Here is a 115,343-nt window from a genome sequence, read left to right on the forward strand (position 1 = left end):
ATCGAATTAAAAAAGAATGGCCAAATTGAAGTGAATTTCATCTTGAAAAACCAAGCAAAATCCAAGACAGTGTCGGTCTATCATTCTGAACTGGCAATGGATCGTTTGGAAGATGAATACCACGGGTTGAAAAAATCAGCCAAACAACAAAAGGTCTTATTGGAGGCCATCCTTTCTTTGAACGGTACCGCCTTAACGCAAAAAGAGTACAAGGAAATGTTCGACATCAGTCCGCAAACCATCCGTACCGGCGTGGAAAAGGGATGGCTGAAGCTTTCTGAACGGGAAATCTTCAGGGATCCCTATAAAGATAAAGATTTCAAACGCACGGAAGCCTTGCCGTTGTCGGCAGAACAGGATGAGGCCTTCAAAAAGATGAATCAAAGCCTCTCAGAAGAAAAACACGAGGTTTTCTTGCTGAAAGGGGTGACAGGGAGCGGCAAAACGGAAGTGTATCTGCAACTCATCGCTGAAGTTTTGCAGAAGGGGAAGACGGCTTTGATGCTTGTCCCGGAGATTGCCCTGACGCCTCAAATGGTCCATCATTTCAAGGGCCGGTTTGGTGATCGCGTCGCCGTTATGCACAGTGCACTTTCGGCAGGTGAAAAATACGACGAATGGCGTAAAATATATAATGGAGAAGCGGACGTTGTCGTCGGCGCAAGGTCTTCCATTTTTTCGCCGGTAAAAAATCTGGGCATCATCATCATGGACGAAGAACATGAATCGACGTACAAACAGGATGAGAACCCGAAATATCATGCGCGCAATGTAGCGATCTGGCGCGGGGAATATCACCATTGCCCGGTCGTATTGGGGAGCGCCACTCCCTCCCTGGAATCGCGGGCCAGGGCACAAAAAAAAGTATATACCCTGGTGGAACTGAAAGGGCGTTTCAACCAGCGGGCATTGCCGGAAGTGGAAGTTGTCGATATGCGTGAGGAATTCAAGGCCAACAACCGCAGCAGCTTCTCGATGGTCTTGCAGGAAAAAATCGCCGATCGGCTGACGAAACGGCAACAAATTGTCCTGATGCTGAACCGGCGAGGGTATTCCTCTTTCATCATGTGCAGAGACTGTGGTTTTGTGCTGGAATGCCCGAACTGTGACATCAGTCTGACGCTGCATATGGACAGCAAGACGATGAAATGCCATTACTGCGGGCATGAAGAAGCGATTCCGCATACTTGCCCCAAGTGCCAGGGGCATAATTTCCGCTATTATGGGACGGGTACGCAGAAGATCGAGGAAGAGCTGCAAGGGCTGTTCCCGGATGCGCGCATCTTGCGGATGGATGTCGATACGACCCGCAAAAAAGGCGGACACGAGGCGATCCTCTCCGCTTTTGGCAGAGGGGAGGCGGACATCCTGCTGGGGACGCAAATGATCGCGAAAGGGCTCGACTTCCCTAATATTACCCTTGTGGGCGTCATCAACGCGGATACATCCTTGGGGTTGCCGGATTTCCGGGCCTCCGAAAGGACCTTCCAGCTCTTGACGCAGGTCAGCGGCAGGGCGGGACGTGCGGATTTGCCGGGGGAAGTCATTGTGCAATCCTACAATCCGGAGCATTATGCCATTCTTTTTGCGCAGCAACACAACTATGACGGCTTTTACCGGACTGAGATGTCTTTGCGGCATAAAGCGGGTTATCCGCCTTATTACTTTGCTGCGCTTATATCCGTCAATAATCCGGATGAGCAGAAAGCGCAAAGGAAAATACATGAAATCCATGCGATCCTCAAGAAACAGTTATCGTCCGGAACAATCATTTTGGGGCCGTCAAAAGGCTCCATCGCCAAGATGAATAACCGCTATTATTTCCAAATTTTAGTGAAATATAAACACGAACCGAACTTGCATCCGACATTAAAGAAAATATTGGATGATTCACAAAAAGAAAATGCACGGGGGCTCTACATCTCCATCGATTCCGAGCCGGTGAATTTTTTCTAGGAGGAAACAAAATGAAAAAAATAATCTTTATGGGGACACCCGCATTTTCAGTGCCTATATTGGAGGCTCTGATCGCCAATCACTACGATGTGATGGCAGTGGTCACGCAACCGGACAGACCGGTCGGCAGAAAAAAGGTATTGACGCCGTCACCGGTAAAAGAGGCTGCATTGAAGCACGGCTTGCCGGTCTACCAACCGGAAAAAATTGCAGGTTCCGAAGAAATGGCGCAATTGATTGCGATGGAACCGGATTTGATCGTAACGGCCGCTTACGGGCAATTTTTGCCGGTCAAGCTATTGAACGCCCCCCGTTACCGTTCCATCAATGTCCATGCTTCGCTATTGCCGAAATACCGCGGAGGCGCTCCTGTCCATTATGCGATCATCAACGGCGAAGCCAAGACAGGCGTCTCGATCATGTATATGGAAAGAAAAATGGATGCCGGGGCAGTTTTGGCGCAGCGTGCCATCCCGATCACCGAGCAGGATGACGTCGGCACGATGTTCGATAAGTTGAGCGCGCTCGGACGGGATCTATTGATCGACATCTTGCCGGATTTCTTTGCGGGCAAATGTACAGCTGTCGAACAGGATGAAGAACGCGCCACCTTTTCGCCGAACATCACACGGGAAGAGGAGCGGATCGACTGGAACAAGACGGCTCGCCAAATCGCGGATCAAGTGAGGGGCATGCGCCCTTGGCCGGTCGCACACACGCTTTTGGACGGCCAACGGATAAAGATATGGGATGGCGAAGGAACTGCGGACAAGACGTCAGCAGCAGCCGGAACGGTGGTCGCAAAGGACAAGGATGCCCTGTATATATCCTGTGGGGAAGGAACCGTCTTCAAATTAAAGGAATTACAGCCTGCTGGCAAGAAAAGGATGCTTGCGAGCGATTATTTGCGCGGGAGCGCGACGGAAATAGCGGAAGGAACAAGGTTTGATGCCAATGAATAACAAAAAGAATAAAGCGATCCGGCACTCGGTCCGATATCTGGCAGTCACTATTTTGGAGAGCGTCGAAAAGGAAGGTGCTTATTCGAACATCCTGTTGAATAAGGTCATCCAATCCGAGCAGCTTTCGCCTAAAGATGCCGGTCTTTTGACCGAAATCGTGTATGGCGTCATCCAAAGGAAGATGACACTGGATTATGGCCTGTCTACTTTCGTCAAGGATCCCAAAAAAATAGATTCTTGGGTGAATAATCTTTTGCGCGTATCGGCCTATCAGATGGCCTACTTGTCCAAAATCCCTGACCATGCGATTCTGTTCGATGCCGTGGAAATAGCGAAATCAAAAGGACATGTGGGCATTTCGCAATATGTCAACGGTGTCCTCCGCAATGTGCAAAGAAGCGGGTTGCGGGATTGGAAGGAAATCGCGAACGCCAAAAAACGCATCAGTGTCGGTGCCAGCATGCCGAAATGGATGGTCACTTATTTCATCGAAAAGATCGGGTTCGAAGAAACGGAAAAACTCGCATTCTCGCTATTGGAAGACCCCTTTGTCTCCATCCGGGTGCAGTCGCCGGATATGACGAGGGAGGAAGTGCTGGCGACCTTAAAGGCGGAAGGCTATGATGTGGAACCAAGCCCGCTCTCGCCGGTAGGCATCAGGATCCACGGGGGGAAAATCGCAGACTCCGATTTATTCAAAAACGGAGACATTACGATCCAAGATGAATCCAGCCAATTGGTTGCGCCCGTTGGAGCATTGTCGAAGGACAGCGTTGTTCTGGACAGCTGCGCCGCTCCGGGAGGGAAAACGACCCATATGGCAGCGTATCTATCAGCTGAAGCGCATGGGAAAGTCATCGCATTGGATGTTTATGAACACAAAATCGCTTTGATCGAGCAAAATGCGAACCGGCTGCATGTCGCCGACCGCATCGAAACGAAGGTGCTGGATGCGAAAGAAGCCGGAAAAGCATTCGCGCCGGAGTCCTTTGATGTGATCTATGTCGATGCTCCTTGTTCCGGCTTGGGTTTGATGCGCAGGAAACCGGAAATCAAATATGTAAAATGCGCCCAGGATTTCCTGGATTTGCATAAGGAACAAACTGAAATTTTAAATTCCGTCGCTCCGTTATTAAAAAAAGGTGGACGACTTGTATATAGTACCTGTACACTTACAACTGAAGAGAATCAAATGACGGTTCATACATTTATTGAAAATCATGATGATTTTACAATCCTTCCGATTGACTCTGCTATCTTGGATAAAAAGTCGCTCACTCCCGAAGGATTTGTACAAATTTTCCCTCATGATTATGGTACCGATGGGTTCTTCATCGGCTGTATGAAAAAAGAGAAATGAAAAAAGAGAATTGAGGGGAAAGAATGCAGATAGCCTTCAAAAGTGATATTGGCAAAAATAGATCGATCAATCAAGACTATGTGAATTGCTTTATGAATGATGCGAAACAGACTCTCATGATTGTCTGTGACGGCATGGGGGGGCACAAAGCTGGGGATGTCGCAAGTGAAATGGGGGTTTCCCATTTAGGGGCTTCCTGGAAAAATACGTCTTTCCGGAACAGCGAGGAACTCTCGCGATGGTTCATTTCAAGCATTCAACGGGTCAATGATTTGATTTTTCAAAAATCATTGGATTTCAGTGATCTTGATGGCATGGGCACCACTCTAGTGGCAGCGGCAGTTGTCGGAAAAGAACTGGTGATTGCGAATATCGGGGACAGCCGTGCGTATGTATACAGGAATTATAGGCTCCGCCAAATAACAGAAGACCATTCCTTGGTGAATGAATTCATCAAATCAGGTGAAATCACGGTTGAGGAAGCACAACATCATCCCAGAAAAAACATTCTGACCCGATCTGTCGGGGTTACCAAAAAAGTGGATATCGATATTATGGCTATGCCCATTTTAAAAGGGGATGTCCTTTTGATGTGTTCGGATGGGTTGACCAACATGCTGACCGACGATGAAATTTCCCAATTATTGAAAGAATGGATGCCGTTGGAAGAAAAAGCCGCTTCACTGGTGGATAAAGCCAATGAGGCTGGCGGATCCGATAACATTACTGTGCTCCTGGCCGATTTGACACTTAGAGAGGAAGATAAGCTGTGGAAATAGGAAAGAAATTAGGCGGACGTTATAAAATTATTCGGCACATCGGCAGCGGTGGGATGGCGAATGTTTATCTTGGCCAGGACTTGATATTGGATCGTCCGGTTGCCATTAAAGTTCTGCGTTTTGATTTCCGGGAGAACAAAGATGCACTCCGCCGCTTTCAAAGAGAAGCCCTTTCCGCCACTCAGCTGATCCATCCGAACATCGTCGGCGTCTATGATGTGGATGAAGAGGATGGACTCCAATACATCGTCATGGAGTTCATCGATGGGACGGACCTGAAAAAGTATATTGAACGGCAAGGCCAAGTCGCACCCGACAAGGCTATTCACATCATGCATCAAGTATTGTCTGCTGTAGCGTTAGCCCACAAGAATCGGATCATCCATCGGGACATCAAGCCGCAAAATATCCTGATCGATAATCAGGATAGGATTAAGATAACCGACTTCGGGATAGCAGTAGCCTTATCAGAAACATCCATCACGCAAACCAATACGTTGCTTGGATCGGTCCATTATTTATCACCGGAACAGGCGAGAGGCAGCATGGCTACTTCAAAATCAGATATCTATGCACTGGGTGTTGTGTTGTATGAATTGTTGAGCGGCTCCGTTCCCTTTGATGGGGAATCGGCAGTCAGCATCGCGTTGAAACACTTCCAAGAACCGATGCCATCCATCCGAGCCTTGCATCCGGAATTCCCGCAAAGCTTGGAAAACGTCATTTTGAAAGCAACGACAAAAGAACCTGCTGATCGTTATCAGACCTGCGAAGAAATGATGGCGGATCTTGACTCGTGTTTGGATCCGGCAAGGGCGGCGGAGGACATTTTCACTCCGGTCTCCATGCTATCAGCGACCAAAGTGCTTACGCCTATTTCAACTGGAAACAGGGATAAGGAAGACAGCGGGAAAACAATCATTTCCAAGGATCCTTTGGTGACGGAAAAAGCAAATCCCGCATCCGAACAGGCCGTTGAAATGGACACCGGTAAAAAGAAAAAGGAAAAGAAATGGAAAAAATGGTTACCGTTCCTGACTGTTTTCCTTTTGCTGGCAGGTGCTGGAATCGTTTATTCGTTTTTCTATAGCGCTGAACCTGATACAATCAGCGTTCCGGATGTTTCGAACATGGATCAGGCGACAGCGTTGAAAGCATTGACCGACGCAGGCTTGGCGCTTGGTGACATCTCAGAAGAATACAGCAAAGATGTTGCTGAAAATTTGGTCATTGAAACGCATCCCAAAAAAGGTTCCTCCGTTGTGAAAGATGCCAAGGTCGATTTGGTGATCAGTCTCGGTGAAGAGTTGTATACGGTCAAAGACTACGCAGGCGAAACCTACGAAAGCGTAATGGGAGAGCTTCGTTCCCGGGGCTTCATCGTCGAGCGGACACAGGCGTTCAGTTCCGATGTTCCGGAAGGCTCCATCATCAGTCAAAGCATCGAAGCCGGTACCGAAGTTAAACCTAGCGAAACGACCATTTCGTTTGTTGTAAGCGAAGGGACGCAATCCTATCTCATGCGTGACCTATCAGGGTACACTCAAAAAAGCGTTCAAGATTACGCGAGCGAATACGGGCTCGCCCTTTCTGTGACGGAAGCTTTTTCCGCTGATGTTGCATCCGGGTTGGTTATGAGCCAAAGCATTGCAAGTGGTTCAAGCTTTGTTTATGGTGCGAAGCTGAGTATCGTCCTATCAAAAGGACCCAAAGAACCGGCGGTCATCACTTTCGCGAAGTCCTTGACCATCCCGTACAAAGCCAATTCGTCGGTTGTTGAAAGCAGTTCAAGCGCCAGTTCAAGCGCCAGTTCAAGCAACGGTTCAAGCAGCGACGCGCAATCATCTGCAACGGTACGGACAAATCACATCGTCATCTACATCCAAGATGAAGATCATCCGCTGACTGATATTTTCCGGGAATTCAACATTTCCAGCGATGAGGTTGTCACGCTCAATTTCCGCATTTTAGAAGGGAAGACGGCATCCTACAGAGTCGAAAGAGATGGAGAAATCATTCTCGAAGAAGCGGGCCTCACGAAATAATCTTAAGGAATAGAATAAGGGAGGGGCTGGGACAAAAGTCCGAGCCCCTTTCGCATTTCCTAACAATTAATCGTAAACGTGTTCTGAATTGCAGACACCACTCCCGTTTCGAAACGGGCTTTCGTCCACAAAAGAGGTGAACGAAAAACCAGTTTCTCCAACGTCCGGGTGTCTAAACACAATTCATCACACTCTGTTTAAACGTGTTCCAAAAAGCAGACCTGAAGTCACTTCACGCATAATGCTCAGGCGGTCTGCGACCATCTGAGCTTATTGGCTCCAGTGATTCGGGTCTAAACGCTTTCTGTCACACACACTCTATTTTTATGATTGCGCCGAGGACACCTGTGGCTTTAATCGCGTTTGGATCGGAATTTTGACTCTCCTTCATTTTTTCGGTTAGATAGTGTAAAATAGTGGATAAGACAATGCTCAAAAAAAGATTAGATGAAAAGAAAAAATAGAAGGGGTTGTTGATTTGCGAAAAGGTCAAATCAGAAAAGCCATAAGCGGATTTTATTATGTTTATGTTGATGGTCAAACCTTTCAGACGCGCGGGAGAGGGAATTTCCGTGTGAAGAACATGTCGCCGCTGGTGGGCGATTATGTCGATTTTGAGAGCGATAACAAAACGGAAGGCATCCTCATCGATATTTACCCAAGAAAAAACGAGCTGATCCGTCCTACTGTAGCCAACATCGATTATGGCATCATCGTGATGTCGGCCGTTGAACCGGATTTTTCATCCTATTTAGTGGATCGTTTTCTTGTCTATCTGGAGGACAAACGGATCAAGCCCATCATCTATGTTACGAAAATGGATTTGTTGGATGAAAAAACGACTGCGGAAATGAAGGCGTTCAAAATCTACTATGAATCCATCGGCTATAAGATGATCCTGTCGGATTATCCGGCGAGTGAAACGTCATTGAACACACTCATCCAGGTCATCGGGAAAGGTGCGGCCGTGTTTATGGGGCAATCCGGTGCAGGGAAATCGACGTTGCTGAATCAGTTGATGCCGGAATTGGAACTGGAAACAGGGGAAATTTCAACGGCTTTGGGCAGGGGACGCCATACTACCCGCCATGTCGAGTTGCATCCCATCGGGGACGCTTTGATAGCCGATACGCCGGGATTCAGCACCATCGATCTGGTCGACATCGAAGAAGCGGATTTGCCTTCGCTGTTCCCGGATTTTGTCGCGCTCAGGGACGAATGCCGCTTTAGTGGCTGCATGCACATCAATGAACCGAATTGCAGAATCAAAGCGGCTGTAGAGACGGGTGAAATAGCGAAATATCGTTATGACCATTATTTGCAGTTCTATGAAGAAATCAATACCCGTAAACCGATGTACGTGAAAAAGAAAAAATAAGAATAAGGTGTGTGTGAATATGAAAATAGCTCCTTCCATACTAAGTGCAGATTTTGCGAATTTAGAAAGAGATGTAAGATTGGTTGAAGAAGCGGGTGCCGATTATATCCATATCGATGCGATGGATGGCAATTTTGTCGAAAACCTGACTTTGGGGCCAAATGTCGTGAAAGCCATCCGTCCGTATACGAAATTGCCTTTGGATTGCCATCTGATGGTACAGTCGCCTGAAAAGTTCATCCCGGCCTTCGCCAAAGCGGGTGCCGATATCATCACGATCCATGTCGAAGCGACGAATCATATCCATGGAGCCATCCAAATGATCAAAAATGAGAATATCGCAGCCGGCGTCGTCATCAATCCGGGAACAAGCGTCGATGCAATCAAACCTGTCCTGCAGGATGTCGATATGGTCCTGGTCATGACGGTAAATCCTGGATTCGGCGGTCAGAGCTTCATCGCAAGCACTGTCGAAAAAATAAGGGAATTGGCTGAACTGCGGACACAGAAAGGCTATCATTATGAAATAGAAGTCGATGGCGGCATAACGCATGATACCATCGTTGCTTGCCGTCAAGCGGGAGCGGATGTCTTTGTTGCCGGTTCTTATATCTATGATGATGAAAATCCGGAAGCTGCTATCAATCGTCTAAAGGATGCCTGCAGAAATGCCTAGTCAAAAAGTGGTGATCGTAGTGGGCGGGGATCAAACCGGTGTCGCTGGGTTGCTGGGAACATACACGGAAGGATACCGGTTTATCGGTGCTGATCGGGGGGCTTTGACGTTGGCGGAGGTCCTTCCGCAATTTGATGCCGCAATCGGTGATTTCGACTCCGTATCGGCCGCCGAATTGGAGCGGGTCAAAGAGAAAAGCGCCCGTTTCATGGTGCTGCCGGCCCAAAAGGATGAGACGGACACAGAGGCGGCCCTTGCTTATGCCATCACGGCCTATCAGCCCGAGGAAATCATCCTGCTGGGGGCGTTGGGCGGGCGATTGGACCATCTGATGAGTAATTTATGGTTATGCTACCATCCCCGCTTTAAGGACAGCGTAGCAAAGATCGTCGTACAGGATGAACAAAATACGCTGCGTTTCTTTCAGCCGGGAAACCATCAACTGACAAAAGATGCGGATAAAAAATATCTTTCTTTCGTCAGCATGACGCCTGTGAAGAAACTGATTCTTTGCGATGTGGCCTATCCCTTGGACGCGAGAGATTACGATCATCCGGTTGCCCTGGTCAGCAATGAATTTAAGCAGGACAAGATGACATTCTCGTTCGAAAAAGGATTGTTGGCGGTCATCCAGAGCAAGGATAAAAAGAAATAGACAAAAAAAGATGAGCAGCAATCTCATGAAGGGATTTTTGCTCATCTATATTTTTTTATACTCTTTCAACTTTACCAGATTTCAAAGCGCGAGCTGAAACCCATACTTTAACAGGTTTTCCATCGACTAAGATACGAACTTTTTGTAAGTTTGGTTTGAAAGTACGTTTAGTGTAGTTCATAGCGTGAGAACGGTTATTACCTGAACGGCTTTTACGTCCTGTTACGAAACATTCTTTTGACATTTTCTTTCCTCCTTTGCTGTTACAGAAGCAAAGCTTCTTTCCAATTCATACACTTGACTAATTTATCATAATTTAAAAGTGAATGCAACTGTTTTAAAGGAAAAATACTTGACAGCCTAAATTTTTTTGAAGGGATGATACGCAAGATAGGAATAACGGGTTTGTCATCAAAAGCTTTTGGCTGCTGGAATCATCGGGGAATTCTGGAAAAAGAAGAGTGGCGTCGGCAAAACCGTTTTTTTAAGGAGATAGCACGAAAAAAGAGGAAATTATCGTAAAATGTTATTTCTTTTATGGAAAATATGCTATCATTATTTATAATTAACGATTGTGTGCATACATTTAAGGAGGCTATTACAAATGGCAGTAAAAATCCAAACACAATATGGAATGGTTAATCTATCAAACGATGTGATCGCTACGGTAGTAGGCGGAGCAGCGACTGACAACTATGGTGTTGTCGGCATGGCCAGCAAAAATCAAATTAAAGATAATATCAGTGAAATATTAAAAAAAGAAAATTATTCACGGGGTGTTGTTATTCGCCAAGAAGATAACGGGGTAGCTGTGGATGTTTATATCCTTGTACTCTATGGAACAAAAATATCTGAAATTTGCCGAAATGTGCAAACGCAAGTGAAATATAATCTTGAGATGATGCTGGGATTTTCCGCAAATACAGTAAACGTGTTTGTCCAAGGTGTCAGAGTATTGAACGATTAAAGAGAACAAATCACCATGTTTTATGGTGAAGGAGGATTATAAGGTGAACAAAACTGAATTAACAGCTGAAGACTTCAAAGCGATGGTTGCGGTCGGCGCAGACCATCTCAGCGAGAATGCCGAATATGTAAATTCCCTGAATGTGTTTCCTGTACCTGACGGAGACACCGGGACAAATATGAACTTATCTTTTACATCGGGCGCCGAAAGAGTGCGCCTATCCAACTCGGATAGAATCGATCAGTTGGGATCGGATTTGGCAAAAGGGTTATTGATGGGTGCAAGAGGGAATTCAGGCGTTATCCTATCCCAATTATTCCGTGGTTTTTCAAAAGCGATGGAAGGGAAGGCGACAGTAAACACAAAAGAATTTGCAGATGCTTTTTCCCATGGCGTTGAAACGGCCTATAAAGCTGTTATGAAGCCTGTTGAGGGGACCATTTTGACGGTAGCCCGCGAATCGGCAAAAGCCGGCGTGAAAAAAGCGGAACAAACCGATGATATCATCGAATTGATGGCTGCAATCGTTAAGTATTCCCAAACCGCTTTGGAGAAAACGCCAGATTTGTTGCCGGTATTGAAAGAAGTCGGCGTCGTGGATAGTGGCGGCCAAGGGTTGGTCTATATCTATGAAGGCTTTTTAGAATCGTTGACCGGTGAGAAAGTTCCGATGGCGGATAGGTCCATTTCGAAAGCGGATGTCACTGAAATCGCTCATCAGGAAAATTTCCACAATGTTTCGCATTCCATCGCTACCGCGGATATAAAATATGGCTATTGTACGGAAATCATGGTCAAATTGGGCGAAGGGGAAACCGTAACCGACGAATTTGACTATGAGATTTTTCGCAATCATTTAAATGAATTAGGGGATTCGCTGTTGGTCGTTGCCGACGACGAAATCGTCAAAGTGCATGTGCATACGGAACACCCTGGCGAAGTCATGAATTACGGACAGAAGTTCGGTTCATTGATGAAGATCAAAGTGGACAACATGCGTCTGCAACATGATGCTGTGCTTGAAAAAGGAGATGCGCCTGCCAAGAAGCTTGAAAAGGTACCTTATGCTGTGATTGCTATTGCAGCCGGAGAAGGCGTTCATAAATTATTCAAGAGCATGGGTGTTTCATCCATCATCAACGGCGGACAAACGATGAATCCGAGCACGGAAGATATTTTGAAGGCGATCGACAGCGCAAATGCTGAAAAAACGATCATCCTTCCCAACAACAAAAACATCTTTATGGCGGCAGAGCAGGCCGCGGAAGTTTCCGAAGCGAACGTCGTCGTCGTTCCATCCCGCACGATATCACAGGGGCTGACAGCGATGCTAGCCTTCAATGAGTCGGATGAGCTCGAAACGAATAAAACGAATATGACGGCGGAACTTGATCATGTTGTCAGCGGACAAATCACAAATGCGGTAAGGGATACCGTCATCGATGGCTTGAGCATAGCGAAAGACGATTTCATGGGCATCGTAGATGGGAAAATCATCACCTCCCACAAAAATCGTCCAGCGGCAACAATCGAAACCTTGCGTAAGATGATTACGGCTGACAGTGAAATTGTTACCATCATCTACGGTGAAGATGCGGACGAAAAAGAAAGCCAAGCTATTGCGAACGCAATCGAATCCGAATTCGACTTCCTGGAAGTGGAGATTCAAGAGGGCAATCAACCGGTATACAGCTATCTTCTTTCTGTAGAATAAAAAATTTTGAGCTGAACAAGTTTTTCTGTTCAGCTCTTCTTATGTACTGACTAAGGGAGGAGGGATAAGATGACAACAGGAGAAAAGGCAATCGTCAGTGTCTACGATGACCTGAGCGGACTGTCGCAGGTTGGCCCAAAACGGATTGAAGCATTGAAATCTTTGGGGATTGAGACTATCTATGAGCTATTGACTCACTTTCCTTTTCGATATGAAGATATAAAAGTAAAAACACTTGATGAAATAGAAGATCAAGATAAAGTGACGTTGAAAGGCCAAGTCGTGACGGCGCCTGTTGTTCACCATTTTGGCTATAAAAAAAGTCGTCTGTCATTTAAACTTGCGATTGAAGATGCCATCATATCCGTCACCTTTTTCAATCAGCCTTTTTTGAAAGCGAAAATAATCCTGGAAGATGAGATTGCAATCTTCGGTAAGTGGGACAGAACCAGACAAAATTTGACCGGAATGAAAATTCTGGGCAGTTCGAACAATCAGGAAGACTTTTCAGCCATTTACCATGTGAATAAGCAAATCAAACAGCAGACATTGCTGAATCTGATTAAACAGGCCATTGATAGCTATTATGAAGCGATTCCGGAAATAATACCCGACTATTTGTCGGAAACCTACCGTTTGATGAGCCATAAAGAAGCGATACGCGCGATGCATTTTCCTAAAACAGATGAAGAATCCTTTCAGGCGAAAAGACAGATCATCTACCAGGAGTTCTTCCTCTATCAAGTGCGGCTTCAACTGGTGCAATTGAACCGAAAAATGAAAAATGAAGGCATTGCGATCCTCTATGATGTCGATAAACTCAAAGGCTTCATCGCTACCCTTCCTTTTGAATTGACGGAAGGCCAAAAAAAGGTAGTCAATGAAATCTGCAGGGATTTGCGTAAGCCGTACGAAATGAACCGCTTGCTGCAGGGCGATGTGGGCAGCGGGAAAACGATTGTGGCTGTCATCGCGCTGGTTGCCGCCTATCTTGGGGGATACCAAGGCGCGTTTATGGTGCCGACTGAAATTTTGGCGGAACAGCATTATCAGACATTGCGTGGCCTGTTTGAATATAGCGATATCAAGGTGGCGTTGTTGACCGGGAGCACGAAAACGAAAGAGCGCAGAGAATTGCTGGAACAACTTGCCTCCGGTGATTTGCATATCCTCATCGGGACGCATGCCTTGATTCAGGAGGACGTTCATTTTTCCAACCTTGGGTTAGTCATAACGGATGAACAACACCGATTTGGGGTGCAGCAAAGAAATAGACTGAACGAAAAGGGTAACAACCCGAACGTTTTATATATGACAGCGACGCCTATCCCGAGGACCTTAGCCATCACTACGATGGGGGAAATGGATGTCTCCGTCTTGGATCAGATGCCGGATGGGAGAAAGCCGATCAAGACGATTTGGAACAAGTCCGATAAACTGGAGAATGTCCTGGAGTTCATTCGGAAACAAGTGATGAACGGCCAACAAGCCTACATCATTACACCTTTGATAGAAAAATCCGAGACGTTGGATGTAAAGAATGCGGAGGAAGTCCACCGCACCGTCTCTGACTATTATAAGGGAGAATGCACCGTCGGCTTGCTGCACGGAAGATTGAAATCGAATGAAAAAGAGCAGATTATGCGGGAATTCCAGGAAAATAAAATAAATATCCTTGTCTCTACGACAGTCATAGAGGTGGGGCTGAATGTGCCGAACGCTACGGTCATGGTCATCCAGGATGCTGACCGTTTCGGATTGTCTCAGTTGCATCAATTGCGCGGCCGTGTCGGGCGTGGCGACAAGGACTCTTATTGTGTCCTTGTCGCAAACCCTAAAACAGACAACGGAAAAGAACGGATGCGCATTATGGTCGAATCGACTGACGGCTTCTATCTGAGCCAACGCGATATGGAGTTGAGGGGCCCTGGTGATTTGTTCGGAAACAAACAGTCGGGTCTGCCTGATTTCAAATCCGGGGATATCGTGCGCGATGCCATCATACTTGATGTGGCGCACAATGACGCCATTCGGATTACCCGTGAAAAGGATTTCGCCAGTAATCCCGCTTATGGGAATCTGCGCACGGCAATCGAAAGAGAACATGCCAAAATAAAAAGATTACAGTAAAAAGGTTGCAGAAGGAATGACATTTCCTCGTCAGCGTAATAAGATGAGGAAATGAACAATAATAAAAAGTGAGGTATCCTAAATGAGAATAGCCGTTGATGCTATGGGCGGAGACAACGCACCGCAAGCGATTGTGGAAGGTGTGTTATTGGCCGCTAAGGAATTTAATGATTTGGAATTTGTACTGTTTGGGGACGAAACAAAAATTCGTTCAGCAATCGGTACTCAAACGATAGACGAGAAAAAAATCCGCATTGTCCACACGGATGAAAAAATAAACAGCGATGATGAGCCCGTAAAAGCGATTCGCAGAAAAAAACAGGCTTCTATGGTTTTGGCTGCCCAAGCTGTCAAAGATAAAGAAGCTGATGCTTTATTCTCAGCCGGCAACACGGGAGCATTGTTGACTGCAGGCCTATTGATTATAGGAAGGATCAAAGGGATAGACCGACCTGCTTTGATGCCTATTTTACCGGTGATCGGCAAAAAAGATCAACAATTCTTACTGATGGATGCTGGAGCAAACGCGGATTGCAAACCGGAAAATGTTTATCAGTTCGGCTTGTTGGGTTCCTACTACGCCAAATTTGTCCAAGGAATCGAAAAGCCTAGAGTGGCTTTATTGAATAACGGATCGGAAGCGTCGAAAGGCAACGATCTTTCCAAAAAAGCCCATGCTTTATTGGCTCAGGATGGTGAATTGAATTTCATCGGTAATATCGAGGCACGTGAAATTTTGACGGGCGATGCCGATGTGGTCGTAACGGACGGCTTCACAGGCAATGCTGTTTTGAAGACCATTGAAGGGACATCCTTGGCATTGCTGAAGCTGATCAAAAGTCAAATAATGACCGGCAACCTGAAAACTAAACTGGGTGGGTTGTTGTTGAAGGACGCCATGACAGATATCAAAGATGTCATGGACTATTCCAAACATGGTGGAGCGGTCTTATTCGGCTTGCAGGCACCAGTCGTGAAGACACATGGTTCGGCAGATAAAGTGGCTGTATATTATACGGTGAAACAAATCCGTAGAATCATCGACTCACATGTCATCGATGATTTGGTTGCCCATTTTAATGCGCTGAATCAGAAGAAACAAGCGGAAATGGAATGAAATAAAAGTATAGACAAAAGAAATCCAGATGGTTAAAATAGATGTGAGCCTTTGCAAAATGTTTTGAAGGAGACACTTTGCTTTTGGATATGGAACAATAACGGAGGTGTATACCCTTGGCAGGAACAGATACTTTTGAAAAGGTAGCCAAGATAATTATTGAACGATTCGGTGTCGATGAAACCAAAGTGACAAGAGAATTAACGATTCAAAATGATCTTGGAGCGGATTCATTGGATATTGTAGAACTTGTGATGGAATTGGAAGACGTATTCGGTGTTCAAATTTCGGATGAAGATGCAGAAAAAATAATCTCGGTGGGCGATGCAGTTGATTATATCGACTCACAAAAATAAGGCAAGGAAGCCCTGATTTCAGTCAGGGGGAGTTGTCAGAAAAATAAGAAATCCAATAATTAAAAATAAAAGCAACATTGACGGATGATAATTGCCAATGTTGTTTTTTTTTAAGTTCAAATAGCCTTTTATTATGTTTTGATAAAGTATATTAAAAAATGATGATATATCAGTTGTCTTTCGGATAGCGCAACCGTATAATATAATAAGCTGTATCATCATTTTTACTACACTATATAACAAATCATATTGTGGATATGTTGAGGATAAAGAGAAACTAACATTGTCATAAATAGGCAGTGCAAAAGATTTGAGGAGGTCGTTTGATGGAGATTGGGAAACCGTTGTTAGAGATTAATTCGCTGCGCACTGGCTTTCGTGTACAAGATGAGTACTTTGAAGCAGTGGATGATGTTTCCTTAACTTTAGAAAAAAACGAAATATTGGCCATCGTTGGTGAATCCGGTTGCGGGAAAAGCACCTTGGCTACCACCATCGTCGGCCTGCACAACAAAGCGAATACACGTATTTCCGGGGAAGTCATTTATCAAAATTTGAATTTGATCGACTTGAATGAAACACTATACAACCGTATACGGGGAAACGACATCGGTATGGTCTTTCAAGACCCTTTGACGGCTTTAAACCCTTTGATGGCCGTAGGGCAGCAAATCGAAGAGGTGCTCCTTTATCACACAAAGATGATAAAGGAAGAGCGCAAAAGCCGAGTCCTTGAACTGATGGAACAGGTCGGCATCCCTTTCCCGGAAAAAGTCGGGAAGCAATATCCCCATGAGTTGTCAGTCGGAATGCGCCAACGGGTAGTCATCGCGATAGCGATTGCCTGTAAACCGCCGATCATCATCGCAGATGAGCCGACGACTGCGCTGGACGTGACCACACAGGCGCAAATATTGGATTTGTTGAATGAACTACAGGATGAGACAGAAGCGGGCATTATCTTGATCACGCATGATTTGGGCGTCGTGGCTGAAACGGCCGACAGGGTGGCAGTCATGTATGCTGGGCAAATAGTCGAGTTGGCTAGTGTGATCGATCTATTTACAGACCCGAGACATCCCTATACACGTTCCTTGCTGCGATCGATACCGCAATCAAACGAAGTGGTCGATGCGGCATCCGGAGACTTGCATGTTATCCGCGGCGCTGTGCCTTCTTTGCAGAATCTTTCGCGAAAAGGTTGCCGTTTTTCAAACCGCATTCCTTGGATCCCGGTTTCGGATCATGAAGAAAATCCAATCATGCATGAAGTGGAACCGGGGCATTTTGTAAGGTGCACCTGCCATGAACACTTCCATTTTGAAGGGGAGAGTGAATAACTATGGGCTTTTTGGAAATAAAAGATTTGAAAGTCCACTATCCCATCCGAAACGGGTTCTTGAATAGGGTCACCGATCACGTCCAGGCCGTGGACGGCGTGAGCTTTGCGATCGAAGAAGGGAAGACCATCGGGCTAGTGGGCGAATCCGGCTCCGGAAAGTCGACGATCGGAAAGGCGATCATTGGGTTGGAGAAGGTGACTTCCGGGAATGTCTACTATAACGGAGAAGACGTAACCAACAAAGCTAGAAAGAGGACCTCGGATTACAATCGCAATGTCCAAATGATTTTTCAAGATGCCATGTCCAGTTTAAACTCTAAGAAGCGGGTGTTGGATATCATCGCCGAACCTTTGCACAATTTTGAAAGAAATTCCGTGCGGGAAGAAAAAAAGCGTATTGTGGAACTATTGGATATCGTTGGTATGTCCGAAGACGCACTTTATAAGTATCCTCATGAATTTTCGGGAGGTCAAAGACAAAGAATCGGCATTGCTCGCGCAATGGCGACAAAGCCGAAATTGATCATCGCAGACGAACCTGTTTCTGCCTTGGACCTATCCGTCCAAGCACAGGTTTTGAACTACATGAAACGCATCCAAGACCAGTATAACGTCAGCTATTTGTTTATTTCTCATGATTTGGGTGTCATGAAACATATGTGTGATGAGTTGGCGGTCATGTACCGCGGCAGATTTGTTGAATATGGCCATAAAAATGACATCTATACAAACCCTCAGCATGGGTATACGAAACGGTTGCTGTCGGCTATCCCAAACATCGATCCGGTCAACAGGGAAGCCAACAAAAAGAAACGTATGGCAGTCGAAAGGGAATATCAAAGGAACCAGGCTTTATATTATGATGAAAATGGGCACGTCTATGATTTGAAGAATTTGACCGTTACGCACAAGGTAGCCCTCAAAGCCGCATCAAAGGAGGTTGAATAAGTATGTGGAAAACAATAGCAAAACGTGTCATACTTATGATTCCGCAAATTTTCATTTTTAGCATTTTGGTCTTTTTATTCGCAAAATTGATGCCAGGAGATCCTTTTACTGGACTGATCACACCGAATATGGATGCCCAGACGATGGAGACGATACGGCAACAGGCGAGCTTGAATGATCCCTGGTATATCCAGTACACGAACTGGATAGGAAATGCCCTACAGGGAGACTTCGGGCAAAGTTATACCTACAGCGTGCCGGTTTCGACCCTGATTGGCCAACGGATAGGGAACACTATCTGGCTTTCCGTTGTGTCCGTACTGATAACGTATCTGCTTGCCATTCCGTTGGGCATGTATGCGGGCAGGCATAACGACTCTTTGGGGGATAAAGTCATCAGCTTTTATCATTATGCAGGTTTTGCGGTTCCGACATTCATTTTTGCGCTATTGCTCATCTGGCTGTTCGGGTACACGTTGCATATTTTCCCGACCAGAGGAGTGGTCACTACCGGTATCGCATCCGGCAATCTCGCCTATATTTGGGACAGGTTTTATCATTTGCTTTTACCTGCTTTGGCTTATGCGTTGTTGGCTACGACAAGCATCGTTCAATATTTACGTGCCGGCATAATCGACGCCAAACAAGAAGACTATGTCCGCACGGCCCGTTCCAAAGGGATCCCAGAAAACAAGGTATATTCCAAACATATTTTCCGCAATTCCATTTTACCGATTGCTTCCTTTTCGGGTTATGATATCACCGGACTTATCGGCGGATCAATCTTCATCGAAAGCATTTTTTCTTTCCCTGGTATGGGCCAATTATTCATCAGCTCGGTGGGTGCGCGTGACTATAGTGTGGTGACCGCATTAATTTTACTATTTGGTGTTGCGGCTTTATTGGGTGCGTTAGTGTCCGATATCATCATGAGCATCGTCGACCCGCGCATCCGGATTGAGTAGTAAAGGGAAAAGGAGTGTGAACGATGTATACGGAAGAAGAAAAAAAAACCGGTAAAATGGAAGAAATAGCATCCGAAATAAAAAAAGTTGTGAAGCATGACACCGGACATCGAAATGAGTTCATCGAAGAGACCGATGAGCAAGTCGGATTTCAAGTGATTGTCAGAGAATTTAAAAAAGAAAGATTCGCTGTGCTGTCTTTTTGGTTGCTGATCATCTTATTGGCCTCCATTTTCGTCGGCGCCGCTTTATTGGATAAAGAACAAGTCATGCGGGTGGACATCCTGAATCGCTATGCAACGCCGGGAAGGGATCATCTGTTAGGGACGGACGAAGGCGGACGCGATGTGTTCGGCCAATTGCTGATCGGAGCACGCAATTCTGCCGTCATCGGGGTAAGTGTGACTGTGCTTACAGGATTTATCGGAATCGGATTGGGCATCATTTCCGGTTATTATGGTGGCGTCGTCGATAGCATCCTGATGCGGACCGTCGACTTTGTGATGGTGCTGCCGGCAAATATACTGATTATTGTTTTTGTTTCGATGCTAGCGACCTACAATATGGCTACGCTCATCCTCATCATGAGCGCCTTCAGTTGGATGGGTAAAGCAAGGATATTCCGCAGCCGTACTTTATCGGAAAAGGGACGTGATTACGTCAATGCCTCCAAAACGATGGGTACCAGTGATTTTAAAATAATGTTCCGTGAAATGCTGCCTAATTTAAGTTCATTGATCATCGTAAATTCCGCCTTGAACATAGCGGGGAACATCGGTATTGAGACAGGCCTGAGCTTTCTGGGATTCGGTTTGCCCTTGGACACCCCCAGTTTAGGGACGTTGATCGGATATGCGACATCCTCAGATGTCATAACAAATAAAGCCTGGGTTTGGTTGCCGGCGGTTTTGCTTGTGCTGGTGTTGATGTTATGCATCAACTATATTGGGCAAGCGCTGCAGCGTGCGGCCGATTCCAAGCAAAGATTGGGATAGATAGCAAGGAGGATCATTTATGCCAAAGAAAAAACGGGGTTTGGTGATTTTTGCAGCGCTGCTTTTCACGCTTGCGGCATGCGGCAACAGCGCCGATGAGCCTGCTGCCGGTTCTGGTGGCTCAGTTGCAGTAGTCCCCAAATTCGATACAGTGATGAAGAACAATGGCGCCGCTATCGAAGGCGGTGTGCTGAAGTACGCGTTGGTGAAGGATTCACCCTTTCAAGGAATCTTCAGCCCTGAGTTCTATGTGGATGCATACGACTCTGAATTGATGGGCTTTTCTCATGAGCCCCTCTTTTCAGAGGCGGGGGACTTTTCACTTTCTCAAGAGGGGATGGCGACATTCGGGTTCGATAAGGAAACCAAAACCATATCCATTATTTTGAAAGATGATTTGAAATGGTCTGACGGGGAGCCGCTGACTACAGATGACATATTATTCGCTTATGAAGTGATCGGCCATCCGGATTACACGGGGAGCCGTTACGGCCAGACCTTTGCAAATGTTGTTGGCATGGCGGAATATCATAATGGATCCGCTGAAACGATTTCCGGCATCCATGTGATTGATGATACGCATATCACGATTGAATTCCTGGAAGCAAATGCTTCCCTTTTGCAATCGGGAGGCGGTGTCTGGGCATACCCGATGCCGAGGCATCAACTGGGTGACGTGGCAATAGCGGATATGGCTTCTTCGCCTGAAATCAGGGAAAATCCAGTCGGCGCCGGACCGTTTCGTGTCAAATCGATCATTCCGGGCCAATCGGTGGTGTTCGAAGCGAATGAATATTACTGGAAAGGCAGACCGAAATTGGATGGCATCATTGTAGATGTTGTCGGTTCTGCGACGATCGTTTCTGAAATGGAGGCAGGCAGTTATGACATTGCTTCCATGCCGACCAGTTCTTATGATTCTTATAAAGAGTTGGAGAATATCACTTTATTGGGACGGGATGCGTTGGCCTATAGCTACATCGGCTTCAAACTCGGTGAGTGGGATGAAGAAAAGGGTGAGAACGTTATGGATCCCGGAGCGAAGATGGCTGATGTGAACCTGCGGAAAGCAATGGCTTATGCCATCGATAACAATGCCATTGCAACTGAATTTTATGATGGCTTGCGCGGGAATGTGAACGGACTGATTCCGCCCGTTTTTGCGGATTATCGCAATCGGGATGCATCAGGCTTCTATTTGGATGTAGCTAAAGCCAACCGGATTTTGGATGATGCCGGATATATCGATACGGATGCGGATGGTTTCCGGGAAACGCCGGAAGGCGAGCCGTTGGCGATCACATTCGCCGCTATGGCTGGGGACGAAACGGCAGAACCGATTGCGCAGTATTACATTCAACAATGGCAAGCGATCGGGTTGAATGTCACCTTGGCTACCGGCCGCATGATTGAATTCCAAACGTTCTACAATATGATCGGATCCGACCATGCTGGCATTGATGTTTATCAAGCCGCATGGGGGACCGGAACTGATCCGAATCCGACTGAATTGTATGGCCGCACAGCCGCATTCAATTACACACGTTGGACCAGCGAGGCCAATGATGCGGCTTTGGCGAAAATCAATTCCAGCAATTCTTTGGATAAGGCATACAGGGTTGAGGCCTACAAGGAATGGCAAAAAGTCATGTTCGAAGAAGTGCCCGTCATTCCTACTTTATGGCGAAAAGAATTATTCGCTGTCAATAACCGTGTCAAAGGCTATGATATTACCTATGGTGCAAAAAATGGATGGGAAGCTGTTGAATTGACCGCAACGGAACCAATTAAATAATCGCGCACTCAGTAGTCCGGAGCGGGGCGGCACAAATCAATTTTCGTGATTTGCGCCGCCCCGTTTTCTGTTATTTGTCGTGCTTATACAGGCTTTTTGTCGTATAATGAGAAAAGATTCTTTTCAAAAAAATCCATTTGGGAAGAGTCCAACAATAGAAGGGAGGAAAAAGAGTGGAAAGAATTGCAGATAATATAGCAAAAGACTTTAATATTTCATTTCACGATGAAAATCTTTTGTATGAAGCATTTACCCATTCATCTTATGTGAATGAGCATCGTCACCTGGCATTGCAGGATAATGAAAGATTGGAATTTCTGGGAGATGCTGTATTGGAAGTGGTCATTTCAGACTACCTATTCCATACCTACAAACACTGGCATGAAGGCAAGATGACACGTTTACGTGCACAGATCGTTTGCGAACCCAGTCTTTCCTCATTTGCAAAAGAATGTCATTTCGATCAGTACATTCGTCTCGGCAAAGGGGAAGAAAATATGGGTGGCAGACAACGCCCTGCCTTGCTGTGTGATGTTTTTGAATCATTCATTGGAGCGGTATACCTTGACCAAGGGATTGATGCTGCAAGAGCGTTTATCAACCAAGTGATGATTACAAAACTGAAAGAGGATGCTTTTTCACATGTGATGGATTATAAAACGAGTCTCCAGGAGGAGCTCCAAAAAAATGGGGATGTAGCTATCCAGTACGTCCTTTTGAGTGAAGAAGGGCCCGCACATGCCCGGAAATTTGATGTTGAGGTGAGAGCTTTCGGCAAGGTGTTGGGCAAAGGGCAAGGACAAAGCAAAAAAGTGGCAGAGCAAAGCGCTGCAAAAAATGCTTTGGAATCACTATTATAAGAAAAGTAAGTTTCGCCAGAAAGGATGTTATCTTTGCATCTTGAAAGAATAGAAATGTCAGGATTTAAGTCATTCGCTGATAAAACAGTGATTGAATTTGATGAAGGGGTAACAGCCGTCGTCGGACCGAACGGCAGCGGAAAAAGCAACCTGTCCGAGGCTGTGCGCTGGGTTTTGGGGGAGCAATCGGCCAAAAACCTGCGCGGCAAAAAGATGGATGACATCGTCTTTGCCGGTTCACAGACACGCAAACCCGTAAACATCGCCGAAGTAACACTCGTATTGAACAATGAAGATGGCTTTCTTCCCTTGGAATTCAGCGAAGTCAGCATCACCAGAAGGTATAATCGGAACGGCGACAGCGATTGTTTCATCAATAAGAAACCTTGCCGGTTAAAAGATATTACCGAATTGTTGATGGACTCCGGCATCGGAAAAGATTCTTTTTCGATGATTTCCCAAGGGAAAGTGGAGCAGATCTTTCAGAATAAACCAGAGGACAGGCGGACCATTTTCGAAGAAGCCGCAGGTGTCGCCAAATATAAAAACCGCAAAAAAAGTGCCGAAAGCAAGCTGTCACAGACGGAAGAGCACTTAAACCGCGTGGAAGACATTTTGCATGAAATCAATGGGCAATTGGTGCCCTTGAAAAAGCAAAGGAATACGGCCCTGGAATACCGCGAAAAGAAACAGACTTTAAGCGCGGTTGAAATAGCTCTGACCGCAGCTGAAATAACCAGCCTGAACGGACAATGGCAACGCAGCAAGCAAAACCTTGGCGAATACAACCGGGAAATCGAAGCTGCGGAAGAACAGTTGGCACTTTCGCAAAAGGAACTGGCGGCACTGAAAGACAGGATGGATCGCTGTGATGAAGAGTTGGAAGTGCTGCAAAATCGTTATGTCACAGTCGTTCAGAAATTGGAGCAGCTGGAAGGGCAGAAGAAAATCTTCGAACAGCGGGCGGAATACTCTTCCAAGAACCACGAAGAGCAGGCGCTGATCATCCAGACAAAAGAAGCGTTGATCAGGGAAGAAACGGCAAAGCTGAAGCAGCTGGAAGCGGAATTGGCGACGAAATTAGCTTTGAAAAAAGAGCTGTCTCAACAAAGAGTGGTCCTTTTCGAGAAGGAAAGCCAATTATCGCAAGATAAAACCCAGCTCGTGCAACACCTGAGAAATAGCTATATCGATAAATTACAAGAACAATCAAGCAACAAGAATACCGTGACGTATCTGGAAAAGGAAACGTTGCTGGCCTCCGAACAAGAGTACCGGTTTCTTTCAAAGAGCGATGAGCTTACGAGAACGGTCCGCGAGTTGAAAGAACGGACGGTGACGGTAACCGCAGAACATGCACAATTCGTCCAAGCAAACGAGCGCTTGACCACGGAGCTGCAGACCCGCAAACAGGAGCAGTTTCAGATTGTTGCGGCTTTGCAGAAGATGAATGCCGAATTGGATACCGTAACGCGCACCCTGCAACAAGCGCAAGCAAGAAGAGAGAGTCAACAAGAATTGGATGATAGCTATGCGAGTTATTACCAAGGGGTAAAAGAAATTTTGCGTCGCCGAACGGCCGTCCCAGGCATACTCGGATCGGTCGCCGAGTTGATCCAAGTGCCGGAACGCTATACCTTGGCGATGGAAATCGCTCTGGGAGCTACCGTGCAACACGTCGTGGTGGCGGACGAAAAGACAGCATCTCAATGCATCGGCATTTTGAAAGCCCAGCATTTGGGAAGAGCGACGTTTTTACCGCTGAACGTCATCCAAGGGAAGTCCCTCCCGCAAAATGTGAGGGAAACGCTGGAAGGCAGCGCCGGTTATCTGGGCGTAGCCAATGAGATGATAAACTATGATGGCGCCTATACGAATATCATCAGCAGTTTGCTCGGAACGACCATCGTAGCGGAAAATCTGCAGACGGGTTTACAACTCTCCAAAAAGTTATATAATCGGTATCGGATCGTCTCGCTTGAAGGGGATGTCATCCATGCCGGCGGTTCCATGACAGGTGGCGCGACAAAGCGCCAACAGGAATCTTCTCTGCTGGCACGCAAGAACAATTTGAAAAAAATGGCGGAATACATCGAGCAACTGTCTTCGCAACACCGACAGCTAAAAAAGGAACAAGAAAAAGCGGTGATGCAACAACAAGCAATCCAAGAAGAGTTGGAGGCCAAGCGCCAAGAGGCTACCATCAAACAATTCGAACTACAGCAAAAAGAGGCTATCCTGAAACAAGTGACGGCCGATATCGGTGCGAAGGAAAAGGAATTAGCCGCACATGATTATGAGAAACGATTGTTTTTCCAGGAAAAAGAAGAAAGACAGGCCCAGCTGAAGGAAGTCACGCAAAAGCTGGCCATCCTGGACGATGAAATAAAGGTTCTTCAAAAAGACATGGAAGAGTCCAATCTGAATGAGGAAGAACGCTTGAAATTATTGCGGGAAGTGCAGCAAAAAAGGCAACAAGCCGACCAGGAATTGGCGGTCCTGCAGGAGCAGGAGAAACAATTGAAGCGTGATGTGAAGATCTCCGCGGAATTGATCCGCTCCGAAAAGACAGCGATTCAGGATTTGAAAGGCAAACAAGATCAGGAAGCAAAACTTGCCGATACACAAAGCATGACCATCCAGGAAATCGTCGCTCAATTGCAAACGACCGAAGAAGCGAAGATGCAAACGGATGGGGCGCTAAAACAATTGCGGGAAAAGAAAAAAGCGATGGAGCACGAACGTGCATCAAAAGAGGAAGGCCTGAACGAAATAAATAAGTCCCTCCAGAATCTGTGGAGCGAACAGGCGAAACTGGAAGCCAATTCCAGCCGGTTCGAAATCGCCATCGATCATCATCTGGAGCATCTAAGCGAAGAATATGGCTTGAGCTACGAAGCGGCTAAGGAACAGTATGCCTTGTCTGTTTCGGTGGAGGAGGCGGCCATACAAGTCAAGACTTTGAAGAAAGCCATCGACGGATTGGGTCCCATCAATTTGGGCGCCATCGATGAGTACGAGCGGATTGCGGAACGGTTTGATTTCCTTACCGCCCAGCAAACCGACCTGCTGACTGCCAGGGGGAACTTGCTGAACACGATGAACGAAATGGACGATGAGGTCCGGGCCCGCTTCCAGGAGATGTTCCAACTCATCAAAAAGCAATTCGAAAAAACATTTCCGAAATTATTCGGCGGCGGAAAGGCCACTCTGGAATTGACCGATCCTACCGACTTGCTGGAGACAGGCATCGAAATCGTGGCGCAACCACCAGGCAAGCGGCTGCAGCAATTGAGTCTGCTTTCGGGTGGGGAAAAGGCGTTCACCGCCATCGCATTGCTGTTTGCCATCATAGAAGTCAAGCCGGTACCGTTCTGCATTCTGGATGAAGTGGAGGCGGCGTTGGATGAGGCGAATGTTTCCCGGTTCGGGAAATATTTGGCGGCTTCGACGGACTTGACGCAATTCATCGTCATTACGCACCGCAAAGGAACAATGGAAGAGGCGGATGTGCTGTATGGCGTCACCATGCAGGATTCCGGGGTTTCCCGTCTGGCATCTGTCAAATTTGAAGACTACGAAGAAGCATAACAAGGAGGATATTGATAATGATTAAATTGATTGCACTCGATTTGGATGGAACATTGTTGAGCCCCGATAAGACGATCAGCGAAGGGAATAAAAAGGCTCTTTTCCGTGCGAAGGAAGCAGGCGTAAAGATCGTTCTCTGCACCGGCCGACCGTTGATGGGCATCAGCCGATATGTGGAGGAATTGGATTTGTTTCAGGAGGGTGATTATTCCATCACGTATAATGGCGGATTGGTCCAAAAAAATGAAAATTCAGAGATCATCTCACAAAAAGTGCTGACGTACCAACAAATCCTGGATTTGTATGAATTGAGCAAGGAACTTGACTTGCCGATGAATATGCTCGATCTGGAATGCGTCTATGAACCGGAATATCCAGCGGGCAGAGCTTCTCTGTACAAGAGCCTGCAGAGCTCCAGCCTGCCTTTCGTCGAACAAGGGATCCATCAATTCGAAGAGGATCATCTCTTCAACAAAGTTGTTTTCTGCATCGAACCGGAAGTGTTGGATGAAGCCATCGGAAAAATACCGGCAAGCTACTACAGCAAGTATTCGATGATGAAATCGCGTCCGCTGCTTTTCGAAGTCATGCATCCTGAGGTGGATAAAGGCAATGGCATTGCGGCTTTGTGTGCCCATCTTGGCATCGAAGCCAGCGAAGTCATGGCTTGCGGGGACGAAGAAAATGATTTGGCGATGCTGGATTATGCCGGAGTCGGAGTGGCGATGGGGAACGCATCGGATAAGATCAAAGAGCGTGCTGATTTTGTCACAAAGACGAACGTTGAAGATGGCATAGCGCATGCAATCGAAAAATTTGTTTTCGCATAAGGAACAGCGATCAGGAAGGAAGTGTTTGGATGGGATTATTCGACCGCATTAAACGAGCCTTTACAGGCGAAGAAGTGACGGAAACACCAATCAGCGAAGAGAGCAAAATTGTCATCGAGAAATATGACAAAGGGATGGAAAAAACGCGTAAAAGCTTTTCCGAAAAGATGAATGAATTGTTTGCGGGATTCAGGGAAGTGGACGAGGACTTCTTTGATGACCTGGAAGAGACGTTGATTTCAGCGGATGTCGGCTTTGACATGACCTTGGCTTTGTCGGATGTATTGCGCGACGAAGTGAAAATGAAAAATGTCCGCACCGGCGAACAAGTGAAGAACGTCATCATCGAAAAGATGGTTGAAATCTATGAAAAAGGCGAATCCGGCTTGTCCACGGCCATCAAAGAAAATCCGGATGGCCCGACGGTCATTCTGTTCGTCGGCGTGAACGGCGTCGGCAAAACGACCACAATCGGGAAATACGCGCATAAATTGAAGAACGAAGGCAAAAAAGTTTTGCTTGCCGCCGGCGATACTTTCCGGGCCGGCGCCATTGAACAGCTGGAAGTTTGGGCAGAACGCGTCGGCGTCGATGTCGTAACCAGCAATTCGGGCGATCCAGCGGCGGTCGTATTCGATGCGCTGAAGAAATCCAAGGAAGAAAACTACGACTATCTGTTGGTGGATACAGCGGGTAGACTGCAGAACAAAGTCAATTTGATGAAAGAGCTGGAGAAAGTCAATCGCATCATTGCGAGGGAAATCCCAGGCGGCGCTACCGAAACCTTATTGGTTCTCGATGCCACCACAGGTCAAAACGCGCTCATCCAAGCGAAACAATTTAAAGAGACGACCAATGTTACAGGCCTTATTTTGACGAAATTGGACGGGACCGCTAAAGGCGGCGTCATCCTGGCTATCCGCCAAGAGATGGATATCCCCGTTAAATTTGTGGGCCTTGGCGAGGGCATGGATGACCTGCAGGTTTTCGATCCGGAACAATACATCTATGGATTGGTCAGAGACCTTATCGAGAAAAAATAAAACGGTTCAACGGAATGGATTGGCTTTTATCGAATGATTGATAGGGCTGATTCATTTTTTTCTTTCCTGATCCAAAAAATAGCGATAAATAGTTGACTAAAGGCTTCAAAATGGGTAATCTATGAGAGTGTAAAGATTTTTTCTTGACAATCTGCACGAGAAAGAAGGTATTCTGATGGAACTTGAAAAAACCAATTATATGAATACACTTTATGAGTTTTATAACGTTTTGTTGACAAAAAAGCAAAAAGGCTATCTTTCGTTGTATTACGGTGATGACTATTCACTGGGGGAAATAGCGGAAGAATTCGGAGTCAGTCGGCAAGCCGTCTACGACAACATAAAACGGACCGAAAAAATATTGATGGACTATGAAGATAAACTGAAACTGGCGAAGAGCTTTTTTGCCCGCAATAAGAAGCTGGATGATCTGGCGGATTATGCCATGGAAAAATATCCGAACGACAAAGAATTACATGCGTTTATCGCAAATATGGAAGAGCTTGATGAAAAAGATGACTAAAGGTTAAGGAAGTGACAAATATGGCATTTGAAGGGTTATCAGAACGTCTGCAAGGGGCGATGACCAAAATCGGCAGAAAAGGCAAAATCACGGAAGCCGATTTAAAAGAAATGATGCGTGAAGTCCGTTTGGCTTTATTGGAAGCCGACGTGAACTTTAAAGTGGTTAAAGAGTTTGTTAAAAAAGTAAACGAAAGAGCTTTGGGCTCTGATGTGCTTGAATCTTTATCGCCCACACAACAAGTTGTAAAAATCGTAAACGAAGAATTGACCGAATTGATGGGCGGGCAACAAGAGCCCTTCCAATTTTCCCCAAAACCGCCGACAGTCGTGATGATGGTCGGTTTGCAAGGGGCAGGTAAAACAACGACTGCCGGTAAACTTGCAAGTTTCATGAAGAAAAAAGAAAACAAGCGCCCATTGTTGGTTGCGGCCGACGTTTATCGTCCTGCTGCCATCAATCAGTTGCAAACGATCGGGAAGCAGCTTGATTTCCCTGTCTATTCACTTGGGACGGAAGCGAACCCTGTCGACATCGCGAAGCAAGCTGTCGAGCAAGCTATCTTGGATGGCAGAGATCTGGTCATCATCGATACGGCAGGTCGTCTGCACGTTGATGAAGTGTTGATGACTGAATTGAAAAACATCAAAGCAGCGGTAAATCCTACCGAAATACTGTTCACGGTGGATGCGATGACGGGGCAAGATGCCGTCAATGTAGCTCAATCCTTCAATGAACAATTGGGGATAACCGGCGTCATCTTGACCAAATTGGACGGCGATACACGTGGTGGGGCTGCCCTTTCCATCCGTTCCGTAATCGGCAAACCGATCAAATTCACCGGTCAAGGCGAGAAACTGGAAGATTTTGAACCGTTCTATCCGGATCGTATGGCATCCCGTATCCTGGGTATGGGGGATATGCTGACGTTGATCGAACGCGCCCAACAAGATTTCGATGAAACAAAAGCAGCCGAGATGGCTGAAAAAATCCGTGAGAACACCTTCAATTTCAATGATTTCATTGAACAGATGGATCAACTGACAAATATGGGTCCGATGGAAGACTTGCTGAAAATGATTCCCGGCATGAGCAATCTGCCCGGAATGGACAAGTTGAAAATCGATCCAAAAGATATCGCGCACATGAAAGCCATCGTCCTGTCGATGACACCGAAGGAACGCGAAAATCCGGATCTCCTGTCGCAAAGCAGACGCAAACGGATTGCGAAGGGCTCTGCCCGTTCCTTGGCGGAAGTGAACCGCATGATCAAACAGTTCAATGAATCCCGCGAGATGATGAATAAAATGTCCAAAGGGAACTTCTCCGGCATGGAAGGACTTTTGGGACAAGGCCCGAAAGGGAAGATGGGCAAGATGGCCATGCAGCAAATGGCCAGACGCATGAACAAGAAAAACAAGAAAAAGAAGAAATAATTTCAAGTGTAAAGAGAAAACACTTTACAAGCAAATGGAAAACTGGTAATATATAAAAATGTGAGATATAGATATATGGAGGTGTTATATAAATGGCAGTTAAAATTCGTTTAAAACGTATGGGTTCTAAAAGAAATCCATTTTACCGTGTTGTCGTAGCTGATTCACGTGCTCCACGTGATGGCCGTTTCATCGAGAAAGTTGGTACATACAACCCAGTTGTTGAACCAGCAGAAGTGAAATTTGACGAAGAATTAGTTTTGAAATGGTTAGCTGAGGGTGCACAACCTTCTGATACAGTTCGTAACTTACTTTCTCAACAAGGTATCATGCAAAAATTCCACGAATCTAAGTTAGCAAAATAAAAAGGGTGGTTTAAATGCCTGAGATTTCAGATTTAATCCTGACAATTGTCAAGCCTTTAATCGTTCATGAAGACAAACTTTCTATCGAAATCAAAGAGACGAGTGAATTCATGGAATATCATTTGCATGTTGATGCCGAAGATGTGGGTCGTGTGATCGGTAAACAAGGGCGTGTCGCCAGAGCGATCCGCACAATTGTATATAGTGTCAGAACCAAAGACACAAAACGTGTTCGTCTTGTTATTGAAGGGGCAGAATAATTCACTCCGGTGAAGGATTCAAACCTTTTTCGGGACGACGCCTAACTTAATAGTGAACAGATAGAAGCGGATAATGATACAATTTGTAGAAATTATCCCTTCTATTTTATTACGCACAGAAAAAAAGGGAACCCCCACAGCGGGTGACGGTGTGCGGATGATTTTGATAAAAAAGAGGGTGAAAGAATGGAAAAATTTTTTGATGTTGGAAAAGTCGTCAATACGCAAGGGTTAAAAGGCGAAGTACGTGTCATTTCAAATACCGATTTTCCTGAAGAGCGTTTCAAAAAAGGGGCAGTTCTTTATTTGTTCCGCGAAAAAAGCGAGCCGATCACGTTGACGGTTGCAAGCCGTCGCGTACACAAGAACTTTAACATATTGACTTTCAAAGGCTACAACCGGATTGAAGACGTAGAACCGCTTAAAGGCGGCGTATTGAAGATTCCGGAATCGCAACAGCATGATCTGGATGCGTATGAATTTTACTACCATGAAATCATCGGCCTGACGATAATCAGCGATGAGGGAGAAATGCTCGGAACAGTCAAAGAGATTCTGCCTCTTGGTGCAAACGATGTCTGGGTTGTGGAGAGACCAGGCAAAAAAGATTTATTGATCCCCTATATTGCAGACGTCGTCGAAAAAGTTTCACTGGAGGATAAAACGGCAACTGTCCATATTTTAGAGGGAATGCTGGACGAATGAGAATAGATATTTTAACGTTGTTTCCAACCATGTTTGAGGGGCCGATGTCGGAATCCATCATCGGAAAAGCTGTCGAGAGTGGACGCGTTTCCATCACTTGCACCAATTTCCGTGATTTTTCGGACAGCAAACATCGGACGGTCGATGACTATCCTTTTGGCGGCGGGGCAGGCATGCTCCTAAAAGCGCAGCCGATTGTGGATGCGCTCGCTGCCATCCAAGAACAAGCACCAGAGACGAAAAAGCGCGTGGTGCTCTTGGATCCTGCCGGGAAAACCTTTAACCAAGCGATGGCCGAGGAATTTTCAGATGAAGAGCATCTGGTTTTCGTTTGCGGACATTATGAAGGCTTTGATGAGCGAATCAAGAAACATGTGACCGATGAAGTATCCATCGGCGATTTCGTGCTTACAGGCGGCGAATTGGGGGCTATGGTCATGGTCGATGCCATCGTGCGCCTTTTGCCGGCTGTACTGGGCAATGAGCAGTCCAATAAGACCGACTCCTTTTCGACCGGTTTATTAGAACATCCGCAATACACCCGACCGCGCGATTTTCGCGGAGATATGGTTCCCGAAGTTCTGTTCAGCGGCAACCACAAACTCATCGCTGAATGGCAAGAGAAAGAATCGCTCAGGAAAACCTTGCTCAGAAGACCCGAGTTGCTTGAACACATGGAACTGACACCGCAACAGCTGAAGTGGCTGAATGAAATAAAACAAGAGCAACAGGCGTTGTAGTTTTTCGTTCAAACGGGAACCGTCGGAAGAAGCACCTATTTTTTCACTGTAAACGAAAAATACTTTACAGGAATATTGGATTATGGTAGAATTCTACAGGTGAGCAGAAAACTGCTCGATAATACAATATTCCGCTGTGTAAAATTATGCATGAATATTGGTTGGAAGGGGAAAAAAACATGAGTCAATTACCATTGATCGAAGAAATCACAAAAGGACAATTACGTAGTGATATTCCTGCATTCCGTCCAGGAGATACTGTCCGCGTTCACGCTCGCGTAGTCGAAGGAACAAGAGAACGTATCCAATTATTCGAAGGCGTTGTTATCAAACGTCGCGGATTCGGAATCAGCGAAACTTATACAGTACGTAAAATTTCTAACGGTGTTGGTGTGGAACGTACATTCCCATTACACACTCCTCGTGTAGCTCAAATCGAAGTTGTTCGTTTCGGTAAAGTGCGTCGTGCAAAACTTTACTACTTACGCGCATTACACGGAAAAGCTGCTCGTATCACAGAAAGACGTCGTTAATATTTCATATTACAAAAAAAGGATCCCGGGCGAAAGTCCGCGGTCCTTTTTTTGCGCAGTCATCAAGAAACGGCGGCGCTCTCCAGGTTGCTGCTGTGCTATACTATATATAAAAAAGGAAAGAGTGATCTGCTTGACGATACTGGAAGTGCTTGATAAAGTTTTTCAAGAAAAAGGCATGCCTTTGAAAAGTCATCCTATTCAAAATAATCAATTTCTATACCAAGGGAATTATACGATCGGTCCTGAGCGGACGCTGCCGTTCGGAATCGTCATCGCCAAGGATGCGGAAGAAAGTGACTTTCAGATCAGCTTCAGGAAACTGGCTTATTTAAATGATTACAACGACAAAGCGAAAGCCTTGGAGCTGATTAATGAACTGAATCAGACGAAGACATTCTATTATACCCTCTGCTTAGCCGGAGACGGCGAATTTTTCATTCAAATGCTGGGCAGAACGACGCTCGACGTCAAACCGTTATACGAAATGCTGGTCATCGGATCCAATATAGCAAAAGTTGTAATCGCTGAACTTGAGAAACAAATCCCTTCCATTGCTAAAAAATAATTATTTCAGCGAAAAACCTGAGAGTGAGACAAAAAGCGTTTAAACAGAGTGCGATGAATCCCGTTTAGAAATCGAGCACTAAGAGGACTAACACAAAGCGGACGCTTTCTGTCCGCGTGTGATAGTCAACTTAGGCACTCAAACGTCACAGTGCGACGTTTGAGGTCTTTCGCAATTTTTATACCAAGACAAATGATGCAAATGTTACTTGGGATTCAAAACACATTTAGACCCGAATCATTGGAGCGAATAAGCGGAGGATGGTCACGGACCATCTGAGCATTACTCGCGAAGTGACGTCGGGTCTGCTTTTTGGAACACGTTTACGATTAATTGTCAGGAAATAAGAAACCACTATGTTTATTTGAATATATACTTGACTAAACATAGGAAAGAGGCTAGGACTTTTGTCCCAACCTCCATTTCTTTTATAGGCTAAAATAGTTTTCAAGGTATTCGGCCAATCCATCTTCATGGTTGGATTTCTTGGTCACATCATTCGCGATTTTTTTCAAGGGCTCGATGCCATTTTGCATGACGACGCCGTGACCGGCAAACTGGATCATTTCCATATCGTTGTCTTCATCGCCGAAAGCAAGGATGTCTTCCTGCTTCACGCCGTAGTAATCGGCAACCACTTCGACGCCTAAAGCCTTTTGCACACCGGCGGAGACAATCTCCAGGCAGGGCATCAGGCCGCCCCATGTCCGAATCTCGATGATATTGCCATAGCGATCCAAAATTTTATTGCGGATTGTTTTCAGATTCATTTCATCAGAAAATACGGTGAGTGCCGTCGGATTTTCTGATAAAGACTTTTTGGAAATGATTTCGGTGGAAAGTGTATTTTTCGGAAAGAATTCATTGGTCGGTAAGTTTGCCGTTGAAGCAAAAAGTTTTTCTTTCCCTTCTACGCAAATGAAATCAATGCCAAAATCTTCACGTTGTTCAATCAAATCCATCGCCAAGTCTTTTCCGACTGTCTTATGATAATATTTGCTCCAGTTGCTGTCGGTGGGCTTGTGACAGAGCGCGCCGTTAAAGTTTACGATTGGGGTGGTCATGCCAAGTGAAAAGTAAAATTCCTTGCTGTTTCTATAGGGACGTCCGGTAGCAATCATGACGAGATGATTCTCCTTTTGTAGTTTCGTCAAAACGTTTTTGGTGCGGTTAGTCAACAGAGAGTGGTTGTTTAATGTCGTGCCATCTAAATCTAAAGCGATTAATTTTTGTTTCATAGGTGCCTCCGTTATTGTGTAAATTGCTAGTGTATCCATTTTTTAAATGGTACACTATTTTCATGTGCAATGCTAGTCTATCACATTTTTTTGATTTTCAGAAAAAAGAGGGTGTAGAATGATCATCATTGAGAAGAAAGTAATCCAGCATATTCCGGTTCTGGAAATTGTCGAGGAAAAATATAAAAATGAAAAGTTGCCGTTAGCTTTCTTTTTCCACGGGTTGACCAATCAAAAAGAGAAGGGGCTTGAGCCCGGCTATGCATTGGCGACAAACGGAATGAGAGCTGTCATTCCGGATGCCTACCGTCATGGGGAACGCAGAAATGAACCCTATGCAGGAGAACCGGCTGCGGAGTTCTGGTCGGTCGTCATGCATAACATCAAAGAGTTCCCGCTGATTGTAGAGGACTACATCAAAAAAGGGCTGGCGGACCAAAATGAAATATCCGTCACCGGACTTTCTTTGGGTGGCATCACGACCTGTATCGCCTTGACGCAATTCCCTTGGATCCATTCGGCGGCTTGTCTGATGGGCAGTCCCGATCCAATCGGCTTATCTTATTGGGCCCTGCAATCGCACTGGGTTGAAGGATTGCCGCCGATAGACAAAGGGAAGGTGGATGCTTTGATGGCTCCGTTCGAACCTTTGAGTCTGAAAAAACATCCTGAAGCGATTGCGCACAAGCCGTTTTATATTTGGCATGGTACAGCCGATGAAAGTGTTCCCTTTCAGCAAATGGAACAGTTTGTCCGTTCCGTTGAGGAAGAGGCATTTGCCGCAAACATTCATTTTGAAATCTCAGAGGGAGCGGGGCATAAAGTCCCTTATGCCATCTTTGAAAGCATGGCTAAATTCCTGGGAGAAGAATATAAACATTGAATTTTCGCGGACAGACTGTTATCATCTAGTTAATCCATAAATGTTAGAGGTGTTAAAATGACTGAAGAAAACAACCAACAATTTTCACAAGAAGATTTGGAAAATATAAAAGAACGCGTTTTGGCAGCACTTGAACAAGTGATCGACCCCGAGCTCGGAGTGGATATTGTAAATCTGGGTTTGGTCTATGAAGTTACCTTGGAGCCGGACGGGTTTTGTTTGATCCAAATGACGTTGACGACAATGGGTTGCCCATTGGCCGATGTCATCACCGATGAAATTCATCGCGCGTTGAAAGCCGTGCCGGAAGTTACCGAAACCCAGGTGAAACTGGTTTGGTATCCGGCTTGGACGACCGACAGGATGTCCCGCTACGCACGCATTGCGTTAGGCATCAGGTAGTACGAATAAGGGCGACAAAAGGCGTCTTGACCCGAATCACGGGGGTATAGAGGGAGTGGTATAAATCATGAAAATGATCTATGCCGCCCCTCTATTTTTTTGCCTAGGTTTTTATTTGACCAGTACTGACCAAAGGCGTATACTTAGCATAATGAATCGTAGCTATTATAGTTGGATAATGGGAGGTTTTAATATGGAAATAGAAAAGATGACCACTGCCATGCAGGAGGCGATTGCGGAAGCGCAGCGGATTGCGGTTGTGCGCAAACACCAATCGATCGATATCCCGCACCTATGGAAAATATTTTTGCAACCGGAAGCTTTTGCGCGCAATTTTTACGTGGAAGCAGGCGTCCCCGTCGACGCCTTCGAAGCTGCGGTGGATGCAGAATTGGACAGGCTGTCCGTTGTGGAGGGGTCTTCCGTTCAATATGGCCAAACCTTCAGCCAGAACTTGTTTCGTCTGTTCGAAGAAGCGGATCGCAAGCGGGAACAATTGCAGGATGATTTTCTGTCGACAGAAACCGTTCTGTTGAGTCTGATGACCTTGAAGAACCACCCTTTGACCAAATTTTTGGAAAAGCAAGGATTATCCGAAAAAGCGCTGATGGAAAGGGTGAAGGAAATGAGAGGAGGAGATCGCGTGACATCACAAAATCAAGAAGACCAATATAAGGCTTTGGAGAAGTACGGTACTGATTTGGTTCAGGCGGTGAGAAGCGGCAAACAAGACCCTGTCATCGGCCGTGATGAAGAAATCCGCGATGTCATCCGTATTTTGTCCCGCAAAACGAAGAATAATCCTGTGCTTATCGGGGAACCGGGCGTAGGGAAAACGGCGATCGTCGAAGGGCTTGCGCAAAGAATCGTGAAAAAAGATGTACCGGATAATTTGAAGGACAAGACCATTTTTTCATTGGATATGGGTGCGTTGATTGCCGGGGCAAAATACCGCGGCGAATTTGAGGAACGCCTGAAATCCGTTCTGAAAGAAGTGAAGAAAAGTGAAGGCCGCATCATCCTGTTCATCGATGAAATCCATACAATCGTCGGCGCCGGCAAGGCTGAAGGCAGCATGGATGCCGGGAACCTATTGAAACCGATGCTGGCTAGAGGTGAATTGCATTGCATAGGGGCAACGACGCTGGATGAATATCGTCAAAATTTCGAAAAAGACAAGGCTTTGGAACGGCGTTTTCAAAAGGTGTTGGTCAATGAACCTTCTGTAGCGGACACGATCAGTATTCTGAGGGGGTTGAAGGAGCGCTACGAAATTCACCACAGCGTGAATATCCACGACAACGCCTTGGTGGCTGCGGCGACGCTATCCGACCGGTATATAACGGATCGTTTTTTGCCGGATAAAGCCATCGATTTGGTGGATGAGGCCTGTGCCACCATCAAAGTGGAAATGAACTCTTTGCCCACCGAATTGGACCAAGTGACCCGGAAACTGATGCAGCTGGAAATCGAAGAGGCTGCATTGAAAAAGGAATCGGATGAGGTCAGCAAAAAACGGTTGGCGACCCTGCAAGCCGAATTGGCCGATATGAGGGAAGAAACAAACGTATTGAGAATGAAGTGGGGCGTCGAGAAGGACGAAGCGGAACGGCTGCGCTCGAAAAGGGAAGAATTGGATGATGCCAGAAGACAACTGGAGGACGCCGAATCCAACTATGATCTGGAACGCGCGGCCGTTCTGCGCCACGGCAGCATCCCGCAAATGGAAAAAGAGTTAGCTGCATTAGAAAAAGAAAATGCGGAACGAAGAGAAAGGGAAGGCCATCTGGTCCAAGAATCCGTAACGGAAAATGAAATCGCAGTCGTTGTCGGCCGAATGACCGGCATCCCAGTGACCAGGCTTGTGGAAGGTGAACGGGATAAACTGCTGAAACTGGATGAAACGTTGCATAAACGCGTCATCGGCCAAGATGAAGCGGTGGAAAGTGTGACGAATGCCGTATTGCGCTCCCGTGCCGGATTGCAATCGCAAAGCAGACCGATTGGCTCGTTCCTTTTCTTGGGGCCTACCGGTGTCGGGAAAACGGAGCTGGCCAAAGCATTGGCGGAAAACCTTTTCGACTCCGAAGATCATATGGTCCGCATCGATATGAGCGAGTACATGGAAAAATTCTCGGTTTCCCGATTGATCGGAGCACCCCCGGGATACGTCGGCTACGAAGAAGGCGGACAGTTGACCGAAGCGGTCAGAAGAAGTCCATACACAATCATCTTGTTGGACGAAATCGAGAAAGCTCATCCGGATGTGTTCAATATTTTGCTGCAGGTGCTGGATGATGGCAGGCTGACCGATTCCAAGGGGAGGGTCGTGGACTTCAAAAATACTGTCCTCATCATGACGAGCAATATCGGCTCGCAGCTGTTGCTGGAAGGGGTAAGGCCGGATGGCACAATCCCTGAAGAAGCGAAGGACAGCGTCATGAAGCTGTTGAAGGCGACCTTTAAACCGGAGTTTCTGAATCGCATCGACGACACTATTTTGTTCAGTCCTTTGACAAAAGAGAATGTGAAGCAGATTATCGTCAAAATGGTCAAAGAGCTTTCGAATCGCTTGGAAGACAAACAGATCCGATTCAATATATCGGATGAAGTCGCCGAATGGATCGCCGACAATGCCTATGATCCGATCTATGGGGCACGCCCTTTGAGGAGGTTCATTTCCAAAGAAATCGAGAATCCTTTGGCTAGAGCCATCATCAAGGGCGACATACACGAAAATCAGGCGGTTACAGCTGGGTTGAAGGACGGTCAACTCGCATTCGTCACCATAGATTTGAACGAAATCCAAGAATAAGCTGAAGAGAGGGAATTCCGAAGGGGATTTCCTTTTTTTATTTCAGCATGTGGAGTAAAATAGATAATATAAACTATATTTTTATTGTTATAAGCATGCCGTTATAGTTGCTTTTCTTTCGGAAGACAAAAGGAGGCGGTAAATTTTGCTGTTCTTGATAACGGGATTTTTAAGTCTGATTTTCCTGTTGTTCACCACTAGGTACTATCTGTTTGGGGGATTGTCTGTCCTGAGTTTCCTGCTCTATTTTATCTATTATGGGAACGGAAACTGGTTGACGTTGGTGCTCTTTCTTTTCGGGATTTTTTTGTTGTTCGTGGAGGTTTTTGTCCCCGGCTTTGGCCTGATCGGTATTACCGGTTTAGGTCTGATTGCATTGGGGTTATTCCTGAATAGCGAGAATATTTTGGGAAGTATATTGGATATCAGCTTAGCCGTCGTGATTTCCGGCATCGCCACCGCTGTCATGATGAAAAAGGGCTACAAATTATTGCCTGGCCGCGAGAAATTGGTGCTTTCCTCATCATTGGACAGAGAACGCGGCTATTCTGCAAGCAAAGATTATGGGGAGTATCTCGGAAAATCCGGAGTAGCGCGGACGACCTTGAGGCCTTCCGGAAAAGCCGATGTCGAGGGGACAACGCTCGATGTGGTCAGTAGCGGAGCAATCATTTATGAGGGGGCACCGATCAAGGTTGTGCATGTCGAAGGGATTAAAATCATCGTGAAGGAGTTGGATAAAGTATGACTGAAGGGTTGATAGGCATCATTTTTATCGCTTTGTTTGTAATACTGATTTTATCTTTATTTTTCCGTTTTGTACCAGTAGGGCTTTGGATTACGGCCTATTTTTCAGGTGTAAAAGTAAAAATTTCGAATTTAGTGGGGATGCGGCTCCGCCGGGTAGCGCCCTATCTGATTGTGCAGCCGATGATCAAAGCAACAAAAGCGGGGTTGATCATCGACATCAATGAATTGGAGGCACATCACCTGGCAGGCGGAGATATCAATATGGTCATTGATGCGTTGATTGCGGCACAAAGGGCCAACATCGATCTGGGGTTTGAAAAAGCTGCGGCCATTGATTTAGCAGGACGAAATGTATTGGAGGCCGTCAAGATGAGCGTCAATCCAAAAGTCATCGAGACGCCGATTATTGCCGGAGTGGCCATGAACGGTATCGAAGTCAAAGCCAAGGCAAAGGTAACCGTCCGGGCCAATATCGAAAGGCTGGTTGGGGGTGCCGGTGAAGAGACGATCATCGCGCGCGTCGGTGAAGGCATCGTCACAACGGTTGGTTCTGCCAAGATGCATACATCCGTGTTGGAAAATCCGGATTCCATTTCACAGACTATCCTGAAAAAGGGGCTTGATTCCGGAACTGCCTTTGAAATCCTGTCCATTGATATTGCGGACGTGGATGTCGGCCGCAACGTTGGGGCAAAACTGCAGGCGGAACAGGCGGAAGCGGATAAACGTGTCGCCCAGGCAAAAGCTGAAGAAAGAAGAGCCTTTGCTGTTGCTGAGGAGCAGGAAATGATAGCGGAAGTACAGCGCATGCGCGCCAGAGTGGTAGAATCGGAAGCGCAAGTTCCGCTGGCATTGGCGGAAGCTCTACGCGCAGGCAACATCGGCGTGATGGATTACTACAAAATGAAAAACATCAATGCGGATACGGATATGCGGAATTCCATTTCAGAGTTTCCAGCGGATAGAAGTGAATCGGAATGAATACGTTCCCGCTGATTTTGATACTGACCAGCATCATTTTCGCTGCGGTATTCATTTCTTTGCTGATCACCGTCATCAAAAGGATTGCTGCGTTCGCTGAACAGGCAAAAAGCGCTCTCGAGAAACTAAGCGTTTCATCGAAAACACAGACCTTTCAAAAAAGTGGAATTTCCACCGCAAACGCAGATAGAAATAGAAAAGGCAAAGCGATAAACGGCGGCTTTCAGACTGACTCATCCGCAGCGATGATAAAAAGGCTCTCGGAAATGGCTCCCGACCAAATCTATGTTACCCTGAAGGATTCCTTGTCCACAAAAAACAGGCTCGATTTACAGCGCATTTTGTTGACGCGTAATTGGAAACGGGAATTTTTGTCATTCATCAATAGGGAAGAAATGGAAGCCTTACTAAGGAATGGTGCAGCGCCGATTCCCATTTTTGAGGAATCCCCACCGGAAGAGGAGCTGATCGGTGACGATGAGCTTGCGAAAGGATTCACTGCAGTAGTGGCAAACGAAAACGGTGAAGGGAACGGGGAACTGCAACTGGGTACTCCGATTCAGCAAACTGGTGCAGCAAATGCCCCCTTAAAAATCGGCAAAAAGATGGAAAGAAAAACTGCCCAAAAAAGGAAGCAGCTGACACCAAAGCAAAAAATGCTCATGCAAGCAATAATAGCAAAAGAAATAATCGATCGGCCACGATACGATTAAAATAAACGAATCAAGGAGAAGTGAAAATGTCAAGATTGATGGGATTAAATACTTTAGCTTATATGAATAAGCAAGCAGATGGGAAAGTCGACCAAAAAACGTTATTGAAAGAAATCAGCGAACTTGGCTTCACCATCGTAGAAATCAGGAGAGAATATTTGACGGAAATGGATACTGATATAGACGCCATTGCGCAGCAAGCTAAACGATTGCAATTGGACGTATTCTATTCCGTTCCTTCTGAATTATTCATCAAAGGGGCATTGAATGACCACTTGGCAAAATACTTTTCCGAAACGGTTGCTTTGGGCGGAAGACAATTGAAATTGACCCTTGGGGAATTTGAACAACTGACTCCGGAAATAGCGTCTGCTTTAGAAAAATTATTGAAAGAATACCCTGTCCATCTGACGATCGAAAATGATCAGTCCGTTCAAAAAGGAGGTCCCGAGGCCTTAATCAACTTCATTGAACAAGTCAAAGAAAAACAATTGGACATCGGTTTGACCTTTGACACAGGCAATTTTGTCTATATCGGTGTGGATCCAGAAGAGGCGGCCTACAAGCTGAAAGATTTCGTTTCGTACATTCACATAAAAAATGTAAAAGTGACCGATGACGGGGTTGTATTGTCCGGCCTAAAAACAGGGGACATAAACATGAAGACTGTTCTGAATGTTTTTCCCGACAACATTCCTGCTGCCGTCGAATATCCTTGCGGATCAGGCGAAGAGATTCTTTCAAATATCGCAAAAGATTTTGAAGAAATACGCTCTTGGCAATAAAAGCTTTCTTGGAAATGTGGCCGGGACTTCTGTCCTGGCTTCCTTTCTTTCTATAAGCTCTTCCGCTTCCATGCGCTCCCTAAAAATGACGCATAAACGTTTGTCCCGAGGGTTAAACGAATTTCACCGTGTTCTCATTTTTTGCCGGAAATTTTTGAATGAATACCATAGCTGTGGTATACTGGTTGCCGGATATCATTAGGAAAGAAGTGAATACATTGACAGAACCAGCGATTCAATATCGTCTTATAAAAAAAGAAAAACATACCGGGGCGCGACTAGGAGAAATCATCACGCCGCACGGTACATTCCAAACGCCGATGTTTATGCCTGTAGGAACTCTGGCGACAGTGAAGACAATGTCTCCGGAAGAATTGGATGAAATGGGTGCGCAGATCATTTTGAGCAATACGTACCATTTATGGTTGCGTCCTGGATCGGATTTAGTGGAAGAAGCGGGCGGATTGCATAAATTCATGAATTGGGATAAAGGGATTTTGACCGATTCGGGTGGATTCCAGGTGTTCTCATTAAGCGAGAACCGCAAAATAACGGAAGAGGGCGTGCATTTCAGAAACCACCTGAACGGTTCCAAAATGTTCTTGTCGCCAGAAAAAGCGATCCACATCGAAAATCAATTGGGTGCCGATATCATCATGAGCTTCGACGAATGCCCTCCTTATAGCGAAAGCTACGATTACATCAAGGCATCCGTGGAACGGACTACCCGTTGGGCCGAAAGAGGCTTGAAGGCGCATAAAAAACCCAACGAACAAGGCTTATTCGGAATCATCCAAGGGGCCGGCTACAAGGACTTGCGCTTGCAAAGTGCAAAGGAATTGATTTCCTTGGATTTCCCGGGCTATTCCATCGGTGGGCTTTCGGTTGGCGAAACGAAAGAAGAAATGAATGGCGTATTGGATTATCTGACGCCGGTTATGCCGGAAAATAAACCGAGATATTTGATGGGTGTCGGAGCACCGGATTCGTTGATCGACGGCGTCATTCGCGGCATCGATATGTTCGACTGCGTCTTGCCGACCCGCATCGCCCGCAACGGAACCTGCATGACAAGCGGCGGCCGCTTGGTCATCAAAAATGCGAAATATGAGCGCGATTTCCGTCCGTTGGATGAAAAATGCGATTGTTACACATGCCGTAATTACACGCGTGCCTACATCCGTCATCTGTTTAAAGCCGACGAGACGTTCGGGCTTCGTTTGACGACCTATCACAACCTCCATTTCTTGATTAATTTGATGAAAAATGTTCGCCAAGCAATCATGGACGACAATCTGCTTGAATTTAGGGAAGCCTTTGTCGAAGAATATGGCTTTAATAAAGAAAATGCACCGAAGTTTTAGTATTTAGGTGGAAGGATGACCGAAAGTTTGGTAAAGTGATGAGTAGGTAATAATATGCTTCACTAATGGAGGGAAACTCATGGATACACTATTGATGATTGGATTTTATGCTTTATTATTCGGTGTTATGTATTTCATTCTCATTCGCCCGCAAAAGAAACAGGCGAAAAAAACACAGGATATGTTAAACGAAATCAAGCCGGGGGACAAAGTGGTTACAATCGGCGGATTGCATGGCGTTGTTGAAGAAGTTAACACTTCCGATAATACAGTCGTTTTGGACTGTGATGGCATTTTCTTGACTTTCGAAAAACGTGCCATTTCGCGTGTGTCTCAAGTTGCGACGATTACGACCGATGAAGCGATTGTCGAAGATTATTCGGCTACAGAAGAAGCAGAAGAAGAAACGGCTCAAGAAAAACCAAAAGATCAAACAGAAGAAGAATAAGAAACGGTTTCGATAATAGGAAAGGGGGAAGAATGTTTGGCTGAAATAGCGGATGACCTATATGCAAAGTTGGAGCCTTGGTTTGAATTGAAAGTAAAAGAGTTCTCAAAGCAGGGATATGACAACATCCACACTGAGGATATATTCCGTTACTTTACAAATTTTTCATGGAAACATTCTGTCCCCAAACACTATTATCAACAGATTCAAGATATTATGAAGGTCACAGCCAATCATTATTTTGACTTTGTTGCATTGGAAGCGCAAGTATATAAAGTCACTTCATTAGATGAGATGGATTTCGACGACTTTTTATAATTCAATCGAGAAAAGTATCGCAAAAAAGGATTGCAACCTGGAAATCAGATTGCAATCCTTTTTTGTTTCATGACCGCGAAAAGGAACACTTCAGGCAGGTGGAATAGGTCAGTTTCGGAAAAGGCGATCGTTCCTAATCATTAAAGCGAAAAAGCGGTAGCCCTAAGTGTAGGCATTTCCTCGATAAACATGATAAAATGTAAGTGGAATATTTCGGTCCGCGTGATGCTCAGGAGAAAAGCGGGTCAGTAATAAAAAATCGCTGTTGTGTCACCTTCGCGGAGGATAACCATGCCGAACTTCCGGAATGAAGTACTTACTGTTTTGTTGCAGCGGCCAGTCAAAATGCAGCGCCCATATCCATCAACACTAAAAAGGAACGGGGGGAAGAAAATACTGAGACCGGAAAGATGAACGATTCAAAAATCGTTTTCCGCAAAAAGAAAATGTAAGCGCATCCGGCGGATGGGACATCCTTGTCCCGGGATAAAATTTTTGAATGGGCATAAAAAATTAAAAAAAATTTTAAAGGATCACCGAAACCGTCAGCTGCTTAAAAAGAACTAATTTCACAAACTAAAAGCTTTGTAAAACTTGATGTTTCAGAAAAGGTTTGTGAAAGCTCGGTTTAAAGGCGAAGCTGATTGTAATCGCTTACAATTATAAGGAAAAAAAGAAGTGAAAAAAATCACAATAAAACACTTTACAAACATAAAAAGCTGACATATAATAAACATGTGAAAAGGATAACAAACACTTTTAGGAGGGCAACACATGACTAAACAACCTGTAGTTGTAGAGGAGAAAAAAACGATGATTACTGCAAAAGAAGAGATTAGTGCCTTAACAGCAAAAGCACAAAAAGCTTTAACTGCATTTGAAGATTATAACCAAGAACAAGTAGATCACATCGTTCATGAAATGGCTTTAGCAGCTCTTGACCAACATATGCAACTTGCAAAAATGGCGGTAGAAGAAACTGGCCGTGGTGTTTATGAAGATAAATGTATTAAAAATATGTATGCTGCCGAAAACATTTGGCATGTAATCAAGAAAGATAAAACGGTCGGAATCATTGACAACAATGAAGTTGATCAAATCATCAAAGTTGCTGATCCTGTAGGGGTAGTTGCTGGTATCGTACCGACAACAAATCCTACTTCTACAACAATCTTCAAAGCGATGATCTGTATGAAAACAAGAAATCCGATCATCTTTTCTTTCCATCCAAGCGCTGAAAAATGTTCAGTAGCTACAGCAAAAGTTGTTTACGAAGCTGCCATCAAAGCAGGGGCTCCAAAAGATTGTATCCAATGGGTAGACGGTGTGTCCATGGAGAAGACAGCAGAATTGATTAACCATCCAGAAGTGGCTGTTGTATTGGCAACTGGTGGTGCTGCAATGGTAAAAGCTGCTTATTCGACTGGTAAACCAGCATTGGGCGTAGGCCCTGGTAATGTTCCAGCTTACATCGAAAAGAGCGCAAATGTTAAACGTGCAGTAAACGATATCATCGTTTCAAAAACATTCGATAACGGTATGATCTGTGCATCAGAACAAGCCGCAATCGTAGACAGCGAAATCTATGATGAAGTTAAAAAAGAATTCCAAAAACACAATGTCTACTTCGTAAAACCTGAAGAAATGAAGCAAATCGAAGATGTGATGATGAATGAAGCTAAAACTGGCGTCAGACCGAATGTTGTCGGTATGCATGCTCGTAAAATCGCTGAATTGGCAGGCATCAAGGTTCCTGAAAATACTAAAATGATCATCGCTGAATTAGACGGCGTTGGAGCAGAATACCCTCTTTCAAGAGAAAAATTGTCCCCAGTTCTAGCAATGATGAAATCAACTTCAACTGAAGATGGATTTGATCTTTGCAAAAAAATGCTAGATTTAGGCGGATTAGGTCACTCTGCATCAATCCATACGCGTCGCAATGATTTGATCGAAAAATTCGGTAAAGAAATGAAAGCTTGTCGTATCCTAGTGAACTCTCCATCTTCACAAGCTGGTATCGGCGATCTATACAACAACAATATCCCTTCACTGACTTTAGGCTGTGGTTCTTACGGGAAGAATTCAGTTTCTCATAACGTTTCTTCTTTTGACTTATTGAACGTGAAAACAATTGCTAAAAGGAGAAATAACATGCAGTGGATGAAATTACCGGAAAAGATTTTCTTCGAAGAAAATTCAGTTAGATACTTACGTGATATGCGCGACATCGAAAGAGTATTTATCGTTGCTGATGACGGCATGGTGAAACTAGGATATGTGGATGTTGTCATCGAACAATTGAAACAACGCAGCAATAAAATTGCCTACACCGTCTTCTCTGATGTAGAACCAAACCCAACAACCAACACAGTCAACCGTGGTACTGAAAAAATGCGCGACTTCCAACCGGATACAATCATCGCAATCGGTGGTGGTTCACCAATGGATGCTGCCAAAGGAATGTGGTTATTCTACGAACATCCAGAAAGTAATTTCTTCGGCGCAAAACAAAAGTATCTAGATGTGCGTAAACGTGCTTACAAGATCGATCACATGAAAAAAGCGAAAATGATCTGTATCCCTACAACATCCGGTACTGGATCTGAAGTAACACCATTCGCGGTTATTACCGACAGCGAAACACATATCAAATACCCATTGGCAGATTACGCTTTGACGCCGGACGTTGCGATTGTCGATCCACAATTCGTATACAGTGTTCCTAAATCAGTAACGGCTGATACAGGTATGGACGTGTTGACACATGCCATCGAATCTTATGTTTCTGTTTTGGCAAGCGACTACACTAAAGGCTTGAGCTTACAAGCAATCAAACTTGTATTCGAAAACCTTAGAAATTCATACAATTACGGCGATCAAGAATCACGCCAAAAAATGCACAATGCTTCAACAATCGCTGGTATGGCGTTTGCGAATGCTTTCTTGGGTATATCCCACTCGATCGCACACAAAATCGGCGGACAGTGGGACCTGATCCACGGCCGTACAAATGCCATCCTATTGCCGCATATCGTACGCTACAATGCTATCGATCCGCAAAAACATGCAATGTGGGCGAAATATGAATACTTCCGTGCCGATGAAGACTACGCTGATATCGCTCGTATGATTGGCTTAAAAGGAAATACAACTGCAGAACTAGTGGAAGCTTTAGCTGCTGCAATCACAAAATTAGGTGAAGATGTTGGCATCAAGATGAACTTCCGTGAACAAGGAATTACAAAAGAAGTCCTTGATCGCGATGCAGATAAATTAGCTGAATTGGCGTTTGAAGACCAATGTACAACAGCAAATCCAAAACAACCGCTTATCTCTGAATTGAAAGAGATCATCTACGCAGCATACGAAGGATAATAGAAAATAGTTTAGGAAGAAAGACTGGGATTTTTATCCCGGTCTTTTTTGTCCTTTCTTAATAAAATAGACCCCAACAGCTATGCAAAGCGCACATAGCCATCTTTTTCATTCGCCAGATTGTGCATTTTCAGCATGATCGATGGGGAATATAATGGAAGAAGCCATTCTTTCATGTTAGAGGGTATCTTTTAAGCTTGTAAAAACAGGTGGATAAGGTATAATATAATTGATATTTAGGTATACCTAAAAAGGAGGGGCATAAATGACACCTCATAAAGAAGATTATTTAAAAGTAATCGTTGAACTGGGTGGTACCAATGAGTTGGTCAACAACAAACAAATTGGTAAAGCGTTGTCTGTATCGCCGGCATCCGTTACAGAGATGTCGTCAAAATTATTGAAAGAAGGATACATTTCACATATTCCCTATCAAGGTGTACAGATTACGGAAAAGGGACTATTGATTGCGAACAAACTGATCCGGAAGCACCGCCTTTGGGAAGTTTTTCTGGCAGACAAATTAGGGTTTGACTGGACCGAGGTGCATGAGGAAGCGGAGTTGCTGGAGCATGTCTCATCTGATTTCCTGATCGACAGGTTGGATGCTTACTTAGGATTTCCCAAGTATGATCCTCACGGAGGGGTCATCCCTGATAAAGATGGCAGGATCGAAGAATCCGCCAGCCAGCCCATGACGGAATTGTCGGTAGGCAGACGTTTTGTCATCAAAGAGGTCGATGATGACGATCAGGAGTTCCTGGCCTATCTGCTGGAAAAAAATGTTAAGTTGGGTGTTCCGTATTTATTGACTGCCATCGAAGACTATGAAGGTCCGTATACCTTCATAGCGCAAAATCAAGAAAGTTTTCAAATAAGTTATAAAGCAGCGGGGAAGATCTTCGTGCAGTAGTTCTGTTTTGTTTTTGGGGGAGAGGTACTATGCAAATAGGGATGTTAACGTTTAAGGATCCCGAAAATGATACAAGCAGAAAAATCATTCATATCGATATGGACGCCTTTTATGCCTCCGTCGAGGAACGGGACCATCCGGAATATAGCGGGAAGCCGATTGTTATTGCCCATCATCCCCGCGATACCGGCGGGAAGGGGGTCGTCACGACAGCCAATTATGAAGCGCGAAAATTTGGCATCCATTCTGCGATGAGCGCACAAAAAGCATATGAACTTTGTCCGAAAGCGATTTTTATAGCGCCGAGGATGAGCTATTATAAAGCTGTTTCATTGACGATCCGCAGTATTTATTCCCGGTATACAGACATCATCGAGCCGCTGTCGCTTGATGAAGCCTATTTGGATGTGACAAAGAATAAACAAAAAATGAAAAGCGCGACGCTCATCGCACGGAAAATCCAAAGAGAAGTGTGGGAAGAGGTTCATCTGACCTGTTCAGCGGGTGTTTCCTATAACAAATTTATCGCGAAAATCGCTTCCGATTACCGTAAACCAGCCGGGTTGACTGTCGTCACACCTGATAAAGCGCAAAAATTTTTGGAAGTTTTGCCGATCGAAAAATTTTATGGAGTAGGCAAAAAAACAGTCGAAAAAATGAAAAAACTGGAAATTGAAACAGGAAAAGATCTCCTTCGGATGGACCAAATGGATCTGATCAAGCATTTCGGGAAAATGGGGTATGCCTTATATCGCAGAGTCCGCGGGATCGATAACAATCCTGTGGAGGCGGAACGGGAAAGGAAGTCTGTAGGGAAGGAACATACATACAATCCCTTCCTATTGGATGAAGATATCGTCAAAGCCGAATTAGGAAGAATGGCGAATGAAGTGCAGCAATCCTTGCGCGCCAATAAACTCCATGGCAGAGCCGTTGTTTTGAAGATCCGCTATGCCGATTTCGATACGATGACAAGGAGAAAAAGTTTTATCGATTACATAGAGAATGCCGAGGCTATTTTCAATAAGGCTTGGGATCTATGGGAAGAACATGGCATGATAGAACGCGAAGTGCGTTTATTGGGCATCACCATTACACAACTTGATCCTATCCATTACGAAAATATCCAATTGCCTTTATGGGATACAGGCACGTTGTAGTACTGGTGGATAGCAGAAATGAAAACATTTTCTTTTAAAGGGGGATAAAAAGATGTTAGAAACATTCAGTCATTTTAGTCCGGTTTTACAGGCGCTGATTGCAGGCATCTTTACTTGGAGCTGTACCGTCGTCGGGGCATCATTTGTATTCTTTTTTAAGCAGGTGAACCGCAAAGTGTTAGATATCATGAGTGGCTTTGCAGCAGGCGTCATGATTGCCGCGTCATTCTGGTCGTTGCTCGCGCCTTCCATTGCGCATGCCGAAGAAAGCGGCTATGGGAATTTAGCGTGGGTTCCCGCTACCGTAGGCTTTTTGTTGGGTGGGGCTTTCTTGAGGCTGACGGACAGAATCATTCCCCATTTGCATTTGGGCGAGCCGTTGGAAAACAGAGAAGGGCCTCAGACGAAAGCCTCGAAAAGCCTATTGCTTTTCTTGGCAATCACGATTCATAATATTCCGGAAGGATTAGCCGTGGGGGTTGGATTCGGCGCGGTCGCTGCCGGCATATCGACACAAAATACGTTGATGAGCGCCATCGGCTTAGCTTTGGGGATCGGGATCCAAAACATTCCGGAAGGTTCGGCTTTATCCATGCCGATTCGGGCAGACGGGAAAAGCAGATGGAAAGCCTTCAACTATGGGCAAATGTCTGCTTTGGTTGAACCGGTTGCCGCTGTGTTGGGTGCCGCAGCGGTCCTATCCATGAGTGCTTTGTTGCCCTATGCATTATCGTTCGCAGCGGGCGCCATGATTTTCGTAGTGGTTGAAGAACTGATCCCTGAGTCGCAGACAAACGGAAACAGCGATATTGCGACGATGGGTTTGATGGTCGGGTTTGCGGTAATGATGATTTTGGATGTAGCTTTAGGATAATGATCAACCGCTAAGGAGGCTGGGACAAAGGTCCTAGCCTCCTTAGCATTTCCTAACAATAAATCGTAAACGTGTTCTGAATTGCAGACACCACTCCCGTTTTGTCATGTGTCTTGCGATTTCAATCGCTTAGAGACATGATACACTTGGGCGCTTGCGACCACAGTGCTTCCTTTCAGGGTCGTCCACAAAAGAGGTGAACGAAAAGCCAGTTTCTCCAACGTCCGGGTGTCTAAACACAATTCATCGCACTCTGTTTAAACGTGTTCCAAAAAGCAGACCTGAAGTCATTTCACGAATAATGCTCAGACGGTCTGCGACCATCCTCCGCTTATTCGCTCCAGTGATTCGGGTCTAAACGCTTTTTGCCTCACTCTCTTTAATTTTCACACCACTAAGCATATTTTTTTGAATCGACACATTATTTTCCGTTCAAACCACGAATACAGCTAATTTCATTTGTATTATTAAACTGTTTCATGATAGGATAGTAACAGAATGATACAGTTTAAAATACTGAGGCGAATAGGAGGGATAGCGTGAAAATTTCTTTTCATGGACAGTCTTGTGTCCGCATCGAAACAGAAAACGACCGGCAGATTTTGATAGATCCTTTTATAACAGGAAATCCGTTAAGTGATTTGAATCCTGATACAGTTCCTTGCGACGTAATCCTCTTGACGCATGGACATAGCGATCATGTGGGGGATACGGCAAGGATAGCGGAAAGGACGAATCCGCTCATTATTGCGAATGTTGAAATCGCAAGCTACTTTGCCGGGAAAGGTTTCCGGACACATGGCATGCAACCGGGCGGAGGCCATCAGTTTGATTTTGGCTATGTGAAATTGACGCACGCTATACATAGTTCAGCTTATCGCATCGATAAGCTGCCGTTTACGTTGGGGATAGCTGCGGGCATGTTGCTGCATATCGAGAATAAAACCATCTATCATGCGGGCGATACCGCCTTGTTTTCCGACATGAAGCTGATCGGCGAAGATTTCCCGATCGATTTAGCCTTCCTGCCGATAGGCGACAATTATACAATGGGGCCAAAAGATGCAGCGAAAGCGGCAGCGTTTTTAAACGCAAAAAGAGCGGTGCCGATCCATTATGACACTTTTCCATTGATCGCACAGAATCCGACCGATTTCACATCGCTGTTGGATAAGGGTGTCGGGCTTATTTTAAAACCAGGCGAATCCGTTTCGCTTTAAGGACAGGGGAGACAGTATGGCAACTAAACACGAACAGATCATTCAATACATTGAGACGATGCCTGTTGGCGAAAAATTATCCGTACGTACAATCGCCAAGAATTTGAACATGTCCGAGGGGACCGCATACCGAGCAATAAAAGATGCAGAAAATATCGGATTGGTTTCCACCATCGAGCGTGTCGGGACAATCCGAATCGAACGGAAATCCAAGGAAAATATCGAGACGCTGACATTTGGACAGATTTCTAAAATCATCGAGGGGGATGTGTTGGGCGGCAAAAAAGGCTTGGACAAAACTTTAAGTAAGTTTATCATCGGCGCCATGCAGCGGGAAGCGATGGAACGCTATATTTCACCGGGTTCCCTGATGATTGTGGGGAACAGAAACGACATCCAGGAGTTTGCGCTTGAGAAGGGTGCTGCCGTATTGATTACCGGGGGATTCGACACGGATGAATCCATCATCGACTTAGCCAATCGGGTAGACATGCCGATTTTACGTACCACCTATGATACCTTTACCGTTGCGACGATGATCAACCGGGCGATGACGGACCAATTGATCAAGAAAGAAATCATGTTGGTGGAGGATATCTACACACCGATTGAAGAAACGAAATTTTTATCCTTGGATGATACAGTCTACGATTACCGCAGCCTCAATACAGAGAGCACGCATTCCCGTTTTCCGATTGTAAATCACAATATGCGTTTAGTCGGCATCATTACGGCAAAAGACATCTTAGGCAAGGCGGACACCGTGTCGCTTGAACGTGTCATGACCCGCGAACCGATAGTCGCGAAAACGCATATGAGCGTCGCAAGTGTTGCGCACCGCATGATTTGGGATGGACTGGAAGTTCTTCCCGTTGTGAAGGACAATCTGCAGCTATTGGGAATCATTTCCCGGCAAGATGTCATGAAGGCTATGCAACTGGCGCAGCGCCAACCGCAAGTGGGGAACACGATTGAGGACCAGGTAGTCGAAAACCTGGAGTTGATCGAGGAGGAAATGGACGTTAATCAGCTGCCGGCTTATCGTTTCAAGATCACACCCCAAATGACAAACAGTATAGGCACAGTATCGTTCGGTGTGCTGAGCGAAGTTTTGGCAAGCACTACCAAAAAGATACTCTATTCTTTGCAAAAAAGAAACGCCGTCATCGAACAGATGGATATTTATCATTTGAAGATGATCCAAATCGACAGCGTCATCGAAATCCGTTCCAAAATATTGGAATTGGGAAGAAGGTCTTCCAAGCTCGATGTGGAAGTATATCTAGAAAATTCGTTGGTCGGCAAAGCAATCGTCACCTGTCAGCTGATGGAAAAATCATAGGGGGCAATCATTTGGATAAAAAAGTAGTATACCAAGAAATCATGGATAAAATTAAAGCCTATCAAACAGTCATCATCCATCGTCATCTTCGACCCGATCCCGATGCCTTGGGTTCTCAAATCGGGTTGGCGGAATTGATCAAAAAAACTTATCCGGATAAAAAAGTCTACGTCGTCGGAGAAGAGGTAGCTAGTTTAGCTTACTTAGGGGGAATGGACACCATCCCGGATGAGGCCTACGCCAACGCGCTGGTCATCGTTACCGATACCGCAAACCAACCGCGAATCAGCGATAAACGTTATGGGAAGGGCGACTTTTTGATCAAAATTGACCATCATCCTAATGAGGACATGTATGGGGATATCGGACACGTGGACACGGCTGCCAGCAGTTGCAGTGAAATAATAGCGGATCTGTCTTTCTCCATGGGTGAGCAATTGCCGATGAATGATGACGCTGCAAGGGTTCTGTATGCGGGGATTGTTGGGGATACCGGCCGATTCCTTTACCCTGCGGCTACGGCGGATACGCTTGCAATTGCCTCGAAATTGATGCGTTATGATTTTTCCGCATCGGACATCAGCCAACTGATGAACACAAATTCGCAAAAAATCGCTAATCTATCCGGCTTTGTATTGCAGAACATCACAATCAGCGATGTCGGAGTTGGGAGCATCATCTTATCAAGGGAAATATTGGAAAAATTCGATGCAGATGACAGCGATACGGCTCCTGTAGTGCCGTTGCCCGGCACGATTGAAGGTGTGCTCTGTTGGGGCATATTCGTTGAACAGCCGAGCGGGAAATACCGCTGCAGACTCCGTTCAAAAGGGCCGATCATTAATGAAGTCGCAAAACAACACGGTGGTGGGGGACATCCTTTGGCCAGCGGAGCCGATGCGAAAGATGAGGCGGAAATCAATGAAATCGTGCTTGCTTTCGAGGAATTGGCGATCGAATGGCAGAACAGCCATTAAATCCTGATGAAGTCCAGTTCGTAATGGAATTTAAAAATAGATGAAAAGAGGGCGGGGCGGCAAATCATGGAAAATGATTGCCGTCCCGCCCTCTCTCTGTATTATTCTGTTTCTATTGCTTTTTTCTTTAAATAACTTTCGGTCCAATTAAATTGATTCCAATGGAACCCATCTTTTGCAAGCAATTCATCGCTTTCTTTAGGGCCCATCGTGTGGCTTTCGTATTCGAAAAGGGAACCGCTGCTTGCGTCCTGCTCGTCCCATACTTTTCGGATGCGATCAACAAAGTGCCAAGATTGAGATACTTCATCCCAGTGAGAGAAATTTGTCGGATCTCCGTTTAAACAGTCGAGCAACAAGCGCTCATATGCTTCCGGACTGTTTAATTGCGTATCTTCATCGTAGATGTGATGCATATGGATGTTTTTCATTTCCGTTCCTTGACCCACACGTTTTGCGTTCAGGCGCAGGGAGAAACCTTCCAGTGGGGAAATGTGGATCGTCAAAACATTCGGTTCCGCAACTTCGCTGACATTTTCGGTAGGGAAGATGTTCATGGCGACGTGCTTAAATTGAATGTGGATATACGTTTCTTTCGAAGCCAACTGCTTTCCGGTGCGGATATAGAAAGGAACGCCTTTCCAACGGAAGTTATCCACTTGGATTCTGCCGGCCACAAATGTTTCTGTGATGGATTCAGGGTTCACATTCGGTTCTTCACGGTATCCGACCAAACCTTCTTCAGCGTTTCCTGCATATTGGGCGCGGATAAAGTTCCGGTTTACTTCTTCAGGAGTGTCATACAAACGCAGGGAACGCAAAGCCTTAATTTTTTCGTTGCGGATATCTTCCCCTTTTAAGGATAAAGGAGGCTCCATAACCAATAGGGCAACGATTTGGAGAATATGGTTTTGGACCATATCGCGCAATGCGCCGTTATTATCGTAATAGCCACCACGGTCTTCGACGCCGACGGTTTCCGATAATGTGACCTGGACGTTGTCGATATATTTGTTGTTCCAAAGGGACTCAAAAATCATATTGGAGAATCGGACCGCTGAAATATTTTGTACCATTTCCTTGCCTAAATAGTGGTCGATCCGGAAGATTTGATTCTCTTCAAAGGAACGACGCAACTGTTTGTTCAGCTGATCTGCAGATTCATAGTCCCGTCCGAAAGGTTTTTCGATGATCAGACGGTTAAAACCATCTGTTGTAATCAATCCCTCAAGCTTTAGTCTTTCTGCAATGATGCCGAAAAATTCTGGGGCCATCGCCAAATAAAAAAGACGGTTACCCTGAAGGTCATATTTTTTATCCAGCTTTTCAGATAGGTCTTTTAAATGCACATAATGTGCGGAGTCAGTGACATTGTGGGAAAGATAGTAGAAATGCGAAGCGAATTTTTTTGCTTCCTCTGGATCTTCGATTAAGTCTTTGATGGAGTCCAAAACGACTTCATGATAATAGGCGTCTGTCCATTCTCTTCGTGCTGTGCCGATTACGGCGAAATTGTCCCTTATGAAGCCCTTTTTGTATAAGCGAAATAATGACGGGTACAATTTTCGGTGAGCTAAGTCGCCTGTTGCTCCAAAAATCGTAAATAGAGCAGTATTTTGGGTAATCATTGCATGTCCCCCTTGGATTATTAGATTTATTTATTCCATCATTATACTATTTTCATATTCTATTGGCAATGAAAGAAAACAAACGATAGATATTGTGTAAATATGACAACGTTCAATGGATATGCCAAGCTGTAATGATGTAGGGAATCAATATATTGTGTGGATAGCGCAATTCTTATTTGAAATTAAGGTTAAATAGCTTTTGTTGTGGTATAATATGTCAGCACTAAAAAAGAGAAGAAAGACAAGAGGTGAAAAACATGGAATTTTCAGACTTTCAATTAAAGCCCTTTTTGCTGGATGCAATCAGCAGATTGAATTTCAAAGAACCAACCGATATCCAAAAACAGATCATTCCAACGATTCTAGCAGGCAAAAGCGTGATTGGCCAATCCCAAACAGGGACTGGTAAGAGTCACAGTTTCTTATTGCCGTTAATTCATGCTATCGATCCAGCAAAAGATGAAGTCCAAGTTGTCATAACCTCACCTAGCCGTGAACTTGCTGAACAATTATATCAGACTGCAATCCAATTGGTTGCAGAAGCTCCAGATGAAATTCGGATAGTAAACTATGTTGGTGGGACAGACAAAAAACGCCAAATCGCAAAATTAGCCAGTCATCAACCGCATATTGTCATCGGAACGCCAGGAAGAATCGTTGATTTGATCAACGAACAAGCTTTAAAAGTATACACTGCCACGAAGATGGTCATTGATGAGGCCGATATGACATTGGATTTAGGATTCCTATTTGATGTCGATCAAATCGCAGGACGCTTGCCGGAAAATATTCAAATGCTTGTGTTCTCCGCTACGATCCCTGAAAATTTGAAACCATTCTTAAAGAAATACATGGCAAATCCGTCTATCATACAATTAAAACCGGAACACATTATTGCACCTTCCATCGATAACTACCTGTTGTCTACAAAAGGTCAACCAAAAATAGATGTGTTATATCAAGTGCTGAAGATGGGCCAACCTTACTTAGCATTGATTTTTGCCAATACCAAACAAAACGTTGATGAAATTGCTGAAGGATTACGCGCTCGCGGGATTAAAACAGCCGTACTTCATGGGGATGTCCCTGCCCGCGAACGGAAACGCATCATGAAACGGGTCCACAACATGGAATACCAATTCATGGTAGCGACTGATTTAGCCGCTCGTGGCATCGATATCGAAGGTGTTTCCCACGTCATTAACTATGAAGTGCCAAAAGACATGGAATTTTTCGTTCACCGTACCGGAAGAACGGGACGCGGTAATCTGAAAGGCACAGCGATTACGCTTTACAGCCCGGAAGAAGAAAAAATAATTGACGAACTGGAAGCGTATGGCGTCATCTTTAAACCAATCACAATCGAAAAAGACCAATTGGTGGAAACATACGAAAGAAAACGTCGTGAATTAAGAAGCGCTCCAAAAAACCAAGATCCCGATCACCGCATCAAGGGCATGGTCAACAAAGCGAAGAAAAACGTGAAACCAGGCTATAAGAGAAAACTGAAACAAGAAATACAAAGTCAACAAAAACGCAAACATAGGGCCGGCCAGAACCGGATGAAATCGAGATAACCAGATTTTCAGAATGGACGGGACTTTTGTCCCATCAGCCTACAATTGCATAAACGCAAAAAAACTTCATGACGGTCCGTCATGAAGTTTTTTTTGCGTTTATGCTTCGGGTATTTGTTTTGTATCCTTGACTGCATTGTAATAATAATAGAGCGCTAGTGCGACAATGATTTCCTCCTGGAAATAGGCAACGAACCCAAAACCGTTCAAAAGAACAAAAAATAATGCAGGAACCGAGATGGCGACAAGAGCCATGTTCCAATTATCAAAAAATGTTTGCCGTTTCCCGACCAAGCTGCTGAGGATATTTGCAAAAAGGCTGATGATGAGAAGCGACAGTGATAATTCAATGGCTGAAACCACGAAACAAAAAATGAACAAAATGAAGACTGATAATGTTTGGTTTTTGGTAAAATCGGTCAATAAAGATTTGAAAAACTGATCGGTCATCTTATCTGCTTGGGTATAAGGGATTGTCAAAGGGATACCGCCAGCATACAAAACAAATTCATTCCGGGAAAAAAACAAACTCAACGTAAAGTTTTCGGATCTGCTTGCCAAATCCCTTTCGGAATAGGAATTTTTTGGATCGAAGGTCAACATAACCGTATCCGTCTTATAAATAAAGCCTTTTTCCATCGGCTCATCCAGAACCAATTCATCATCTATAATAGTGAATGCCGGAATCTTCTGAGCAACAGCTTGGGCATCTGCACCTAAATTTTGCAATATGGGAAAGCTGCTCATGAAAATGGGGATGCTGACCGCAAGCGAGAGTATGAAGAAAAGCAGAGAAGAGGCGCTTTTTTTCAGTTGCTTAGCACGCGACAATTGCTTAGGGTCGATAAAACTTTCTTTTATTAAACGAACAATTGTGATTGTAATCATCCTTTCTTTTTGATACTACATCAGTCTAGCTGAAAAGAAATAAAATGGCAATAATTTTTCAATACGGTTTCGAAGCATTATTTTTGATTAAGTCGGAGAATGATGATACATTGATAACAGCTAGAAAATATGATATTCATTAGGAGGAACTTAACATGGCTTTTATTTTACCTGAACTACCTTATGCGTATGATGCTTTACTGCCGCATATCGATGTGGAAACGATGCATTTACACCACGACAAACATCATAACACATACGTGGCAAACGTAAATGCGGCATTAGAAAAACATCCAGAATTGGCTGAAAAAACAGTTGAAGAATTATTGACTGATTTAGATGGCGTTCCGGAAGATATCCGCACAGCTGTTCGCAACAACGGCGGCGGGCATGCTAACCATAGTTTGTTCTGGACTGTCCTGGCTCCCAACGCCGGCGGAGAACCAACGGGTGCTGTGAAAGCGGCAATCGATGAAGCGTTCGGCAGTTTCGATGCCTTGAAAGAAAAATTCAACGCCGCGGCTTTAGGCCGATTCGGATCCGGCTGGGCATGGCTGGTAGTGGCTGACGGAAAATTGGAAGTTACTTCCACTCCTAATCAAGATTCACCGATCAGCGAAGGAAAAACGCCTATTCTAGGTTTAGATGTATGGGAACATGCTTACTATTTAAACTATAAGAATGTTCGTGCAGACTATATTAAAGCTTTCTGGAACCTTGTTAATTGGGATGAAGTTAACAGACGCTTCGAAGCTGCAAAATAATGACCAATAGAGAAGGCCTTGGAGCGTGAGTTCCAAGGCCTTCTTTCTGCATTCGGAAGCAATACCTGCAGCGTTTATAAAAAATAAGCTGAATTATTTTACATGTTGCAAGATTTAATATAATATACATCTTGTAAGATACATCGTGGGAGATTTATATGGATGTGTTCCTAAGGAAGGCGGTAGAGCAAATGGATGAATCTATCTTTGATAGAGCATTGGATCAACAACTCTGTTTTGAAGTATATCGTGCTTCAAACGGTTTTTCGAAAATGTATGGGCGGGCCTTGAAACCTTTTCAACTGACCTTTCCGCAATATTTGGTTTTGTTGGCATTGTGGGATGCAGACGGGGTACTCATCAAGAATATAGGCGAACGATTGGGCATGGGCATCGGTACCTTGAATCCGATAATGACCCGATTGGAAAAACAGGATTGGATAAAAAAAACGCCATCGCTGGGAGACAAACGATCCGTGATCGTCTCTTTGACGGAAAAAGGCAAGCGATCGAAGAGGGATATCGCGCTATCCATTTTGAAAGAAATAAGCATCTGCAATTTTACCGGCATCGAGGGCGAAACATTGATGAAGCAGCTAAAGATACTGAACCGGGCTTTCGCCGCGATGGAAGGGCGTCCGCAGTAGTAGGTTGATACAATTTAAGGTAATGCGGAATCGTTCCAGCATGCCTTATAGCGAAAAAATACTGCTTGAGCTATTGTAAAAAAAGGAAAAGAGGGGTGATCCATCCTGGCTATAGAATCGGTTGGGAAATCGCCCGAAATGTTGAAAATCATTCAAAATGAAAGAAGGGTTACAGAATATGTTCTTAGCTTGGAAAGAAATAAAGCATTCAAAAACAAGATTCTCATTGATCATCGGCGTGATGGTATTGGTTTCCTACTTAGTATTTTTTCTGGTGGGGTTAGCTTACGGATTGGCGCAAGATAATCGCACAAGCGTCGATAAATGGCAGGCGGACGGCATCGTCTTGACGGATGAATCGAATACGAACATCAATATGTCCATGCTCAATTTAGGCGCTGTCAAGGATGTCGAGGCGAAGGATATCGCGGTGTTGGGACAGGCGCCCAACGTTGTCAGAAAAAAGGGGACAACGGGAGATAGCACCAAAATCAATGTAACCTTCTTCGGCATCGAAACTGATCAATTCATCATGCCGAAAGTCATTGAAGGGGAAGCTTTTCGAAAGGATGATGAGGTCATCGCGGACATCAGCCTGAAAGAAGAGGACGGCATCGAATTGGGAGATACGTTGCAGCTTGCGGGATCAGAAAAAGAAGTTAAAGTGGTAGGTTTCACCAAAGATGCCAAATTTAACGTAGCCCCTGTTTTGTATACAACGGTTTCCACTTTCCAGGATATCCGTTTTGAACAAGTGGATAAAACGGAAAACGGCCGTGTCAGTGCCCTTATCGTGAGGGGGAGCAACAACTCGCTTAATGGCATCACCATCAATAATGACGGCTTGAAAGTGTATCCGATTGCGGACTACATCAATAAGATTCCGGGATACAACGCGCAAGTACTGACATTCGGCCTGATGATCGGCTTCCTGGTCGTGATTGCAGCAGTGGTAATCGGCATCTTCATCTACGTCCTGACCATCCAAAAAACGAGTATATTCGGTGTTATGAAGGCACAAGGCATTTCATCGAGCTATATCGCCAAATCTGTCGTTGCGCAGACATTTCTATTGGCAGTGATTGGTGTCGGTATCGGTCTACTGTTGACGGTCGGAACATCATTGGTATTGCCGGCAGCTGTCCCTTATCGGACGAACCCAGTTTTCTTGGCAGGCATAACGGCGATATTGATCATCATGGCAATATTGGGAGCATTGTTCTCTGTACGGGCCGTTGTAAAAATCGATCCTCTAAAAGCAATCGGATAGGAGAGTAAAGATGAAATTAATTGAATTGATTGATGTTTCCCGTTCTTTTGGAGAAGGGGAAATGAAAGTAGATGCACTTAAAAAAACTAATTTTTCTGTTGAGGCGGGGGAATTTGTCGCCGTCATCGGACCGAGCGGGTCCGGCAAAAGCACATTCTTGACGATTACGGGAGGACTACAGACACCTTCAGAAGGGAAAGTCATGATAAACGGGAATCCCTTCAGCGAAGTGTCGGAAAAGAAACGCGCAAAACTTCGCTTTGAGGAAATCGGATTCATATTGCAAGCCTCCAATTTGGTTCCGTTTTTGACGGTCCAAGATCAGCTGCATTTGGCGAACAAAGTAGCAAAGTCAAAAGTGGATAGAGAAAAACGGGATTCCCTTTTGGAAGAACTGGGCATTATGGATTTGAAAAATAAATTCCCGAGCGACCTTTCAGGCGGACAACGCCAGCGGGTAGCCATCGCGAGAGCATTGTACCATGATCCTTCCGTTATCCTGGCGGATGAACCTACCGCTAGCTTGGATACACAAAAAGCATTTGAGGTTGTCGAAATTTTGGCGAGAGAAACAAAGCTTAAAAAGAAAGCGACAATCATGGTTACTCACGACGAACGACTGATTGGATATTGTGATAAAATATATGTGATGAAAGATGGCGTCTTGACCGAAAGGGAAAAAATCTGACATGCTGTGAGTTGGAAAAAAGAAGCCCAAGAAAGATAGAGTCAGAAAATGGTTACTTATTTCTGGCTCTTTTTTAAAACCTTTTGCTTTAGATGAGTAATTGTTTAGTGGGCTGCTGTGGCACCCCATAGGAATCAATAGTATGAGCTGTGATCATTTCAGTGATAAGGGGGAATAGGAAATGGAAAGCGTGAAAATCTATTTACTTACTTTAGCAGTGTTCTTTCTGGTGGATATCGTCTGGCTAGGTGTCATATCCAAGAATCTCTACAAAAAATATCTGGGGCACTTGATGACACCGACGGTCAATTGGACAGCCGCAATCATTTTTTATCTACTGTTCATTGCGGGGTTGGTCTTTTTCGTCATCAACCCGGCGCTTGCAAAGGGAAGTCTTCTTTATGCCATTCTTGCGGGAGGTTTTTTCGGGCTCATCGCCTATGGGACCTACGATTTGACGAATCTTGCCACGTTGAAGGACTGGCCATTGCTTATTACAGTCATCGACCTCGTCTGGGGAACATTCCTTAACGCGGCTACAGCGGGAATCACCTACGTTGTTGCAGAGAAGTTCTTTTTTTAATTTTTTTAGAATAGCCTAAGACAGGAGCGATAAAATGAGCGTTCAATATTTGGATAGTGAAAAATTATATTATTCTTTTGTTTCTGGAGCACAGGAAGTCATTAAAAATAAAAAAACATTGAATGAAATCAATGTTTTTCCGGTTGCGGACGGCGATACCGGGAGTAATCTTTCATCAACGATGCACGCCATCATATTAGACGCCAAAATACTGCATACCGTCAAAGCTACGATGGGCACCATAGCAGACGCAGCGTTGAACGGGGCCAGGGGGAACTCCGGCATCATCATTGCGCAATACATAAACGGCATATTCATGAGCCTGCTTGACGAAGAGAAAATCAACATGGTTTCCTTTGCCGAGACCGTAAAGAATGCAGTCCCATACGCCTACAAAGCTATTGCGAATCCCGTCGAAGGGACCATCATCACTGTCATCAAAGATTGGGCGGAATCCATATACAGAAACAAGGATAAGGCCGCTGATTTTCAAGAGTTGTTTTCGGAAGCGATGACGGATGCATCGCATTCTTTGGAGATGACAACAAAGCAGTTGCAGGTTCTCGAAAATTCCAATGTGGTCGATTCAGGCGCGAAAGGATTTGTCCATTTCATCAATGGCTTTTTGGATTTTTTAAAATCCGGCAAGTTGGGAACGGAACTGGTCGAGGCTGACGAAGATTTTTCATTCAATGAAGATTTGATACACAGCAATCAAGAGATCCTGCACAGATACTGTACGGAAGCCTTGGTTACCGGCGAATTCATCAATCATGAAGCCATAAAAGAGTCGCTTTCGCAATTCGGCGATTCGCTGATCGTTGCGGGAAATGATCGGAAAGCAAGGATACATATCCATACGAACACTCCCGAAAAAATATTCCAGGTTCTCAGGACAGCAGGAGTCATCGTTCAACAGAAAGCAGATGATATGGTCCGGCAAAATGAAGATGCTTTTGAACGCAAGTACGATATCGCTTTGGTAACGGATTCCATTGCCGATGTTCCTCAGGAAGTGATCGATCGTTTTCAAGTTCATATGGTTCCGTTATCGCTGCATTTCGAGGGGACCTCCTATTTGGATAAGTTGACGATGACGGCGGAAATATTTTATCCTATACTGGATGAAATCGCCGAATACCCCACGAGTTCACAGCCCAATCCCGTCGTCATAGAAAGTTATCTGCGCGCGTTGACCGATCATTACAAGAAGGTCATCATCGTGACGGTGGCCAAGGAACAAAGCGGGACCTACAGCGTCTTCCGTAAGGCTGCGGAAAAATATGCAGGGGAAGGGAAGCAAGTTGTGGTCATCGACTCGAAAAAAAATTCCGGTGCGGAAGGCCTCCTTGTCATGAAGGCAGCCGAGTTGATTCATTCCGGCAAAGGGATGGAGGAAATCGTCCGAGAAATCGAATCCTTGAGGGAGAAAACGAATATTCTAGTAAGCGTCAATACCTTGAAGTATATGGTCAGATCCGGAAGGTTGGGGAAAGTCTCGGGCTTCGCGGCAAAAGCGCTCAACTTAAAGCCGGTGATATCCATCGATAACATCGGCAAAGGGAAAATCGAAAAGAATGCCTTCAGCGAAAAGGCAAATATGCGCAAAATAATGGGTATGTTAAATGAAGTCAATAAAAAAGATAAGATCACGAGATATGCCATTGTTCACGCAAATGATGCAAGCAGGGCGGAGGTGTTCAGCCTGCGATGCACGAAATTGCTGGGGAAAGAGCCGGAATATATAATGAATATATCGACCATTGTAGGGATGAGCGCAGGGGTCGGCAGTGTCGCCGTTTCATACATGTGTGAGGAGGGAAAATAGGATGAATCCATTCATAGTCAGCGCACTCGTTTTATGGGTCTATTTTACGATCATTTTCTTGGTTGCGCAAAAATTGAAAAACAATTCCATCGTAGACAGCTTTTGGGGGCCGGCTTTTCTTCTGGTTGCGATTTCGTCACTGTTGGTTGATGGGAGTCTGGGCGTACGGGCGGTCGTTTTGGCATTCCTGGTTGCGCTTTGGGCGTTTCGACTGTTTTTATATATCACAATCCGGAATTGGAATAAGCCTGAGGATTATCGCTATATCAACATGCGGGAAAAATGGGGGACATCCTATGCCCGATTGAAGGCATATGCGAACGTTTTTCTGCTTCAGGGCATACTGGCCTATATCATTTCCCTCCCGATTATGGTGACCAGTGCATCTGACATGCAACAGATGAAAGCCATCAATTATTTGGGCGTGCTTTTGTGGGTCACCGGCTTTGTTTTTGAGAGCGTCGGCGATGCCCAATTGAAGGCTTTCAAGGCGGATAAGAATTATAAAGGCAAACTGATGACTGAAAAATTATGGCAATATACAAGACATCCTAACTATTTTGGAGAATCGGTCATGTGGTGGGGCATTTTCCTGGTTTCGCTATCGGGAACGAGAGATCTATTTACGGTCGTCAGTCCGGTAATCATAACGCTCCTGCTCCTCTTTGTTTCGGGGGTACCGCTGCTGGAGAAGAAATACGAAGGCAGGGAAGACTTTGCAGCATATTCGCGCAGAACGAACAAATTTTTCCCTTGGTTTCCGAAGAAAGAACAATAAACTTTCCAGGGACCGGACTTCAAATTAAAAAGCTGTCGGCCGTTTTTTTCTGAGCGAGATGAGCTTCAAAATTACGGGTTCCGATGAAGGCGTGCTTTGATTACACAAATAGGGGGCGGGACACATCATGATAAATGATGTATCCCGCCCCCTTGTTTTTCTCGTGGTGCTTTTAAGCGTTTTTCTCGTTTTCAGGCGACGTTTGGTTGTTCGCAATTTTCTTCCTTGATAACAAGAGCAGCAGGAGGACAGAAGCAGCGCTTACCGCTGCGCCGGCAATGGCATAAGGCGTTCTGTAGGTGAAGGTTATCTGATGTTCGCCTTGGCTGATGGGGACTGCCAACAAGCTGTCCAAGGCTTTTTCGGTTTCAACCGGCTCGCCATCGATTGCGACAGTCCAGCCTTCACTGTAAGGGATGGTGGTCATCAGCACTTGGTCATCTCCTTTGATATGCACGGTGCCTTCGATGTGGGTCTGGCTGAAATCGGAAATTTCCATGCCCTCTGTTTGTCTGTCCGCGATGACTTGTTCAAAACTGTTTTGGTCAAATTCGTAGAGTTTCAAATCCTGGATCCTGATGTTATCCCCAATCAACTCAATCGTGAAGGTTACATTCTCTCCAGCTTGGTTACTGGCGATGTTTATCACCTGATCATTGCGGTATGTCTTGTAGTAGTCCAGTTTGACGTCATTCAAATATAGGTTAGCATTCTTGTCATCAATCCCGGAATCCAGAATCAGATAGTAAGGGTTGTTCGTTTCCGGCGTGAATTGAAATTCAATTCTTGATACCATGCCGGCTGCGGCCTTGAAGTAAGTCGTGTTTTGATAATCTGCTGTATTGGAAGTCACATTCTGGAACACGGTGGAGTCAAATGTTTTTAAAGCGAAAAAAGGTTGGGTGCTCGATTGGTCAGTGAACGCATCCAGCAATTGTTCCTGCATCAAAATCGGCTGGTTGTCGATGAGCTTCAAATCCAATACGCTTTTTGAAACGCCGAATGCCAATGATAAGGCATAAGGATTTTCATACGTCGTCGTTCGCGCGGTTTCCGAAGATAATGCGTATTTCTGGAGATCGGGACGGGTCGCATTGCGATTTATTTGATAGATTGCTTTATCGTCATAAATGTATTCGGGCAGCTTCTTGTCCTGGATTTGATATTTCACGCCGAACAAAGCATCCGTAAAAAGGGTACCGGTAGAATAGACAACGAAACCATTCCCTTCAGGGAAGCCCAGCGAGCCGAATAGGGCCGGGATTTCTTTTTCGAAGGTGGAGCTGAAATGGTTGATACCCGCGTAATTCGCCTGGAAACTGTCATTCTTGGATCGTTGAAACGTTTTTTCGATGCGATAGAAATCATCTTTGGGCATCCGAATATCTTTCAGCGCATCTGCAAGGACGACCTGATAATCGTTAAATTGGTCATACTTCACGTAGCCGAGTCGGAAGAGATCGATAGCTGCATTTGCCGTCATTTCCGCTACTGTCAAGAACAGCAGCAGGTAAGGCATCCATTTATAATTATTTTCCCGTAGCATCAGGAAAATAAGGAACAATACAACTAAAATCGAGCTCGCCAAGACTTGAGCAGGCTCAAGAAATGCGAAGCCTTTTTTGATGACATAAATGGCGCTTACGGCACTGACGACAAGGATGGAGCAAGCTAGCGGCAAGGGAAAGACTTTTGACTTCTGCAGGCTCCGGAATCCATTTAATAGGAAGAAAAAGCAGATGGTGAACGAAAATCTGTAGGGATACCAAATCGGATATTGCCCGGCATGCCATAACTTATTGATGAACTGAACGTTCATCGCCAAGAAAAAGAAAACAGTCAACAAAAGAGAGACGATCCTTTCTTTTTTGGAGAAAGCTTCGTTTGCAAAATAATAGATGAAAGCTAGAAGCGCGAGGGTCCCAATGAATACATTGGGGAGCCCTGTCGGCATCTGGTCGAAATTGAATGCGCCGATATAGAATTTCGACAGGATTTCTGCAGGGGGATAGGCAAAACTCCAATCAATCATATCGTTTGTATAGCTGGCTTTGCTGCCCAACAGAGAGTAGAAGGTCGGCAACAACAACAGTGCGCTCAATCCCGCCCCAAGTGCGGAAAAGAAAACAAACCGGGAAAACTGCACAATGAAATCTTTTGCTTTCGATTTAAGGGACGGTAATCCGGACAGATCTTTTTTCGAGAACGCAAAAAGGAAATAGAATCCGAGGAACAAGCAGATCATAAAGCCGATATAATAATTCGAAAAAAGCATGATGCCAAGGAAAAGGCTATACAGAACACCTTTTTTTCCGTCGATCAGCCTTTCCAGTCCCAATACGATGAGCGGTAAAAAAACCAAACCATCCAGCCACATGACGTTCAACTGGTTGACGATGACATAACCCATCAGGGCATAGCTGACCGAAAAAGTCGGAACAAGCAAGCCTTTCCCTTCGAATCTGGCAATCAGCAAATAGGCAAAGGTCAAACTGGAGAAAGCTATTTTCAATAAAATCAATAAGGTTACCGCCACAGGCAATAGTTTTTGGGGAGAAAATAAGAAAATAAGGTTAAACGGGCTCATCAGATAGTATGCCCAAAGGCCAACCATATCCCCGCCGATCGCCTTGGTGAAAGAATAAAACAAAGCTGAAGGTTCAGATAAGAGGGTATGACGATAGTAACTGAAGAAATCCACATATTGTTGCCCCAAGTCAACCGTCAGCAACGTATTGTCTCCGAAAGGATAAACGCCCATTACAGCGTAAATGGTAGTCATGATGAAGAGCGGCAAAAAGAAAGCGATCAATAACGTTTCTTTATTCTTTACCATGGTTGGAAAATGTTTAAGCATGCTGCACATTCCTCCGTTTAGATGAAAGTCTTTAAAATACCTTATATAAAAATAACACAAAGGGAGGTGTAATGCATTTATTTTTCAGCTTCAATTGTAATGACATCTTTTTTTGATATAATAGGGTATTGAAAATGAATTTAGGTTTTAGGAAGGTGTTCAATTGGAAGATAACGGCCAACAACAAAGAAAGAAAAAATCGCATGTCCCATTTCGCTTGAACCTACTCTTTTTCATAGTATTTGCCCTGTTCTCTGCAGTCATTTTCCGATTAGGCTTTCTGCAGATCATCAGGGGAGATGAGTTTGAAGCAATTGTAAAAAGGACAGAAACAACGCTGGTGACAGAGTCTGTACCGCGTGGCTTAATATATGATAGCGATGGCACGGTATTGGTCGGCAATGAGCCGCAACACGCCATCACCTATACAAGGGGGGCGAATACAACCGCTGCTGATATGGCAGCTGTCGCTTCAGTATTGGGAGGGTTGATAAAGGTTGATAGCGAGAGCCTTACCGAAAGGGATTTAAAGGATTATTGGATAGCGGTCCACAATGAAGAGTTGCTGGCTCGTTTGACGGATGCTGAAAAACTATTGCCGGGTTCTGAATTATATGACCTTGAATTGGGGAAAATAACCCCCGAAGAAATTAATTTTTCAGAGGAAGAAAGACAGGTCGCCGCAATCTTCAAAAGCATGAACAGCGCCTATGCTTTATCCACGACAAACATCAAAAATAAAGAGGTAACCGATGAAGAACTGGCACGCGTCAGCGAAAATCTGACAAAGCTATCAGGGGTTGATGTCGCAACGGATTGGGTAAGGGTCTATCCTGAGGGGGACCTGTTGAGCAGTGTTTTGGGGAGCGTCACCAACGAGAAAACGGGATTGCCGAGCGATCAGGCCGCCGCTTATTTAGCGAAAGGGTATGCACGCAATGATCGGGTCGGCAATTCCTACTTGGAACAGCAATACGAACCCGTTCTGAGCGGCACGAAATCGCAATGGGAGACCGTAACGGATCAATCGGGGGAAGTTTTGACCCGTGCAGAAACCTACGATGGTAAAAAAGGGGATAACCTCGTTTTGACGATCGATATCGATTTTCAGAAGAAAATCGAACAGATTGCGACGGACTTCCTGAAAAGCAATGTCGATCCATACAATGATCGCGTCTATATAGTGGCATCCGATCCCAATACCGGAGAAATTTTGGGGATGACCGGGAAGCAGCGGACGACTTCAAACGAAATTACCGATGATGCATTGGGTGTCATCAATTCCAGCTATGGAATGGGATCAGTCGTCAAAGGCGCGACCGTCTTGAGCGGTTATATGAGCGGGGTCATCAGTCTGAACAATAACGTCTTGGTGGATGAACCCCTGCAATTCCAAGGGTCGCAACTCAAGAAATCCGTGTTCAATCCGACCATAGGAAATCAAGTTGCAATCAGTGACATCGAGGCTTTGACGCGTTCATCCAACATTTATATGATAAAACTTGCCATGTTGATGGGCGGCCAGTCAACATATGAAGCCGGAGGCACATTGAACATTTCGCCGGACCTGATTGATGAACTGAGAAGCTATTTTTCCCAATTCGGCTTGGGCGTGAAGACGGGGATTGACTTGCCGAATGAAGCCAGCGGTTTGAAGGGCTTTAGTGAAGGTGCTGCTAATGTAGTCGACGAATCCTTTGGGCAATATGATCTGTATACGACCTTGCAGTTATCCCAGTATGTCAATACCATCGCAAACGGCGGCACACGCTACGCGCCGAAATTAGTTTCGGAAATCCGCGGAACGGATAAAACGGGCGGCTTAGGCCCCATTGAGACGACGATGGATACGAAAGTGATGAACCAAGTAAACGTCGACCCAGCTGCACTGAAGCGGGTCCAACAAGGTTTCTATCAAGTAACCCACAGCACAAACGGAACGGCATATTCTACATTCGGCAAGGACACAAACAATGTAGCGGGGAAAACCGGTACGGCCGAAGCATTCTATGATGGAAACAATAAAAATTTAAAAAATACGAGTGTCTTCAACTCCACTTTTGTGGGCTACGCACCATTCGATAATCCAAAAATAGCGGTGACGGTGGTCGTACCTTATCTCAGCACCGATGTCGGACGTGCAACGCCGATTTCTAAAAAAGTGTTCGATGCTTATTTCAATACAGGCGAATACGCAGTGAAGAAATAAAAATTTTACATCGTTTATTGAAACAATAGGGGAACAAAAAAACTTTTCGGACCAGTTAAAAGCAACTGATCCGAAAAGTTTTTTTCTTATTCCAGTGTAATGATGTCTGCGATCACTTCGTATCCCATATCGCGGGATAGCTCATATTCGCCGTAATTTATTTTATAAAGTAAGTTATGTTCAGTTAAATACTGTTCAAATACGGCTCTGTCAGCAATCAATCCGGCACTGACCAGATTGTCTATCACAACCGAAGTCGGTTGTCCTTGAGCAATGACGAATTTTACCGTTGTGCCTGCACTTGATTCGCTTGTAGCGACAGCTTGGCTGGCGGTTGCTTCTGGCACCGATTCAGCTAAGCTTGTATCTGATGAAGTGACTGCAACCGATTCAGCCGCTTTTTTTTGCAATTCTACTTCAACGAGCAGACTCTCATATTTTTCCTTGTAACCATCCGACGCGACATTCGCTGTCGTATCTGCATTCTCTGCGGGGGAATCCATGGGATAAAAAAGTTGGAACCCGGACAGGATGAGAGCAGACAGCAAGAAGCCGATTGATAAGAAACGCAATCTCTGTTTATTCATAAGCTCTCCTCTATACTGTTTGCTCTATGTAATTATCAACAACTAGTTGCACGGTTGTAATAGGGACATTAAGTTGTTCAGCTATCTCATCAAAAGTTTTTCCGTTCACATACATAGAAATAATGTGTTGCTTTGTTAAATTATGTATTTTTTTAACTGTTTGCGCATCTTCAGCGATGATAACCTCTTTACCTAATTCCTCTTCTAAGGCAACGATTCGTTGTTTTAATTGATGAATGTCTTCCGTCTGTTGTAGTGTGTAGTCGCGCACTTCGTCGGCCAATTTATTTCCGTTATCTTTTGCGAAAAAAGAAATAAACAGCAGCACGATAGCGATCGCTAATAGGACAATCACGATAGTCCATAATTCCATCTTGTCACCTCATTTCCATCTATTTGACACCTGATAACATTCTAATGAAATTAACGGCTTTCTGCAATACTTAGAAAAATTTTATTTGGAGTTGGAGGGAAAAACAGAGATTTGAGGGGTTATCATGAAAAAAGACTGGTAATCGATATTGTAAAATGGTACAATGTCAAATGCAGAAGATGATTCGATCTTCAATTTTTTTATGTTTGGAGGGAAGAATATGCGGATAAACATTACATTGGAATGTACGGAATGTAAAGAACGTAATTACTTATCAAAGAAAAACAAACGTAACAATCCAGACCGTCTTGAAGTGAAAAAATATTGTCCACGTGAAAGACGCGTGACTCTACATCGTGAAACAAAATAATGTGAATTAACAACAGGCTATCCTGTTGTTTTTTTTTTGCCCCATAAAGCCGGGCTTGGATGCTAAGGGAAATCGAACAACCAATGGAACCGAACAACGTGGAACACTAGTGCAACATTTGTTCATCGCTTCCAATTGACGTATAATGAATGATGATGGAAGGGGATGTTTAAATGCAAGTACTGAATGCCAGAAAACAGGCTTTTCGGAATAAACCGTATGTGACCTATTTGTTTTTAGCGATTCAAATCATTATATTTGTAGGGATGACCTTTAGTGGAGGGAGCACGAATATTCACACGCTCATTTTGTTCGGTGCCAAGTACAATCCAGCGATCGTGAACGGGGAAGTATGGCGATTGATTACACCGATATTCATCCATATCGGCTTTACGCATCTATTGGTCAACAGCATCACGCTGTACTATTTAGGGACGCAGATGGAGATCATCTACGGAAGTTTACGGTTTGCTCTTATCTACCTTCTGAGCGGATTGATGGGCAATATCATGAGTTTTGCTTTTAGTGACGCTGTTTCTGCAGGAGCAAGTACCTCCTTATTTGGATTGTTTGCGGCCGCCATTGTTTTGGGCCGGGCATATCCGCATAATTATGCCATCCAGCAGATGGCGAGGAACTTCACCGTTTTGATTGTCTTGAATTTTGCCGTAGGCTTTTTTTCATCGGCAATCGATAACTTTGGCCATCTCGGCGGTGCACTCGGTGGCGTATTGGCTGCCCTATTCATTGCTGACCCCAACGTTTCGAGGGGCCAAAATAAACAAAGGATACTTGCTTTAGTCATTTATTTTGTAAGCGTAATAATCTTTGCCCTGACGGGTTTTCTAAGAGCCGGTTTTGCGTTATACTGATGGTTATAACCTGAAAAACGAGGAGGAAATGCAGTGAGTAAAAAAGTAATCGGAATCGATTTGGGCGGTACGTCAGTGAAGTTGGCCATATTGACGGAAGCCGGAGAAGTGCAACAAAAATGGAGTATACCAACGGACAGCAGTGCTGAAGGGAAACATATTGTGCCGGATATTATTGCATCCATTAAACATCATTTGGACTTATACCAACTAACCTCGGAAGATTTTTTAGCAATCGGAATGGGGTCCCCTGGTGTGGCGGATAGAAGTGAAGGAACAGTCATCGGTGCGTTTAACCTGAATTGGAAAACGTTGCAGCCCGTGAGGGAGACGATAGAGAGAGAATTAGGCATTCCTTTCTATATCGATAATGACGCCAATGTTGCCGCTCTGGGCGAAAAATGGCGCGGCGCCGGCGGAGATAACGACGATGTCGTATTCATCACACTGGGGACAGGTGTCGGCGGAGGAATCATCGCAGAAGGCAATCTGATCCACGGAACGGCGGAATCAGGCGGAGAAATCGGGCATATGAAAGTGGATCCTCATGGATTTGATTGCACTTGCGGAGGGAAAGGATGTCTGGAGACCGTTGCCAGCGCTACCGGCGTCGTCAAGTTGGCGCGTAAACACGCAGAGGAGTATGCCGGCGATTCGCGATTGAAATTCATGATCGACGATGGACAAGAAATCACTTCAAAGGCAATCTTCGATCTTGCCAAAGAAGGCGATGATTTGGCGCTTATCGTTGTGGACCGTGCGGCCTACTTCTTAGGGTTGGCATGCAGTCACATCGGCAATTTGTTGAATCCGAAGTATATCATCATCGGCGGCGGCGTCTCTGCTGCAGGGGAATTTTTATTGGAACAAGTCAGAAACTATTTCTTGGAATTCACTTTCCCGAATGTGCAAAAAACAACCCACATCAAATTAGCCGAATTAGGAAATGATGCCGGTATCATCGGTGCATGCTACCTTGCTGTTGCGCAAATAAATAAACAACAATTGTAAGGCGAGCGTATCTAGCCTACTGATCTTATACCCGTGAGAGTTTTCTTGGCTGGAACAATACAGGAAAACTGTCGGATTTAGGAGTGTTACTATGGATGCCAAGAGATCGACCTTTTTAAGCATTTCAGTTCTGTGGTTGCTGCTGTTGTGCGGATGCGGCAAGCAGACGGTAAATGGCTCTTTAGATGCTTCTGGCGCTGCAAACGAATCGGCAGCAGTCTATGCGCCTCCGTTTTCCGATGATGATTTTTTATACGCGGTAGGTTGGTTGGATGATCAATCCATTCTTACCGTTCTGAAAAGGAACGATGAAGAAGGCATCTACAGCTATGCTTGCCAAAAAAATGAGGTTCTGCCAATCCGGACGTTTAAAGGGGAAATAAAATACATCAGTATTTCGCCAAACCGGGAAAGGATTTTGCTGCAAGTAATGACTCCAGAAGGCGACGACACGCTCCTCTTGGACAAGTCAGGGAACGTTATTCTGGAACGAAAACTGGGCATCGGCACGATAGCGAATCTGTCCTGGAATCCGACAGATGCAGACAAAATTTTTCTGACGGTGACGGACAGTTCGAAAAATGAAAAATATTTTTTGTGGGGAATGACGGAAGGGGTACTGACGGAGCAACCAGATTTAACGGCACAACCTTTTTGGTATTCGCAAAATCTCTTTCTGCATACGACGGCTTTCGATAAGGACGGCAAGAACCTCTTCCTGTTGGATGATGTTCGTCCGGAGGGCGAAGAGACCATCATCAACCAGAATGTCCTTCGCTATGAAATAGAAGGGGAGTCAGTCGTGATGATTACCCCTTCCGATTTCAACCCGAACGAGTTGTTGTTGGTTTATTATTATCCTTTACTGATCGACCAAGGATTCATCAGCATCCAAGCAATATACGAACAAGAAAAAATCCTTTTGCCGGAACTTGCCATTGCAGCGGATTCCACAGCTATCTTCAGCGTGATGCCGGCGGAAGGAAAGGATCATAAGTTGGCATACAGTATCGTTCAGGCTGATTTTGTCACGAAATCGATGACTACATTACTTGCGGTTGAAGCGTTGGCTCCGATAGAGAGTTCGCCGGATGGCAAGCATCTGCTGTACGGGGATTCCTATCAGTTTCTAGTTGATGTGGCGCAAAGGAAACTGCTTAAATTGCATGATTAGGCAAAGAATACGCCGAAAACAGTAGAAAAGCGTTTCATTCAAGTGTAAAATAAAAAAGTAAGAGAATGGAAGGGACGGATATTATTGAATTTAACAGGACTTCAAATTTTTAATATTGTTTTATGGATATTTATCATCGGGTACGCACTCTATCAAGTTTATTTTTTCATGCAAAGAAAAAATTCTGCAATTATGCTTACTGACGAAGAATTCAGAACAAATATGCGGAAAGCACAAATCATTGATGTTCGAGAAAAAAATGACTTTGATGCCGGACACATATTAGGGGCGAGAAATATCGCGTTTACAACGTTTAAGCAAAGATACCCAGAAATAAGAAAAGATCAACCCGTCTATCTTTACGATCAAACTACGGTGATGAGCGGACGCTGCGCTGCGATTCTGAAAAAAAATGGGTACAAAGATATTTATATTCTTAAAGGCGGATATGCTGCCTGGAACGGCAAAATCAAAAAGGGAGCCTAGCTGCCAACTTTGATTTCCAGCAATCAAAAATAGAAGCGTGCATACAAAGAGAGCCTGAGATTAAATATCCCAGGCTCTCTATTATTTTTGCGGTTGAAAACAATTTGTGGTTACATGTTAATGAAGACTGAATACACAACGGAAATTAATCCTGATCCCAGCATAGCAATCAGCATGATCCAAATGACGATTTTCGTCATTTTATTGAATTTAGAAGAGGTAGTACCTGATTTCTTTTCCAACTTTTTCCCCACCTTTTATATTTTACAAAATACAGTGTACAACAGAAAAAATTAAAAGTAAATGCCGGAGAATTGCAAAATAAAAAATTAAAGAAATGTTAAACAAAAAGGGACGAAATGAGGGGATAATGTGATTTATTTCAATGGTAGGCTTTTCATTTCCGCTTTTTTTTGTTAGGATTAACATTATAAAATGATGTATCCATCATGAAGGGAGTATTATATTATGTCAAAACAACAAATCGGCGTAGTCGGTATGGCCGTAATGGGTAAAAACTTAGCTTTAAATATTGAGAGCAGAGGTTATTCCGTATCCGTCTTCAACCGTTCAGGTTCAAAAACAGAGCAAGTGATCGCTGAAAATCCTGGCAAAAAATTAGTGCCAACTTTTACAATTGAAGAATTTGTGGATTCATTAGAAAAACCAAGAAGAATCATGATGATGGTAAAAGCTGGTGAAGCGACGGATAAAACAATCCAATCATTATTGCCTCATTTGGATAAAGGGGACGTACTGATCGATGGCGGGAATACCTTCTATAAGGACACTATCCGCCGCAGCAAAGAATTGGAAAACTCCGGCATCAACTTCATCGGAACCGGCGTTTCCGGCGGGGAAGAAGGAGCATTAAAAGGCCCTTCCATCATGCCCGGCGGACAAAAAGAAGCCTATGATTTGGTAGCGCCTATCTTGGAAAAAATCTCTGCCAAAGCTCCAGATGGCGAACCTTGTGTGGCATACATCGGTAAAGACGGTGCTGGCCATTACGTTAAGATGGTACACAATGGTATCGAATATGGCGATATGCAGTTGATTGCTGAAGCCTATGACATCATGCATAAATATTTAGGCATGTCTGTTGAAGAAATTGCCGCAGTTTTCATTGAATGGAACAAAGGCGAACTGGATAGTTTCTTGATTGACATTACAGCTGACATTTTGACGAAGTATGACCCTGAAACAGGCAAACCGATGGTGGATATCATCTTGGACCGTGCCGGAAACAAAGGGACGGGTAAATGGACTTCTCAAAGCGCGTTAGATGTCGGCGTTCCTTTGCCGTTGATCACCGAATCTGTATTCGCCCGTTATATTTCTGCATTGAAGGATGAACGTGTGGCTGCAAGCAAAGTTCTGCCGCAACCTGCTGCTGTCGATATGAGCAAAGTGGACAAAAAAGCGTTCATCGAAAACATCCGCAAAGGATTATATTTCAGCAAAATCATGAGTTATGCGCAAGGGTTTGCCCAAATGCGTGTGGCAAGCGAAGAAAACGACTGGGATTTGAACTACGGTGAAATCGCCAAAATTTGGCGTGCAGGCTGCATCATCCGTGCACAATTCCTACAAAACATCACAGACGCTTACGAGAAGAATCCAGCCTTGCAAAATCTGTTGTTGGATGACTACTTCGTGAACATCACAAAAGATTATCAAGGCGCAGTGCGCGAAGTCGTTGCTACAGCTGTTGTCGCAGGTGTTCCGGTTCCAACATTCTCATCTGCAGTCGCTTACTTCGATTCTTATCGGTCGGCTGTGTTGCCTGCCAATATTATCCAAGCACAAAGAGATTACTTTGGGGCACATACCTATGAACGTACGGACAAAGCTGGTACTTACCATTTTGAATGGGATAAAGAAGTGGAAGTTCCTCAAGACTAACAATTGGGGCCTTTCCGTATAGTATATTTTCAAAAAAGTCATCCAAAACGTGGGTTTGGATGACTTTTTTATAGCAGAAATCATTTTGTTGAGAAATATCAGCGGCAATATGCTAAAATGAAATTAAAATATTATGTGATGTTGAAAGTTTTATAAATGAAACATTAGGGGAGACCGCTATGGAGAACAAAGAAAAACAAAGAATTTTAATCATTGAGGACGAGAAAAATTTAGCCCGTTTCATTGAATTGGAATTAAAACATGAAGGCTATGAAACGGATATCTGCTATAACGGGAGAACAGGACTGGAAGCAGCTTTAAGCCAAGACTGGGATGTCATTTTATTGGATTTGATGTTGCCTGAATTGAACGGTATCGAAGTATGCCGTCGTTTACGCCCTGTAAAGGATACGCCCATCATCATCATGACGGCAAGAGATTCCGTCATCGACCGCGTTTCCGGATTGGATCATGGTGCAGATGATTATATCGTTAAGCCATTTGCTATTGAAGAATTATTGGCAAGGGTCCGTGCTTTATTGCGTCGCATCGATATTGAAGAAGAACAACGTAAAGTGAAACAAACGACCGTTACTTACCGCGATTTGACGATTGAAAAAGAAAATCGTGTTGTCCGCCGCGGAGAAGAACATATTGAATTGACAAAACGTGAATATGAACTGTTGCTGATATTGATGGAGAATATCAATGTTGTTTTATCCAGGGATGTATTGCTGAATAAAGTATGGGGATACAAGACTGAAGTGGAAACTAACGTAGTGGACGTATACATTCGTTACCTGCGGAATAAAATCGACGTAGCCGGCCATGAAAGTTACATTCAGACTGTTCGTGGCACAGGATACGTAATGCGTTCATAATCTTATGCGCAGATACAATTATATGCCGAGTAAAAAGATAGGAAATCCCAAATCCATCCGTTGGAAATGGGGTTTTCTTTTAAGCATAGCTTTCTTTTTGATGTATTTCATATCGGCTTCGCTATTATTGAACCAATCCAACAATCAGGTGTATGAGGGTCAAAAAAAGAGCGCCGAAAATATGTTGCACTCCGTCCAAAAGTCTTTGTCAGAAATTGACACGAAGCTCACTATCAATAGCGTCGAAAGTTTGTTTGAAAAGATCTCCGTTTCAACGGTCTCGAAAGGGTTACAGACCGTTGGAAATTATCCTTTTTTGGATGATCTGAAGGCTAGGGGTATAAATATTCGTGTGTTTGATACGGATGGGCAATTATTATATGAGACACAAAAGAGCTATACGACTTTCATCAAAAATCCCGATACTTATTTACGAGAAACCACTCTGAACAATTTAGACGCTTTTGTAGCAGGTAGCCCGATTATGAGCCAGGAAGGTTCCAATTTGATGGGATATGTGCAAATCGTTTTCCGACTGAACGACTATCATAAAATCAGGTCGCATAATACGAACTTTTATCTGTACATGACGACCGCAGCGTTCATCCTTTCCATCGCAGCCGGGTACGGCATCGCCTTCTATTTCTTCCGTCCGATCAAACAGATGGTTGATACGATGAATGAGATCGAGGAAGATACGCTATCCGAAACGCGGATTAAAATTTCCAACAGCAAAGACGAATTTACGGATCTGTCGGTCCATATAAACGGGCTGTTGGATAAAATGGCGCTGTATGTCAGTCAACAAAAACAATTCGTGGAGGATGTTTCCCACGAGTTGCGGACACCTACCGCAATTGTGGAAGGCCATCTGAAATTACTGAATCGTTGGGGGAAAGAAGATCCGCAAATATTGGATGAATCCTTATCGGCGTCACTGACGGAAATACAAAGAATGAAGACGCTTGTGCAGGAGATGCTTGATTTATCAAGGGCCGAGCAAGTTGAAATTCATTATAAGAATGAAGTGACGCCGATATTGAACGTTGTGCTTCATACCTTCCATAATTTTAAAATGCTTTATCCTGATTTTGTTTTTAATTTGGATAATGATTTGAAACGGGAAGTATATGTAAACATCTATCGGAACCACTTTGAACAAATACTGGTCATCCTGATGGATAATGCCGTGAAGTATTCTACAGATAGGCATGAAATCCATCTTTCCATATCTGAGTCCATGTCCTATGTTCAGATTGCGATTCAAGATTTCGGCGAAGGGATGTCGCAGGAGGATCAGCAGAAAATTTTTGCGCGCTTCTACCGTGTCGACAAAGCCCGCTCCAGAAATAAAGGCGGCAATGGGTTAGGCCTTTCCATCGCAAAAGAGCTGCTGGAAGGTTATAAAGGAGATATTACCGTTGAAAGTGTGTTGGGGCATGGCTCCATATTCAGGATTCAGTTACCGATTTTAAAGGATTACGTACCGGAAGAAGAATTGTAAACGGAGCTATCCTCCAAGTGAAGTAGATGCAAAAAGTCCGACAAAGCTAACCTTTCGTTAGCTTTGCCGGACTTTTTATACTTAGGGTCATTGATTCTTTTGTTTTCCTGCATTACGTCCCGTTTGCTTGTTTTCTGTTGTTGCGCTGATTGCATTTACGGGTTTTGCTTGATTGGCTGAGGATGCGGAAGGTTTGGCCACCTTGATGTTTTTCTTGATCGGGCGGTTGTTCATTTCCTCTTCAACTTGTTGTTGGACCTTTGGTTTGATCATGCGATTCTGCAACAAGGTTTGTGCAGCCGCAAAGATTCCGCCGGCTAACCAGTATAGAGCCAATCCGGCAGGGGAAGACCATGAGAACATCAGAATCATGATCGGATTCATGAGCATCATCGTTTTCATCTGTGACTTGGTTTCCTCCGGCATCCCGATTGTGGAAACATACCCTTGGGCCAAGTAAGCAACTCCGGCAAGAATAGCGAGAAGCGGACTTTTGTCCCCCAAATTAATCCCTAAGAAAGTACTTTGGGCAATTTGTGGGGTCAGATGTACGGCTTGGTACATTGCTGTAAAAATCGGCATTTGAATCAGGATAGGCAGACAGCCGACACCACCGGTCATGCTTATGTTGTTTTCTTTGTACAAAGCCATCATTTCTTGCGAAACAGCTGCTTTTTCTTCCGGTGTCTGTGCATTTTGTTGGCGGAATTTGATATCTTCCAACTCAGGCTTGATGTATTTCATTTTTTCTTGTTGGACCATGGATTTTTTAATCTGATTCACGTTCATCGGCATGATCGCCAAGCGAACCACAATGGTGATAAAGATGATAGCCAGTCCATAGTTACCGTTTAAAAATTCAGCAAGCATGACGATCAATTTTCCTGTCGGCACAACGAGATAATCGTAGATCATTCCTGTCGGATTTTTATTTTCATCGTATTGCATACATCCTGAAAGAATGAGTAATAAGGTCATCATTTCCGCAGAAAGCAACAACTTCTTCTTAAGTTTCATTGTTCACGTTCCTTTACTATTTTTCGATAACATTACTACTATACATGAAGGACAATCTTTATTCAATTGGTAATGCGAAATCTTAAATAATTCTCAATGGCATCGTCTTCTGCTACGTTACAGGCATCCACTCTTCCGCTTGGTGAAGGGGATTTTTTGATCGCTTTGATGAATGCTTCGATTTTTTCGTTTGGACCGACGGCTTCAATATAGACGCTGCCATCATCTTCATTTTTGACGATTCCGGTCACCCCGATTTCGTCCGCGACTAATTTTGTCATATACCGAAAACCGACACCTTGGACACGCCCAACAACACGTATTTTGACTTTTTTCATCACTAACCCTCCCATGCTTTGCATGTGAACCATATAACAACAGTGGACTATAGGATAAGTTTACCGTTTACAAACTAGGCGGTCAACCCAGTACGTGAAACAAGTATATTCTTACCATCTGTGCTATACTTTTTTCCATAAAGAAGGTGATAGGATGTATCAAGTGATGTTGACTGAGTGTGAATATGAACCTTGGTGGTTTTTTGAAGATTGGGAAGATCATGTCGTGCAAGTAAAGGAATTTTCCTCATTTGAAGAAGCGGTCCAAGAATTTTATCGCGAATCGCAAGAGCTCTCTAATAAATATCCCTTCCAGAAAACAAAAAATACTTATCTGACAGCATATTGGAATGAATCAGAAATTTATTTCTGCGATAATTGCGATGACGATATCCAACTGTTTCATGGGCTCCTTTTACTGAAGGACAAAAAAAAGATTGAAGAAAATAGATCGGACTGACGGGAAACTGGTGAAGGCCTGCTTACGGAGCGGCTTCATCAGTTTTTTTGTTTTTATCCTGAACGATGATCTGCGATTATAGGCGTTGGCCTAAAGGAAAGAGAACCATCGGAACGACGGAGACAGCCTAGAGCATACAAGAGAAAACGCTGTGGGAAGGGTGTACATACCTGCTAAGCAGACCCTGTTTCTTGGAAGCTTCCCACTTCAAGCGTGAATCCATGAGCAATAGCCGAGCGGGAGGCAGTTCTCCAGCCCACTTTATTAAAAAAGGTAAATTGCTTAAATAGTGTCGAAAAGGTATTATATTATAGTATAATGTAAAGATATGGATGGTTTGAGCAAGCCGCTGAAGTCACACGTTTTCCAATGATGATTAATAAGATAAGGAGCTGAAAAGCTTGGCAAAGAGAACGACAACAAAAAAGAAAAAGAAGAGCAATAGCCAAAAGATTTCCTATGAACTTGTAGGCGTGCTTTTCCTTTTCAGTTCGGCCTTGGGAATCGGCCAATTAGGGTTTGCAGGAATCATGATGGCGAACTTTTTCAGATTCTTTGTGGGAAAAACATATCCAGTCAGTCTGGGTTTATTCGGCCTATACGGTCTTTTTTTGATATTGAAAGGAAAAGAGCCAAAAATCAGGCTTAATTGGCTTTTGAGCGGTCTATTATTGTATACGGCGGGGGTATTGTATCTGCATTCGCAATCCTTTGAAGCAGTGGTAATGAATGGTGAATCGATCGTCTCTACGACCATCAATCGCTTTTTGATTGATGTAAGACAAAGCAATACAGCTTCGGAAATGGGTGGCGGCATAACGGGGGCGCTCCTGTACACGGGGACCTATTTTTTAGTTTCCCAATGGGGGACATACATCATCACCGGTCTGCTGGTGTTTTTCGGATTCGGAATTCTGTTCGGGTTTACGATGCATGATGTAATGGAGATTGTTCGGAAAATCGGCGCCAAATTAGGATACGGCAGCAAACAAGCTGTCTTGTTCACGAAAGAAAAGGTGGCAAGCTCGATCGTAGAATCAAAAAATCTGGTCGACTCCAAAAATCTGAAAGAGCGAACGACCCAAACAGCCGCAAAAAATGAGAAGAAACCAAGCATCATAGAAAAAGCCAAAAATCAGATCAAGGTGGAATCGCTGGGCAAAAAATTAATGCAAGATGAAGCTTCAGCAGAGGCGACTATTGCCGCGAGAGAAACTGTGATTGAACCGAGGCAATTGAAAATAGACAGTTTCCAAAGTCAACAAGTCAAAGCTCCGGAGAAAAAAGCGGTGGAAGGGAATCCGGCGTCATCCGAAGGCAAAGATGTAACGGAAGAGGAAGACACCACCGGCGATTTGGAGTTTGAAATTACGGCAGAGCAAGAAAACCGCGATTATCAATTGCCTTCCGTCACTTTGTTGAATACCATAAAGCCTGTCGACCAATCGAATGAATATGCCATCATCGAAAGAAATGTGAAGAAATTGGAGGAAACCTTCGCGAGCTTCGGCGTCGACGCAAAAGTAACGAAAGCCAATCTGGGACCAGCCGTAACGAAATATGAAGTGCAACCGGCCGTGGGTGTAAAGGTGAGCAAAATCGTCAATCTGAATGATGATATCGCTTTGGCTTTGGCAGCCAAAGACATCCGCATCGAGGCGCCGATCCCGGGCAAATCGTTCATCGGTATCGAAGTCCCTAACAGCGAAATCAGTGTGGTATCCTTTCGCGATGTGATGGAAGGACAAAAGCATACGGATAAACTATTGGAAGTCCCTTTAGGCAGAGACATCTCCGGTGTTGTTCAAAGCGCCGATTTAACGAAAATGCCCCATCTCCTGATCGCTGGGGCGACAGGGAGCGGGAAGTCCGTATGCATCAATGGCATCATCACCAGCATTTTGATGAAAGCAAAACCGAATGAAGTCAAGATGATGATGATCGATCCGAAAAAAGTCGAGTTGAATGTCTATAACGGCATTCCCCACTTATTGACTCCGGTCGTTACGAACCCAAGGAAAGCCGCCCAAGCTTTGCACAAAGTCGTGGCCGAAATGGAGAGGAGATATGAATTGTTCGCCGGTACCGGCATGCGGAATATCGATGGCTACAATAATCTGATCGTTGAATACAATATGGAAAATGGAGAAAACAATCCGACCCTTCCCTATATCGTGGTCATCGTAGATGAATTAGCCGACCTGATGATGGTAGCCAGCAACGAAGTCGAAGACGCCATCATCCGCCTTGCGCAAATGGCCCGTGCTGCAGGGATCCATATGATCCTTGCAACACAAAGACCGAGCGTGGATGTCATCACGGGGATCATCAAAGCGAATGTCCCCTCCCGCATTGCGTTTGCCGTCTCAAGTTCTATCGATTCCCGAACGATCATAGACGGTGGCGGAGCTGAGAAATTACTCGGCCGCGGGGATATGCTATTCCGACCGATGGGTGAAAATAAACCGATGCGCGTTCAGGGAGCCTTCCTCTCGGATGAAGAAGTGGAACATATCGTTACTTTTGTCAAAAATCAGCAAGAAGCGAATTATGTTGAAGAGATGATGCCTACCGAAGCGTCAGCGGAAACGGCCGAAGAACCGGAGGATGACCTGTTTGGGGAAGCTGTCGAATTCATCAGAGGCGATGAGACGGCCAGTATCTCAAAATTGCAAAGAAGGTTCCGGATCGGCTATAATCGTGCGGCCCGCCTGATTGATGAAATGGAAGCGCGGGGCATTGTCGGGCCAGCTGACGGAAGCAAGCCGAGAAAAGTGAATATTGGCGAAGGGATATATGAAAATAATTCGGAAATAAGCGCAGAATCGGATCGGTAAAAGGCTTACATAATGTTCAACATTAAGATATTAAATGAAAAAACGATTACAAACAAGGCCGGAATATTTCCTTTTTGAAAAATACATGTTATGATATTTTTTGTAAGAAGCTTGTACGTACAAGCCAATGACTACTATTTTATTGGAGGGTTTATAGTGAGAAAACAAAAATATGTTAGTTTATTAGCATTGGGATTAGGGGTTACTACCATTTTGGCTGCCTGTGGCGGGACTAAGACTGCACCATCATCTGCCAGCAGCGCAACAACTGCCGCTACGGATGATAATTTTACCGTCGGAATGGTTACCGACGTCGGCGGTGTCGATGACAAATCATTCAACCAAAGCGCTTGGGAAGGTTTAGTCGCTTGGGGTGAAGAAAACGGCAAAACAAAAGGCGTGGATGGCTATGACTATATCCAATCAAATGCCGATTCAGAATTTGTAACAAACTTAAACACTGCTGTAAACAGTAATTTTGATTTGATCATCGGTATTGGTTACAAATTGCAGCCAGCTATGCAAGATGTGGCTAAACAAAACCCTGATACTAAATTCGCCATTATCGATGCTGTCATCACTGGCGAAAATACAGTTTCTGTGTCGTTCAAAGATAACGAAGCGGCATTCCTTGCAGGTGTTGCCGCTGCGAAAACAACGAAGACGAACCAAGTCGGTTTCATCGGCGGACAAGAGGGTACCGTTATTGACCGTTTTGAAGCCGGGTTCGTTGCGGGCGTTAAATCGGTCAATCCTGATGTTGCTGTAAAAGTTGAATATGTAGGTTCATTCGGCGATGCTGCCGGTGGTAAATCAAAAGCAGCAGCGATGTATGCGAGCGGAATAGACGTGATCTATCAAGCCGCTGGCGACAGCGGGAACGGTGTCTTCTCAGAAGCGAAAGATATCGTAAAAGCTGATCCTTCCAAAGAAATTTGGGTAATCGGTGTTGACCGCGACCAAACGGAAGAAGGAAAACTGACTTTGGATGACGGCACAGAAAGAAATCTGACGTTGACTTCAACGCTTAAAGGCGTAGGGGCTGCTACAAAAGATATCGCAACGAAAACAATGAACGGTGAATTCCCTGCCGGCGAAGTGATGACATTCGGGTTAGCCGAAGATGGCGTTAACTTGACGGACGGACAACTGACAGATGATGCACTAAAAGCTGTCAACGATGCCAAACAACAAATTTTAGACGGAACCATCACAGTTCCTGAAGCTCCAGAAAAATAATAAATCAATTGTATTGAATGAGGTGAAGCAACTTAATTTCCGGATGGATTTTAAGTTGCTTTTTTTGGTGCAGTTCAGTCTCAAATGAGAAATGCAAGCTATGTTTAAAAAAAACAAGTTATCAACAAAGCTTTTTTCATTTGTGTAAACAAATGTTTTGCAGCGGTGATAAAGAAAAGTGGATAGGATATTGGAAATACTTTATAATAGGAATGAAATAACGTTATAACGTACTTGTACTGTATCGTTTCTCATTACTGCATGATGAAATTCATGCTTCAAATATTGGTAAGGAGTGGAGTCAACATGACAGAAGAAAACTATGTCATTGAGATGCGTGGTGTTACAAAAGCTTTCGGAAGTTATAAAGCGAATGATGACATCTATCTCAGTTTGAAAAAGGGCGAAATTCATGCGTTATTGGGTGAAAATGGCGCCGGGAAATCTACCTTGATGAACATCCTCTCAGGATTGTTGGAACCGACCAGCGGCACCATCAAAGTGAACGGGCAAGAAGTGAGGATAAGTTCTCCGGGAATAGCCGATAAACTTGGAATCGGAATGGTTCATCAGCATTTTATGTTGGTCAAAGACTTCACGGTAACCGAAAATATCATTTTAGGCAGTGAGCCCAGCAAATGGGGGATCTTGAATAGGAAGGCTGCAAAAAGCGTCATTGAGGGTCTGTCGAACAAATATCATTTGGCAGTGGATCCTTCCGCTAAAGTGGAAGATATTACCGTGGGGATGCAGCAACGTGTCGAAATATTGAAAACCTTGTATCGGGGTGCCGACATTTTAATTTTTGATGAACCGACGGCAGTATTGACCCCTCAAGAAATCGAAGAATTGATGTCCATTCTCAAGGAGATGACAAAAGAGGGCAAATCGATCATTCTGATTACCCATAAACTGGACGAAATCAAAGCCGTTGCCGATCGCTGCACCGTTATCCGCAAAGGCAAGAGCATCGGTACTGTAAACGTCAAAGAAACTTCCCAACAGGAGTTGGCCGATATGATGGTGGGTCGATCGGTGCTGTTCCGAACCGAGAAAAAAGCTGCGGAACCGAAACAAGCTGTTTTGGAAATCGAGAATGTAACGGTGAAGGAAAGCAGAGGGCTGGAAGCGGTCCGCGGCCTGAATCTAACGGTTCGGGCCGGCGAAATCGTCGGAATCGCAGGGATAGACGGAAATGGGCAAAGCGAACTCATCCAAGCCATCACCGGATTGAGGAAAGTCGAAAGCGGAACAATCAAGTTGAACGGGGAAGAGATTACAAATCTTGCTCCAAGAAAAATTACCGAGTCCGGTTTGGGGCATATTCCTGAAGACAGACAGCGTTTCGGTCTTATCTTGCCGATGCGACTGGATGAAAATATCGCGCTCCAATCTTACTATCATGAACCTTTCAGCCGAAATGGTTTCTTGGACGAAACGGCAATCGCGAACCATGCCTTGGAACTCATCAAGGAATTCGATGTCCGCACACAAAGTGAAAAATCACTTGCGGGATCATTATCCGGCGGGAACCAGCAGAAAGCCATCATTGCCCGTGAAGTGGATCGGGATCCGTCGCTGTTGATTGCAGCACAACCGACAAGGGGACTCGATGTAGGTGCGATCGAGTTCATCCACAAACGTCTCATTGAACAACGCGATCATGATAAAGCCGTTCTGTTGATGAGTTTTGAACTGGACGAAATTCTGAACCTTTCGGATATCATCGCGGTCATGTATGAAGGCCGGATTGTTGCACAAGTAAGACCTGAAGATACCTCTGAACAGGAGCTGGGTTTGTTGATGGCTGGCTCTTCGCTTGGAAAAGCCAGGGCAGAATTGGAAAAAAGCAGAGAAGAGGGGGTAAGCAGCCATGAGTAATCAACAGGGGGACTCACGTATCCAATCGATCCTGATTCCATTATTTTCCGTATTGTTGGGTCTGTTAATCGGCGCAATCGTCATGTGGTCTTTTGGCTATGATGCAGTAGCGGGGTATTCCGCCATGCTGAAAGGGGCGTTCGGATCGCCGTTTTATATCGGTGAGTTATTGAGGGAAGCAACACCGTTGATCTTGGTGGCGTTAGGCTTTGCGGTGGCGAACACAGCCGGTTTCTTCAACATCGGTGTCGCTGGTCAAACCCTTTTTGGTTGGTTGGCATCCATAAGTATGGCGCAGTTTTTCCCGGATTTACCAAAATTTGTTTTATTGCCTTTATGCATTCTGGCCGGTGTGGTTGCAGGAGCCTTGTGGGCAGGCATCGCCGGTGTTTTGAGAGCCTATTTCAATACCAGCGAGGTTATTGTGACAATCATGTTGAATCATACAGCCTTATACATAAATAACCATATCGTCAGAAATGTATTGACGGATTCAGGAGATGCCACTGCCAGGATCACGGAGAACGCCAGCTTGCGGATCCCGTTTCTGTCCGAGTTGACGAGGAACTCAACGTTGCATGCCGGGATTTTCATCGCCTTGTTCATGATTTTCGTTGTTTGGATACTGATGAAGAAAACAACCTATGGCTTTGAATTCCGTTCTGTCGGGTTGAATCCCGATGCAGCTGATTATGCAGGGATGAACGCGAAGAAAAACATCATTTTAGCTATGTTGATCAGTGGAGGACTTGCTGGTCTTGGTGGGGCGATGGAAGGACTAGGGAATTTCCAAAACATGTTTGTGCAAGGAGCGATGCCAGCCGTCGGTTTTGATGGTATGGCGGTAGCCCTGTTGGGCAGCGGAAGTCCGCTGGGCATTTTGTTTGCTTCACTCCTGTTCAGTACATTGAAAATAGGCGGAACCAGCATGCCATTGATGTCCGGTGTTCCGGTCGAGATTGTGGATATTGTGATTGCTTCCATCATCTTCTTTGTAGGCGCCAGCTATATCATCCGTCTTTTATTAACGAAAATCTCTAAAATGAACAAGAAGGAGGCGGTATAAGATGGACATGATCTCAATCCTTTCGATTATCGTATCATCCGCATTGATTTATTCGGCTCCCTTGATCTTCACCGGCTTGGGCGGCACCTTTTCGGAACGCGGCGGTATCGTCAATGTCGGTCTGGAAGGTACCATGGTGATGGGCGCATTCGCTGCCATCGTCTTCAATTTAAGTAATGCAGACAACCTGGGGAAAATGACGCCATGGATCGCCTTATTGGTTGCGGGAGTGGTGGGAATCTTATTCTCGATCATCCACGCCATAGCCACGGTTAACCTAAGGGCGAACCACATCGTTTCCGGTACGGTAATGAACATGCTTGCACCGGCTTTGGCGGTCTTCTTGACGAAAGTCCTTTACGAAGGCAAAGGGCAGACAGCTTTTGTCGTACAAAATTTCGGCAAAACCAGTTTCCCTATTCTGAAGGATATACCGGTCATCGGTAAAATATTCTTTACGAATACATCAGCGCCGGCTTATGTGGCGATCCTGACGGCAGTCGTATGTTACTTGATCATTTTCAAGACAACTTTCGGCTTGCGTCTCCGCTCGGTGGGTGAGCACCCGCAAGCGGCGGATACTTTGGGCATCAATGTATACGCCATGCGCTATGCAGGTGTTTTGATTTCCGGCTTCTTAGGCGGCGTCGGCGGGGCTGTTGTTTCCCAATCGATCAGCTTGAATTTCTCGGGATCGACCATCGCCGGACAAGGATTCATCGCGATGGCAGCCATGATCTTCGGCAAATGGAATCCGGTAGGCGTGATGGGAGCAGCCATTTTCTTCGGATTTGCACAAAGCTTAGGGGTTATCGGAAGCTACATTCCGATCATCCAAAATATACCGTCAGTTTATCTGCAGATTGCGCCCTATATCATCACAATCATCGTTTTGGTGGGCTTCATCGGCAAATCGCAAGGTCCGGCAGCGAACGGGACAACCTATATCAAATCAAAATAGCCTTTAAAGAAACAGACCCCAGGACGTATGCTATCTTGAAATTGCAGTGAAAGAAAAAGAAGCCGGGACGAAGGTCCGGGCTTCTTTTTAGATATATGACATTATTTCCGCTGATAAGGGAAAATAGCGTGCTTGTCAGGGCTAGGTTAATTGAAAAAAGAGTGCACATGGAGTATAGTTTTAAATTATCGGCAAATAAATCAGAATACAGGACGTGAAATGGATGCAATATACTATTCAACCAGGTGTGACGGTCTATATCGAACCATCGGATAAATACAAGACAGTCATGATTCAATACAAATTCAGAACACAGTTCGACGCCAAATCGGCAACGGAGCGTTCATTATTGAATAATATGCTTGAAACAAACAGCAAAGACTATCCGACGCAAAATGAGATGGACTTAAAGATGGCCAGCCTCTACGGAGCGTCTTTAAATACGCAATCGCAAAGGTTCGGTAAGCAGCATGTGGTAACAATGAGCTTGACTATCGTGAACGACAAATTCATCGGCGGGGATGACACGCTGCTTGAAGAATCATTCGGGTTTCTTCATGACATCATTTATCATCCGAATGCAGAAAATGGCGCCTTCCATGAGAAGACTTTTCTGAGGGAAAAGGAAAACCTGAAAAACTATTTTGAGTCCCTTATCGAAGATAAGTCGGCTTACTCCCGTTCGCGTTTGAATCAGCTGCTGTTTGCGGGCACGGATCAAGCCTATCAAGGGATTGGTGATGAGATTTTTCTGGAGGCGATCACTCCTGAGAGCCTGTACCAACGTTATCTGGAAATGATCGATACCAACCAAATCGACATTTTGGTTTCTGGTGACATTTCTGCCGAACGGGTCCTGCATATCCTCGAGCAGCAGGGCCATACTCCGAGAAAACCTGTAGCGAAAGACGTATTCTATTTGCGTGCAACAACGCCGTCAGCGGCTTCCGAAAGCGAAGAACAGGATGTCAACCAAGGGAAATTATTTTTCGGCTTCTCATCCCCTGTCTTCTATATGAATGAACATTATTTTGCGGGTTTGGTATTCGATGGGCTGTTCGGCGGATTTCCGCATTCCAAACTATTCCAGAATGTCAGGGAAAAAGAGAGTCTGGCCTATACAGCTTCAAGCGCCCTGGACTTTCTGAGGGGCGTCATGATCGTCGGGACCGGTATCGAATTCGAAAAGCGGGACCAAGTGGAAGAAATCGTATTGGCTCAGCTGGCCGATATGCAAGCCGGAGATTTTTCGGATGAATTGATCGTACAGACCCAAAATATGCTGATCAATCATTATAAACAAAACGATGATTACCAAAGCAGAAGTTTGGCTAAGCAATATCAAGATTTGTTGATTGTAGGGCAAGCATTATCCCAAGAGGAATGGATTTCCGCTCTCAAAGCCGTGACGAAGGAACAAATCATCGAAGTTGCGAATAAAATGATATTACAGGCTGTATTTTTCTTGAAAGGCGATGCTGCAGATGAATAAAGTATATTACGAAGCTCTGAACGAAACGGTTTACACTGAGGTGTTGGAGAATGGCTTGACGGTCATCCTTATCCCAAAAATGAATTATTCAAAGACCTATGGCATTTTTACGACGAATTTCGGCTCGATCGACAATCAGTTCGTACCGATCAATGGGGATGAAGAAATAAAGATCCCGGATGGGATTGCCCATTTCCTGGAACATAAACTGTTTGAAGGGGAAGAACATGATGCATTCGAAGACTTCGCGAAATACGGCGCTTCAGCGAATGCCTTCACATCGTTCACCCGCACCAGTTACCTGTTTTCGGCTACGGATAACATAAAAGAAAACACAACCAGCCTGCTTGATTTTGTGCAGGATCCGCATTTTACGCCGGAAGGCACCGAAAAGGAAAAAGGCATCATTTCGCAAGAAATCCGGATGTATGACGACAATCCGGGATGGCAGCTATTCTATGGGTTATTAAGGAACCTGTATCCGCAACATCCGCTCTCGGTGGATATTGCGGGTACCGTCGAAAGCATCCAAGCGATCACGCCGGAACTGCTGCAAACCTGCTATGATACTTTTTATCATCCGTCCAATATGAACCTCCTTCTCATCGGTCATTTTGAGGTCGAAGAAATGAGTGCGCTCATCAAAGACAACCAGGGCAGCAAGCAATTCTTGCCCGCCAAACAGATCCTGCGCAGGCTGCCTGAGGAGTTGGCTGCAGACATCATTGCCTATAAAGAAACGGAAATGGATGTATTGCGTCCGAAGGTCATGCTCGGTGTAAAAGGCATGGAGCTGGGGTTAACCGGAAATGAAGCGGAAAAATTCAAAATCGAGGGGAATCTGTTGTTGGAGTTGCTGTTCGGCAGAGGCTCGAAGAATTTCATCGCGCTCTATGACAGCGGACTGATCGATGACAGCTATGGCTATTCGTTCAGTTTTGACCGCTCATTCCATTTCATGGCAATCGAGTCGGATACCGCTGAACCAAAAGTATTGGAAGAAAAAATCAAACACATTCTCTTGAACTGGCAATCGGACGGCAATCTGACTTCCGAAAAACTGGAGTTGCTGAAGAGAAGCATGATCGGCGAACAACTGCAGGCGTTCAATTCCTTGGAATACATCGCCAACCATTATAGCTCCATGATTTTTTCGGGGGCAGAACTCTTTGAAATTGTCCCGATCATCGAAAAAATAACGATGGAGGATATCAGCCGTTTTGCTGAGAGCTACATCGACGAAAAAAGGATGAGCACGTATGTCATCGTTCCGAAGAAGGTGAAATAGTTTGAAGGCCGCATTGTTGACAGGGGCATCCGGGGATATCGGCTCAGCCATCGCGAGGGATTTAGCCGCGGATGGTTGGTCCCTCTATCTGCACTATTTCGCCAATCAGGAAAAAGTGGAAAAACTTATCCAGGAACTGCTGCGGGCTTATCCGCAGCAGGAATTTTATCCCTTGCAAATGAACTTGACGGATGAAGCGGAGATGGAAAAAATCGCAGCGCAAATTTTCTCGCTGCAGGCCATCGTGTTTGCGCATGGTACAACCGAATACGGGTTGCTGCAGCATGTCCATTCAAGGGAAATGGATGATCTATGGGGAATGCACGTAAAGATGCCGATATTGATCATCCAAGCGTTTCAGGATAAAATCAGCCGTTCGGAAAATGGGCGCATCGTGTTCATCAGCTCCGTCTATGGAGCAGTCGGCAGCGGCTTGGAGGTTCTTTACAGCACCGTCAAAGGGGCGCAGATCGCTTTTGTGAAAGCCTACAGCAAAGAGGTGGCTTATACGGGGGTTACCGTTAATGCTGTTTGCCCCGGGGCGATCGACACCAAAATGAATGAGCATCTGACAGGTGAAGAGAAGGCGGAGTTGATGGATGAAATCCCTGTCGGCAGATTGGGGAATCCTGCGGAAGTCAGCTTTTGGGTTGCCCAGTTGCTGAAAACGGAAAGCAGCTATCTGACTGGACAAGCCATCTATGTGACAGGTGGCTGGCTGAAATAAATAGAGATTATGCGCATTGCCGCAAAAAATTATGATATAATACTTCTGGTAACTTTGAAAAAGTGAAGTGAAGGCAGGTGATGAAATGGTTCAAATTGGAGAAATTCTGAAGGAAGCTAGAATCTCTAAGGGTTACACGTTGGATGACTTACAGCAAACGACCAAAATCCAAAAGCGATATTTGATTGCTATTGAAGAAGGCAATTTTGACATTATGCCGGGCAACTTTTATGTGCGGGCATTCATAAAACAGTATGCCGATACAGTCGGTTTAGACGGGGATCGGTTGCTGGAAGAACATTCGAGCGTGCTGCCTGAAATACATATGAACAAAGTGGAAGAGACGCCATCTTTTGCGCCAAGCCGTACGAATTTGAAAAAAGCAGCCAGGAAAACAAATTTTGATTACAGCGAGACCATGCAACATAATATGCCGACTATCCTTTTGGGTGTGTTGGTCGTGGCGATTGTCGCCGTTATTTGGAATGCTACCCTGAATCAAGGGAATGAGAATACCCAAATTGATGTCGCGTCAAATGTGAGTCAAACGGTGAGCATGTCCCAAAGTACCAGCGAAAGCGCAACGGCAGAGCCGAGTGCGGTTGTCGAAAAAAAACCACAAACCATTGCACTGGTGTCTTCGGATGGCGAAACCGCGCAATACAACGTCGGAAATATGAAGTTTCCGGCTAAATTTACGGTTTCAGCCAATGAGATGGGCGATGCCTGGATCAGCATCAGCGTAAATGGGATTGTACAAAATTCAGGTATCGTTGCCAGCGGGAAATCCTTCAGCGTCGATTTGCCGCAAAATGCTACGGAAATTGAAGTGGTATCTGGGTATCTGCCTGCTACGGTCATTGACTTGAATGGAACGGTTGTTACGATGCCGGAAAATTATCAAGCAGTTACGACGCAGACATTGCTATTCAGTATTAAAAATGCAGAGTAAGTCAGATGCAAATAGAAGGGGCAATATTAAATTGAATTTACCTAATAAATTGACGGTTTTACGAATCTTCATGATTCCTTTGTTTTTGATTGTAACGGTGATCCCTTTTGGATGGGGCACTTTGTCTCTGGCAGGTTCAGAGATTGCAATCACCCAATTAGTCGGGGCCATCATCTTTGCCATTGCAAGTTTTACGGATTGGTTGGATGGCCAAATCGCGAGGAGAGATGGCTTAGTGACTAATTTCGGAAAATTCGCTGATCCCTTAGCGGATAAAATGTTGGTTGCGACAGCCTTCATTGTTTTAGTCGGGCAAGGACTGGTGCCTTCTTGGATTGTCAGCGTCATTATCAGCCGTGAATTGGCTGTCACGGGGTTACGACTTCTGTTGGTCAAGGAAGGGGAAGTGATGGCGGCAGCGTGGCCAGGGAAAATTAAGACGGCCACACAAATGGTAGCCATTATCTTATTGTTCATCGATAATTTTCCGTTCCAAGCGACGGGCATACCGGTCGATGATATCATGGTCTATATCTGTTTGATTTTTACCATCTATTCCGGAGTGGACTATTTTGTTAAAAACAAACATGTTTTTGTAGGGTCTATGTAGTTTTTTTGATGAAGAAGAAAGGCGGAAAGTGCCCAGCGCTTTCCAATGCAAAAGAGTGGGGAACATTCTTTTGTTCATTGCCTTCTTCTTTTTTTTTTTCATAAAAAATGGCATTCAGATGCAATGCATATATTATAGAGGTGAGGGATATTATGAACGCAGAAATAATTTCGGTCGGAACGGAATTGCTGATGGGGCAGATCGTCAACTCTGATGCGGCGTTTATCGCCAAAGAACTGACCGGTTTGGGGATTGATGCATATTTTCAGACCGTCGTCGGCGATAACGCCAATAAGCTTAAAGAAGTGATCAAAATTGCCGAATCCAGGAGCAACTTGTTGATTTTTACCGGCGGATTGGGCCCGACGCAAGATGACATCACCAAGCAGACCGTTGCGGAATACTTGGGCGAGCGATTGGTGATTCAGGAAGAAGGGTTGGAGCATATCCGCCAATGGTTCTCTAAATCGGGTCGGATCATGACCAAGAACAACGAAAGGCAAGCATTGATTTTTGAGAATGGGGTTGTATTCAAAAACATCAACGGCCAAGCTTTGGGAACCTTTATAGAAAAAAACGGGAAAGGGTATCTTCTTTTGCCGGGACCACCGAAAGAATTGGAGACCATGTTCGTGCATTTTGTAAGGCCGTTTCTTTCTGCCAATTATGAGCATAAGCAAATCATCCTCTCGAAAACGTTGCGCTTTTTCGGGATAGGGGAATCAACTTTGACGACACTGTTGGAAGACCTGATCGAAAATCAAACCAATCCTACGATTGCTCCTTATGCGGGCAAATATGAAGTGACCTTGCGGGTTACCGCGAACGCCGCTTCGCAGGGAGAATGCGAAGCGCTGGTGCGAGCGAAAACAGATGAAATATTAGCGTTGGCAGGGGAATACTATTACGGTGAGGGCAGCGAGAACAGCCTTGTTCAAGTGGTGGGCGATCTTTTGCTGACAAAAAAGGTATCCATCAGTGCAGCGGAAAGCTTGACTGGAGGACTTTTTCAGGCGGAATTGGTAAAAGTGCCGGGTATCAGTGAAGTATTCGCCGGCGGTATCGTCTCTTATCAAGAGGACATCAAACGGAGGGTTTTGGGTGTTCCGGATGAGGTGTTAAAAGGCTTTGGCATGGTCAGCCCGGAATGTGCCAAAGCGATGGCGGACCACGCTCGCAGCGTATTCGAAACGGATTTGGCCATTTCGTTCACCGGTGCAGCTGGCCCGGATCCATTGGAAAATCATCCCGCAGGTACTGTCTGGATAGGCTTGAGCCGAAAGGGCGAAGAAACGATTGCAAAAGAATTCCATTTTTCCCGAAACCGGTTGGGGAACAGGGAACAGGCGGTCATGCAAGGATTCGATATGACCCGCAGAGCTCTGCTCAGTGAAGGTTAGGCATAAAACGAATCGAACATCCGTTCACTTTATTCTTGCTTTTTGATTCAGAAAAGGATAGTATAACGAGGTAGAGTAAAAGAATGCAAACAGAAGCTTGGAGGAAATAATTAATGGCGAATGTGAATGATAATAGACAAAAAGCCTTGGATGAGGCGTTGAAAAAAATAGAAAGAAACTACGGTAAAGGGGCGGTCATGAAATTGGGTGAAAAGATCGACACCCGCATTTCAACTGTACCGAGCGGTTCATTGGCGCTGGATGTTGCGTTGGGCGTTGGCGGGTACCCTCGCGGAAGAATCATCGAAGTGTACGGACCAGAGTCTTCCGGTAAAACGACGGTTGCTCTCCACGCTATTGCCGAAGTGCAAAAACAAGGCGGCATCGCTGCATTTATTGATGCCGAGCATGCATTGGATCCGAAATATGCTGCAGCATTGGGTGTAAACATCGATGAATTGCTGTTGTCTCAACCTGATACGGGCGAACAAGGTCTAGAAATTGCGGACGCTTTGGTTTCATCCGGTGCCGTCGATATCGTCATCGTCGATTCAGTAGCGGCATTAGTGCCCCGCGCCGAAATTGAAGGCGAGATGGGTGATTCCCACATGGGTTTGCAAGCACGTTTGATGTCCCAAGCTTTGCGTAAATTATCCGGCTCCATCAACAAGACGAAAACAATCGTCATCTTCATCAACCAAGTCCGCGAAAAAATCGGCATCATGTTTGGTAACCCGGAAACAACTCCAGGGGGAAGAGCGCTTAAATTCTATGCGACCATCCGTCTGGAAGTAAGAAGAGCGGAACAAATCAAAAGCGGTACGGACGTCATGGGGAACCGCACAAAAATAAAAGTCGTGAAAAATAAAGTTGCCCCTCCATTTAAAGTTGCCGAAGTGGACATCATGTACGGCGAAGGCATCTCGCAAGTCGGGGAACTGGTCGATATGGCTTCAGAACGTGATATCGTCAATAAAAGCGGCGCATGGTACTCCTATAAAGGGGAAAGAATCGGCCAAGGACGCGAAAATGCCAAACAATTCCTGCGCGACCATCCTGAAATGCGCGCCGAAATCGAACAATTGGTCCGCAACGAATATGGAATCGGCGAACACGTGGCGGTAGATGAGAAAGCAAAACCATTGAAACCTGAAGATCTGCTGGAAGGATCCATCGACTTGCTGGACGAATAAAGATTGAACATGCAGCGTCAGATAAAAACGCAAGGACCATGCGGCAAGCGAAGCATCTAACGCTGCGATTTTCCTGAAATGCACTGAGGTGGGGACATTCATGCCCGCCTCAGTGCATTTTTGCTTTCCTCTTCCAAAGGAAAATAAAAATGGGGCTAAGTGGACCGGCTTCCGGGTGGAGTGGGTTTAAAGCAGAAGCATGTTGTTTTTGCAACATATATTCATATATTTTGGAAATGTTACCGTTTTATCGTTGACATGTCAGCGGTCTACGTTTAGAATGAAATTATGTGTATGGTCTGATTTGTACACATTGCAAAATTAATTTTCATTCATTAATTTTTTTTAACGACAAAATTAAATAGATACGGAGGTGAAACTATGGATATATGGACTTTAGCCTTCGCTATCATAGCTTTAATTGTTGGTGTCGTTATCGGATATTTTTATCGAAAATCGAATCACGAAAAAGAATTAGCTGGCGCTAGAAACACCGCTTCTCAAATTCTTGATGATGCTAGAAAAGAAGCAGAAACCATGAAAAAAGAAGTTATGTTAGAAGCGAAGGATGAGAACCATAAATATCGTTCTGCAATCGAAGAAGAATTACGCGACAGACGGAACGAGGTTCTTAAACAAGAAAATCGATTAATCCAAAGAGAAGAAAATTTGGATAGGAAAGATGTCAGTTTAGCTAAACGTGAGCAATCTATCGAGTCAAAAGAGGATAATCTTGTAAAACGACAAAATGCTTTAGTTTCTGAAGAAAAACGAATCCATACATTGGTAGAAGAACAACAACTTGAGCTGGAAAGAATCGCCACTTTATCTCGCGATGATGCGAAAAACATCATTATGCACGAGACGGAAAATCAATTGTCGCATGAAATTGCGGTAATGATCAAAGATTCCGACCAAAAAGCAAAGGATGAAGCCGATCGCAATGCGAAAAACATCATTCTGCAAGCCATTCAACGAAGTGCAGCCGACTTGGTTTCGGAAGCCACAGTATCGGTTGTTATTTTACCAAATGATGACATGAAGGGCCGAATCATCGGCCGTGAAGGAAGAAACATTCGTACTTTAGAAACGTTGACAGGGATTGACCTGATCATTGATGATACCCCTGAAGCAGTCGTATTGAGCGGATTTGATCCTATCAGAAGAGAAATTGCGAAGATGGCATTGGAAAAACTAATTCAAGATGGTCGTATCCATCCTGCGAGAATTGAAGAAGCAGTCGAAAAAGCTCGCAAGGACATGGATGAACGCATAAGAGAAATCGGAGAACAAGCCACTTTTGAGGTAGGCATCCATTCTCTTCATCCTGATTTGATCAAAATTTTAGGGCGTCTACATTTCCGTACCAGCTATGGACAAAATGTATTGAATCACAGTATCGAAGTCGCTAAACTCTGCGGAGTGATGGCCGGCGAACTGGGAGAAGACATCAATCTAGCTAAACGTGCCGGATTATTGCATGACATCGGGAAAGCTCTCGATCATGAAATCGAAGGATCCCACGTCGAAATCGGTGCAGAGATTGCTCAAAAATATAAAGAAAATCCAGTTGTTATCAATGCGATTGCCTCTCACCATGGTGATGTAGAAGCTAATTCAGTTATTTCTGTCTTAGTTGCTTCTGCTGATGCTTTGTCTGCAGCTCGTCCGGGCGCAAGAAGTGAGTCACTTGAAAACTACATCCGTCGTTTAGAAAAACTGGAAGGTATATCCAACAGTTTCGAAGGTGTAGCAAGCAGTTTTGCTATTCAAGCGGGTAGAGAAATCCGCGTAATGGTTAAACCCGATCAAATTGACGATTCTCAAGCTATACGTGTAGCTCGTGAAATTAGAAAGAAAATCGAAGAAGAATTAGATTATCCGGGACACATCAAAGTTACGGTTATACGCGAAACCAGAGTAATTGAATACGCTAAATAAAAGTCAAACGGGACATTCACTTGTCCCGTTTTTTAATTTTTCCGTCCAGGGATCCCGGTCGAATCTTAGGACAGTTGGGCGATTGCCTATGCAAATAAAGAAAATATTGTTAATATAGATTGACAAGCAATGAGAGAAGAGGGTAAAAATGAAGGTATTATTTATTGGCGATGTTGTGGGTTCGATAGGCAGAGAGATGTTGAAGGAGACGTTGCCGCAATTAAAAAAACATTATCGGCCGCAGGTGACGATAGTGAACGGGGAAAACGCCGCAGGCGGCAGAGGGATCACCGAGAAAATATATAAAGAATTTCTGCAGAATGGTGTCGATGTCCTGACGATGGGAAATCACACGTGGGACAACCGCGAGATATTCGATTTTATCAAGACGGCAAACAAAATGATCCGCCCTGCCAATTTCCCGGAAGGAACGCCGGGAATCGGCTATACCATCATCAAAGTGAACCAATTGAAACTGGCGGTCATGAATCTTCAAGGCCGTGTGTTCATGAATACCTTGGATGATCCTTTCAGAAAAGCGGACGAACTGTTGGCAGAAATTGAAAAAGAGACCAATTGCATCTTTGTGGATTTCCATGCGGAAACGACAAGCGAGAAACAAGCGATGGGTTGGTATTTGGATGGCCGTGTCTCTGCTGTGGTAGGGACGCATACGCATGTGCAGACGAACGATGCCCGCATTTTACCGAATGGGACAGGCTATCTGACGGATGCGGGCATGACCGGCCCCTATGACAGCATTCTGGGGGTGGACAGAGACATCATCATCCAGAAATTTCTGACGCAATTGCCTGTCCGCCATGAGATTCCGGATAAAGGCAGAAAATTATTATCGGGCTGTTTTTTTGAAATAAATGACCAAACAGGGAAATGCACGAAAATTGAAAATATTGTCATCAATGATGATCGACCTTTCGGAGGAGGATTCCATTGAACGAACAGCAAAATATAAAAGAACCCATCGTCAACGAAGAATTGGACAAGATGATCGAGCTGCTCAAAGGGCATGAGACCATCCTGCGCTATCAAAGGATGGAAAAAGTTGTTGCTCAAAACAGCACCCTTGAGAAATTGGTGGAAGACATCAAAAAGAAACAAAAAGAAGCCGCCGCGTTCGAATATTACGCCAAACCGCTAGCCGCAAAAAAAATTGCTGATGAGTTGGCGGCGTTAAACAGGCAGTTAAAAGAGAACATCACGGTACAACAATATCGCGATGCGCTATGGGATGCCAATGAAATCCTTGAGAACACCGTCGTCATCATCCAGAATGAGGTCGATGCAGTCACCAATAAAGAAGATACCGGATCAAATAAGTAATACAGTTGAGGTGAAAGAATGCCACAAAAAACAAAGAACACGCCAATGATGGAACAATACTTGGCAATAAAAGAACAATATCCCGACGCCTTTTTATTCTATCGGCTGGGGGATTTTTATGAATTATTCAATGAGGACGCCGTGAAGGCAGCGAAGATATTGGAAATCACGCTGACGAGCCGCAATAAAAATGCGGATGATCCGATTCTCATGTGCGGGGTTCCCTATCATGCAGCTGCGGATTATATCAGGACGCTGGTTGAAGGCGGGTATAAAGTTGCCGTCTGCGAACAGATGGAAGATCCGAAGCTTTCGAAAGGGATGGTGCGGAGAGAAGTCGTGCAGGTCATCACCCCCGGCACCTATATCGACGAAAAAGCCAAGGAGAGCAAAGCAAACAACTACCTGGCTGGCATTATCCAGACTGCAGAAAAAGGCTTTTCGTTAGCCTATTCCGACATCGGAACCGGCGAATTGAAGGTGACCAACCTGGAGAACGAGGATGCAGTCTTCAATGAACTGCAGACTTTGCCGTTTAAAGAGGTCGTCCTGGAGCCCGAACACTCAGAACGCTTCAAGGAACAGTTGGAGAAAAGGTTCAACATCCTCGTTTCCGTACAGAAAAACAACAGGGACGAGGAAGCCTTCGCAAGTTTGCTTGCCGACATCCCGGATGAGGATTCGCGGGACGTCCTGTATTTGCTGTTGAGCTATCTTTCCGACACCCAAAAAAGAAGTTTGACCCATCTGCAGAGAGCTGAAAGCTATGAGACCGATCAGTTTCTGAAGATGGATACCTATGCACGCAGGAACCTGGAATTGACTGCATCCTTGCGCACGCAACAGAAAAAGGGCAGCCTATTATGGATGCTGGATGAAACGAATACCGCGATGGGAGGCCGCTTATTGAAAAAATGGCTGGAAAAGCCGTTGATCAATCTGACCGACATCTTAAAAAGACAATCAAAAGTGGAATCGTTCCTCAATCATTATTTTGAAAGGATGGATATCAGCGAGGCTTTGACGTCGGTTTACGACTTGGAAAGGCTTGTTGCCAGAGTCTCTTTAGGAAATGTCAACGGCCGCGATCTGATCCAGTTGAAAACGTCCTTGCTGCAGATTCCCACATTGGTCCAAGCCATCGAATCAATCGGGGAGCCGGCAGTCTGGGAAGGGACAATCGCCAAACTGCGCTCCATCCCTGAAGTGGTCGAGCTGATCGAAAAAGGGATCTCCGATGATCCGCCGCTTCAAATCAAAGAGGGCAACATCATCAGGGACGGCTACAACGAGCAGCTTGACCTTTACCGGGATGCCATGAGCAACGGCAAGCGTTGGATTGCCATGCTGCAGATGGAAGAACGGGAAAAAACGGGCATCAAAACGCTGAAAATCGGATACAATCGCGTTTTTGGCTATTATATCGAGATTACCAAAGCGAATCTTGCTGCGTTGCCGGAAGGCAGATATGAACGCAAACAGACGCTCTCAAACGCTGAACGCTTCGTAACGCCCGAACTGAAGGAAAAAGAAGCGCTCATTTTGGAGGCCGAAGAGAAGTCGGTCCAATTGGAGCATGAATTATTTGTAGCCATCAGGGAAGAAATCAAGGGCTACAGCAGACAATTGCAGGCGCTGGCGAAATTGGTTGCGGAAATCGATGTGCTGCAGTGCTTTGCGCAAGTCAGCGAAGCCTATCATTTCACCAAACCGGCTTTGAGCAATGCGGACCGGAAGCTTTCCATCAAAGAGGGTCGCCATCCCGTCGTGGAGCGGGTCATCGGGAAAGATAAATTCGTTCCGAACAGCATCTTGATGGGTGAAGACAACACGATTTTGCTGATCACGGGACCCAACATGTCCGGGAAAAGCACGTTCATGCGCCAAGTCGCCTTGATCGTGATCCTCGCGCAGATGGGCTGTTTTGTTCCGGCGGAGAAGGCAGAGTTGCCGGTCTTCGATCAAATCTTCACGCGCATCGGGGCGGCGGATGATTTGTATTCCGGGCAAAGCACCTTTATGGTCGAAATGGTCGAGACCAATCAAGCACTGCAATTCGCCACCGACAACAGTCTGATTCTATTCGATGAAATCGGGAGAGGGACGGCCACCTACGATGGGATGGCGTTGGCGGAGGCTATTCTGCGCCATATCCATCGTACCATCAAAGGCAAGACGCTCTTCTCCACGCATTACCATGAACTGACCCAACTGGAAGCCGATTTGGCCGGGACAAGGAACGTCCATGTCGGGGCAATCGAAAAGGATGGGGAGTTGGTGTTCCTGCATAAACTGATGGATGGGCCGGCCGATAAAAGCTATGGTCTCCACGTAGCCAAGCTGGCGGGGATGCCGGACAGCTTGATTTCCGAAGCGCAGATCATCTTGAATGGGCTGGAGGAGGAACATCTGCATAATAAAACGGATGATGCTGCGGCAGCCGACAAGATGGAACAGTTGGCGCTTTTCCAGGAAAGCTCACTGTCCCCCAATGAAAAACATGTATTGGATGCAGTCGCCAGCCTAGCTTTGGAGGACTGCACGCCGATGCAGATGATGAATTTGGTGGACAGCTGGAAAAAATTATTGAAAACGCAAAAAAAGTAGGGGGAAACAATGGCTAAAATCAGGGAACTTTCTCAAATATTGACTGACCAAATAGCTGCGGGTGAAGTGATTGAACGACCTTCTTCGGTAGTCAAGGAATTGGTTGAAAATGCTATTGACGCAAACAGTACCCAAATCGATATTTTCATTGAAGAATCCGGCTTAAGAAAAATCCAGGTCGTCGACAACGGTGATGGCATCGCGGCGGATGAGGTTCCGCTTGCCTTCACCAGACATGCAACCAGCAAAATCTACACGCATGAAGATTTGTTCCGTATCCATTCGCTCGGCTTTCGGGGCGAGGCGTTGCCCAGTATTGCTTCCGTCGCAAAAGTGACGATCGAAACGGCAGTCATGAATGAGAATGGCCAGTATATGCGGATAAAGGGCGGTATCGTGGAAGAAGCGCGCCCGAATATTTCCCGCAAAGGTACGACCATCACCGTGGAGGATTTATTTTATAACACCCCGGCCCGCTTGAAATACATCCGGTCTTTGCAGACGGAACTTTCAAACATCTCCGACATCATGAACCGGATCGCGCTGAGCCACCCGGAAATTGCTTTCCGTTTGGTTCACGAAGGGAATCAATTGCTGCGCACAGCGGGGAACAATGACCTGCGGCAAACCGTAGCTGGCGTCTATGGGACGCAAATCGCCAGAAGAATGAAAGGGATCGAGAACGAAGATCTCGATTTCAAGGTGAAGGGGTTCATCAGTTTGCCGGATACGACGCGCGCCAGCCGAAACTATTTGACCATCATCTTGAATGGGCGCTATATCAAGAATTACGCACTGAATAAGGCAATCATCGATGGGTACGGATCAAAACTGATGGTCGGCAGATTTCCGATAGCGATCATCACGATTGAAGCGGACTCTCTTCTGCTCGATGTGAACGTCCATCCTTCAAAAAAAGAAGTGCGGATCAGCAAGGAAAAAGAACTAGCCGCCTTGATCCAGGATGCGATAGCAGCTGTCTTAAGGCAGGAACAGCGCATCCCCAGCGGCATCGAAAATTTAAAGTTCAAAAGAACTACCGAAGCCGAGCCAATCAGGATGGAGCAAACGGTTGTCTCCTTTCAACCGTTCGCCTCTGAGGCGGAACCGAAAAGGAATCCGGAACCGGCCGTGGACAATCCTGTTTTTGAAACGACCGGGGAGGATGATTTCCATTCTTTGGAAAAACTGATCGAAAACAGGAACAACGATTACCCTGAACCGGATTCCGAGGAATGGGGCGATCTGGATGGTGCGGCGGAGGACTCGACCATTCCGGCCGACGGGGTTGACGCAACCGATCACCTGCTGCCGGAATCGGAAGATGAAAAGACTTATGCTGACGCTGTAGAGCATGCAATGGAGCTGCATGAGGAGCCGATCATGGCAACCGTGAGAAAAATCGAAAATGAAGCAGAAAAAGACGTTGCCAATGAGCGGACTTTCCCCGAATTGTATTATTTTGGACAGATGCATGGCACCTATCTTTTCGCGCAGAACGACAAAGGGCTCTACATCATCGATCAGCACGCTGCCCAGGAGCGCATCAAATACGAATATTATCGGGAAGAGATAGGCAAGGTTTCAACCCATCTGCAGGGGCTGCTCATTCCGATCATGCTGGAGTATCCTGCCAATGAATATTATCTCATCCAGGAAAACAAGGACATGCTGGAAGCCATGGGTATTTTTCTGGAACCGTTTGGCCAAAACAGTTTCATCGTTGAAAAACATCCCACTTGGCTTACCCCGGGCGAAGAGGAAGAGATACTGAAAGAATTGATTGCCATGTTTCTCGAGGAAGGGAATATTTCAATCAAAAAATTGCGTGAAGCGACTGCCATCATGATGAGCTGCAAGCGTTCGATCAAAGCGAATCATCATCTGAGCGAGCAAGAAGCGCGCCAACTCTTAGTGGATTTGGCTCGAACGGAAAATCCGTATAACTGCCCGCATGGCAGACCCGTATTGATTCAATTTTCAAATCAAGATATGGAAAAGATGTTCAAACGCATCCAGGATCCCCATTGAAATAGTTGCTCCGGTCTAACCTTGTCCAAGGAAAGCCGGAGTTTTTCTTTTTTTCATTGCCCTCGAAGGATTTACCGAGGAATAATATTTCATCTATCCGCAATTTTGATGCAAAATTTTGGTAGCGTTTAAATGTGATGGAGGAGTGGAGAAGATGGTGCAAATCAATAATATTTCCGATATGATGGGCGAAGTGAATAAAGAGAGTTCCATTCAGGCACTGGGCAGCAAAACAGGGGTGAATCCGGATCCGAGCGTCATTTCAAAAATGGCCATTTTGGCGATCTCTTTGATTTTGCGTGCATTGAGCAAAAATGTCGAATCGAAAGCAGGGAAAGATTCCTTGTCCGATGCATTGGAGCAACACAAAGGCAAAACCAAAGATGTGACATCCATCGAGGACGTCATATCGAAAGCTGATACGGCTGATGGGGAAAAGATTTTGGATCACGCATTCGGGGACAAAGACAAAGTGGTCGATCAAATCGCAGCCCAAACGGGACTCGGCAAATCGGATGTTGCAAAGGTCTTAGCGTCGATGGCACCGATGATTTTGGGTATGTTAGCGGACAAAAAAGATGCCGACGGTTTGGACGCTGACGGCGTTGCGAATCAGACCGACATCTTCACGAAAGAGGCCGAAAAGAACGCATCCAACAACTTCGATATAACGGACCTGTTCCCTAAACAAGGGGGAACAACGCAAACTCCGACGTCCGGTGGGGTGGGCGGCATCCTCGGCAGCATCTTAGGCAACCTCTTCTAAAACGGAATCAGCTGAATCTGCAGGAATGACAGAACAAGGAAGAAGCCCTTTTTGTTCTGTTTGTTCCTTTTTTTTGCTATACTTTAAAAATGATAGGAAGGGGTTGTGGCATTGATGAAAGAAGACAAGGAAGAATTATTGAAGCGTTTGACGCCTCTGCAATATGATGTGACACAAAATGAAGCGACAGAAAGACCGTTTACTGGCGAATATGACGACTTCTATGAAAAGGGAATCTATGTTGACATAGTGAGCGGGGAGCCACTGTTCAGCTCGAACGATAAATACGATGCAGGCTGCGGATGGCCTTCATTCTCTAAGCCGATCGCTACGTTAGCCGAAATAGAGGACCGAAAATTGCTGCGCAAACGCACGGAAGTCCGCAGTAAAGAAGCGAATTCCCATTTGGGGCATGTATTCGAGGATGGCCCTGCTGAAATGGGTGGCTTACGCTACTGCATCAACTCCGCCGCTTTGAGATTCGTCCCTTATGAAAAATTGGATGAAGAAGGCTATTCACAATACAAATCATTATTTGAATAGATTTTTTGGGTCCCGGCACAGGCTGCCGGGACTTTTGCGTTCTCTGGCGCCATTATTTGCATGCCGTGAAGGATGGAAATATCACATTCAGCCATTTTTATGTTATGATGTATCGTAAGACTATAATGCAGACGGTTGTAATACGAATATAGGAGAAAATGATGTACGAATATATAAAAGGAATGTTAGTTTATGTTGGCCCGCACTACGTTGTCGTCGAGAACGGAGGGATAGGCTATCAATTGCAGGTTGCGAATCCGTTTCGTTTTTCGGGAAGTTTAAAGAAAGAAATAACGTTCTACGTTTACCAAGCGGTCCGTGAAGATGCGATTACCCTGTTTGGATTTAAAGATTACACCGAGAAGCAATTGTACCTGAAATTGATCAGCGTATCCGGTATCGGTCCGAAAAGCGGACTCTCCATATTGGCAAGCGATGACCATCTCGGCTTGATCCAAGCGATCGAGTCGGATAATGTCAGCTACTTGACGAAGTTTCCCGGTGTCGGTAAAAAGACGGCTTCGCAGATCATCTTGGATCTGAAGGGGAAGATCGGCGATTTATTGCCGGATACCTACTGGATGGAAAATAATATGGAGTCCGGAACGGGATACGGCCCGACAGCGATTTTGGAAGAGGCGATTGAGGCTTTGTCGGGATTGGGGTACTCCGACCGTGAAGTGAAAAAAATCGTCCCTGTGCTCGAAAAAGAGGACTTCAAGACGACAGAAGAAGTGTTGCGTATGGCATTTAAGCTATTGTTAAAGGGATAATAAGGTGATGAATATGACAGCTGATAATAGAATTGTTTCTGCTGAAACAGAAGACTTTGCTGAAGATATGATGGAACAGTCGCTGCGTCCGCAGAAGCTGGACCAGTATGTCGGTCAGGACAAACTGAAGAATGAACTGAACGTCTATATTCAAGCCGCTAAATCGCGTAACGAAGCGCTTGACCACGTTCTATTATACGGACCTCCCGGCTTAGGGAAGACGACGTTGGCGATGGTCATAGCGAATGAAATCGACGTCCGTATCCATACCACAAGTGGTCCAGCCATTGAACGCCCGGGCGATCTGATGGTTCTGCTGAATGAGTTGGAAGCCGGAGATGTTTTGTTCATCGATGAAATCCATCGTTTGCCAAGGATAGTGGAGGAGGTATTGTACTCTGCCATGGAAGATTATTATGTGGACATCATCATCGGACAAGGGCCGACAGCTCACCCTGTCCATTTTTCGCTTCCGCCATTTACGTTGGTAGGCGCAACAACCAGGGCAGGGAGCCTATCGGCACCGTTGCGTGACCGCTTTGGGATCGTATCACGGATGGAATATTATAGCATTGAAGATTTAACAAAAATTGTCCATCGTTCAGCGGGCGTGCTCCGCACCGACATCGACGAATCCGGGGCGATAGAGGTCGCTTTGCGTTCCCGCGGGACACCGCGCGTGGCCAATCGTCTGCTCCGCCGTGTCCGCGATTTTGCACAAGTATACCGGGATGGCCTGATCACCAAGGAAATTGCCGACAAGGCGTTAGCCATCCTCAGCGTCGACAGCAAAGGGTTGGATGATCTGGACCGGAAAATATTGACGACGATGATTGAATTTTACAGAGGCGGTCCGGTCGGGCTTTCCACGATCGCTGCCAATATCGGCGAAGAGATGGAAACCATCGAGGATATGTACGAGCCCTATCTGCTTCAATTAGGGCTATTGCAGCGGACCCCACGCGGAAGGGTAGCTACGGATTTGGCCTATGATCATTTAGGTTATGAATATGATATACGAAAATAAGCGAGGTTTTACAATTGAAAACAAGTGATTTTGATTTTTATTTACCCGAAGAGTTAATTGCGCAAACACCTTTGCTGGATCGTTCTTCATCGCGCCTGTTGGTGCTGGATGCTGAAACGGGCGGATTGGAAGATAAGCATTTCACCGCCATTTTGGATGAACTGAACGAAGGGGACGCGCTCGTTTTGAACAATACGCGCGTCTTGCCCGCACGTTTGCATGGCGTGAAGCCCGATACCGGCGGCCATATCGAAGTTCTGTTATTGAACAACACAAACGGCGACGAGTGGGAAACCTTGGTGAAACCGGGGAAACGCGTAAAAGTCGGAACGGTCATCTCTTTCGGGGATGGCCGGCTGACTGCAGAAGTGACGAAGGTTCTGGAACATGGCGGCCGCATGATTACCTTCAAATATGATGGCGTGTTTTTGGAAATTCTGGAGTCTTTGGGCGAGATGCCCCTGCCACCTTACATAAAGGAAAAATTGGAAGACCAAGGACGCTATCAAACGGTCTATGCCAAGGAGAATGGATCCGCAGCCGCACCGACTGCCGGACTGCACTTCACCGATGAATTACTGAAGCAAATCGAAGCAAAAGGCGTTCAGATCGTTTATGTGACGCTTCATGTCGGACTGGGAACGTTCCGTCCGGTTTCTGTCGACAATCTCGATGAGCATGAAATGCATTCGGAATTCTATCAACTTACGGAAGAGTCGGCGGCTGCGCTGAACAGCGTCCGCGAGCATGGCGGGAAGATATATGCTGTCGGGACGACTTCGGTGCGGACATTGGAGACGATCGGGTCGAAATTCGACGGGAATATCGTGGCCGACAGTGGATGGACAAGCATCTTCATTTCGCCCGGTTATACCTTTAAAGTAGTCGAAGGATTCATCACGAACTTCCATTTGCCGAAATCGACATTGGTTATGCTCGTCAGTGCTTTCGCAGGCAGAGAGCATGTTCTGGGCGCCTACGAACATGCCGTCCAAGAAAAATACCGTTTCTTCAGCTTCGGGGACGCCATGTTCATCAAATAAGAAAAAACCTTCACGTTCCGGAATATCCGTCACGTGAAGGTTTTTACGTTATTTTGCTTCAGCCAGTTGCTTTGGTAGTAGGGCCGAAATCAGGATGACAATCAGTGTTGTAAAAAGACCTGTAATTGTAGCATACGTGAAATCATAGCTGCCGCCGGTTAATGCTGAGCCGATATAAAATGAAACTTGACCTAAAATAAAGCCCCAAATAATCGTCATAATGTATTTCATATTATTTCCACCTCTTCTCGAAATTAATTTTAGCATTTTTTGAAATTAAGACAAGTATATTTTGTTCCACTACTTTGTGCTTCTTGGAAACAGCTCGTTACGTTATAATAGGATTATTATGAAAAAAGGAGGCTTGCGCATGTCTTTTGTACATTTACAGGTAATCAGTACCTATTCTCTTTTGCAGAGTACGACAAGGCTTGAGGGATTAGTACGTGCTGCTAAAACAAAAGGCTATGGAGCCATCGCATTGACGGATTACAATATTTTGTACGGCCAGATCGATTTTTTCAAGCTGTGCAAAAAATATGAAATACAACCCATTGTGGGCATGCAGTTAGATTTATCCGGAGTCATCCAAAAAGATAAGGCATTTTCCCTCGTTTTGCTTGCGAAGGATTACAGCGGCTATCAAACGTTGATGGCTCTTTCCACGTTGAAGAACCGCGAGGCATCGCAGCAAGAGATGCTCTCTTTAATGGCTGCCTCAAAGGGTCGGCTTATCGCCATCACACCGGGCGAAAAGGGTGAGGTGGAACACTTTTTAGGGTTGCGTGATTTTGAAAAAGCCAGAGAAGCCAGCCTGTTTTGGAAGAATGCTTTTGCGGAAGGCGATTTCTATCTGGGGGTTCAAATCCACCAAAAAATGCAGGGGCTGATTCCTTCGTTGCTGAAGCTGTCTGAAGAAGTGACTATTCCAGTGACCGGCATGCACGATGTAAGATATTTGGAGCCGACTGACTCCTTCAGTTGCCGCGTTTTGAAGGCCATCGATGCGAATGAGAAAGTCGACCTGCAGGCTGAAGAGCTGAACGGCACCTATTATTTGCCGTCCCTGCAAGAAATAGAGAGGAAATATGCCGAACTGGATTTGACTGCAGCAGCAGAGCAGACGCAAAAAATAGCGGATCGCATTGCCGTCACTATCCCTTTGCAGCAATCGTTGTTGCCGAAATATCCGGTTCCGGCCGGCACAACCCCGCAAAATTATCTGCGCAAACTTTGCGAGGAGGGATTGAACCAGAGGGTGCCGCATGCCGATGGCGCCTACAAAGAAAGGCTCGCATATGAGCTGGGCGTGATCGACGAAATGGGATTCAATGATTACTTCCTGATTGTGTGGGATGTGATGGACTATGCAAGAAGAGCGAAAATCATGCCCGGAGCGGGACGTGGTTCTGCGGCTGGGGCATTGGTTGCGTACGTTCTGCGCATTACCCATGTAGACCCGCTCAAATACAATCTGCTGTTTGAAAGGTTCTTGAATAAAGAGCGCTATAATATGCCGGATATCGATTTGGATTTCCCGGATAACCGCAGGGACGATATGCTTCATTACGTAAGGGATAAATACGGCATGGACCATGTGGCTCAAATCTCCACCTTCGGTACGTTGGCCGCAAAAATGTCCCTGCGCGACACGGCAAGGGTTTTTGGGTTGTCCCAAGCAGAATCCAATCAATGGTCAAATGCGATTCCGAACCAATTGGGCATCAGTTTGACTGAAGCCCGAAAAAAATCGAAACCTTTGCAGGAATTGATAGATAAAAATGATCTGAACCGGCTGTTATTCGAAACAGCCGCGAAGATTGAAGGGGTTCCCCGGCACGTCTCGACCCATGCTGCAGGGGTCGTCATCAGCGACAAACCGCTTGTGGACATCATTCCCTTGCAGAAAAGAAACAGCGATCTATATCTGACGCAATATACGATGGGAAACATAGAAGAAATCGGCTTGCTGAAGATGGACTTTTTAGGCTTGAAGAATCTGACCATCCTGAATGATGCCGTACAATTGGCGCGCAGCGCGTATCAAGAGGACATCGACATTTTAAAAATTCCCATGGATGATGACAAGACCTTGGAATTATTCAGGAAAGCCGATACAAACGGCGTTTTTCAGTTCGAATCACCCGGCATCAAGAATGTTTTGCGGAAATTGGGGCCGGAATCGATAGAAGACATCGCTGCCGTTAATGCCCTTTATCGTCCCGGCCCGATGGAGCAGATCGACCTGTTCGTTGCCCGCAAGAAAGGCAAGGCAGTCATCGCATATCCTCACGAAGATCTGGAATCGATCCTGAAGGTTACCTACGGCGTCATGGTCTATCAGGAGCAGGTCATGCAAGTCGCTTCAAAAATGGCGGGATTCAGTTTAGGCGAAGCCGATATCTTGAGGCGCGCCATTGGCAAGAAGCAAAAAACTGCGATAGACAAAGAGCGGGAGCACTTTGTACGCGGTTCTTTGGAACAAGGCTATACGGAGCAGACCGCCGTCATGGTCTACGACTATATCGAACGATTTGCGAATTATGGGTTCAACAGATCCCATTCCGTGGCCTATTCCTTCATCGCCTACCAGCTGGCCTATATGAAAGCCCACTTCCCGGCGGCGTTCTTTGCAGCCCTGTTGAATTCCGTCAACCAGCACTCCGACAAAATGAACGAGTATTTCATTGAACTGAAAAAGCGGGGCATAGCGGTGACGTACCCGGACATAAATACCAGTTTCTGGAAGTTCACGTTGCAGGATGACACCATTCAATTCGGCTTGGGCGGAATCAAAGGCGTCAGACGTGATTTTATCCAGGAAATCATCAAAGAACGGAAAGAAAAGGGTCCTTATCAAGATTTCATTCAATTTTTAAGGCGTATCCATCCGAAATGGCTGAAAATCGAAACCGTCACGCCGCTCATCTTCAGTGGGGCGTTTGACGGCTTCGGACACACACGGGCAACCCTGTTGCAATCTTTGCCGGGTATGCTGAACAGCATCGAGTACAGCGGAAATAATGTTGATTTGTTCTCTGTTCTGGAACCCAAGTATCTTGAAACGGCAGAACTGCCGCTGCTGAAATTACTGGAGACGGAGGAAGAGACGCTCGGCCATTCGCTGAGGGGGCATCCCATCGACCAATTCGGGTCTCTTTACGAACAGAACGAAGTCGTGTATATAGCCGAGTTGCAGTTGAATCAAAAGATGCGGACGATGGGCTTAGTGAAAGAAGTGAAAAGAATCCAAACGAAAAAAGGGGATCCGATGGCGTTTGCCAGTCTTACCGACGGATCCGGGGAAATGAGCATGACGATTTTTCCGGAATATTATATCCGTTTCATGAAACTCGTCAAGGCGGATCAAATGGTTGTTGTTGAAGGCAGATTGGAAAAATCGAATCAACCCGATAAATTAAACTTCCTGGCGACGCATATATGGGATGCCGATGAGTATAAACAGAGTGCTGACCAAGAAATCAAAACCTGTTATATCCGCTTGACGAAAGAGCACAATCAAGCGGCTGATTTCCAACAATTATATCGCATACTCGGAAAGTTTAAAGGCGACCAACCGGTTATCCTCTATGATGAAACCACGAAGAAATCCGTCCGATTGGCTGCGGAACATTGGGTAAATCTTTCATCCGAGTTGATTGAGCAAGTGAAGGAAGCTTTCGGAAACGATAACGTCATCGTCAAATAGTTATGACGAGAAAGGAATCGGTATCTTAATCGAGGGGCGCTCCAAACTGAGGAATATATAAGGAGTCTAACGGAAAGTTTATTCTAGCGCCGATTGCATAAATGTTGGGATAATGGCGCAGATATAATGTTGTCGTTACATAGTTATATCTTTTGGGTAATCGGCTCTTCTGCTCATTTTTTTCAGTTTTAACAGTCTAAACTCAGGAAAGTGAAAGACTTTTCTAAAAAAAGATGATAAGATAGTGAAGGACAAATTCAAAAAAACATAAAGCATGAGATTTTTATCAAAAAATGAAAGTTTTATACTTTATTGATGAGGTGAAGTCAAATGAAACGCATTGCAGTTTTGACAAGTGGTGGAGATGCTCCAGGAATGAACGCAGCTATTCGTGCGGTCGTACGAAAGGGCATTTATGACGGATTAGAGGTTTATGGCATTAATTATGGCTATGCAGGAATGGTGGCCGGAGATTTCCGTCGCCTAACGATCGATGATGTCGGAGACACAATCAGTCGTGGTGGTACTATTTTGTATTCAGCCCGTTACCCTGAGTTCAGCCAAATTGAAGGCCAGAAAAAAGGGATCGAGCAATTGAAGAAATTCGGAATTGATGGACTTATTGTTATTGGTGGAGATGGTTCATATCGTGGCGGCGCGGCTTTGACGAGGTTAGGTTTTCCTACTATCGGCATTCCGGGTACTATCGACAACGACATTCCAGGGACTGATTATACACTCGGTTTCGATACAGCAATTAACACAGTTTTAGACTCTGTCGACAAAATCAGAGACACAGCCACAAGCCACATCCGTACATTCATTATCGAGGTCATGGGCAGAAATGCTGGCGATATCGCTTTATGGACTGGTATCGGAAGCGGGGCGGAATCTATTGTCATTCCTGAGAAGGATTTCACAATGGATGAAGTTCTTGCGGAAATCCAGGAAGGCAGAGCACGCGGGAAAAAACATACAATCATTATGTTAGCGGAAGGCGTCATGTCTGGTACCGAATTCGCTGAAAAATTGGAAGAGCACGGAGACTTGCACACGCGTGTCACCGTACTTGGCCATGTCCAAAGAGGGGGTTCCCCTTCTGCAAGAGACCGTGTACTTGGGAGCATTTTTGGGTACAATGCGGTTAAATTGCTGGAAGAAGGAAAAGGCGGTATCTGTGTCGGTGTCAAAGGCGATGAAGTTGTCTTCAACGATATCATCGACACACTTGAGAACCAAAAGCACCTGCCGTTATTGTCGCTTTACCAAATCAATAAAGAAATTTCTTTCTAACCTATCAGTGAAAGACGCTTTAAAAACTTAAAATGAGGTGCTTATTTTTTATGAAAAAGACAAAAATTGTATGTACGATTGGACCAGCAAGTGAATCTGTTGAAACATTGGTTAAATTAATCAATGCAGGTATGAATGTTGCTCGTTTAAACTTCTCACATGGAGACTTTGAAGAACATGGCGCACGTATCGTCAACATACGCGAAGCCTCAAAAATCACCGGCAAAATGGTCGCTATCCTATTGGATACAAAAGGCCCAGAAATCCGTACAAACAACATGAAAGACGGAATCGTTTCTTTGATCACCGGCGAAACAGTCAGAATCTCCATGACAGAAATTGAGGGTACGAAAGATAAATTCTCTATCACTTACCCAGAATTGATCAACGATGTCGTTGTCGGAAACCATATCTTATTGGATGATGGCTTGATTGACCTTGAAGTGACTGAAATCGACAGAGAGAACAATGAAATTGTTACCTTGATTAAAAACTCGGGCATCTTGAAAAACAAAAAAGGTGTCAACCTTCCTGGTATCAAAACAAACTTCCCGGGCCTTACACAAAAAGATGCTGACGATATCATCTTCGGTATCGAAAACGATGTCGATTTCATCGCAGCAAGCTTCGTGCGTCGCGCAAGTGATGTATTGGCAATCACTGAAATCTTAGAAAAACATAATGCAACACACATCCAAATCATCCCTAAAATCGAAAACCAAGAAGGTCTCGATAACATCGACGAAATCTTAAAAGTTTCTCAAGGTTTGATGGTTGCCCGTGGTGACTTAGGTGTAGAAATCCCTACTGAAGAAGTTCCTATCGCACAAAAAATGTTGATCAAAAAATGTAACGCTTTAGGCAAACCAGTCATCACAGCAACACAAATGTTGGATTCTATGCAACGCAACCCACGCCCAACACGTGCTGAAGCAGGGGACGTTGCGAATGCTATCTTCGATGGCACTGATGCAGTGATGCTTTCAGGGGAAACAGCTGCAGGGGATTACCCAGTTGAAGCTGTTACAACCATGGCAACAATCGCGATCCGTACGGAAGAAGCTATCATCGGCCAAGATGCATTTGCATTGAAAGCATACAATAACACGGATATGGCTGAAGCTATCGGCCAAGCAGTTGGACATACAGCGCTTAACTTGAACATCCAAACAATCGTTGCTGCAACTGAATCAGGACATACAGCACGCATGATTTCCAAATACCGTCCAAAATCACATATCGTTGCGGTTACATTCTCTGAACGCCAAAGACGTGGATTGGCTCTTTCATGGGGCGTATATCCATTCGTCACTGAAAAACCGGATTCAACTGATGAAATGATGGAATTGGCAACAAAAGTAGCTAAAGAGCAAAACTTTGCTAAAGAAGGCGACTTGATCATCATCACAGCAGGCGTGCCAGTCGGCGAACGTGGAACAACCAACTTGATGAAGATTCAATTGATCGGCACAAAATTAACTTCAGGCCAAGGTATCGGCGACAAATCGGTGATCGGTAAAGCTGTTGTTGCTTTATCTGCAGAAGAAGCGATTGCTAACGCTACGGAAGATTGCATTTTAGTCTTGAAGAACTCTGACAAGGATTACACACCAGCATTCGAAAAAGCTGCTGCTGTCATTGTCGAAGCTGGCGGATTAACAAGCCATGCTGCTGTTGTTGGTATTGCGAAAGGTATCCCAGTTATTGTAGGAGCAAAAGATGCTACCGAATTAATTGAAAATAACGAATTAATCACTATTGATTCTCGTC

General features: G+C 45.1%; 101 protein-coding genes (2 of these 101 cut by a window edge). 90 read left to right on the forward strand and 11 right to left on the reverse strand.

Translation table 11 applies throughout. The features are described 5' to 3' along the window. The 8 genes from priA to BM101_RS02860 form a co-directional block, all read left to right on the forward strand. On the forward strand, window positions 1-1,956 hold the 3' portion of the coding sequence (gene priA / locus BM101_RS02825) for a primosomal protein N' (protein ID WP_087030476.1). It extends 453 nt beyond the left edge of the window; 1,956 of the gene's 2,409 nt are visible here — the last part of the coding sequence; the start codon falls outside the window, past its left edge; it ends in the stop codon at window positions 1,954-1,956. Window positions 1,957-1,967: 11 nt separating this feature from the next. Then, window positions 1,968-2,918, forward strand: coding sequence for a methionyl-tRNA formyltransferase (gene fmt / locus BM101_RS02830; RefSeq protein WP_087030479.1), 951 nt, complete (start codon window positions 1,968-1,970; stop codon window positions 2,916-2,918). Next, window positions 2,905-4,278, forward strand: coding sequence for a 16S rRNA (cytosine(967)-C(5))-methyltransferase RsmB (gene rsmB / locus BM101_RS02835; RefSeq protein WP_322787171.1), 1,374 nt, complete (start codon window positions 2,905-2,907; stop codon window positions 4,276-4,278). Before fmt ends, rsmB begins: the two co-directional genes overlap by 14 nt. A gap of 23 nt (window positions 4,279-4,301) precedes the next feature. After that, entirely contained in the window at window positions 4,302-5,057 is a 756-nt protein-coding gene (locus BM101_RS02840) for a Stp1/IreP family PP2C-type Ser/Thr phosphatase (protein ID WP_087030482.1), read from the forward strand. After that, on the forward strand, window positions 5,048-7,102 hold the full coding sequence (pknB, locus tag BM101_RS02845) for a Stk1 family PASTA domain-containing Ser/Thr kinase (RefSeq protein WP_087030485.1): 2,055 nt from the start codon (window positions 5,048-5,050) through the stop codon (window positions 7,100-7,102). Before BM101_RS02840 ends, pknB begins: the two co-directional genes overlap by 10 nt. Window positions 7,103-7,580: 478 nt before the next feature. Continuing rightward, window positions 7,581-8,480 (forward strand): ribosome small subunit-dependent GTPase A, encoded by a 900-nt coding sequence (gene rsgA, locus BM101_RS02850; protein ID WP_087030487.1) that lies wholly within the window; start codon window positions 7,581-7,583, stop codon window positions 8,478-8,480. 19 nt (window positions 8,481-8,499) lie between these two features. After that, complete coding sequence (rpe, locus tag BM101_RS02855) at window positions 8,500-9,156, forward strand: ribulose-phosphate 3-epimerase (RefSeq protein WP_087030490.1); 657 nt, start codon at window positions 8,500-8,502, stop codon at window positions 9,154-9,156. Next, on the forward strand, window positions 9,149-9,811 hold the full coding sequence (locus BM101_RS02860) for a thiamine diphosphokinase (RefSeq protein ID WP_177194340.1): 663 nt from the start codon (window positions 9,149-9,151) through the stop codon (window positions 9,809-9,811). Before rpe ends, BM101_RS02860 begins: the two co-directional genes overlap by 8 nt. 55 nt (window positions 9,812-9,866) lie before the next feature. Here the strand turns inward: BM101_RS02860 and rpmB are convergent, their stop codons facing one another. Next, the gene (rpmB, locus tag BM101_RS02865; RefSeq protein WP_087030496.1) at window positions 9,867-10,055 is read right to left on the reverse strand and encodes a 50S ribosomal protein L28; all 189 of its coding nucleotides are present in this window, start codon (window positions 10,053-10,055) and stop codon (window positions 9,867-9,869) included. Window positions 10,056-10,415: 360 nt separating this feature from the next. Between rpmB and BM101_RS02870 the strand changes: the two genes are divergently transcribed. From BM101_RS02870 to BM101_RS02975, 22 genes are all read left to right on the forward strand, one after another. Continuing rightward, window positions 10,416-10,778, forward strand: coding sequence for an Asp23/Gls24 family envelope stress response protein (locus BM101_RS02870; RefSeq protein ID WP_087030500.1), 363 nt, complete (start codon window positions 10,416-10,418; stop codon window positions 10,776-10,778). A gap of 43 nt (window positions 10,779-10,821) precedes the next feature. Beyond that, window positions 10,822-12,492, forward strand: a complete 1,671-nt coding sequence (locus BM101_RS02875; RefSeq protein ID WP_087030503.1) for a DAK2 domain-containing protein — start codon at window positions 10,822-10,824, stop codon at window positions 12,490-12,492. Between the two features lie 69 nt (window positions 12,493-12,561). Beyond that, window positions 12,562-14,622, forward strand: coding sequence for an ATP-dependent DNA helicase RecG (gene recG, locus BM101_RS02880; protein WP_087030506.1), 2,061 nt, complete (start codon window positions 12,562-12,564; stop codon window positions 14,620-14,622). 82 nt (window positions 14,623-14,704) lie between these two features. Next, the gene (gene plsX / locus BM101_RS02885; protein WP_087030509.1) at window positions 14,705-15,739 is read left to right on the forward strand and encodes a phosphate acyltransferase PlsX; all 1,035 of its coding nucleotides are present in this window, start codon (window positions 14,705-14,707) and stop codon (window positions 15,737-15,739) included. 116 nt (window positions 15,740-15,855) lie between these two features. Then, a complete protein-coding gene (gene acpP, locus BM101_RS02890) occupies window positions 15,856-16,095 on the forward strand; it encodes an acyl carrier protein (RefSeq protein ID WP_087030511.1) in 240 nt (79 codons plus the stop codon). A gap of 326 nt (window positions 16,096-16,421) precedes the next feature. Continuing rightward, window positions 16,422-17,435 (forward strand): ABC transporter ATP-binding protein, encoded by a 1,014-nt coding sequence (locus BM101_RS02895; RefSeq protein WP_087030514.1) that lies wholly within the window; start codon window positions 16,422-16,424, stop codon window positions 17,433-17,435. 2 nt (window positions 17,436-17,437) lie between these two features. Continuing rightward, the gene (locus tag BM101_RS02900) at window positions 17,438-18,385 is read left to right on the forward strand and encodes an ATP-binding cassette domain-containing protein (protein ID WP_087030517.1); all 948 of its coding nucleotides are present in this window, start codon (window positions 17,438-17,440) and stop codon (window positions 18,383-18,385) included. A gap of 2 nt (window positions 18,386-18,387) precedes the next feature. Continuing rightward, entirely contained in the window at window positions 18,388-19,350 is a 963-nt protein-coding gene (gene opp4B / locus BM101_RS02905) for an oligopeptide ABC transporter permease (protein ID WP_087030520.1), read from the forward strand. Window positions 19,351-19,406: 56 nt separating this feature from the next. Further along, a complete protein-coding gene (locus BM101_RS02910) occupies window positions 19,407-20,345 on the forward strand; it encodes an ABC transporter permease (protein ID WP_087030950.1) in 939 nt (312 codons plus the stop codon). 19 nt (window positions 20,346-20,364) lie between these two features. Further along, the gene (locus BM101_RS02915) at window positions 20,365-22,140 is read left to right on the forward strand and encodes an oligopeptide ABC transporter substrate-binding protein (RefSeq protein ID WP_087030524.1); all 1,776 of its coding nucleotides are present in this window, start codon (window positions 20,365-20,367) and stop codon (window positions 22,138-22,140) included. Window positions 22,141-22,313: 173 nt separating this feature from the next. After that, complete coding sequence (rnc, locus tag BM101_RS02920; RefSeq protein WP_087030527.1) at window positions 22,314-23,000, forward strand: ribonuclease III; 687 nt, start codon at window positions 22,314-22,316, stop codon at window positions 22,998-23,000. 33 nt (window positions 23,001-23,033) lie between these two features. Beyond that, window positions 23,034-26,591, forward strand: coding sequence for a chromosome segregation protein SMC (smc, locus tag BM101_RS02925; protein ID WP_409373490.1), 3,558 nt, complete (start codon window positions 23,034-23,036; stop codon window positions 26,589-26,591). Window positions 26,592-26,608: 17 nt separating this feature from the next. Continuing rightward, window positions 26,609-27,421: a sugar-phosphatase gene (gene yidA, locus BM101_RS02930; RefSeq protein ID WP_087030533.1), complete on the forward strand. Its 813-nt coding sequence runs from the start codon at window positions 26,609-26,611 to the stop codon at window positions 27,419-27,421. 29 nt (window positions 27,422-27,450) lie between these two features. Beyond that, window positions 27,451-28,464 (forward strand): signal recognition particle-docking protein FtsY, encoded by a 1,014-nt coding sequence (gene ftsY, locus BM101_RS02935; RefSeq protein ID WP_087030536.1) that lies wholly within the window; start codon window positions 27,451-27,453, stop codon window positions 28,462-28,464. A 175-nt stretch (window positions 28,465-28,639) separates the two neighbouring features. Beyond that, complete coding sequence (locus BM101_RS02940; protein WP_087030539.1) at window positions 28,640-28,987, forward strand: putative DNA-binding protein; 348 nt, start codon at window positions 28,640-28,642, stop codon at window positions 28,985-28,987. Window positions 28,988-29,007: 20 nt separating this feature from the next. Next, window positions 29,008-30,423 (forward strand): signal recognition particle protein, encoded by a 1,416-nt coding sequence (gene ffh, locus BM101_RS02945; RefSeq protein ID WP_087030542.1) that lies wholly within the window; start codon window positions 29,008-29,010, stop codon window positions 30,421-30,423. 92 nt (window positions 30,424-30,515) lie between these two features. Beyond that, a complete protein-coding gene (gene rpsP, locus BM101_RS02950; RefSeq protein ID WP_087030545.1) occupies window positions 30,516-30,788 on the forward strand; it encodes a 30S ribosomal protein S16 in 273 nt (90 codons plus the stop codon). A 14-nt stretch (window positions 30,789-30,802) separates the two neighbouring features. Further along, a complete protein-coding gene (locus BM101_RS02955; protein WP_087030549.1) occupies window positions 30,803-31,048 on the forward strand; it encodes a KH domain-containing protein in 246 nt (81 codons plus the stop codon). Between the two features lie 186 nt (window positions 31,049-31,234). After that, window positions 31,235-31,753: a ribosome maturation factor RimM gene (gene rimM, locus BM101_RS02960; RefSeq protein ID WP_087030552.1), complete on the forward strand. Its 519-nt coding sequence runs from the start codon at window positions 31,235-31,237 to the stop codon at window positions 31,751-31,753. Further along, window positions 31,750-32,493 carry a tRNA (guanosine(37)-N1)-methyltransferase TrmD gene (trmD, locus tag BM101_RS02965; RefSeq protein ID WP_087030555.1) on the forward strand — a complete coding sequence of 248 codons (744 nt, stop codon included), beginning with the start codon at window positions 31,750-31,752 and terminating at the stop codon, window positions 32,491-32,493. The genes rimM and trmD overlap by 4 nt, the downstream gene beginning before the upstream one ends. 179 nt (window positions 32,494-32,672) lie before the next feature. Further along, a complete protein-coding gene (rplS, locus tag BM101_RS02970) occupies window positions 32,673-33,026 on the forward strand; it encodes a 50S ribosomal protein L19 (RefSeq protein WP_087030558.1) in 354 nt (117 codons plus the stop codon). 133 nt (window positions 33,027-33,159) lie between these two features. Then, a complete protein-coding gene (locus tag BM101_RS02975) occupies window positions 33,160-33,594 on the forward strand; it encodes a hypothetical protein (protein ID WP_087030561.1) in 435 nt (144 codons plus the stop codon). A gap of 428 nt (window positions 33,595-34,022) precedes the next feature. Here the strand turns inward: BM101_RS02975 and BM101_RS02980 are convergent, their stop codons facing one another. Further along, window positions 34,023-34,832, reverse strand: a complete 810-nt coding sequence (locus BM101_RS02980) for a Cof-type HAD-IIB family hydrolase (protein WP_087030564.1) — start codon at window positions 34,830-34,832, stop codon at window positions 34,023-34,025. 118 nt (window positions 34,833-34,950) lie between these two features. On the opposite strand from BM101_RS02980, the gene BM101_RS02985 reads away from it, so the two are divergent. From BM101_RS02985 to BM101_RS03065, 17 genes are all read left to right on the forward strand, one after another. Next, a complete protein-coding gene (locus tag BM101_RS02985; RefSeq protein ID WP_087030567.1) occupies window positions 34,951-35,715 on the forward strand; it encodes a prolyl oligopeptidase family serine peptidase in 765 nt (254 codons plus the stop codon). Window positions 35,716-35,772: 57 nt separating this feature from the next. Then, a complete protein-coding gene (locus tag BM101_RS02990) occupies window positions 35,773-36,117 on the forward strand; it encodes a metal-sulfur cluster assembly factor (RefSeq protein ID WP_087030570.1) in 345 nt (114 codons plus the stop codon). A gap of 193 nt (window positions 36,118-36,310) precedes the next feature. Then, entirely contained in the window at window positions 36,311-38,932 is a 2,622-nt protein-coding gene (gene clpB, locus BM101_RS02995; protein ID WP_087030573.1) for an ATP-dependent chaperone ClpB, read from the forward strand. Window positions 38,933-39,077: 145 nt separating this feature from the next. Then, entirely contained in the window at window positions 39,078-39,680 is a 603-nt protein-coding gene (locus BM101_RS03000) for an NfeD family protein (protein WP_177194342.1), read from the forward strand. Continuing rightward, window positions 39,677-40,663 carry a flotillin-like protein FloA gene (gene floA / locus BM101_RS03005; RefSeq protein ID WP_087030578.1) on the forward strand — a complete coding sequence of 329 codons (987 nt, stop codon included), beginning with the start codon at window positions 39,677-39,679 and terminating at the stop codon, window positions 40,661-40,663. The genes BM101_RS03000 and floA overlap by 4 nt, the downstream gene beginning before the upstream one ends. Next, window positions 40,660-41,376 carry a hypothetical protein gene (locus tag BM101_RS03010; RefSeq protein ID WP_087030581.1) on the forward strand — a complete coding sequence of 239 codons (717 nt, stop codon included), beginning with the start codon at window positions 40,660-40,662 and terminating at the stop codon, window positions 41,374-41,376. The genes floA and BM101_RS03010 overlap by 4 nt, the downstream gene beginning before the upstream one ends. A 26-nt stretch (window positions 41,377-41,402) precedes the next feature. Beyond that, window positions 41,403-42,161, forward strand: a complete 759-nt coding sequence (locus BM101_RS03015; RefSeq protein ID WP_087030584.1) for a sugar phosphate isomerase/epimerase family protein — start codon at window positions 41,403-41,405, stop codon at window positions 42,159-42,161. 218 nt (window positions 42,162-42,379) lie between these two features. Then, window positions 42,380-43,525: a tRNA guanosine(34) transglycosylase Tgt gene (gene tgt / locus BM101_RS03020; RefSeq protein ID WP_087030953.1), complete on the forward strand. Its 1,146-nt coding sequence runs from the start codon at window positions 42,380-42,382 to the stop codon at window positions 43,523-43,525. Between the two features lie 79 nt (window positions 43,526-43,604). Further along, window positions 43,605-43,973, forward strand: coding sequence for a preprotein translocase subunit YajC (yajC, locus tag BM101_RS03025; RefSeq protein ID WP_177194343.1), 369 nt, complete (start codon window positions 43,605-43,607; stop codon window positions 43,971-43,973). Window positions 43,974-44,009: 36 nt separating this feature from the next. Further along, a complete protein-coding gene (locus BM101_RS03030; protein WP_245825577.1) occupies window positions 44,010-44,291 on the forward strand; it encodes a post-transcriptional regulator in 282 nt (93 codons plus the stop codon). Window positions 44,292-45,065: 774 nt separating this feature from the next. Then, window positions 45,066-47,669, forward strand: a complete 2,604-nt coding sequence (gene adhE, locus BM101_RS03035; protein ID WP_087030587.1) for a bifunctional acetaldehyde-CoA/alcohol dehydrogenase — start codon at window positions 45,066-45,068, stop codon at window positions 47,667-47,669. A 265-nt stretch (window positions 47,670-47,934) separates the two neighbouring features. Continuing rightward, a complete protein-coding gene (locus BM101_RS03040) occupies window positions 47,935-48,582 on the forward strand; it encodes a metal-dependent transcriptional regulator (protein WP_087030590.1) in 648 nt (215 codons plus the stop codon). Window positions 48,583-48,611: 29 nt separating this feature from the next. Continuing rightward, entirely contained in the window at window positions 48,612-49,742 is a 1,131-nt protein-coding gene (dinB, locus tag BM101_RS03045; RefSeq protein WP_087030593.1) for a DNA polymerase IV, read from the forward strand. Window positions 49,743-49,794: 52 nt separating this feature from the next. Then, window positions 49,795-50,616, forward strand: a complete 822-nt coding sequence (locus tag BM101_RS03050; RefSeq protein WP_087030596.1) for a ZIP family metal transporter — start codon at window positions 49,795-49,797, stop codon at window positions 50,614-50,616. A gap of 539 nt (window positions 50,617-51,155) precedes the next feature. Then, window positions 51,156-51,836, forward strand: a complete 681-nt coding sequence (locus BM101_RS03055) for a metal-dependent hydrolase (protein ID WP_087030598.1) — start codon at window positions 51,156-51,158, stop codon at window positions 51,834-51,836. Between the two features lie 16 nt (window positions 51,837-51,852). After that, a complete protein-coding gene (locus BM101_RS03060; RefSeq protein ID WP_087030601.1) occupies window positions 51,853-53,178 on the forward strand; it encodes a DRTGG domain-containing protein in 1,326 nt (441 codons plus the stop codon). A gap of 41 nt (window positions 53,179-53,219) precedes the next feature. After that, on the forward strand, window positions 53,220-54,155 hold the full coding sequence (locus BM101_RS03065; RefSeq protein WP_087030962.1) for a DHH family phosphoesterase: 936 nt from the start codon (window positions 53,220-53,222) through the stop codon (window positions 54,153-54,155). 101 nt (window positions 54,156-54,256) lie between these two features. Here the strand turns inward: BM101_RS03065 and zwf are convergent, their stop codons facing one another. Next, the gene (zwf, locus tag BM101_RS03070) at window positions 54,257-55,783 is read right to left on the reverse strand and encodes a glucose-6-phosphate dehydrogenase (RefSeq protein ID WP_087030604.1); all 1,527 of its coding nucleotides are present in this window, start codon (window positions 55,781-55,783) and stop codon (window positions 54,257-54,259) included. Window positions 55,784-56,043: 260 nt separating this feature from the next. Between zwf and BM101_RS03075 the strand changes: the two genes are divergently transcribed. Further along, on the forward strand, window positions 56,044-57,363 hold the full coding sequence (locus tag BM101_RS03075) for a DEAD/DEAH box helicase (protein WP_087030606.1): 1,320 nt from the start codon (window positions 56,044-56,046) through the stop codon (window positions 57,361-57,363). A 99-nt stretch (window positions 57,364-57,462) separates the two neighbouring features. Here BM101_RS03075 and BM101_RS03080 read toward each other — a convergent pair whose 3' ends face one another. Continuing rightward, on the reverse strand, window positions 57,463-58,251 hold the full coding sequence (locus BM101_RS03080; protein WP_087030609.1) for a DUF1189 family protein: 789 nt from the start codon (window positions 58,249-58,251) through the stop codon (window positions 57,463-57,465). 155 nt (window positions 58,252-58,406) lie between these two features. Here BM101_RS03080 and BM101_RS03085 point away from each other — a divergent pair, with 155 nt between their 5' ends. From BM101_RS03085 to BM101_RS03115, 7 genes are all read left to right on the forward strand, one after another. After that, window positions 58,407-59,015 carry a superoxide dismutase gene (locus BM101_RS03085; protein ID WP_087030611.1) on the forward strand — a complete coding sequence of 203 codons (609 nt, stop codon included), beginning with the start codon at window positions 58,407-58,409 and terminating at the stop codon, window positions 59,013-59,015. Window positions 59,016-59,206: 191 nt separating this feature from the next. After that, window positions 59,207-59,662 (forward strand): MarR family winged helix-turn-helix transcriptional regulator, encoded by a 456-nt coding sequence (locus BM101_RS03090; protein WP_087030614.1) that lies wholly within the window; start codon window positions 59,207-59,209, stop codon window positions 59,660-59,662. A 178-nt stretch (window positions 59,663-59,840) separates the two neighbouring features. Then, window positions 59,841-60,932, forward strand: coding sequence for an ABC transporter permease (locus BM101_RS03095; RefSeq protein ID WP_087030617.1), 1,092 nt, complete (start codon window positions 59,841-59,843; stop codon window positions 60,930-60,932). Window positions 60,933-60,942: 10 nt separating this feature from the next. Then, on the forward strand, window positions 60,943-61,620 hold the full coding sequence (locus BM101_RS03100; RefSeq protein ID WP_087030620.1) for an ABC transporter ATP-binding protein: 678 nt from the start codon (window positions 60,943-60,945) through the stop codon (window positions 61,618-61,620). A 181-nt stretch (window positions 61,621-61,801) separates the two neighbouring features. Continuing rightward, window positions 61,802-62,203, forward strand: coding sequence for a DUF2177 family protein (locus BM101_RS03105; RefSeq protein WP_087030624.1), 402 nt, complete (start codon window positions 61,802-61,804; stop codon window positions 62,201-62,203). Window positions 62,204-62,237: 34 nt separating this feature from the next. After that, window positions 62,238-64,031 carry a DAK2 domain-containing protein gene (locus BM101_RS03110; RefSeq protein ID WP_087030627.1) on the forward strand — a complete coding sequence of 598 codons (1,794 nt, stop codon included), beginning with the start codon at window positions 62,238-62,240 and terminating at the stop codon, window positions 64,029-64,031. Between the two features lies 1 nt (window position 64,032). Beyond that, window positions 64,033-64,809, forward strand: a complete 777-nt coding sequence (locus BM101_RS03115) for a DUF1295 domain-containing protein (RefSeq protein ID WP_087030631.1) — start codon at window positions 64,033-64,035, stop codon at window positions 64,807-64,809. A 172-nt stretch (window positions 64,810-64,981) separates the two neighbouring features. On the opposite strand, the gene BM101_RS03120 is transcribed toward BM101_RS03115, so the two are convergent. Beyond that, on the reverse strand, window positions 64,982-67,666 hold the full coding sequence (locus BM101_RS03120) for a YfhO family protein (protein WP_177194344.1): 2,685 nt from the start codon (window positions 67,664-67,666) through the stop codon (window positions 64,982-64,984). A gap of 163 nt (window positions 67,667-67,829) precedes the next feature. Here BM101_RS03120 and BM101_RS03125 point away from each other — a divergent pair, with 163 nt between their 5' ends. Further along, window positions 67,830-69,875, forward strand: a complete 2,046-nt coding sequence (locus BM101_RS03125; protein WP_087030637.1) for a peptidoglycan D,D-transpeptidase FtsI family protein — start codon at window positions 67,830-67,832, stop codon at window positions 69,873-69,875. A gap of 86 nt (window positions 69,876-69,961) precedes the next feature. On the opposite strand, the gene BM101_RS03130 is transcribed toward BM101_RS03125, so the two are convergent. Then, on the reverse strand, window positions 69,962-70,462 hold the full coding sequence (locus BM101_RS03130; protein WP_087030639.1) for a hypothetical protein: 501 nt from the start codon (window positions 70,460-70,462) through the stop codon (window positions 69,962-69,964). 10 nt (window positions 70,463-70,472) lie between these two features. Next, the gene (locus BM101_RS03135) at window positions 70,473-70,835 is read right to left on the reverse strand and encodes a DUF6115 domain-containing protein (protein ID WP_087030642.1); all 363 of its coding nucleotides are present in this window, start codon (window positions 70,833-70,835) and stop codon (window positions 70,473-70,475) included. Window positions 70,836-71,055: 220 nt separating this feature from the next. On the opposite strand from BM101_RS03135, the gene rpmG reads away from it, so the two are divergent. The 5 genes from rpmG to BM101_RS03160 all read left to right on the forward strand — a co-directional run bounded on the left by rpmG (window position 71,056) and on the right by BM101_RS03160 (window position 74,748). Next, window positions 71,056-71,205: a 50S ribosomal protein L33 gene (gene rpmG, locus BM101_RS03140; RefSeq protein ID WP_087030645.1), complete on the forward strand. Its 150-nt coding sequence runs from the start codon at window positions 71,056-71,058 to the stop codon at window positions 71,203-71,205. Between the two features lie 173 nt (window positions 71,206-71,378). After that, entirely contained in the window at window positions 71,379-72,077 is a 699-nt protein-coding gene (locus tag BM101_RS03145; protein WP_087030648.1) for a rhomboid family intramembrane serine protease, read from the forward strand. 33 nt (window positions 72,078-72,110) lie between these two features. Continuing rightward, the gene (locus tag BM101_RS03150; protein ID WP_087030651.1) at window positions 72,111-73,088 is read left to right on the forward strand and encodes an ROK family glucokinase; all 978 of its coding nucleotides are present in this window, start codon (window positions 72,111-72,113) and stop codon (window positions 73,086-73,088) included. A gap of 91 nt (window positions 73,089-73,179) precedes the next feature. Next, complete coding sequence (locus BM101_RS03155) at window positions 73,180-74,262, forward strand: YqgU-like beta propeller domain-containing protein (protein ID WP_087030654.1); 1,083 nt, start codon at window positions 73,180-73,182, stop codon at window positions 74,260-74,262. Between the two features lie 84 nt (window positions 74,263-74,346). Further along, window positions 74,347-74,748, forward strand: a complete 402-nt coding sequence (locus BM101_RS03160; RefSeq protein WP_245825578.1) for a rhodanese-like domain-containing protein — start codon at window positions 74,347-74,349, stop codon at window positions 74,746-74,748. A gap of 110 nt (window positions 74,749-74,858) precedes the next feature. Here the strand turns inward: BM101_RS03160 and BM101_RS03165 are convergent, their stop codons facing one another. Then, window positions 74,859-74,990, reverse strand: a complete 132-nt coding sequence (locus BM101_RS03165) for a DUF4044 domain-containing protein (RefSeq protein ID WP_245825579.1) — start codon at window positions 74,988-74,990, stop codon at window positions 74,859-74,861. 226 nt (window positions 74,991-75,216) lie between these two features. Here BM101_RS03165 and gndA point away from each other — a divergent pair, with 226 nt between their 5' ends. The 3 genes from gndA to BM101_RS03180 all read left to right on the forward strand — a co-directional run bounded on the left by gndA (window position 75,217) and on the right by BM101_RS03180 (window position 79,038). Then, on the forward strand, window positions 75,217-76,653 hold the full coding sequence (gene gndA, locus BM101_RS03170) for an NADP-dependent phosphogluconate dehydrogenase (RefSeq protein WP_087030656.1): 1,437 nt from the start codon (window positions 75,217-75,219) through the stop codon (window positions 76,651-76,653). 179 nt (window positions 76,654-76,832) lie between these two features. After that, complete coding sequence (locus tag BM101_RS03175) at window positions 76,833-77,534, forward strand: response regulator transcription factor (RefSeq protein WP_087030658.1); 702 nt, start codon at window positions 76,833-76,835, stop codon at window positions 77,532-77,534. Window positions 77,535-77,634: 100 nt separating this feature from the next. After that, complete coding sequence (locus tag BM101_RS03180; protein ID WP_256212117.1) at window positions 77,635-79,038, forward strand: HAMP domain-containing sensor histidine kinase; 1,404 nt, start codon at window positions 77,635-77,637, stop codon at window positions 79,036-79,038. Window positions 79,039-79,125: 87 nt separating this feature from the next. Here the strand turns inward: BM101_RS03180 and yidC are convergent, their stop codons facing one another. Both yidC and BM101_RS03190 read right to left on the reverse strand, forming a co-directional pair. Next, entirely contained in the window at window positions 79,126-80,055 is a 930-nt protein-coding gene (gene yidC, locus BM101_RS03185) for a membrane protein insertase YidC (RefSeq protein WP_087030664.1), read from the reverse strand. A gap of 62 nt (window positions 80,056-80,117) precedes the next feature. Then, complete coding sequence (locus BM101_RS03190; RefSeq protein WP_087030666.1) at window positions 80,118-80,393, reverse strand: acylphosphatase; 276 nt, start codon at window positions 80,391-80,393, stop codon at window positions 80,118-80,120. A 154-nt stretch (window positions 80,394-80,547) separates the two neighbouring features. On the opposite strand from BM101_RS03190, the gene BM101_RS03195 reads away from it, so the two are divergent. The 23 genes from BM101_RS03195 (at window position 80,548) to queA (ending at window position 108,571) form a co-directional block, all read left to right on the forward strand. Next, entirely contained in the window at window positions 80,548-80,853 is a 306-nt protein-coding gene (locus tag BM101_RS03195) for a DUF1033 family protein (protein WP_087030668.1), read from the forward strand. A 401-nt stretch (window positions 80,854-81,254) separates the two neighbouring features. Beyond that, window positions 81,255-83,690: a DNA translocase FtsK gene (locus BM101_RS03200; protein ID WP_087030671.1), complete on the forward strand. Its 2,436-nt coding sequence runs from the start codon at window positions 81,255-81,257 to the stop codon at window positions 83,688-83,690. A 156-nt stretch (window positions 83,691-83,846) separates the two neighbouring features. Beyond that, window positions 83,847-84,929, forward strand: coding sequence for a BMP family lipoprotein (locus BM101_RS03205; RefSeq protein ID WP_087030674.1), 1,083 nt, complete (start codon window positions 83,847-83,849; stop codon window positions 84,927-84,929). A gap of 306 nt (window positions 84,930-85,235) precedes the next feature. Beyond that, window positions 85,236-86,810, forward strand: coding sequence for an ABC transporter ATP-binding protein (locus BM101_RS03210; protein ID WP_087030677.1), 1,575 nt, complete (start codon window positions 85,236-85,238; stop codon window positions 86,808-86,810). After that, on the forward strand, window positions 86,803-87,876 hold the full coding sequence (locus BM101_RS03215; protein ID WP_087030680.1) for an ABC transporter permease: 1,074 nt from the start codon (window positions 86,803-86,805) through the stop codon (window positions 87,874-87,876). Before BM101_RS03210 ends, BM101_RS03215 begins: the two co-directional genes overlap by 8 nt. A 1-nt stretch (window position 87,877) precedes the next feature. Then, entirely contained in the window at window positions 87,878-88,837 is a 960-nt protein-coding gene (locus BM101_RS03220) for an ABC transporter permease (protein ID WP_087030683.1), read from the forward strand. Between the two features lie 223 nt (window positions 88,838-89,060). Continuing rightward, entirely contained in the window at window positions 89,061-90,329 is a 1,269-nt protein-coding gene (yfmF, locus tag BM101_RS03225) for an EF-P 5-aminopentanol modification-associated protein YfmF (protein ID WP_087030685.1), read from the forward strand. Beyond that, window positions 90,322-91,617 carry an EF-P 5-aminopentanol modification-associated protein YfmH gene (yfmH, locus tag BM101_RS03230; protein ID WP_087030688.1) on the forward strand — a complete coding sequence of 432 codons (1,296 nt, stop codon included), beginning with the start codon at window positions 90,322-90,324 and terminating at the stop codon, window positions 91,615-91,617. Before yfmF ends, yfmH begins: the two co-directional genes overlap by 8 nt. 1 nt (window position 91,618) lies before the next feature. Further along, window positions 91,619-92,344 (forward strand): elongation factor P 5-aminopentanone reductase, encoded by a 726-nt coding sequence (ymfI, locus tag BM101_RS03235; protein WP_087030691.1) that lies wholly within the window; start codon window positions 91,619-91,621, stop codon window positions 92,342-92,344. 85 nt (window positions 92,345-92,429) lie between these two features. Further along, window positions 92,430-93,296, forward strand: a complete 867-nt coding sequence (locus tag BM101_RS03240; RefSeq protein WP_087030694.1) for a helix-turn-helix domain-containing protein — start codon at window positions 92,430-92,432, stop codon at window positions 93,294-93,296. A 31-nt stretch (window positions 93,297-93,327) separates the two neighbouring features. Continuing rightward, window positions 93,328-93,906 (forward strand): CDP-diacylglycerol--glycerol-3-phosphate 3-phosphatidyltransferase, encoded by a 579-nt coding sequence (pgsA, locus tag BM101_RS03245; RefSeq protein ID WP_087030697.1) that lies wholly within the window; start codon window positions 93,328-93,330, stop codon window positions 93,904-93,906. A gap of 152 nt (window positions 93,907-94,058) precedes the next feature. Beyond that, window positions 94,059-95,306 carry a competence/damage-inducible protein A gene (locus tag BM101_RS03250; protein WP_087030700.1) on the forward strand — a complete coding sequence of 416 codons (1,248 nt, stop codon included), beginning with the start codon at window positions 94,059-94,061 and terminating at the stop codon, window positions 95,304-95,306. Between the two features lie 113 nt (window positions 95,307-95,419). Then, complete coding sequence (gene recA, locus BM101_RS03255; RefSeq protein ID WP_245825580.1) at window positions 95,420-96,499, forward strand: recombinase RecA; 1,080 nt, start codon at window positions 95,420-95,422, stop codon at window positions 96,497-96,499. Window positions 96,500-96,880: 381 nt separating this feature from the next. Next, window positions 96,881-98,440 carry a ribonuclease Y gene (rny, locus tag BM101_RS03260; RefSeq protein ID WP_087030703.1) on the forward strand — a complete coding sequence of 520 codons (1,560 nt, stop codon included), beginning with the start codon at window positions 96,881-96,883 and terminating at the stop codon, window positions 98,438-98,440. A 148-nt stretch (window positions 98,441-98,588) separates the two neighbouring features. After that, window positions 98,589-99,395, forward strand: coding sequence for a TIGR00282 family metallophosphoesterase (locus BM101_RS03265; protein WP_087030706.1), 807 nt, complete (start codon window positions 98,589-98,591; stop codon window positions 99,393-99,395). Then, the gene (locus tag BM101_RS03270; RefSeq protein ID WP_087030709.1) at window positions 99,392-99,781 is read left to right on the forward strand and encodes a YlbF family regulator; all 390 of its coding nucleotides are present in this window, start codon (window positions 99,392-99,394) and stop codon (window positions 99,779-99,781) included. Before BM101_RS03265 ends, BM101_RS03270 begins: the two co-directional genes overlap by 4 nt. An 18-nt stretch (window positions 99,782-99,799) precedes the next feature. Then, window positions 99,800-102,388, forward strand: coding sequence for a DNA mismatch repair protein MutS (gene mutS, locus BM101_RS03275; RefSeq protein ID WP_087030711.1), 2,589 nt, complete (start codon window positions 99,800-99,802; stop codon window positions 102,386-102,388). A gap of 9 nt (window positions 102,389-102,397) precedes the next feature. Continuing rightward, complete coding sequence (gene mutL / locus BM101_RS03280) at window positions 102,398-104,419, forward strand: DNA mismatch repair endonuclease MutL (RefSeq protein ID WP_087030714.1); 2,022 nt, start codon at window positions 102,398-102,400, stop codon at window positions 104,417-104,419. A gap of 154 nt (window positions 104,420-104,573) precedes the next feature. Next, window positions 104,574-105,185 (forward strand): DUF937 domain-containing protein, encoded by a 612-nt coding sequence (locus tag BM101_RS03285; protein WP_087030717.1) that lies wholly within the window; start codon window positions 104,574-104,576, stop codon window positions 105,183-105,185. A gap of 114 nt (window positions 105,186-105,299) precedes the next feature. Then, window positions 105,300-105,728 carry a peptide-methionine (R)-S-oxide reductase MsrB gene (gene msrB, locus BM101_RS03290; RefSeq protein ID WP_087030976.1) on the forward strand — a complete coding sequence of 143 codons (429 nt, stop codon included), beginning with the start codon at window positions 105,300-105,302 and terminating at the stop codon, window positions 105,726-105,728. A gap of 161 nt (window positions 105,729-105,889) precedes the next feature. Then, on the forward strand, window positions 105,890-106,501 hold the full coding sequence (ruvA, locus tag BM101_RS03295) for a Holliday junction branch migration protein RuvA (protein ID WP_087030720.1): 612 nt from the start codon (window positions 105,890-105,892) through the stop codon (window positions 106,499-106,501). Between the two features lie 13 nt (window positions 106,502-106,514). Next, window positions 106,515-107,528 (forward strand): Holliday junction branch migration DNA helicase RuvB, encoded by a 1,014-nt coding sequence (gene ruvB / locus BM101_RS03300; protein WP_087030978.1) that lies wholly within the window; start codon window positions 106,515-106,517, stop codon window positions 107,526-107,528. 14 nt (window positions 107,529-107,542) lie between these two features. Then, a complete protein-coding gene (gene queA, locus BM101_RS03305; protein WP_087030722.1) occupies window positions 107,543-108,571 on the forward strand; it encodes a tRNA preQ1(34) S-adenosylmethionine ribosyltransferase-isomerase QueA in 1,029 nt (342 codons plus the stop codon). Window positions 108,572-108,619: 48 nt separating this feature from the next. Here the strand turns inward: queA and BM101_RS03310 are convergent, their stop codons facing one another. Further along, window positions 108,620-108,802, reverse strand: a complete 183-nt coding sequence (locus BM101_RS03310) for a YjzD family protein (RefSeq protein WP_087030725.1) — start codon at window positions 108,800-108,802, stop codon at window positions 108,620-108,622. Between the two features lie 139 nt (window positions 108,803-108,941). On the opposite strand from BM101_RS03310, the gene dnaE reads away from it, so the two are divergent. The 3 genes from dnaE to pyk form a co-directional block, all read left to right on the forward strand. Continuing rightward, window positions 108,942-112,280, forward strand: a complete 3,339-nt coding sequence (gene dnaE, locus BM101_RS03315) for a DNA polymerase III subunit alpha (protein WP_087030728.1) — start codon at window positions 108,942-108,944, stop codon at window positions 112,278-112,280. A 330-nt stretch (window positions 112,281-112,610) separates the two neighbouring features. Further along, window positions 112,611-113,573, forward strand: coding sequence for a 6-phosphofructokinase (pfkA, locus tag BM101_RS03320; protein ID WP_087030731.1), 963 nt, complete (start codon window positions 112,611-112,613; stop codon window positions 113,571-113,573). Between the two features lie 50 nt (window positions 113,574-113,623). Continuing rightward, window positions 113,624-115,343, forward strand: the 5' portion of a protein-coding gene (gene pyk, locus BM101_RS03325; RefSeq protein ID WP_087030734.1) for a pyruvate kinase. Its footprint extends 38 nt past the window's final position; the window shows 1,720 of its 1,758 coding nt (coding positions 1-1,720); it begins with the start codon at window positions 113,624-113,626; its stop codon lies off the right edge, out of view.

The organism is Trichococcus palustris (assembly GCF_900114465.1).
GTDB classification, from domain to species: Bacteria; Bacillota; Bacilli; order Lactobacillales; family Aerococcaceae; genus Trichococcus; species Trichococcus palustris.

What these genes read in the sequence shown, in the direction of transcription:
- fmt (WP_087030479.1), top strand. Translation starts at nt 1,968, where the DNA reads ATGAAAAAAATAATCTTTATGGGGACACCCGCATTTTCAGTGCCTATA.
- rsmB (WP_322787171.1), top strand. Translation starts at nt 2,905, where the DNA reads ATGCCAATGAATAACAAAAAGAATAAAGCGATCCGGCACTCGGTCCGA.
- BM101_RS02840 (WP_087030482.1), top strand. Translation starts at nt 4,302, where the DNA reads ATGCAGATAGCCTTCAAAAGTGATATTGGCAAAAATAGATCGATCAAT.
- rpe (WP_087030490.1), top strand. Translation starts at nt 8,500, where the DNA reads ATGAAAATAGCTCCTTCCATACTAAGTGCAGATTTTGCGAATTTAGAA.
- BM101_RS02860 (WP_177194340.1), top strand. Translation starts at nt 9,149, where the DNA reads ATGCCTAGTCAAAAAGTGGTGATCGTAGTGGGCGGGGATCAAACCGGT.
- rpmB (WP_087030496.1), bottom strand. Translation starts at nt 10,055, where the DNA reads ATGTCAAAAGAATGTTTCGTAACAGGACGTAAAAGCCGTTCAGGTAAT.
- BM101_RS02870 (WP_087030500.1), top strand. Translation starts at nt 10,416, where the DNA reads ATGGCAGTAAAAATCCAAACACAATATGGAATGGTTAATCTATCAAAC.
- recG (WP_087030506.1), top strand. Translation starts at nt 12,562, where the DNA reads ATGACAACAGGAGAAAAGGCAATCGTCAGTGTCTACGATGACCTGAGC.
- plsX (WP_087030509.1), top strand. Translation starts at nt 14,705, where the DNA reads ATGAGAATAGCCGTTGATGCTATGGGCGGAGACAACGCACCGCAAGCG.
- BM101_RS02895 (WP_087030514.1), top strand. Translation starts at nt 16,422, where the DNA reads ATGGAGATTGGGAAACCGTTGTTAGAGATTAATTCGCTGCGCACTGGC.
- BM101_RS02900 (WP_087030517.1), top strand. Translation starts at nt 17,438, where the DNA reads ATGGGCTTTTTGGAAATAAAAGATTTGAAAGTCCACTATCCCATCCGA.
- opp4B (WP_087030520.1), top strand. Translation starts at nt 18,388, where the DNA reads ATGTGGAAAACAATAGCAAAACGTGTCATACTTATGATTCCGCAAATT.
- BM101_RS02910 (WP_087030950.1), top strand. Translation starts at nt 19,407, where the DNA reads ATGGAAGAAATAGCATCCGAAATAAAAAAAGTTGTGAAGCATGACACC.
- BM101_RS02915 (WP_087030524.1), top strand. Translation starts at nt 20,365, where the DNA reads ATGCCAAAGAAAAAACGGGGTTTGGTGATTTTTGCAGCGCTGCTTTTC.
- yidA (WP_087030533.1), top strand. Translation starts at nt 26,609, where the DNA reads ATGATTAAATTGATTGCACTCGATTTGGATGGAACATTGTTGAGCCCC.
- ftsY (WP_087030536.1), top strand. Translation starts at nt 27,451, where the DNA reads ATGGGATTATTCGACCGCATTAAACGAGCCTTTACAGGCGAAGAAGTG.
- BM101_RS02940 (WP_087030539.1), top strand. Translation starts at nt 28,640, where the DNA reads ATGGAACTTGAAAAAACCAATTATATGAATACACTTTATGAGTTTTAT.
- ffh (WP_087030542.1), top strand. Translation starts at nt 29,008, where the DNA reads ATGGCATTTGAAGGGTTATCAGAACGTCTGCAAGGGGCGATGACCAAA.
- rpsP (WP_087030545.1), top strand. Translation starts at nt 30,516, where the DNA reads ATGGCAGTTAAAATTCGTTTAAAACGTATGGGTTCTAAAAGAAATCCA.
- BM101_RS02955 (WP_087030549.1), top strand. Translation starts at nt 30,803, where the DNA reads ATGCCTGAGATTTCAGATTTAATCCTGACAATTGTCAAGCCTTTAATC.
- rimM (WP_087030552.1), top strand. Translation starts at nt 31,235, where the DNA reads ATGGAAAAATTTTTTGATGTTGGAAAAGTCGTCAATACGCAAGGGTTA.
- trmD (WP_087030555.1), top strand. Translation starts at nt 31,750, where the DNA reads ATGAGAATAGATATTTTAACGTTGTTTCCAACCATGTTTGAGGGGCCG.
- rplS (WP_087030558.1), top strand. Translation starts at nt 32,673, where the DNA reads ATGAGTCAATTACCATTGATCGAAGAAATCACAAAAGGACAATTACGT.
- BM101_RS02980 (WP_087030564.1), bottom strand. Translation starts at nt 34,832, where the DNA reads ATGAAACAAAAATTAATCGCTTTAGATTTAGATGGCACGACATTAAAC.
- BM101_RS02985 (WP_087030567.1), top strand. Translation starts at nt 34,951, where the DNA reads ATGATCATCATTGAGAAGAAAGTAATCCAGCATATTCCGGTTCTGGAA.
- BM101_RS02990 (WP_087030570.1), top strand. Translation starts at nt 35,773, where the DNA reads ATGACTGAAGAAAACAACCAACAATTTTCACAAGAAGATTTGGAAAAT.
- clpB (WP_087030573.1), top strand. Translation starts at nt 36,311, where the DNA reads ATGGAAATAGAAAAGATGACCACTGCCATGCAGGAGGCGATTGCGGAA.
- floA (WP_087030578.1), top strand. Translation starts at nt 39,677, where the DNA reads ATGACTGAAGGGTTGATAGGCATCATTTTTATCGCTTTGTTTGTAATA.
- BM101_RS03010 (WP_087030581.1), top strand. Translation starts at nt 40,660, where the DNA reads ATGAATACGTTCCCGCTGATTTTGATACTGACCAGCATCATTTTCGCT.
- BM101_RS03015 (WP_087030584.1), top strand. Translation starts at nt 41,403, where the DNA reads ATGTCAAGATTGATGGGATTAAATACTTTAGCTTATATGAATAAGCAA.
- yajC (WP_177194343.1), top strand. Translation starts at nt 43,605, where the DNA reads ATGGATACACTATTGATGATTGGATTTTATGCTTTATTATTCGGTGTT.
- adhE (WP_087030587.1), top strand. Translation starts at nt 45,066, where the DNA reads ATGACTAAACAACCTGTAGTTGTAGAGGAGAAAAAAACGATGATTACT.
- BM101_RS03040 (WP_087030590.1), top strand. Translation starts at nt 47,935, where the DNA reads ATGACACCTCATAAAGAAGATTATTTAAAAGTAATCGTTGAACTGGGT.
- dinB (WP_087030593.1), top strand. Translation starts at nt 48,612, where the DNA reads ATGCAAATAGGGATGTTAACGTTTAAGGATCCCGAAAATGATACAAGC.
- BM101_RS03050 (WP_087030596.1), top strand. Translation starts at nt 49,795, where the DNA reads ATGTTAGAAACATTCAGTCATTTTAGTCCGGTTTTACAGGCGCTGATT.
- BM101_RS03060 (WP_087030601.1), top strand. Translation starts at nt 51,853, where the DNA reads ATGGCAACTAAACACGAACAGATCATTCAATACATTGAGACGATGCCT.
- BM101_RS03065 (WP_087030962.1), top strand. Translation starts at nt 53,220, where the DNA reads ATGGATAAAATTAAAGCCTATCAAACAGTCATCATCCATCGTCATCTT.
- zwf (WP_087030604.1), bottom strand. Translation starts at nt 55,783, where the DNA reads ATGATTACCCAAAATACTGCTCTATTTACGATTTTTGGAGCAACAGGC.
- BM101_RS03075 (WP_087030606.1), top strand. Translation starts at nt 56,044, where the DNA reads ATGGAATTTTCAGACTTTCAATTAAAGCCCTTTTTGCTGGATGCAATC.
- BM101_RS03080 (WP_087030609.1), bottom strand. Translation starts at nt 58,251, where the DNA reads ATGATTACAATCACAATTGTTCGTTTAATAAAAGAAAGTTTTATCGAC.
- BM101_RS03085 (WP_087030611.1), top strand. Translation starts at nt 58,407, where the DNA reads ATGGCTTTTATTTTACCTGAACTACCTTATGCGTATGATGCTTTACTG.
- BM101_RS03090 (WP_087030614.1), top strand. Translation starts at nt 59,207, where the DNA reads ATGGATGAATCTATCTTTGATAGAGCATTGGATCAACAACTCTGTTTT.
- BM101_RS03095 (WP_087030617.1), top strand. Translation starts at nt 59,841, where the DNA reads ATGTTCTTAGCTTGGAAAGAAATAAAGCATTCAAAAACAAGATTCTCA.
- BM101_RS03100 (WP_087030620.1), top strand. Translation starts at nt 60,943, where the DNA reads ATGAAATTAATTGAATTGATTGATGTTTCCCGTTCTTTTGGAGAAGGG.
- BM101_RS03105 (WP_087030624.1), top strand. Translation starts at nt 61,802, where the DNA reads ATGGAAAGCGTGAAAATCTATTTACTTACTTTAGCAGTGTTCTTTCTG.
- BM101_RS03110 (WP_087030627.1), top strand. Translation starts at nt 62,238, where the DNA reads ATGAGCGTTCAATATTTGGATAGTGAAAAATTATATTATTCTTTTGTT.
- BM101_RS03115 (WP_087030631.1), top strand. Translation starts at nt 64,033, where the DNA reads ATGAATCCATTCATAGTCAGCGCACTCGTTTTATGGGTCTATTTTACG.
- BM101_RS03120 (WP_177194344.1), bottom strand. Translation starts at nt 67,666, where the DNA reads ATGCTTAAACATTTTCCAACCATGGTAAAGAATAAAGAAACGTTATTG.
- BM101_RS03130 (WP_087030639.1), bottom strand. Translation starts at nt 70,462, where the DNA reads ATGAATAAACAGAGATTGCGTTTCTTATCAATCGGCTTCTTGCTGTCT.
- BM101_RS03135 (WP_087030642.1), bottom strand. Translation starts at nt 70,835, where the DNA reads ATGGAATTATGGACTATCGTGATTGTCCTATTAGCGATCGCTATCGTG.
- rpmG (WP_087030645.1), top strand. Translation starts at nt 71,056, where the DNA reads ATGCGGATAAACATTACATTGGAATGTACGGAATGTAAAGAACGTAAT.
- BM101_RS03145 (WP_087030648.1), top strand. Translation starts at nt 71,379, where the DNA reads ATGCAAGTACTGAATGCCAGAAAACAGGCTTTTCGGAATAAACCGTAT.
- BM101_RS03155 (WP_087030654.1), top strand. Translation starts at nt 73,180, where the DNA reads ATGGATGCCAAGAGATCGACCTTTTTAAGCATTTCAGTTCTGTGGTTG.
- gndA (WP_087030656.1), top strand. Translation starts at nt 75,217, where the DNA reads ATGTCAAAACAACAAATCGGCGTAGTCGGTATGGCCGTAATGGGTAAA.
- BM101_RS03175 (WP_087030658.1), top strand. Translation starts at nt 76,833, where the DNA reads ATGGAGAACAAAGAAAAACAAAGAATTTTAATCATTGAGGACGAGAAA.
- BM101_RS03180 (WP_256212117.1), top strand. Translation starts at nt 77,635, where the DNA reads ATGTATTTCATATCGGCTTCGCTATTATTGAACCAATCCAACAATCAG.
- yidC (WP_087030664.1), bottom strand. Translation starts at nt 80,055, where the DNA reads ATGAAACTTAAGAAGAAGTTGTTGCTTTCTGCGGAAATGATGACCTTA.
- BM101_RS03190 (WP_087030666.1), bottom strand. Translation starts at nt 80,393, where the DNA reads ATGAAAAAAGTCAAAATACGTGTTGTTGGGCGTGTCCAAGGTGTCGGT.
- BM101_RS03195 (WP_087030668.1), top strand. Translation starts at nt 80,548, where the DNA reads ATGTATCAAGTGATGTTGACTGAGTGTGAATATGAACCTTGGTGGTTT.
- BM101_RS03210 (WP_087030677.1), top strand. Translation starts at nt 85,236, where the DNA reads ATGACAGAAGAAAACTATGTCATTGAGATGCGTGGTGTTACAAAAGCT.
- BM101_RS03215 (WP_087030680.1), top strand. Translation starts at nt 86,803, where the DNA reads ATGAGTAATCAACAGGGGGACTCACGTATCCAATCGATCCTGATTCCA.
- BM101_RS03220 (WP_087030683.1), top strand. Translation starts at nt 87,878, where the DNA reads ATGGACATGATCTCAATCCTTTCGATTATCGTATCATCCGCATTGATT.
- yfmF (WP_087030685.1), top strand. Translation starts at nt 89,061, where the DNA reads ATGCAATATACTATTCAACCAGGTGTGACGGTCTATATCGAACCATCG.
- yfmH (WP_087030688.1), top strand. Translation starts at nt 90,322, where the DNA reads ATGAATAAAGTATATTACGAAGCTCTGAACGAAACGGTTTACACTGAG.
- BM101_RS03240 (WP_087030694.1), top strand. Translation starts at nt 92,430, where the DNA reads ATGGTTCAAATTGGAGAAATTCTGAAGGAAGCTAGAATCTCTAAGGGT.
- BM101_RS03250 (WP_087030700.1), top strand. Translation starts at nt 94,059, where the DNA reads ATGAACGCAGAAATAATTTCGGTCGGAACGGAATTGCTGATGGGGCAG.
- recA (WP_245825580.1), top strand. Translation starts at nt 95,420, where the DNA reads ATGGCGAATGTGAATGATAATAGACAAAAAGCCTTGGATGAGGCGTTG.
- rny (WP_087030703.1), top strand. Translation starts at nt 96,881, where the DNA reads ATGGATATATGGACTTTAGCCTTCGCTATCATAGCTTTAATTGTTGGT.
- BM101_RS03265 (WP_087030706.1), top strand. Translation starts at nt 98,589, where the DNA reads ATGAAGGTATTATTTATTGGCGATGTTGTGGGTTCGATAGGCAGAGAG.
- mutS (WP_087030711.1), top strand. Translation starts at nt 99,800, where the DNA reads ATGCCACAAAAAACAAAGAACACGCCAATGATGGAACAATACTTGGCA.
- mutL (WP_087030714.1), top strand. Translation starts at nt 102,398, where the DNA reads ATGGCTAAAATCAGGGAACTTTCTCAAATATTGACTGACCAAATAGCT.
- BM101_RS03285 (WP_087030717.1), top strand. Translation starts at nt 104,574, where the DNA reads ATGGTGCAAATCAATAATATTTCCGATATGATGGGCGAAGTGAATAAA.
- msrB (WP_087030976.1), top strand. Translation starts at nt 105,300, where the DNA reads ATGAAAGAAGACAAGGAAGAATTATTGAAGCGTTTGACGCCTCTGCAA.
- ruvA (WP_087030720.1), top strand. Translation starts at nt 105,890, where the DNA reads ATGTACGAATATATAAAAGGAATGTTAGTTTATGTTGGCCCGCACTAC.
- ruvB (WP_087030978.1), top strand. Translation starts at nt 106,515, where the DNA reads ATGACAGCTGATAATAGAATTGTTTCTGCTGAAACAGAAGACTTTGCT.
- BM101_RS03310 (WP_087030725.1), bottom strand. Translation starts at nt 108,802, where the DNA reads ATGAAATACATTATGACGATTATTTGGGGCTTTATTTTAGGTCAAGTT.
- dnaE (WP_087030728.1), top strand. Translation starts at nt 108,942, where the DNA reads ATGTCTTTTGTACATTTACAGGTAATCAGTACCTATTCTCTTTTGCAG.
- pfkA (WP_087030731.1), top strand. Translation starts at nt 112,611, where the DNA reads ATGAAACGCATTGCAGTTTTGACAAGTGGTGGAGATGCTCCAGGAATG.